This window comes from Bradyrhizobium sp. SZCCHNS3016, assembly GCF_032484535.1.
GTDB lineage: Bacteria > Pseudomonadota > Alphaproteobacteria > Rhizobiales > Xanthobacteraceae > Bradyrhizobium.
In genome coordinates, this window is sequence record NZ_JAUETE010000003.1 from 168994 (window position 1) to 282415 (window position 113422).

At 66.1% G+C, this 113422-nt stretch carries 106 protein-coding genes (1 of these 106 cut by a window edge); 58 read left to right on the forward strand and 48 right to left on the reverse strand.

The window, feature by feature from the left end; genetic code table 11:
* Together QW881_RS08250 and QW881_RS08255 are read right to left on the reverse strand one after the other, a co-directional pair.
* Window positions 1-2050, reverse strand: the 5' portion of a protein-coding gene (locus QW881_RS08250) for a molybdopterin-dependent oxidoreductase (RefSeq protein WP_315755364.1). Its footprint begins 665 nt before the window's first position; the window shows 2050 of its 2715 coding nt (coding positions 1-2050); its start codon is at window positions 2048-2050; its stop codon lies off the left edge, out of view.
* Window positions 2047-2874: an FAD binding domain-containing protein gene (locus QW881_RS08255; RefSeq protein WP_315755365.1), complete on the reverse strand. Its 828-nt coding sequence runs from the start codon at window positions 2872-2874 to the stop codon at window positions 2047-2049. The genes QW881_RS08250 and QW881_RS08255 overlap by 4 nt, the downstream gene beginning before the upstream one ends.
* Window positions 2875-3014: 140 nt before the next feature.
* Between QW881_RS08255 and QW881_RS08260 the strand changes: the two genes are divergently transcribed.
* Entirely contained in the window at window positions 3015-4361 is a 1347-nt protein-coding gene (locus QW881_RS08260; RefSeq protein WP_315755366.1) for an 8-oxoguanine deaminase, read from the forward strand.
* A 9-nt stretch (window positions 4362-4370) separates the two neighbouring features.
* Here QW881_RS08260 and QW881_RS08265 read toward each other — a convergent pair whose 3' ends face one another.
* The 9 genes from QW881_RS08265 to QW881_RS08305 all read right to left on the reverse strand — a co-directional run bounded on the left by QW881_RS08265 (window position 4371) and on the right by QW881_RS08305 (window position 14929).
* On the reverse strand, window positions 4371-5348 hold the full coding sequence (locus tag QW881_RS08265; RefSeq protein WP_316158187.1) for a peptide ABC transporter ATP-binding protein: 978 nt from the start codon (window positions 5346-5348) through the stop codon (window positions 4371-4373).
* Window positions 5345-6379, reverse strand: coding sequence for an ABC transporter ATP-binding protein (locus QW881_RS08270; protein ID WP_315755368.1), 1035 nt, complete (start codon window positions 6377-6379; stop codon window positions 5345-5347). The genes QW881_RS08265 and QW881_RS08270 overlap by 4 nt, the downstream gene beginning before the upstream one ends.
* A gap of 27 nt (window positions 6380-6406) precedes the next feature.
* The gene (locus QW881_RS08275; RefSeq protein ID WP_315755370.1) at window positions 6407-7318 is read right to left on the reverse strand and encodes an ABC transporter permease subunit; all 912 of its coding nucleotides are present in this window, start codon (window positions 7316-7318) and stop codon (window positions 6407-6409) included.
* Window positions 7315-8325: an ABC transporter permease subunit gene (locus tag QW881_RS08280; protein ID WP_315755371.1), complete on the reverse strand. Its 1011-nt coding sequence runs from the start codon at window positions 8323-8325 to the stop codon at window positions 7315-7317. Before QW881_RS08280 ends, QW881_RS08275 begins: the two co-directional genes overlap by 4 nt.
* Before the next feature lie 92 nt (window positions 8326-8417).
* Window positions 8418-10019 (reverse strand): ABC transporter substrate-binding protein, encoded by a 1602-nt coding sequence (locus QW881_RS08285; protein ID WP_315755372.1) that lies wholly within the window; start codon window positions 10017-10019, stop codon window positions 8418-8420.
* 204 nt (window positions 10020-10223) lie between these two features.
* On the reverse strand, window positions 10224-11303 hold the full coding sequence (locus QW881_RS08290; protein ID WP_315755373.1) for a BMP family ABC transporter substrate-binding protein: 1080 nt from the start codon (window positions 11301-11303) through the stop codon (window positions 10224-10226).
* An 81-nt stretch (window positions 11304-11384) separates the two neighbouring features.
* Complete coding sequence (locus QW881_RS08295) at window positions 11385-12302, reverse strand: ABC transporter permease (protein ID WP_315738536.1); 918 nt, start codon at window positions 12300-12302, stop codon at window positions 11385-11387.
* Entirely contained in the window at window positions 12289-13380 is a 1092-nt protein-coding gene (locus QW881_RS08300; RefSeq protein ID WP_315755375.1) for an ABC transporter permease, read from the reverse strand. Before QW881_RS08300 ends, QW881_RS08295 begins: the two co-directional genes overlap by 14 nt.
* Window positions 13364-14929, reverse strand: coding sequence for an ABC transporter ATP-binding protein (locus tag QW881_RS08305; protein ID WP_316158191.1), 1566 nt, complete (start codon window positions 14927-14929; stop codon window positions 13364-13366). The genes QW881_RS08300 and QW881_RS08305 overlap by 17 nt, the downstream gene beginning before the upstream one ends.
* 569 nt (window positions 14930-15498) lie before the next feature.
* On the opposite strand from QW881_RS08305, the gene QW881_RS08310 reads away from it, so the two are divergent.
* Window positions 15499-16620, forward strand: a complete 1122-nt coding sequence (locus QW881_RS08310) for a hypothetical protein (RefSeq protein ID WP_316158192.1) — start codon at window positions 15499-15501, stop codon at window positions 16618-16620.
* Window positions 16621-16672: 52 nt separating this feature from the next.
* Here the strand turns inward: QW881_RS08310 and QW881_RS08315 are convergent, their stop codons facing one another.
* The 3 genes from QW881_RS08315 to QW881_RS08325 form a co-directional block, all read right to left on the reverse strand.
* Window positions 16673-17197 (reverse strand): nucleoside deaminase, encoded by a 525-nt coding sequence (locus QW881_RS08315; protein WP_316158193.1) that lies wholly within the window; start codon window positions 17195-17197, stop codon window positions 16673-16675.
* 265 nt (window positions 17198-17462) lie between these two features.
* A complete protein-coding gene (locus tag QW881_RS08320) occupies window positions 17463-18599 on the reverse strand; it encodes an MFS transporter (RefSeq protein WP_316158194.1) in 1137 nt (378 codons plus the stop codon).
* A 31-nt stretch (window positions 18600-18630) separates the two neighbouring features.
* Window positions 18631-19419 carry a DeoR/GlpR family DNA-binding transcription regulator gene (locus QW881_RS08325; protein WP_316158195.1) on the reverse strand — a complete coding sequence of 263 codons (789 nt, stop codon included), beginning with the start codon at window positions 19417-19419 and terminating at the stop codon, window positions 18631-18633.
* Window positions 19420-19526: 107 nt separating this feature from the next.
* Between QW881_RS08325 and QW881_RS08330 the strand changes: the two genes are divergently transcribed.
* The 3 genes from QW881_RS08330 to QW881_RS08340 all read left to right on the forward strand — a co-directional run bounded on the left by QW881_RS08330 (window position 19527) and on the right by QW881_RS08340 (window position 21799).
* Window positions 19527-20459 (forward strand): 2-dehydro-3-deoxygalactonokinase, encoded by a 933-nt coding sequence (locus QW881_RS08330; RefSeq protein ID WP_316158196.1) that lies wholly within the window; start codon window positions 19527-19529, stop codon window positions 20457-20459.
* A 1-nt stretch (window position 20460) separates the two neighbouring features.
* Window positions 20461-21102 (forward strand): 2-dehydro-3-deoxy-6-phosphogalactonate aldolase, encoded by a 642-nt coding sequence (locus QW881_RS08335; RefSeq protein WP_316158197.1) that lies wholly within the window; start codon window positions 20461-20463, stop codon window positions 21100-21102.
* Window positions 21103-21166: 64 nt separating this feature from the next.
* Window positions 21167-21799, forward strand: coding sequence for a hypothetical protein (locus tag QW881_RS08340; protein WP_316158198.1), 633 nt, complete (start codon window positions 21167-21169; stop codon window positions 21797-21799).
* Here QW881_RS08340 and QW881_RS08345 read toward each other — a convergent pair.
* Window positions 21780-24434, reverse strand: a complete 2655-nt coding sequence (locus tag QW881_RS08345) for a flavin-containing monooxygenase (protein WP_316158199.1) — start codon at window positions 24432-24434, stop codon at window positions 21780-21782. The genes QW881_RS08340 and QW881_RS08345 overlap by 20 nt on opposite strands.
* Window positions 24435-24723: 289 nt before the next feature.
* Between QW881_RS08345 and serA the strand changes: the two genes are divergently transcribed.
* Window positions 24724-25971: a phosphoglycerate dehydrogenase gene (gene serA, locus QW881_RS08350; RefSeq protein ID WP_315738525.1), complete on the forward strand. Its 1248-nt coding sequence runs from the start codon at window positions 24724-24726 to the stop codon at window positions 25969-25971.
* A gap of 21 nt (window positions 25972-25992) precedes the next feature.
* Complete coding sequence (locus tag QW881_RS08355; RefSeq protein ID WP_315738524.1) at window positions 25993-26472, forward strand: TOBE domain-containing protein; 480 nt, start codon at window positions 25993-25995, stop codon at window positions 26470-26472.
* Here the strand turns inward: QW881_RS08355 and QW881_RS08360 are convergent.
* The 8 genes from QW881_RS08360 to QW881_RS08395 all read right to left on the reverse strand — a co-directional run bounded on the left by QW881_RS08360 (window position 26381) and on the right by QW881_RS08395 (window position 34299).
* A complete protein-coding gene (locus QW881_RS08360; RefSeq protein WP_315738523.1) occupies window positions 26381-26803 on the reverse strand; it encodes a LysR family transcriptional regulator in 423 nt (140 codons plus the stop codon). The two genes, QW881_RS08355 and QW881_RS08360, sit on opposite strands and share 92 nt — an antisense overlap.
* Window positions 26800-27390: a DUF2478 domain-containing protein gene (locus tag QW881_RS08365; protein WP_316158200.1), complete on the reverse strand. Its 591-nt coding sequence runs from the start codon at window positions 27388-27390 to the stop codon at window positions 26800-26802. Before QW881_RS08365 ends, QW881_RS08360 begins: the two co-directional genes overlap by 4 nt.
* Window positions 27391-27401: 11 nt before the next feature.
* Complete coding sequence (locus tag QW881_RS08370) at window positions 27402-28262, reverse strand: xanthine dehydrogenase (RefSeq protein ID WP_316158201.1); 861 nt, start codon at window positions 28260-28262, stop codon at window positions 27402-27404.
* Between the two features lie 205 nt (window positions 28263-28467).
* Window positions 28468-29565, reverse strand: coding sequence for a molybdenum ABC transporter ATP-binding protein (gene modC, locus QW881_RS08375; protein ID WP_315738520.1), 1098 nt, complete (start codon window positions 29563-29565; stop codon window positions 28468-28470).
* Complete coding sequence (modB, locus tag QW881_RS08380; protein ID WP_315738519.1) at window positions 29562-30251, reverse strand: molybdate ABC transporter permease subunit; 690 nt, start codon at window positions 30249-30251, stop codon at window positions 29562-29564. Before modB ends, modC begins: the two co-directional genes overlap by 4 nt.
* Window positions 30252-30263: 12 nt before the next feature.
* Entirely contained in the window at window positions 30264-31031 is a 768-nt protein-coding gene (gene modA, locus QW881_RS08385) for a molybdate ABC transporter substrate-binding protein (RefSeq protein ID WP_315772031.1), read from the reverse strand.
* Between the two features lie 258 nt (window positions 31032-31289).
* Window positions 31290-32855 carry an amidase family protein gene (locus tag QW881_RS08390; protein WP_316158202.1) on the reverse strand — a complete coding sequence of 522 codons (1566 nt, stop codon included), beginning with the start codon at window positions 32853-32855 and terminating at the stop codon, window positions 31290-31292.
* 25 nt (window positions 32856-32880) lie between these two features.
* On the reverse strand, window positions 32881-34299 hold the full coding sequence (locus QW881_RS08395) for a M20 family metallopeptidase (protein ID WP_315776021.1): 1419 nt from the start codon (window positions 34297-34299) through the stop codon (window positions 32881-32883).
* A 302-nt stretch (window positions 34300-34601) separates the two neighbouring features.
* On the opposite strand from QW881_RS08395, the gene QW881_RS08400 reads away from it, so the two are divergent.
* Window positions 34602-34847, forward strand: a complete 246-nt coding sequence (locus QW881_RS08400) for a hypothetical protein (RefSeq protein WP_316158303.1) — start codon at window positions 34602-34604, stop codon at window positions 34845-34847.
* 6 nt (window positions 34848-34853) lie between these two features.
* Here QW881_RS08400 and QW881_RS08405 read toward each other — a convergent pair whose 3' ends face one another.
* On the reverse strand, window positions 34854-35042 hold the full coding sequence (locus QW881_RS08405) for a hypothetical protein (RefSeq protein ID WP_316158204.1): 189 nt from the start codon (window positions 35040-35042) through the stop codon (window positions 34854-34856).
* A 52-nt stretch (window positions 35043-35094) separates the two neighbouring features.
* Window positions 35095-35250: a hypothetical protein gene (locus QW881_RS08410; RefSeq protein WP_315738513.1), complete on the reverse strand. Its 156-nt coding sequence runs from the start codon at window positions 35248-35250 to the stop codon at window positions 35095-35097.
* 119 nt (window positions 35251-35369) lie between these two features.
* Here QW881_RS08410 and QW881_RS08415 point away from each other — a divergent pair, with 119 nt between their 5' ends.
* From QW881_RS08415 to QW881_RS08440, 6 genes are all read left to right on the forward strand, one after another.
* Complete coding sequence (locus QW881_RS08415) at window positions 35370-35948, forward strand: cytochrome c oxidase subunit 3 family protein (RefSeq protein ID WP_315796739.1); 579 nt, start codon at window positions 35370-35372, stop codon at window positions 35946-35948.
* Window positions 35949-35951: 3 nt separating this feature from the next.
* Window positions 35952-36215 (forward strand): cytochrome C oxidase subunit IV family protein, encoded by a 264-nt coding sequence (locus QW881_RS08420; RefSeq protein ID WP_316158205.1) that lies wholly within the window; start codon window positions 35952-35954, stop codon window positions 36213-36215.
* A 103-nt stretch (window positions 36216-36318) separates the two neighbouring features.
* Complete coding sequence (locus QW881_RS08425; protein ID WP_315755399.1) at window positions 36319-36771, forward strand: cytochrome c; 453 nt, start codon at window positions 36319-36321, stop codon at window positions 36769-36771.
* A 37-nt stretch (window positions 36772-36808) separates the two neighbouring features.
* Entirely contained in the window at window positions 36809-38155 is a 1347-nt protein-coding gene (locus tag QW881_RS08430; RefSeq protein WP_316158208.1) for a cbb3-type cytochrome c oxidase subunit I, read from the forward strand.
* A gap of 60 nt (window positions 38156-38215) precedes the next feature.
* Window positions 38216-39025, forward strand: coding sequence for a CbbQ/NirQ/NorQ/GpvN family protein (locus tag QW881_RS08435; RefSeq protein WP_316158209.1), 810 nt, complete (start codon window positions 38216-38218; stop codon window positions 39023-39025).
* Between the two features lie 3 nt (window positions 39026-39028).
* Window positions 39029-40942, forward strand: coding sequence for a nitric oxide reductase activation protein NorD (locus QW881_RS08440; protein ID WP_315755403.1), 1914 nt, complete (start codon window positions 39029-39031; stop codon window positions 40940-40942).
* 59 nt (window positions 40943-41001) lie between these two features.
* On the opposite strand, the gene QW881_RS08445 is transcribed toward QW881_RS08440, so the two are convergent.
* Window positions 41002-41436: a DUF2267 domain-containing protein gene (locus tag QW881_RS08445; protein ID WP_315738506.1), complete on the reverse strand. Its 435-nt coding sequence runs from the start codon at window positions 41434-41436 to the stop codon at window positions 41002-41004.
* A 1227-nt stretch (window positions 41437-42663) separates the two neighbouring features.
* Here QW881_RS08445 and QW881_RS08450 point away from each other — a divergent pair.
* Window positions 42664-42906: a hypothetical protein gene (locus tag QW881_RS08450; protein ID WP_315738505.1), complete on the forward strand. Its 243-nt coding sequence runs from the start codon at window positions 42664-42666 to the stop codon at window positions 42904-42906.
* Window positions 42907-43277: 371 nt separating this feature from the next.
* Entirely contained in the window at window positions 43278-43985 is a 708-nt protein-coding gene (locus tag QW881_RS08455; protein WP_315755499.1) for a creatininase family protein, read from the forward strand.
* A 101-nt stretch (window positions 43986-44086) separates the two neighbouring features.
* Here QW881_RS08455 and QW881_RS08460 read toward each other — a convergent pair whose 3' ends face one another.
* The gene (locus tag QW881_RS08460; RefSeq protein ID WP_315755404.1) at window positions 44087-45025 is read right to left on the reverse strand and encodes a LysR family transcriptional regulator; all 939 of its coding nucleotides are present in this window, start codon (window positions 45023-45025) and stop codon (window positions 44087-44089) included.
* Between the two features lie 153 nt (window positions 45026-45178).
* On the opposite strand from QW881_RS08460, the gene QW881_RS08465 reads away from it, so the two are divergent.
* Genes QW881_RS08465 through QW881_RS08495 form a run of 7 tightly spaced genes read left to right on the forward strand, consistent with a single transcriptional unit; the run spans window position 45179 to window position 51689 of the window.
* Entirely contained in the window at window positions 45179-46153 is a 975-nt protein-coding gene (locus QW881_RS08465; protein WP_315755405.1) for an N-carbamoyl-D-amino-acid hydrolase, read from the forward strand.
* 26 nt (window positions 46154-46179) lie between these two features.
* The gene (locus tag QW881_RS08470; protein ID WP_315755406.1) at window positions 46180-47001 is read left to right on the forward strand and encodes an ABC transporter substrate-binding protein; all 822 of its coding nucleotides are present in this window, start codon (window positions 46180-46182) and stop codon (window positions 46999-47001) included.
* Window positions 46998-47852, forward strand: a complete 855-nt coding sequence (locus tag QW881_RS08475) for an amino acid ABC transporter permease (protein WP_315755407.1) — start codon at window positions 46998-47000, stop codon at window positions 47850-47852. Before QW881_RS08470 ends, QW881_RS08475 begins: the two co-directional genes overlap by 4 nt.
* Entirely contained in the window at window positions 47849-48616 is a 768-nt protein-coding gene (locus QW881_RS08480; RefSeq protein WP_315755500.1) for an amino acid ABC transporter ATP-binding protein, read from the forward strand. The genes QW881_RS08475 and QW881_RS08480 overlap by 4 nt, the downstream gene beginning before the upstream one ends.
* 4 nt (window positions 48617-48620) lie before the next feature.
* A complete protein-coding gene (locus tag QW881_RS08485) occupies window positions 48621-49439 on the forward strand; it encodes an ABC transporter substrate-binding protein (protein WP_409998959.1) in 819 nt (272 codons plus the stop codon).
* The gene (locus QW881_RS08490) at window positions 49426-50319 is read left to right on the forward strand and encodes a polysaccharide deacetylase (protein ID WP_315755409.1); all 894 of its coding nucleotides are present in this window, start codon (window positions 49426-49428) and stop codon (window positions 50317-50319) included. Before QW881_RS08485 ends, QW881_RS08490 begins: the two co-directional genes overlap by 14 nt.
* On the forward strand, window positions 50316-51689 hold the full coding sequence (locus tag QW881_RS08495; protein ID WP_315755410.1) for an amidohydrolase family protein: 1374 nt from the start codon (window positions 50316-50318) through the stop codon (window positions 51687-51689). Before QW881_RS08490 ends, QW881_RS08495 begins: the two co-directional genes overlap by 4 nt.
* A 6-nt stretch (window positions 51690-51695) precedes the next feature.
* Here the strand turns inward: QW881_RS08495 and upp are convergent, their stop codons facing one another.
* The 3 genes from upp to QW881_RS08510 form a co-directional block, all read right to left on the reverse strand.
* Entirely contained in the window at window positions 51696-52325 is a 630-nt protein-coding gene (gene upp, locus QW881_RS08500; protein ID WP_315755412.1) for a uracil phosphoribosyltransferase, read from the reverse strand.
* A 270-nt stretch (window positions 52326-52595) separates the two neighbouring features.
* A complete protein-coding gene (locus QW881_RS08505; protein ID WP_316158212.1) occupies window positions 52596-53825 on the reverse strand; it encodes a URC4/urg3 family protein in 1230 nt (409 codons plus the stop codon).
* A gap of 15 nt (window positions 53826-53840) precedes the next feature.
* On the reverse strand, window positions 53841-55097 hold the full coding sequence (locus QW881_RS08510; RefSeq protein WP_315738494.1) for a GTP cyclohydrolase II: 1257 nt from the start codon (window positions 55095-55097) through the stop codon (window positions 53841-53843).
* Window positions 55098-55346: 249 nt separating this feature from the next.
* Here QW881_RS08510 and QW881_RS08515 point away from each other — a divergent pair, with 249 nt between their 5' ends.
* Together QW881_RS08515 and QW881_RS08520 are read left to right on the forward strand one after the other, a co-directional pair.
* Window positions 55347-56576 carry an amidohydrolase family protein gene (locus tag QW881_RS08515; protein WP_315755414.1) on the forward strand — a complete coding sequence of 410 codons (1230 nt, stop codon included), beginning with the start codon at window positions 55347-55349 and terminating at the stop codon, window positions 56574-56576.
* Window positions 56577-56603: 27 nt separating this feature from the next.
* Entirely contained in the window at window positions 56604-57530 is a 927-nt protein-coding gene (locus tag QW881_RS08520) for an N-carbamoyl-D-amino-acid hydrolase (protein ID WP_315755415.1), read from the forward strand.
* Between the two features lie 250 nt (window positions 57531-57780).
* On the opposite strand, the gene QW881_RS08525 is transcribed toward QW881_RS08520, so the two are convergent.
* Window positions 57781-58440, reverse strand: coding sequence for an aspartate/glutamate racemase family protein (locus QW881_RS08525; protein ID WP_315755416.1), 660 nt, complete (start codon window positions 58438-58440; stop codon window positions 57781-57783).
* Window positions 58441-58568: 128 nt separating this feature from the next.
* On the opposite strand from QW881_RS08525, the gene hydA reads away from it, so the two are divergent.
* The 3 genes from hydA (at window position 58569) to QW881_RS08540 (ending at window position 61971) form a co-directional block, all read left to right on the forward strand.
* Complete coding sequence (hydA, locus tag QW881_RS08530; protein WP_315755417.1) at window positions 58569-60038, forward strand: dihydropyrimidinase; 1470 nt, start codon at window positions 58569-58571, stop codon at window positions 60036-60038.
* A gap of 198 nt (window positions 60039-60236) precedes the next feature.
* A complete protein-coding gene (locus tag QW881_RS08535; protein ID WP_315755418.1) occupies window positions 60237-61208 on the forward strand; it encodes an NAD(P)-dependent oxidoreductase in 972 nt (323 codons plus the stop codon).
* Window position 61209: 1 nt separating this feature from the next.
* On the forward strand, window positions 61210-61971 hold the full coding sequence (locus tag QW881_RS08540) for an SDR family oxidoreductase (protein WP_315755419.1): 762 nt from the start codon (window positions 61210-61212) through the stop codon (window positions 61969-61971).
* 1 nt (window position 61972) lies between these two features.
* Here the strand turns inward: QW881_RS08540 and QW881_RS08545 are convergent, their stop codons facing one another.
* Window positions 61973-62869: a LysR family transcriptional regulator gene (locus tag QW881_RS08545; protein WP_315755420.1), complete on the reverse strand. Its 897-nt coding sequence runs from the start codon at window positions 62867-62869 to the stop codon at window positions 61973-61975.
* A 210-nt stretch (window positions 62870-63079) separates the two neighbouring features.
* Here QW881_RS08545 and QW881_RS08550 point away from each other — a divergent pair, with 210 nt between their 5' ends.
* The 6 genes from QW881_RS08550 to QW881_RS08575 all read left to right on the forward strand — a co-directional run bounded on the left by QW881_RS08550 (window position 63080) and on the right by QW881_RS08575 (window position 71333).
* Window positions 63080-64495, forward strand: coding sequence for an NAD(P)/FAD-dependent oxidoreductase (locus QW881_RS08550; RefSeq protein ID WP_315755422.1), 1416 nt, complete (start codon window positions 63080-63082; stop codon window positions 64493-64495).
* 113 nt (window positions 64496-64608) lie between these two features.
* Window positions 64609-66228, forward strand: a complete 1620-nt coding sequence (locus QW881_RS08555; protein WP_315755423.1) for an ABC transporter substrate-binding protein — start codon at window positions 64609-64611, stop codon at window positions 66226-66228.
* Window positions 66229-66246: 18 nt separating this feature from the next.
* A complete protein-coding gene (locus tag QW881_RS08560) occupies window positions 66247-67278 on the forward strand; it encodes an ABC transporter permease (RefSeq protein ID WP_315755501.1) in 1032 nt (343 codons plus the stop codon).
* Window positions 67279-67280: 2 nt separating this feature from the next.
* Window positions 67281-68141 (forward strand): ABC transporter permease, encoded by an 861-nt coding sequence (locus tag QW881_RS08565; protein WP_315738483.1) that lies wholly within the window; start codon window positions 67281-67283, stop codon window positions 68139-68141.
* Entirely contained in the window at window positions 68138-69799 is a 1662-nt protein-coding gene (nikE, locus tag QW881_RS08570) for an ABC transporter ATP-binding protein (protein ID WP_315755424.1), read from the forward strand. Before QW881_RS08565 ends, nikE begins: the two co-directional genes overlap by 4 nt.
* A 118-nt stretch (window positions 69800-69917) precedes the next feature.
* Window positions 69918-71333 (forward strand): FAD-binding oxidoreductase, encoded by a 1416-nt coding sequence (locus tag QW881_RS08575; protein ID WP_315755425.1) that lies wholly within the window; start codon window positions 69918-69920, stop codon window positions 71331-71333.
* Window positions 71334-71379: 46 nt separating this feature from the next.
* Here QW881_RS08575 and QW881_RS08580 read toward each other — a convergent pair whose 3' ends face one another.
* A complete protein-coding gene (locus tag QW881_RS08580; protein ID WP_316158215.1) occupies window positions 71380-72861 on the reverse strand; it encodes a mannitol dehydrogenase family protein in 1482 nt (493 codons plus the stop codon).
* A 22-nt stretch (window positions 72862-72883) separates the two neighbouring features.
* A complete protein-coding gene (locus QW881_RS08585) occupies window positions 72884-73894 on the reverse strand; it encodes a Zn-dependent oxidoreductase (protein ID WP_315755428.1) in 1011 nt (336 codons plus the stop codon).
* Window positions 73895-74067: 173 nt separating this feature from the next.
* Between QW881_RS08585 and QW881_RS08590 the strand changes: the two genes are divergently transcribed.
* From QW881_RS08590 to mmsB, 21 genes are all read left to right on the forward strand, one after another.
* Window positions 74068-75084, forward strand: a complete 1017-nt coding sequence (locus QW881_RS08590; RefSeq protein WP_316158216.1) for a TRAP transporter substrate-binding protein — start codon at window positions 74068-74070, stop codon at window positions 75082-75084.
* Window positions 75085-75338: 254 nt separating this feature from the next.
* On the forward strand, window positions 75339-77201 hold the full coding sequence (locus QW881_RS08595; RefSeq protein ID WP_315755430.1) for a TRAP transporter large permease subunit: 1863 nt from the start codon (window positions 75339-75341) through the stop codon (window positions 77199-77201).
* 18 nt (window positions 77202-77219) lie between these two features.
* On the forward strand, window positions 77220-77945 hold the full coding sequence (locus QW881_RS08600) for a GntR family transcriptional regulator (RefSeq protein WP_315755432.1): 726 nt from the start codon (window positions 77220-77222) through the stop codon (window positions 77943-77945).
* Between the two features lie 27 nt (window positions 77946-77972).
* A complete protein-coding gene (gene uxuA, locus QW881_RS08605) occupies window positions 77973-79169 on the forward strand; it encodes a mannonate dehydratase (RefSeq protein ID WP_316158217.1) in 1197 nt (398 codons plus the stop codon).
* An 82-nt stretch (window positions 79170-79251) separates the two neighbouring features.
* On the forward strand, window positions 79252-80019 hold the full coding sequence (locus QW881_RS08610; RefSeq protein WP_315776061.1) for an SDR family oxidoreductase: 768 nt from the start codon (window positions 79252-79254) through the stop codon (window positions 80017-80019).
* Between the two features lie 35 nt (window positions 80020-80054).
* A complete protein-coding gene (locus QW881_RS08615) occupies window positions 80055-81086 on the forward strand; it encodes an L-idonate 5-dehydrogenase (RefSeq protein ID WP_315755437.1) in 1032 nt (343 codons plus the stop codon).
* Between the two features lie 17 nt (window positions 81087-81103).
* Window positions 81104-82030: a sugar kinase gene (locus tag QW881_RS08620; RefSeq protein WP_316158219.1), complete on the forward strand. Its 927-nt coding sequence runs from the start codon at window positions 81104-81106 to the stop codon at window positions 82028-82030.
* Window positions 82027-82671, forward strand: coding sequence for a bifunctional 4-hydroxy-2-oxoglutarate aldolase/2-dehydro-3-deoxy-phosphogluconate aldolase (gene eda / locus QW881_RS08625; protein ID WP_315755439.1), 645 nt, complete (start codon window positions 82027-82029; stop codon window positions 82669-82671). The genes QW881_RS08620 and eda overlap by 4 nt, the downstream gene beginning before the upstream one ends.
* A gap of 240 nt (window positions 82672-82911) precedes the next feature.
* Window positions 82912-83877 carry a galactofuranose ABC transporter, galactofuranose-binding protein YtfQ gene (ytfQ, locus tag QW881_RS08630; RefSeq protein WP_315755440.1) on the forward strand — a complete coding sequence of 322 codons (966 nt, stop codon included), beginning with the start codon at window positions 82912-82914 and terminating at the stop codon, window positions 83875-83877.
* A 113-nt stretch (window positions 83878-83990) separates the two neighbouring features.
* On the forward strand, window positions 83991-85541 hold the full coding sequence (locus QW881_RS08635) for a sugar ABC transporter ATP-binding protein (RefSeq protein WP_316158221.1): 1551 nt from the start codon (window positions 83991-83993) through the stop codon (window positions 85539-85541).
* Window positions 85538-86530, forward strand: a complete 993-nt coding sequence (locus QW881_RS08640; RefSeq protein ID WP_316158223.1) for an ABC transporter permease — start codon at window positions 85538-85540, stop codon at window positions 86528-86530. The genes QW881_RS08635 and QW881_RS08640 overlap by 4 nt, the downstream gene beginning before the upstream one ends.
* Window positions 86527-87507 (forward strand): galactofuranose ABC transporter, permease protein YjfF, encoded by a 981-nt coding sequence (gene yjfF, locus QW881_RS08645; protein ID WP_315755444.1) that lies wholly within the window; start codon window positions 86527-86529, stop codon window positions 87505-87507. The genes QW881_RS08640 and yjfF overlap by 4 nt, the downstream gene beginning before the upstream one ends.
* On the forward strand, window positions 87504-88244 hold the full coding sequence (locus QW881_RS08650) for a FadR/GntR family transcriptional regulator (RefSeq protein ID WP_315755446.1): 741 nt from the start codon (window positions 87504-87506) through the stop codon (window positions 88242-88244). Before yjfF ends, QW881_RS08650 begins: the two co-directional genes overlap by 4 nt.
* On the forward strand, window positions 88241-89977 hold the full coding sequence (locus QW881_RS08655; RefSeq protein WP_315755447.1) for an IlvD/Edd family dehydratase: 1737 nt from the start codon (window positions 88241-88243) through the stop codon (window positions 89975-89977). The genes QW881_RS08650 and QW881_RS08655 overlap by 4 nt, the downstream gene beginning before the upstream one ends.
* A gap of 9 nt (window positions 89978-89986) precedes the next feature.
* Complete coding sequence (locus QW881_RS08660; RefSeq protein ID WP_315755448.1) at window positions 89987-90916, forward strand: dihydrodipicolinate synthase family protein; 930 nt, start codon at window positions 89987-89989, stop codon at window positions 90914-90916.
* Between the two features lies 1 nt (window position 90917).
* Window positions 90918-91844, forward strand: a complete 927-nt coding sequence (locus QW881_RS08665; RefSeq protein WP_315755449.1) for a Gfo/Idh/MocA family oxidoreductase — start codon at window positions 90918-90920, stop codon at window positions 91842-91844.
* A gap of 4 nt (window positions 91845-91848) precedes the next feature.
* Window positions 91849-92928 carry an aldose epimerase family protein gene (locus QW881_RS08670; RefSeq protein WP_315755450.1) on the forward strand — a complete coding sequence of 360 codons (1080 nt, stop codon included), beginning with the start codon at window positions 91849-91851 and terminating at the stop codon, window positions 92926-92928.
* Window positions 92928-93809, forward strand: coding sequence for an SMP-30/gluconolactonase/LRE family protein (locus tag QW881_RS08675; RefSeq protein ID WP_315755502.1), 882 nt, complete (start codon window positions 92928-92930; stop codon window positions 93807-93809). The genes QW881_RS08670 and QW881_RS08675 overlap by 1 nt, the downstream gene beginning before the upstream one ends.
* Window positions 93810-93917: 108 nt before the next feature.
* Window positions 93918-94988, forward strand: coding sequence for a multiple monosaccharide ABC transporter substrate-binding protein (gene chvE, locus QW881_RS08680; protein ID WP_315755452.1), 1071 nt, complete (start codon window positions 93918-93920; stop codon window positions 94986-94988).
* Between the two features lie 82 nt (window positions 94989-95070).
* Complete coding sequence (mmsA, locus tag QW881_RS08685) at window positions 95071-96621, forward strand: multiple monosaccharide ABC transporter ATP-binding protein (protein ID WP_315755453.1); 1551 nt, start codon at window positions 95071-95073, stop codon at window positions 96619-96621.
* A gap of 21 nt (window positions 96622-96642) precedes the next feature.
* On the forward strand, window positions 96643-97833 hold the full coding sequence (gene mmsB, locus QW881_RS08690) for a multiple monosaccharide ABC transporter permease (RefSeq protein WP_315755454.1): 1191 nt from the start codon (window positions 96643-96645) through the stop codon (window positions 97831-97833).
* 162 nt (window positions 97834-97995) lie between these two features.
* On the opposite strand, the gene QW881_RS08695 is transcribed toward mmsB, so the two are convergent.
* The 6 genes from QW881_RS08695 to QW881_RS08720 form a co-directional block, all read right to left on the reverse strand.
* On the reverse strand, window positions 97996-99615 hold the full coding sequence (locus QW881_RS08695; RefSeq protein WP_315755455.1) for a rhodanese-like domain-containing protein: 1620 nt from the start codon (window positions 99613-99615) through the stop codon (window positions 97996-97998).
* On the reverse strand, window positions 99572-100162 hold the full coding sequence (locus QW881_RS08700; protein WP_315755456.1) for a cysteine dioxygenase: 591 nt from the start codon (window positions 100160-100162) through the stop codon (window positions 99572-99574). The genes QW881_RS08695 and QW881_RS08700 overlap by 44 nt, the downstream gene beginning before the upstream one ends.
* Before the next feature lie 71 nt (window positions 100163-100233).
* Window positions 100234-100395 carry a hypothetical protein gene (locus tag QW881_RS08705; protein ID WP_315738455.1) on the reverse strand — a complete coding sequence of 54 codons (162 nt, stop codon included), beginning with the start codon at window positions 100393-100395 and terminating at the stop codon, window positions 100234-100236.
* 92 nt (window positions 100396-100487) lie between these two features.
* Window positions 100488-101006, reverse strand: a complete 519-nt coding sequence (locus QW881_RS08710; RefSeq protein WP_315755503.1) for a hypothetical protein — start codon at window positions 101004-101006, stop codon at window positions 100488-100490.
* 2 nt (window positions 101007-101008) lie between these two features.
* The gene (locus QW881_RS08715; RefSeq protein WP_315755458.1) at window positions 101009-101380 is read right to left on the reverse strand and encodes a hypothetical protein; all 372 of its coding nucleotides are present in this window, start codon (window positions 101378-101380) and stop codon (window positions 101009-101011) included.
* A gap of 163 nt (window positions 101381-101543) precedes the next feature.
* Window positions 101544-101948, reverse strand: a complete 405-nt coding sequence (locus tag QW881_RS08720) for a nuclear transport factor 2 family protein (protein WP_315755459.1) — start codon at window positions 101946-101948, stop codon at window positions 101544-101546.
* Between the two features lie 136 nt (window positions 101949-102084).
* Between QW881_RS08720 and QW881_RS08725 the strand changes: the two genes are divergently transcribed.
* The gene (locus tag QW881_RS08725) at window positions 102085-103701 is read left to right on the forward strand and encodes a flavin monoamine oxidase family protein (RefSeq protein ID WP_316158228.1); all 1617 of its coding nucleotides are present in this window, start codon (window positions 102085-102087) and stop codon (window positions 103699-103701) included.
* 25 nt (window positions 103702-103726) lie between these two features.
* Window positions 103727-105445, forward strand: a complete 1719-nt coding sequence (locus tag QW881_RS08730) for an ATP-binding protein (RefSeq protein ID WP_315755462.1) — start codon at window positions 103727-103729, stop codon at window positions 105443-105445.
* 5 nt (window positions 105446-105450) lie between these two features.
* Here QW881_RS08730 and QW881_RS08735 read toward each other — a convergent pair whose 3' ends face one another.
* On the reverse strand, window positions 105451-106095 hold the full coding sequence (locus tag QW881_RS08735) for a glutathione S-transferase family protein (RefSeq protein WP_315755504.1): 645 nt from the start codon (window positions 106093-106095) through the stop codon (window positions 105451-105453).
* Window positions 106096-106286: 191 nt separating this feature from the next.
* Between QW881_RS08735 and QW881_RS08740 the strand changes: the two genes are divergently transcribed.
* The gene (locus QW881_RS08740) at window positions 106287-106730 is read left to right on the forward strand and encodes a Rieske (2Fe-2S) protein (RefSeq protein ID WP_315755463.1); all 444 of its coding nucleotides are present in this window, start codon (window positions 106287-106289) and stop codon (window positions 106728-106730) included.
* Window positions 106731-106857: 127 nt separating this feature from the next.
* On the opposite strand, the gene QW881_RS08745 is transcribed toward QW881_RS08740, so the two are convergent.
* The 7 genes from QW881_RS08745 to QW881_RS08775 all read right to left on the reverse strand — a co-directional run bounded on the left by QW881_RS08745 (window position 106858) and on the right by QW881_RS08775 (window position 113189).
* Window positions 106858-107097: a hypothetical protein gene (locus QW881_RS08745; RefSeq protein WP_315738450.1), complete on the reverse strand. Its 240-nt coding sequence runs from the start codon at window positions 107095-107097 to the stop codon at window positions 106858-106860.
* A 22-nt stretch (window positions 107098-107119) separates the two neighbouring features.
* Window positions 107120-107434, reverse strand: coding sequence for a hypothetical protein (locus tag QW881_RS08750; RefSeq protein WP_315755464.1), 315 nt, complete (start codon window positions 107432-107434; stop codon window positions 107120-107122).
* The gene (locus tag QW881_RS08755; protein WP_315755505.1) at window positions 107431-108174 is read right to left on the reverse strand and encodes an ankyrin repeat domain-containing protein; all 744 of its coding nucleotides are present in this window, start codon (window positions 108172-108174) and stop codon (window positions 107431-107433) included. Before QW881_RS08755 ends, QW881_RS08750 begins: the two co-directional genes overlap by 4 nt.
* Before the next feature lie 65 nt (window positions 108175-108239).
* Window positions 108240-109883, reverse strand: coding sequence for a nitroreductase family protein (locus tag QW881_RS08760; RefSeq protein WP_315755466.1), 1644 nt, complete (start codon window positions 109881-109883; stop codon window positions 108240-108242).
* A gap of 263 nt (window positions 109884-110146) precedes the next feature.
* Complete coding sequence (locus QW881_RS08765; protein ID WP_315738447.1) at window positions 110147-110350, reverse strand: hypothetical protein; 204 nt, start codon at window positions 110348-110350, stop codon at window positions 110147-110149.
* 5 nt (window positions 110351-110355) lie between these two features.
* Window positions 110356-111318: a PDR/VanB family oxidoreductase gene (locus QW881_RS08770; protein ID WP_315755467.1), complete on the reverse strand. Its 963-nt coding sequence runs from the start codon at window positions 111316-111318 to the stop codon at window positions 110356-110358.
* Window positions 111319-111446: 128 nt separating this feature from the next.
* On the reverse strand, window positions 111447-113189 hold the full coding sequence (locus QW881_RS08775; RefSeq protein WP_315755468.1) for a hypothetical protein: 1743 nt from the start codon (window positions 113187-113189) through the stop codon (window positions 111447-111449).
* Window positions 113190-113422: the final 233 nt, after the last annotated feature.

Genomic DNA, 113422 nt, shown 5'->3' on the forward strand with positions numbered 1-113422 from the left:
ACGTGCCGGTCGAGCCGTAGGCGCCGGTGTCGTGGCCGCCATGGGCGGTGTCGGACTGCTCGAGGGTGATGCGGTCGGGCGTGGTGCCGAGCACGGTCGCCGCGATCTGGCGATGCACGGTGCTGGTGCCATTGCCGAACTCGGCGGTGCCGACGGTGAGCACGAAGCCGCCGTCGTCGCGCAGGCTGATGGCGGCGTCGGCGAAGTGGCCGTCAGGCGGCACCGTATCGATCATCGTCAGCGCGATGCCATCGCCCGTCAGCCAATCGGCCGACAGCTCCGGCGTCGGCGTCGCCTCGGCCATCGCGCGCTCGACCAGATCGAGGCACTGGTCGAGCCCGTAGGAGCCGTACAGCACGTCGCTGTGCTCCGATGCCGGCGGCGCCAGCATGGGATCGCCGGGCCTGACGATATTGCGGCGTCGCATCTCGACAACGTCGATGCCGAGCTGCCGCGCGAGCTCATCGATTGCGGCTTCGACCGCGAAGGTGGTTTGCGGCAGGCCGTAGCCGCGATAGGCGCCGGCCGGCACCGTGTTGGTGTAGACGGCGATCGCGTCGACCTTCTTGTTGGGACAATTGTAGACCGAGATCGACTCGCCGCAGGCATGGAACAGCACGGGCCCGGCGTGATTGCCGTAAGCGCCGGTGTTGGAGACTACATCGAGCTGCAGCGCGGTCAGCTTGCCGTCGCTGTCGGCGCCCGCTTTGATCGTGACACGCATCGGATGTCGCGTCGAGGTCGCGATGAACTGCTCCTCTCGGGTGAATTCGAGCTTGACGGGACGGTTGGTCTTCAGCGCGGCGAGCGCGAGGATATCCTCGACGAACATCTCCTGTTTGCCGCCGAAGCCGCCGCCGACGCGCTCGCAGAACACGCGGACCTGGTCGGAAGGCAGGTCGAAGATTTCGCACAGCGCCCGCCGTGTCAGGAACGGCACTTGCGTGCTGGAACGGACGGTGAGCACGCCGTGGTCGTCGAGCCAGGCGAGACCGCCGTGCGTTTCCAGGGCGGCGTGCTGCACCCGCTGCGTGGTGAAGGTGCCTTCATAGGTCGCGGCGGCAGACGCGAGCGCGGCGGCGACGTTGCCAAGCTCGCCGTGGGTCTCGGCGACGATGTTGCGGCTGACGTCCGCGATGCGATGCGCAGCTGTGCGGCCGGCGTGAATGACGGGCGCGCCGGGCGCGATCGCGGTTTCGGGATCGACCACGGCAGGCAGGATCTCGTAGTCGACGACGAGTCGTCGGCAACCTTCCTCGGCGGCGGCCTCGCTGTCGGCGACCACGGCGGCGACCTTCTGGCCGATGAAGCGGACGATGTCGTCGAGCACGCGGGTGTCGGCCGGATCCATCCAGGCCTGCTCATGGCGCGCGGTGGAGAACAGCGTCGCCGGCGCATCCTCATGCGTCAGCACTGCATGCACGCCGGGCACGGCCAGCGCGGCCCTCTTGTCGATGCCGACGATACGCGCATGCGCGTGCGGCGAGCGCGCGAGTTTGACGTGCAGCAGGCCCTTGACCGTCGTGTCGAAGGTGTAGCGTGCCCGGCCGCGCACGACGTCGGGGCCGGCGGGCGCGGGCAGGCTGCGGCCGAAGGCTTCGCCGGCCGTGACATCCTCGACATGGGTGAGGCCGAGCAGCGCGTCCTCGATGGCGCGATAACCGGTGCAGCGGCACAGATTGCCCTTCAGCGCCGCGCCGAGATCCTTCACCTGCGCCTGGTTCAGCGAGGCGCAGGTGACGATCATGCCTGCGGTGCAGAAGCCGCATTGGAACGCCTGCGCATCGAGGAAGGCCTGCTGCATCGGATGCAGGCCGTCATCGGCGGCGAGACCTTCGACAGTCGTGACCGCCTTGCCCTCGGCGCGAAAGGCGGGGATCAGGCAGCTGTGCACCGGCTCGCCATCGAGCAGCACGGTGCAGGCGCCGCAATCACCGGCGTCGCAGCCCTTCTTGACGCCGAAATGGCCGGCGTCGCGCAGAAAGGTCCGCAGGCACTGTCCGGGGCGCGGGGCAGCATCGACTTCCTTGCCATCGACGATCACGCTCATGGCCGCGCGCCGCCAGCGAGCTCGGCGCGAATCTCCTCGGCGAGGCGCAGGGTCATTGCCTTGCGCCAGGCGGGCTTGCCATGAACATCATCATGATACGACGTATCGGGGATGTCGCCGAAGATGCTCGCGCGCAGCAAGGTTGCGTCGGGCATGCTGGCAAAGCGCAGCTGCAGCGGCTTGACGGTCGATCCGGTTACGGTGAGCAGCAGGTCGCCGTTGCGGCCCGAGGTTCCGATCAGCAGCGCGCCGGAGCGTCCGACCGGGGTGAGTGCGATCTGGCGGAAGGCGGTGCGGCGCTTGAGCGCGGCCAGCGGAATGTCGATCTCGCGCAACAGGTCTCCAGGCGCGAGCACGTTGCTGTTGTTGCCGGTGACGAAGTCGGTGACCTCTATGCGCTGCTCGCTGCCGTCGCTCCTCCAGATCGTGCAGACGCCCTCGAGCGCGGCGAGCAGCGAGATCATCGGCCCGGCCGGCAGCGACATGCAGAGATTGCCGCCGACGGTCGCCGTCTTCCAGATCTTGAAGGAAGCGAGGAACGCGCGGCAGCATTGATCGATCAGGGGCGCCGCGATCCAGTCGGCCGGGCAGGGCAGCGCGTCCAGCGCGGCGACGCTGCAGGTCGCGGCGATGCATAGGCCCTGATCGCTGATGGTGAGTGGCGGCCAGGCGAGCTCGCTGAGATCGATCAGCCGCGACAGCTGCGCCTGCGGTTCGGAGAACAGCCACGTGCCGCCGGCCAGCCAGGCATCGCCTGCCTGCCAGCTGGGCAGCTCGGCCCGCGTTCTCGGGCGCACGACCTCCGTGATGGTGTTCAGATCCATGGTGATGCCAGCTCGTGGGCGCAGCCTATCGCGGGTGGAATCCTTGCAAGACCAGCGCCAACTGGCAATAGGATGACGCTGGCCTTCCGCTTGCAAGTTACCGGCACACGCAAACGCCCAATCAACGAGACGAGGCAGCCATGAGCACGACGCCGATCTGGATCAAGGACCCGCTCGCCATTCTCGCCGAGGATGCTGCGCGCGGTGTCGTCGTCAAGGACGGCCGCATCGTCGAGCTGGTGCCTGCCGGTGCCGAGCCGGCCACCGCTGATGCGGCGACCTATGATGCCAGCGCGCATGTCGTGATCCCCGGGCTGATCAATACCCATCATCACTTCTACCAGACGTTGACGCGCGCGCTGCCGGCCGCGATGGACCGCGAGCTGTTCCCTTGGCTGAAGGCGCTCTATCCGATCTGGGCGAAGCTGACCCCGGAGGCGCTGGATGCGGCGGTCTCGGTCGCGATGGCCGAGCTGATGCTGTCGGGTTGTACGACCACGACAGATCATCACTACGTCTTCCCCGCCGGGCTCGAAGATGCAGTTGGCATCGAGGTCGCGGTGGCGAAGCGGCTCGGCATTCGGGTGCTATTGACCCGCGGCTCGATGAATCTGTCGGAGCGCGACGGTGGGTTGCCGCCGGACAGCGTGGTGCAGGACGAGGACACGATCCTCGCCGACAGCGAGCGCGTGGTCGCGAGCTATCACGAGCGCGGGCCGGATGCGATGGTGCAGATCGCGCTGGCGCCGTGCTCGCCGTTCTCGGTGACGGGATCGCTGATGCAGAAGACGGCTGATCTCGCCGACAAGCTCGACGTGCGGCTGCACACGCATCTCGCCGAGACCGAGGATGAGAACCGCTTCTGCGAGGCGATGTTCGGCTGTCGTCCGCTGGATTATCTCGAAAAGCAGGGTTGGCTTGGTCCGCGCACCTGGCTTGCGCACGGCATCTTCTTCAATGCCGAGGAGATGAAGCGGCTCGGCAAGGCGAGGACGACGATCACGCACTGCGCCTGCTCGAACCAGTTGCTCGCCTCCGGCTGCTGTCCGGTGTGCGAGATGGAAGAGGCGGGCGTCGGCATCGGCCTTGGCGTCGATGGCTCGGCCTCGAACGACGGCTCCAACCTGATGCAGGAGGTGCGCTCCGCTTTCCTGCTTCAGCGGGCGCGCTACGGCGTTAGCCGGATCAGCCACAAGGATGCGCTGCGGTGGGCGACGAAGGGCTCGGCCGCCTGCGTCGGTCGGCCCGAGCTCGGCGAGATTGCGGTCGGCAAGGCCGCCGACCTCGCGCTGTTCAAGCTCGACGAGCTGCGCTTCTCGGGTTCAGGGGATCCGATCGCGGCGCTGGTGCTGTGCGGCGCGCATCGCGCCGATCGCGTGATGGTCGGCGGCCGCTGGACCGTGATCGACGGCGCCATTCCGGGGCTCGATGTCACCCGGCTGATCCGGCGCCACAGTGCGGCGGCAGGTCAGATGCAGGCGGGGTGAAGACGATTGTCAGGCCAGCTGTGGGTCCAGGAAGCGCTCGGCGTAATGGCAGGCGACGAGGCGGCCGTCGAGCGGGCGCAGCGGCGGGCGCTGCGCGCGGCAGAGATCCGTCACATGGGGACAGCGGGTCGAAAACACGCAGCCTGCCAGTGGGTCGAGCGGCGACGGCAACTCGCCCTTGGGCACGATCCGCTGACGTTTGCGGCCAAGGCCCGGCGTGGCGTCGACCAGGGCCTGCGCATAGGGATGAAGTGGCCGCGCGAAAATGCGCTCCTTCGGCCCGTGCTCCATGACCAGTCCCAGATACATGATCAGCACGTCGTCGGCGATGTGCCTGACAACACCGAGGTCGTGCGAGATGAAGAGATAAGCGAGCCCCAGCTCACGCTGCAGATCGGCCAGCAGGTTGAGCACCTGCGCCTGCACCGACATATCGAGCGCGGAGACCGGCTCGTCGGCGACCAAGAGCTTCGGCCGCAACATCAGGGCGCGCGCGATCGCGATGCGCTGCCGCTGGCCGCCGGAGAACATGTGCGGATAGCGGCCATGATGCTCCGGACGCAGCCCGACCTTCGCCATCATGTCGAGCGCCTGCGCGCGCCGCTCCTGCTTGGTGAGGTCGGTGTTGATGATCAGCGGCTCCTCGAGGATGGCGCCGACGCGCTTGCGCGGGTTGAGCGAGCCATATGGATTTTGAAACACGATCTGCACGGTACGCCGCAAGGTCCTCGCGGCGCCGGCCGGAGGATCGACGGCGTCGAGGCCGTCGAGCATGAGTGTGCCGGCGTTCGGCTTCTCGATGAGCGTGACGAGTCGTGCGAGAGTTGATTTGCCGCAACCGGATTCGCCGACGACCGCCAGCGTCTTGCCAGCCTCAATGGCAAAGGACACGCCGCCAACGGCCTGCAGATGCGCGGGGGCGCGGAACAGGCCCTGCGTGACCTCGTAGCTGCGCTTGAGACCACTGGCTGTGACGAGCGCCGTCATGACAGGGCCTCGTGGGCCTGGCTCGGCGCACCGGCGCCGCGCCGGTCGGCCTCGATTCGCTCTTCGCGCGTGGGATCGCCGAGCGGGTAATGACAACGCACCAGGCCATCGCTCCAGGGACGCAACTCGGGACGCACCGCATCGGTCAGCGGCGTCGCATAGATGCAACGCGGGCTGAACAGGCACCCGGGCGGCCGGTCGTAAGCTCCGGGCACCACGCCAGGGATGGTGGCGAGCCGTCCCCCGTCGCTCGCTTCCGGGCGCGCCGCCAGCAAGGCGGCCGTGTAGGGATGCTGGGGCGAGGCGAACAGGCTCGAGGTCGGGCGCTGCTCCATGATCTGTCCCGCATACATCACCGCGACCCGCTCGGTCGTGTCCGAGACCACGCCCATGTTGTGGGTGATGAGGATCAGCGCCATGCCGCGGTCGCGCTGCAGCGACAGCAGGAGATCGAGGATCTGGGCCTGGATGGTGACATCGAGCGCCGTCGTCGGCTCGTCGGCAATCAGGAGCTTCGGATTGCAGGCGATCGCCATCGCGATCATGACGCGCTGGTTCATGCCGCCCGAGAGCTGGTGCGGATAGGACGACAGCCGGCTCTCGGCGGCGGGAATGCCGACCTGCTCCAGCAGCTCGATCACCCGCCGCCGCGCGGCCTTGCGGTTCATCCCCTCGTGAATGCGCAGCGTCTCGGCCAGCTGATAGCCGATCGTGAAGGAGGGGTTGAGCGACGTCGTCGGCTCCTGGAAGATCATCGCGACGTCCTTGCCGGTGAGGGCGCGCCGCTCGCGGTCGGACAGGGTCTGCAGATCGCGTCCCTCGAACAACATTTTGTCGGCCTGGACTTGGCCGGGGTAGGGCACCAGTCCCATCAGGGCCAGCATGCCGACGCTCTTGCCGGATCCGGACTCGCCGACGATGCCCAGCACCTCGCCTTTGTCGAGCGCGATGCTGACGCCATCCACGGCACGGACCATCCCGTTCCGCGATGGAAATGCGACCGACAGATTTTCGATCTCGAGAAGCGGCATCGGATCGCCTTCACTCTCCTGCGTGCATCATCGTTTGAGCTTGGGATCGAGCGCGTCGCGCAGCCCGTCGCCGAGCAGGTTGAAGGCCAGAACGGTCAGCAAGATTGCCAAGCCGGGCAGCGTGACGACCCACCAGGCGCGCAGCACGAATTCGCGCGCGTCCGCCAGCATGGTGCCCCATTCGGGCAGGGGCGGTTGCGCGCCGAGACCGAGAAAACCGAGCGCGGCCGCGTCCAGGATCGCGGTGGAAATTCCGAGCGTCGCCTGCACGATCAGCGGGGCCGCGCAGTTCGGCAGCACCTCCTTGAACATCAGGCGGAGCCGGCCGGCGCCCGCGACCTTGGCCGCGATGACGTAGTCCTTCGAGACCTCGCTGATCACGGCGGCACGCGCGATTCGCACGTAGTGCGGCAGCAGCACGATCGCGACCGCCAGCATGGCATTCATCAGGCCCGGTCCGAGGATCGCGACGATCACAATCGCGAGCAGAAGGCTGGGCAGTGTCAACGTGATGTCCATCAGCCGCATGATCGCGATCTCGGTCACGCCGCGGAAAAAACCGGCAACCAGGCCGAGAATCGTGCCCGATATCACCGACAACGTCACCACCGCGATGCCGATCAGAAGCGACAGCCGCGCGCCATGGATGAGACGGGACAGAATATCGCGCCCGATCGCATCGGTGCCGAGCGGATAGGTGAGCGATCCACCCTGCTGCCAGAACGGAGGCTTCAGGAACGCCGCGTTGTTGGTGAGCACGGGCGAATGCGGCGCGACGACATCGGCCGACAGCGCGAGCAGGACCAGGACCGCGATCACGACCAGGCCCGCGACGGCCCCTGCGTTTTTCCTGAAGTCCTGCCAGAACTCCAGCAATGGCGACGGCGGCGCGTCTGGCTGCGCCACAACGATGTTGGCTGGGAGGTTCTCGGCGCTCATCGCGTGTACCGGATGCGGGGATTGATCAGGCCATAGGCGATATCAACCAGCAGATTGACAGTCATGACGATCGCGCCGATCAGCAGCGTGCCGCCCTGCAGCACCGGATAGTCGCGGCGGTTGATGCCCTCGATCAGCCATTTGCCGACGCCCGGCCAGGAAAAGATGGTCTCGGTGAGGATGGCGCCGGTGAACAGCACGCCGACCTGAAGCCCGATCACCGTCACCACCGGGATCAGCGCATTGCGCAAAGCGTGGATCGCGATCACGCGGAACGGCGGCAGCCCCTTGGCGCGGGCGGTGCGGATGTAGTCCTCGCCCAGGACCTCCAGCATGGCCGACCGCGTCATGCGGGCGATCACCGCGAGCGGCACCGTGCCGAGCACGATCGTCGGCAGGACGAGATGCGACAGGGCCGAACGAAACGCGCCGACATCACCGGCCAGGAGCGTATCGATCAGCAGGAAGCCGGTCACCGGCTCGATGAAATACTGCACCGCGATCCGGCCCGACACCGGCGTCCATCCGAGCTGCACCGAAAACAGCAGGATCAGCAGCAGTCCCCACCAGAAAATCGGCATCGAATAGCCGGTGAGCGAGATACCCATCACGCCATGATCGAAGATCGAGTTGCGCCTGACAGCGGCGATGATGCCGGCCGGCAGCCCTACGCACAGCGCAAACAGGATCGCGCAGACCGACAGTTCGACCGTCGCGGGGAACAAGGTCTGGAATTCGGCAATCACCGGCTCATGGGTGACGATCGAGCGGCCGAGATCGCCGTGCGCCAGCCGCGACAGATAGAGGCCATACTGGACCAGCACGGGCTGATCGAAACCGTAGTCCTTGCGCAATTGCGCGAGGCGGGCCGGATCGATGCCGCGTTCGCCCGCCATCGTCTCGATAGGGTCGCCGGGGATCAGGCGGATCAGCACGAACACGAGCAACGTGATGCCGATGAAGGTCGGGACCACGAGGCTGAGCCGGGTAAAGACGAACCGCAACATGCAGAGCTCTGTCAGCTTTCCCCGGAAGGTCTTCGGGAGGGCAGCGAAGGGGAAGCGGCGAAGCAGCGAAAGCTGCTTCGCCCTGAGGTCCGCTAATCCTTGACGTCGACGCCATAGAAGCTGTGGCGTCCGAACGGCGACAGCTTGAAGTCGATCACGCGTTTGCTGACAGGCTTCAACTGCACCGCATGCGCGATGGTGAACCACGGTGCTTGCTCCTTGAAGACCACCTGGGCCTGTTCGTAGAGCTTGGCACGCTCGGCCTGGTCGCTGACGGTCTTGGCCTTTACGACCAGTTCGTCGAACGGCTTGTAGCAGAACTTTGCGATGTTCGACCCCGATGCCGATTGTGCCGAGGCGCAGCCCAGCAAGGTGTGCAGGAAGTTATCGGGATCGCCATTGTCGCCGGTCCAGCCGTACATGCCCATCTGGTGCTCGCCGGCCTGCAGCCGCTTGCGATATTCGCCCCATTCGAACGACTTGATCTCGGCCTTGACGCCGATCTTGGCGAGATCGGCCTGCATCAGCTCGGCGATGCGCTTGGCATTCGGATTGTAGGGACGCTGCACCGGCATGGCCCACAGATCGGTCTCCAGGCCGTTCGGGAATCCGGCATCGGCGAGAAGCTTCTTGGCCGCGTCGGGGTCATAGGGATCGTCCTTGACGGCGTCGTTGTAGGACCACATCGACGGCGGGATCGGGTTCTTTGCCGCGATGCCGGTCGACAAATAGACCGCGTCGATGATCGCCTGCTTGTTGATCGCCATGCTGAGCGCTTTACGCACGCGCACGTCATCGAACGGCTTCTTCTGCGTGTTGAAGGCGAGATACCCAACGTTGAGGCCCGGCTGCTCCAGCACGGTGACGTTCGGGTCCTTCCTGATCGTGTCGATATCGGCCGGGTTCGGATAGGGCATCACGTCGCATTCGCCCTTCTGCAGCTTGGCCCAGCGAACGGATGCATCCGGCGTGATCGCATAGACGAGGTCGTCGATCTTGGCCTTGCCGCCCCAATATTGGGGAAACGCCTTGTACCGGATCACGGCGTCCTTTTGATACTGCACGAGGTAGAATGGACCAGTGCCGATCGGATCCTGGTCGATCTTCTCGGGCGTCCCGGCCTTCAGCATTGCGTCGGCATATTCCTTCGACTGGATCGCGGCGAACGGCATCGCGAGATCCGCGAGGAAAGGGGCTTCCGGCTGATTGAGGGTCACCTTGATCGTATAATCGTCGATCTTCTCGACCGACTTCAAGAGTTTCGGCATCGCCATGTCGCCGAAATACGAATGGTTCGGGCTCGTCACCTTGAAATAGGGATTATCCTCCTTCCATTGCCGCTCGATCGAGAACAGAATGTCGTCGGCATTGAAGTCGCGTGTCGGCTTGAACGACTTGGAGGTCGAATGCCACTTCACGCCCTTGCGGAGGTTGAACGTGTAGGTGGTGCCGTCGGGCGAGATCGTCCATGTTTCGGCGAGACCTGGCACGACTTGCGTGCTGCCGCGCTCGAACTCGACGATGCGGTTGTAGATTGGCTCATTGCCATCGAACGATGTCCCAGTTGTGTTGACACCGGGATAGAAGTTCTCCGGGCTGCCTTCCGAGCAGAAAACCAGGGTCTTGGCGAAAGCGGCTGGAGTCGTCAGTAGCGCCGACGTGCAGACGGCAACGAGCAGGATAGATCTGTTCACAGTTGGAACTCCCGGTTACGGCTGTCAAGGCATCGCAAGGTGGAGCATCATTGGAGCTCGACCCAGACGATGCGGCCGTACCACACGATGCATTCGGGTAACGATCTACCTCATCATCCGTCGCAACAAAAGGTCCAACTCAAATGTGAGCACCGATCACCCTGCCGCAGCAGAGCTGCAGGGTGATCGGCAGCTCCAGCTTGATTACTTGCCCGGCACCTTGTCGTCGATGCCCTTGACATAGAAGTTCATGCCGAGGATCTGGCCGTCGGCGAGATGGTCGCCGCCCTTGCACTCGATCTCCTTGCCGTCCTGGCCGAGCACCGGGCACTTGAACGGGTGCAGCTTGCCGGCGGTGATCGCCGCCTGGGTCTCCTCCGCCAGCTTCTTCACGTCATCGGGCATGTTGGTGTAGGGCGCCATCTCGAACATCTTGGAATCGAGGCCGCCCCAGGTGTCCTCCGACTTCCAGGTGCCGTCGAGCTCGGCCTTGACGCGCGCGATGTAGTAGGGGCCCCAGGTGTCGAGGATCGAGGTGAGCTGCGCCTTGGGGCCGAACTTGATCATCTCGGAGTCCTGGCCGAAGGCGAGCTTGCCGCGCTCGGCTGCGATCTGCATCGCGGCCGGGCTGTCGGTGTGCTGCATGATGATGTCGGCGCCCTGGTCGATCAGCGCCTTGGCGGCGTCGGCTTCCTTGCCTGGGTCGAACCAGGTGTTGGCCCAGATGATCTTGACCTTGATGTTCGGGTTGACCGTCTGCGCGCCGATGATCGTGGCGTTGATGCCCGAGATGACCTCCGGGATCGGGAACGAGCCGATATAGCCGAGCACGCCGGCTTTCGACATCTTGCCGGCGATGATGCCCTGAATGTAGCGGCCCTGATACCAGCGCGCCGAATAGGTCGACATGTTCTTGTCGCGCTTGTAGCCGGTGGCGTGCTCGAAATGCACGTTGGGATATTTCTTGGCGACCTTCAGGGTCGGATCCATGTAGCCGAACGAGGTCGTGAAGATCAGCTTGTTGCCGGCGCGGACCAACTGCTCGATGGCGCGCTCGGAGTCGGGGCCTTCCGGCACATTCTCGAGATAGGTCGTCTCGATCTTGTCACCGAGCTCCTTCACTAGCGCCTGGCGCGCGAGCTCATGCTGATAGGTCCAGCCGAGGTCGCCGATCGGCCCGAGGTAGATGAAGCCGATCTTCAGCTTGTCGGCGGCGTGCGCCACGCCGGCGATGCTTCCCGCCAGCACCAACGCGGCGGCAGCCCCCAGAAGCCTTTTCATCATCGTCAATATCTCCAAACAGTCGGGGGGAAACCTCGTGAGCCAGAGCGTCGCGCCCCATCGCTGGCGCTCCGGATGATTGCTTCAGCGATCCGGCACGAACACCGTTCCCAGCGCCGCCGGCGCGGTGGAGCCGCCGGTGCGGGCGCGCGACAGCAGCACCAGGACGATCACGGTGGCGAGGTACGGCAGCGCCGACATGAACTGCGAGGGGATGCCGACGCCGGCGCCTTGCGCATGCAGCTGCAGGATCGTCACCGCACCGAACAGATAGGCGCCGATGACGAGGCGGCCCGGCCGCCAGGACGCGAACACGACCAGCGCCAGCGCGATCCAGCCGCGCCCCGCGGTCATTCCGGGAATGAAGAACGGCGTGTAGGCGAGCGGCAGATAGGCGCCGGCAAGCCCGGCGCAGCCGCCGCCGAACAACACCGCGAGCAAACGGATGCGCAGCACGGGATAGCCGAGCGCGTGGGCGGAGACATGGTTGTCGCCGCAGGCGCGCAGCACCAGGCCGGCACGGGTGCGGTACAGGAACCACCAGACGGCGATGATCAAGGCGAGCGACAGATAGACGAACGCGTCCTCGCCGAACACGATACGGCCGACCAGCGGGATGTCGCTGAGGCCGGGGATGGAGAGGTGCGGCGCGGTGCTGATGCGCTCGCCGACGAAGCGCGCGCCGATCAGGCCGGACAGACCGATGCCGAGGATGGTCAGCGCGAGGCCCGTCGCCACCTGGTTCACGGCGAGGCCAAGGGTCATGAACGCGAAGATCAACGACATCAGCATGCCGGCGACGATGCCGCACAGCGCGCCGACGATGATCGAGCCGGACAGCCAGGCCCCACCGAAGCCGCAGGCCGCGCCGACGATCATCATGCCCTCGACGCCGAGATTGAGGACACCCGAGCGCTCGGTGACCAGCTCACCGGTGGCCGCCAGCAGCAGCGGCGTCGATGCGGCGAGCACCGACAGGATGATTGCTTCAACCAGCACCACTTTGCACCTGCCGCGCGGCCAAGACGAGCTTGAAACGGTAGAGGATGAGCGAATCGCAGGCGAGCACGTAGAACAGCAGGATGCCCTGGAACACCTTGGTCACATCGAGTGGAATCTTCATTGTGATCTGGGCCTGCTCGCCGCCAATGAACGTCAACGCGAGGAAAAGCCCTGCAATGAATATTCCAACCGGGTTGAGCCGCCCGAGAAAGGCCACGATGATCGCGGTGAAACCATAGCCCGGCGAGATGCCGGGCTGCAGATGTCCGATGGGGCCCGCCACCTCGATGATCCCTGCGAGACCGGCCAATGCGCCCGACACGGCGAACGTCAGAAGGATGAGCTGGTTCGCATTGAAGCCGCCGAACCGCGCCGCACGCGGCGCCACGCCCACGACTCGGATCTCGAACCCCTTGATGGTGCGCTCGAGCAGCACGAAGGCGCCGGCAACGACAATCAGCGCGATGATGCTGCCGAGATGCAGGCGTCCGCCCTCGATCAGCACGGGTACGGTCGCGACCGGGTCGAACTCCGCCGTGGTGGGGAAGTTGAAGCCGGCGGGGTCGCGCCAGGGGCCGCGGACGAGATAGTCGAGCAGGAGATCGGCGACGTAGACCAGCATCAGGCTGGTGAGGATCTCGCTGGCGCCGAACTTGACGCGACACAGCGCCGGGATCAGCGCATAGAGGGCGCCGGCCGCGGCACCTGCGACCAGCATCGCCGGCAGCACCCAGTGTCCCGCCTCGGTGCCCTGCGTCTTCACCGCGATCCAGCTGCCGGCTACGGCCCCGATCAGGAACTGGCCCTCGGCACCGATGTTCCAGGCGTTGGCGAGGTAGCACAGCGACAGGCCGATCGCGATCATCACCAGCGGCGTGGCCTTCACCGCGATCTCCTGCAGCGAATACCCGTCGGTGAGCGGCGCGATGAAGTAGACGCCGAGCGCAGTGATCGGGTTCTTACCGAGCACGGCGAACAGCACGCTCATGGTGACGAGCGTCAGCCCGATCGCGATCAGCGGCGAAACCAGCGCAATGATGCGCGAGCGCTCGGCGCGCTTCTCAAGCACGAGCTGCATGCGCGGCCTCCTTCTCGATGCTGGCGCCGCCCATCAACAGGCCGAGCTTTTCGCGCGTCGCCTCCGCGCGTGGCAGCGCCTTCGAAAGCTGCCCGTGAAACATCACGGCGATGCGGTCGGCGATCTCGATGAGTTCGTCGAGGTCCTGGCTGGTCACGAGGACGGCAGCGCCCGCGCTGGCGAGATCGATCAGCGCCTGGCGGATGATCGCGGCGGCGCCGGCGTCGACGCCCCAGGTCGGCTGGTTGACGACCAGCACCGCCGGCGTGCGCAGGATCTCGCGGCCGACGACGAACTTCTGCAGATTGCCGCCGGACAGGCTCGCCGCTTCCGGATCGCGCTTCGCCTTGCGGACATCGAACGTCTCGGTGGTGCGATCGACGGTCCGCAGCGTCGCTGCCGCGTTGATGAAGCCGTGCCGGACCATGTCGCTGGCAGCGTGTCCCGTCAGCAGCGCATTCTCCGACAGCTTCATCCGCGGGGCGGTGCCGTGCCCCAGCCGCTCCTCCGGCACGAAGGCGGCTCCCATCTTGCGGCGCTGGCTGATCGAGAGATTGCCGCAGGCGAGGCCCTCGATGATGATCGTGCCAGGCTCCTTGACGAGGCGTTCGCCGGACAGCGCAGCAAACAGCTCGTCCTGGCCGTTGCCGGCGATACCAGCAATGCCGAGGATCTCGCCGCCCTTCAGTTCGAAGGAAATGTTCTTGAGGCCCACGCCATGCAGCTCGCTGGGGGCGAGGGTGAGATCATTGACGACCAGGCGCGGCACGGTGGTGCGCCGCTCGGCCGGCGGCTTCACTTCCTTGATCTCGGTCCCCACCATCATGCGGGCCAGCGAGGCAGCCGTCTCCAGCTTCGGATTGCAGGTCGCGACCTTCCTGCCGCTGCGCAGGATGGTGGCGGTGTCGCACAGCCGCTTCACCTCCTCGAGCTTGTGGCTGATGTAGAGGATGGCGCGGCCTTCTGCTTTCAGTCGCTCCAGCACGACGAACAGCTGGTCGGCCTCCTGCGGCGTCAACACGGCGGTGGGCTCGTCCAGGATGAGGAATTTCGGACTCTGCATCAGCGCGCGCACGATCTCGATGCGCTGCCGCTCGCCGACCGACAATTGCCAGACCTCGCGCTTCGGATCGAGCGGCAGTCCGTAGTCGCGCGCGACGTCCGCGAGCCGCGCTGACATGGCCTTGAATGGCTCTTTGCCGTCGAGCCCGAGCGCCACGTTCTCAGCCACGGTGAGGTTGTCGAACAGGGAGAAATGCTGAAACACCATGCCGATGCCGAGAGATCGCGCCTCGGCCGGGCCGGACAGCTTGATGGGCACACCCTGCCAGCGCAACTCACCGGCGCTCGGCTGCACCAGCCCGTAGATCGTCTTCACCAGCGTCGACTTGCCGGCACCGTTCTCGCCGAGCAAGGCGTGAATCTCGCGTGGCCGGATATCGATGTCGATCTCGTCGTTGGCAAGGAAGTCGCCATAGCGCTTGGTCAACCCGATCGTCTGCAGGAGCGGAGGCGTAGGGTTCGGATCGGCCGGCGCGGGTTCAGGCATTTGCTGCGTCGTGGGGCAGGGGAACGAAGATGCCTCAATTGTGATCTAATTTGCCGCGGCGCGTAAGAGGCGAAAAGCGCCATCCTCTGCCCAACTCTTGTCCAAGCGCCCATCGCGCGGCGATCGGCGGATGCAGCGCGCCCTTGGTTGCAAGCAGCGTACGCTGCAATCAGCTGTGATCGATAAAGCTCTGTGGCGCTTTTGAGACACTGGCCGGAAATCGATCCGCCGCAGCAAACTGCATGTTGGATGAGCAGCGTCATCCAATGCGCGTCAGGGGCGCGCTTGCGCGCAGGCTTGCTCGCGAAAGCGCGCGGAAGGCCACGCGGGGGTTTTCGGAAAAACTTCTGCAATGTGAAGCGGCAAGATCGGAATTTGGGAGCATCGCGGCCGCGGCCAATCGTCCCATGTTCAGGCCAGCGTCTGCTGTCGTCGCCGCTGCAATACGGCGGAACCTTGATCAAACTGCGGGCAAGTCCTGGAGAAAGTTGAGGCTTCTCCAGCCGGTGGAACGGCGCAACTGTGCATGCAAGTCCGGAATCGGCGCTTGTCAACTGGGGGTGTTCTGAATGTCGTTACGTCAAACAATCGCGGCGGCCGTCGCGCTGGGCGCGGCAGCGCTTAGCTCAGTCGGTGTCGCAGGGGCTGCTGACCTGCCCGCCAAGGCGATCGCGAAGAAGGCTCCGGCCGAGGTGCCGTTCTTCCTCGTCGTCGATAATCGCGTCAGCTACTCCTACATCTTCGATGCCAGCCAGCCTGGTGCATGGAGCGTCAACGGCAACGGCACGTTCAACGCCAAGACCGCCAAGCAGGTCTATTCGTTCACCCATTTCGACGTCTGGGGTTACGGCACTAACTTCTTCACGATCTCGCTATTCAAGTCGGACCACAACGACCCGGCGGGGCCCTGCACGCAGACCGGCGGCATCGTCTCGCCCAACGCGGGCTTCGCGTTCACGCCGGCGAGCTGCGCCGGTGCGACCGAGATCTACGGCCTGTTCCGCTCGACCTTCGGCTGGAACCAGATCTTCAACACCAAGGCCTTCACGATAGGGCCGCTGCAGAACATCTCGTTCGAGGTGGGCATGGATGCCAATACCGAGAACCGCTACTTCGGCGCGGCCAAGCGTGACGTCGTCGCCGGTCTGCAGTTCGCGTTCAACCTGCCTTACAAGGGCTACTTCAACGTCGCTCCCTTGATGTACTGGGAGTTCGCCAACCACAACTCGTTCTCGCAGTGCGGCGCCGGCTGGTCGAACCCCTGCATCTCCGACGGCAACACCTCGTTCAAGCCAACCTGGGCGGTCGAGACCAACTACTACATGGATCTCGGTTTCTTGCCTGAGAGCATGCAGTTCTTCTCGATCTCGGGTCGCGCCGGCTGGTACGGCAAGAAGGGCACCGATACCGAGCCGCTCCCGGCCAGCGTCGCGAACGGCGTCTATCCGACCAAGGTCGAGTTCAACTCCGAGCCGATCCGCCTGACCTTCGATGCGTCGAAGGCGATGTGGGGTGAGAAGCAGAGCCACATGATCGACGTCTGGGTGGCCTATCGCTACTGGCAGAACAAGTTCGGCCTCGACCACAACAACGCGGTCGGCTGTTCCGTCGCCGGTGGAGGCGGCACTCGCGTCGCCACGGGCGCTTGCACCGAGTCGTCGCTCTACTCGGGCGTGACCGTGAAGTTCTGATACGGATCGAAGCACTCGAAGAGGGCGCCGCGGCTCGGTCGCGGCGTCTGCTTCATTTGTCCCAGGCTCCTTCATGCAGCGCCGCGGCTTCCTCCTCCAACAAGGGGCCGACAATCTCGGTTGCGCGCTGGCCGCTCGCGAACACCTCGCGGCAGGGCAGGTCGAGCGTCGGGTTCTCCGGATGGTTGCCGGTAAGATCGCGTAGCCGCCGCTCGCTGAGGCCGTAGACCACGCGTCCGATGCCGGCCCAGTAGATGGCGCCCGCGCACATCGCGCACGGCTCTGCCGACGAATACAGCGTAGCCATAGCTCTGATCTCGGGGGCAATCGACGTGCAGGCCTGCGTCGCGACCAGTCGTTCTGCGTGCGCTGTGGCATCGCGCGCTGGCAGGTAGCCGTTTTCACTTTCGATCAGGACCCTGCCGTCAGCATCGACGAGAATGGCGGCGAACGGATGATTGCCGTGTGACCTCGAGCGGAGGGCGACAGCGAAGCTGTGGCGCAGGAAATGCGCGTCGCGCGCCTGTGTGTCGGCAAATCCGTCTTCGTCCGCAGGGGCCTCGCCATCGATCTCCATTAGACTGCTCCGCTGTCTGTCCGGCGATCCTGAGCCGTCCGGATGAGCTTCGCAAGGGAGGCGATGCCTGCAACCTGCGTTGCGGGGCGGCGCACGAAGCGGGGCAGGCGGGCAGGTTACGATGGCAGCGAACGCGGATTCCAGGATTGCCGTCTACGCCGCGCCGACGATGATGAGAATGAGAGTAACGATATTGGGTGTGCGCCCGATTCTGCTCTTGGCTGGGGCATGAGATGCGTATCAAAGCCAAGCACCGGGCTCGTTCCTAATTTGGCGCAGCTACGACGCGTGGTGCGCTCAGCAGCACAATGACGAGAAGTGCGGCCAACATCCAGAACGCGGCCGGCAGGCTGGTGGCCGCGGCGACGAAGCCGATGCCGGCGGGCCCAAGCAGTACGCCGGAGTAGCCGGCGGTGGTGACGGCGGCGACGGCCAGCCCGACCGGCATCGCGGTCTGCGCGCCGGTCCGGCGGAACAGCACCGGGACCAGGTTCGATGCACCCAAGCCGATCAGCGCGAAGCCGGCCATGGCAGCAACAATCCAGGGAACCGCGAGCAGCACGACGAAGCCGGTGATCGCGATGACGCTGCCCCCCAGTAACGTCGCGCGATCGCCGATCCGTGCAACCACGGCATCGCCGACGAGACGCCCGGCGGTCATTGCGATCGAGAACATGATGTAGCCCAGCCCGGCTTGCGCGGCCGGCAGGCGGCCCGACCCGGCGAGCAACAGCGCGCTCCAGTCGAGCATCGCACCCTCGACCAGGAACATGATCGCGGCGAGCGCCGCCAGCAGCAGCACTGCGCCGTGAGGAAGCACGAGCAGAGGGCCCGATTGCGCCGGTTTGCTCGCTATCAGTCGTGGGGCAGCCACGGTCATCGCGGTCAGGGCGAGCGCACAGCAGGCGAGCGTGCCGAGCAGCGGCGCGATATCGAACGCGAGCAGCGCAGTCATGACGCCGGAGCCTGCGAAGCCGCCGATGCTGAACTGCGCGTGGAAGCCGGACATCAGCGGACGCTCGCTCAGCCGCTCGACGTCGATCGCCTGGATGTTCACGGCGACGTCGAGCGAGCCGAGCGCCGCGCCAAAGGCGAACAGCGCAAGCCCGAGCGTGGCTGGCGTCGAGGCGATCGTCAGCGGGGGCAGCAGCATGCTCAAGGCGATGCCGCTGACGATGACGACGGGCTTGCTGCCGTAGCGGGCGCTCAGGAGACCTGCCGCCAACATCGATGCGACCGAGCCCACGCCGAGCGAGAGCAGCAGCAGCCCGAGCGTCGCATCGTCGACCCCCAGCCGCTGCTTGGCGAACGGCACCAGCGGAGCCCAGCAGGCGATGCCGAAGCCGGCGACGAAAAAAGCCAGGCGTGTCGCGAGCCGCGCCGCGCGGTGATCCGAACTCATCTGGAAGATTCCTGAAATTCTGAAGGCGCCGTCATCCGGGCGGGGTGGCGGTCATGATGGTAGCTCCCGCCCGTCTGAGCAGGGCGAGTCGGGCCGCCGGCGCATCATGCTCGACGGTGAGCTGGCTGATCGTCTTGGCGCCGGCGATACGGTGGGGGGCTCGGGTCTCGAGCTTGTCGTTGGTGACCATTGCGACGCTTACGCGGCTCAGCGACAGCAGCGTTCGCTTGAACGTTGCGTCAGTCGGATCAACCGCGCTGATGCCGCCTTGCGCCGATACAGCGCAGGCGCCGATGAAGCAGCGGTCGATGTTCAAGCGCTGTACCTGCATGATGGCGTCGGCGTCGACACAACCGCCGACTGCGGGGTGAACGGAGCCGCCGATCACGATCAACTGCAGGTCCTGCCGATGCAGCACGGTTGCGGCAATGTCGATGGCGTTGGTCGCGACGGTGAGATCGAAATCATCGGGCAGGACTTCAGCGAGGGCGAGATTGGTGCTGCCACTATCGAGGAAGAGAAACTCCCCACGCGCGATGCTGCGGGCGGCCGACCGGGCGAGCGCCAGCTTGCGTTCGCGATCTTGCCCGATACGCGCCGCCATCGGTGCCATGCCGCCGGCGATGGGCAATGCGCCGCCATACACGCGGCGGCAGCGTCCTTCGGCGGCAAGCGCGCGAAGATCGCGCCGGATCGCATCCTCGGAGACGCCGAATTCGTCGGCGAGGGCGGTCGCGATGACCGCTTGCCCCGCAGAGAGGCGGCCGGCGATCTGGTCGCGGCGCGCCAGTGGAAGGTCTGACATGCCGCTTGTTACCATGCATGAACAAGAATAACAACGTGCATAATCGTGCATGATGCAATTTGTTGTTTGCGTGGCCCGCCCGGCGTGCCATTGCCAGACGTGGAAGTGTTCGGGAGCAGGATGTGACCGCCGTCTATTCGTCAGCAACGCCGGCCTTTGTCGCCGTCGACTGGGGAACCTCCAGTTTCCGTGCCTGGCTTATGGCCGGAGACGGGACGGAGCTTGCCGAGAGCCGTGGTGGCGAGGGCATGCTGCATTGCGCGACATCAGGCTTCGCGCCGGTGCTGCGCGATCATCTGGCGAAGCTTGGCGCACCGGCCGATGTTCCGGTGCTGATCTGCGGCATGGCCGGCGCGCGGCAAGGCTGGGTCGAGACGCCGTATCTGCACACGCCCACCCGTCTGGATGCGCTGTATGCCGGAGCGATCAGTGTCGACGCCGACCGCGACGTCAGAATTCTGCCGGGACTGGCGCAGGTTCGCGCGGACCGGCCGGACGTGATGCGCGGCGAGGAAACCCAGCTGCTCGGCGTCACCGAGCCGGATTTCACCGGGATCGTCTGCATTCCGGGCACCCACAGCAAATGGATCCAGATCGATGCCGGCGTGGTGATCGACTTCGCCACCTACATGACCGGTGAGCTGTTCGCGGTGGTCTCTCAGCATAGCATCCTGATGCATGCCGTCGAACCGGAAGCCTCGACCGTCGAGCACGACACAGCGTTCCGCGAGAGCCTCGCGGCGGCCCTGGCTGCGCCGACGGCACTGACGAACGCGCTGTTCCGGCTGCGCGCGGCGCAGCTCCTCGGCTTCGAGCGGCGGTCCGATGGGGCTGCAAGGCTCTCCGGGATTCTGATCGGCAGCGAAATCGCCGATGCGCGCGCGCGGTTCGGCGCCGAGCTTCCACTCCGGTTGATCGGAGCGGGCCGGCTCGGCCGCCTCTATGGCGAGGCGCTGGCCGCTGCTGGTTTCGACGTGAATGAATGCGATGCCGAACGGGCGTCACGCCGCGGCCTGCTCAAGGCCGCGCGGCAGATCTGGGGAGCGCGTTTCTGAAATGACACAGTCCGTCGCCTGGCCGCATGTGAAGCGGTCGCTCGTTGCGATCCTGCGCGGTATCAAACCCGACGAGTCCGAGGCCATCGTCGATGTCCTGATCGAAGCCGGTTTCGAGCTGATCGAGGTTCCTCTCAACTCGCCGGAACCGTTCGTCTCGATCGAGCGTCTGGCATCTCGGTTCGGCAAGGACTGCCTGATCGGCGCAGGAACGGTCGTCAATGCCGCGGATTGCGTGCGCGTTGCGGAGGCCGGCGGGCGCCTGATGGTCAGCCCGAACGTCGACGTCGAAGTGCTGGCGACGGCGCAGGCCTATGACATGGTGACCATGCCCGGGGTCTTCACGCCGACCGAGGCCTTTCTGGCTTTGCATTGCGGCGCCTCGGCCCTGAAATACTTTCCGGCGTCAGTGCTCGGTCCGTCGGGGATTGCAGCGCAACTTGCAGTCCTGTCGAAAGGCGTCGTGGTCGGCGCCGTCGGCGGTGTATCGGACAAGACGCTCGCCTCCTACGTCGCCGTCGGCGTGCGCGCCTTCGGTCTCGGCTCGAGCCTGTACAAGCCGGGCATGAGCGCGAGCGATGTGCGGGAGACAGCTCGAGCCTCGGTCAAGGCGTATGACGAGGCTATTCGCGGTCAGGGCTGAGCTGGTAACTCGTGACAGTTTCGTGACTGTTCCCGAAACCCGTTGTGAGGGCTCGGCATTGTAGGTGAACATATTGTTCGTCCTTGGCAAGTGCCATGATCCGCGCCATCGGGAAGAAGATCACACCGGCAATTTCGGTGCCCTTTCGCAAGCAAAGTTCCGCCACGGCCATCCACGTCGAGCCGACCAAGGCGGACCGCATCATTGCGGACGTAGCTGCACGAACCACGGAGCCGTGGCTGCAAAAGCTAGCACGCGGCCTCGCGTGGGGGGCGGACGAGAAGGTGTGGTTGGCCCTGACATCGGTGGCTTGGCTGGTGACGCGCGGCCAAAGCAGCCGCGTTCGCGCGACGACCACTCATGCAGCGTCACCCTGATCGAGGCGCACGAGATCAGGCGTAAGCGCCAACAGGGATTCTTCGGCGAGCGGCGCGGACGCGAAGCGGCTGCGCTCGACACCGTAGGCGCGGTGCTCGGCAGCCTCGGCATGCTGGCGTTCGCGGCCGTATTCTCCACGCTGGTTCAGTTAAGCGTTGCGACCGCCTTCGCCGCCGCAACAACGGCGTGGCTCGTCGTCTCGGTGACAGCGTGGGCGATCCGACGCAAGCTGCGCGTCGCAGCAACGGCCCGCAAGGCTGCGGGCCGTTGCGATACTGCTCGGCCGCAGCCTCCGCTGGTCAGCTCGCGGCGGCGTTGAGCTCCAGCGATTCGCCTTCTTCCGCAGACTGGGTGAACGCCTGCAGCGCCTCCGCCATCCGCATGCGGCCGCCGACGCCGGTGATGACGACGTCGACCATCACGAACGACGAATGGAAGTGGCCGTGCGCCTTGAGCTGTCCGACCGGCACGCCCGCGGCGGCGAGGGCTTCCGCATAGGCAATCCCCTCGTCGCGCAGCGGATCGAACTCGCAGGTGACGATGTAGGCCGGCGGCAGGCCCTGCAGCTTGCCCCGCAACGGTGATGCGCGCGGATCGGTGCGATCCGCCGGCGAGCAGTAGATGTCCCAGAACCAGTACATCAGCGACCGCGTCAGGAAGTAGCCGGTCGCATTCTCCGTGTAGGACGGACGATCGAAGCTGCAGTCGGTGGCCGGGCACAGCAGCAGCTGGCCGCCGATATCAGGCCCGCCGCGATCTCGCGCGAGCTGGCAGGTGACCGCAGCGATGTTGCCGCCGGCGCTCCACCCTGCCACCAGCACCGGTCCCTCGCGTCCGCCGAGCTCGGCGGCGTGCTCGGCCACCCAGCGCGTCGCCGCATAGCCGTCCTCAGCCGCCGCCGGGAAGCGGTGCTCGGGCGCATGGCGATAGTTCACGCTGACGAAAATCATGTTGGAGCGGCGGCACATGTCGCGGCAGAACGGATCGTCCGACTGCTCGTCGCCGAGGACCCAGCCGCCGCCATGAAAGTACACCACGATCGGATGCGGGCCGGGCGTCGCCGGACGATAGAGCCGGTAGGCCAGGGGACCGTCAGCGCCCTGCAATGTGCCATCCTTGACTTCGCCAACGGGACGTCCAGGCGGCCTCGTCGCGTTGAACTGCGCGACGAATTCACGGGCGCCGGCCGCGCCCATCGATTCGATCGGCGGCAGGTTCATCTCGGCCAGCATGTTCAGCACCAGCCGGACATCCGGCTGCAGCCGCACGATCTCGCCGTCATTGCATTGGGACGCGCCGTTCGGACCTGACAGCTTGAAGCCGAGCATGCCGCGGCTGACGATCTCGTTGCAGATGCCGCGATAGGGGCCGACGCCGCCGGTGTAGGGCATCAGCGTCTGCGGCTTGCCCGGCACGTTGGCGCCGGTGTACCAGGTGTTGGCGAGCCGATGCAGCGTCACGGTCGCGCAGTCTGCCATGTGGCGCGCCCAGCCGGCCTGCGCGGTCTCCGTGGGCTCAATGGTGGTGAAGCCGTCCTCGCGAAGGGCGATGAGACGGTCGACCACCCAGTCGACATGCTGCTCGATCGAGACCGCCATGTTCGACAGCACTGACGGGCTGCCGGGACCCGTGATCAGAAACAGATTGGGAAAGTCCGCGATCGTGAGTCCGAGATAGGTTTGCGGTCCGTTGGCCCAGACATCCTCCAGTGATTTGCCGCCGCGCCCGGTGATCGGATGCACGGCGCGGATCGCACCGGTCATGGCGTCGAAGCCGGTCGCGAACACGATGACGTCGATGTCGAAGCTGCGCCTGTCGGTCTTGATGCCATCAGCGGTGATGGATGTGATCGGCTCCTGGCGCAGATTGACCAGCGTGACGTTGGGGCGATTGAACGTCTGATAGTAGTTGGTGTCGAGGCAGGGGCGTTTGGCGCCGAACGGATGGTCATGGGGCGTGAGCGCTGCGGCGGTCTCGGGATCCTTGACGATCTCGTGGATCTTCTCGCGGATGAGATCGGCGAGCAGCGCGTTGCCGTCGGGGTCGACGCCCTGGTCGGCCCAGAGCTGCGTCAGCATGCCGACGAGGTCGCCAGAGGCCCACAGCTTCTCGAAGCGCTCGCGGCGCTCGGCCTCGCTCATCTGCCAGCTGAACTCGGTGGCCGGTGGAATCGGCACGCCGGTCATCGACCAGCGCGCCTGCTGGCGCAGCCCGTTGCGATCCTCTGCGAGCTGCGCGGCGCGATCGGCCGGGAGCGGACCATTATGCGCAGGCAGTGCGAAGTTCGGCGTGCGCTGGAACACCGTGAGCTGCGCTGCCTGCTCGGCGATGAGCGGGATCGACTGGATGCCGGAGGAGCCGGTGCCGATCACGGCCACGCGCTTGCCGCGGAGGTCGACGCCGTCATGCGGCCAGCGGCTGGTGAAGTAGATCTCGCCCTTGAAGTCGTGCACACCGTCGATTTCCGGCGGCTTCGGCTGCGACAGGCAGCCGGTCGCCATGATGTAGTGGTGGCAGGAGACGGCGGGGCCCTTGTCGGTCGTCAGCAGCCAGCGCTCCTTGGCATCGTCCCAGGAGGCGCCGAGGACACGGGTACCGAAGCGGATGTCGCGGCGCAGATCGTAGCGGTCGGCGACGAAGCCAAGATAGCGCAGGATCTCCGGCTGGGTGGCGTATTTCTCCGACCATTGCCAGGCCTTCTCGAGCTCGGGATCGAAGGTGTAGCTGTAGTCGACGGTCTGGATGTCGCAGCGCGCGCCGGGATACCGGTTCCAGTACCAGGTGCCGCCGACGTCGTTTGCCGTGTCCAGCGTCACGGTCGAGAAGCCCGCCTTGCGCAGGCGGTGCAGCAGGTAAAGCCCCGCAAATCCGGCACCCACGACGGCGACATCGACCGTCTGCGTTTCACCGGCCGACACCTCCGACGCGCGTGTCTCGACAACCCCGTCTGACATGCTGACCTCCCGATGATTTTGTGATTGGAAGAAAGGCTAGCTCTGCTCGCATGGTTTGTCAGCAGCCAAAACAGCGATCTCCGGTTGTTGCAGTGCAGGCCGTGCGGTGCGGAAGGTATGCCAGGCGCTGATTTTGCATCGCCGGTCAAAATGCCGGTGCGGAGTGGACAAGACCCTGGGAAAGCGACAGAAAGCGTTCCTACCGCGTCGCATTCACCAAGTTTCAACGCATCGCGACTGTAACAACCGCTACACTACGCCACATCCACGACTGAATCAGGCCAGGCCCATGCCGCTATCGCTGCCCAAGCAAAAGATCCGCGTTCTGCTCCTAGAGGGCGTGAACGACTCGGCCGTCCGCATGTTCGAGGCCAATGGCTATACGGAAATCGAACGGCTGCCGAAGGCGCTCGGTTCGGCGGAGTTGAAGCGTATGCTGTCGGGCGTGCACATGCTGGGCATTCGCTCGCGCACGCATCTCACCGCCGACGTGCTGCAGGCCGCCGACCGGCTGATGGTGGTCGGCTGCTTCTCCGTCGGCACCAATCAGGTCGATCTCGATGCCGCGAAGCGGCTCGGCATCCCCGTGTTCAATGCGCCCTATTCGAACACCCGCAGCGTCGCCGAGCTGACGATCGCCGAAGTCGTGATGCTGATGCGCCGAATCTTCCCGCGCTCGGTGTCGGCGCATGCCGGCGGCTGGGACAAGTCGGCCAATGGCAGCCGAGAGGTGCGCGGCAAGACCCTCGGCATCATCGGCTATGGCAACATCGGCTCGCAGCTGTCGAACCTCGCCGAGGCCATGGGCATGCGGGTGATCTTCTTCGATCTCACCGACAAGCTCCGCCACGGCAACACCGAGCCGGTCGAGAGCCTTGATGAGCTGCTGGCGATGAGCGACGTCGTGTCGCTGCACGTGCCGGAGACGCCGGCGACCGCCAACATGATCGGCGAGCGCCAGATCCGTCACATGAAGGACGGGGCCTATCTGATCAACAATTCGCGCGGCACCGTGGTCGACATCGAAGCGCTGGCCAGCGCGCTGCGCGAGGGCAAGCTCGCCGGCGCCGCGGTCGACGTGTTCCCGGCGGAGCCGGCATCGAACGCCGATCCGTTCGTCTCGCCGCTGCAGGGCCTGCCCAACGTGATCCTGACCCCGCATGTCGGCGGCTCCACCGAGGAGGCGCAGGACCGAATTGGTGGCGAGGTCGCGCGCAAGCTGATCGACTATTCCGACGTCGGTTCGACCTTCGGCGCCGTCAACTTCCCGCAGGTACAATTGCCGGCACGCCCGACCGGCACGCGCTTCATCCATGTCCACCGCAACGTGCCGGGCGTGCTGCGCCAGGTCAACGAGGCGGTGGCGCGGCACAACATCAACATCCTCGCGCAATATCTTCAGACCGATCCTGAGGTCGGCTATGTCGTGCTCGAAACCGACGTGGTCGGCGGCGAGGGTGAGGCGCTGCTGTCGGAGCTGCGCGCGGTGGAAGGCACGATCCGCGTCCGCGTGCTGTATGATCACGACCGGCCTTGAGGCCGTGGAGGCTGCTGCGCGATGACCGGCCAGTCTGCATCGTCTTCAGCCTCGTCCGTCGTTCTCAGCACGACGGTTCCCGCGCGCGTGCTGCGCCATGATCCGCAATATGGCATGTCGACGCTGTTCTTTGCCGATGGCGAGTTGCGCGTGCCGATGGTGGACGCGGCGATCGACGCCGGCGTCTCGGTGACCATCGAGGCCCGCGACGTCTCGATCGCGCTGTCGCGGCCGATGGACGTGTCGATCACCAACCGGCTGCCGGGCCGGATCGAGCAGATCCTGCCGCTCGAGCCGCCCTACGTGCGCGTCACCTTCGATCTCGGCGCGACCAGGCTGCATGCGCTGGTGACGCTGGAGTCGGTCGAGCGGTTGGCGCTGGAGCCGGATCTGTCCGCCTGGGCGATGATCAAGAGCGTCGCGATCGGACCCGGCGCGGTTCGGCCTTCGGAGCTGCCTCGGCCGCGCCGCTGGCCCGCTTCTGATAGCGGGGATCCGTAGCCTTCTGCAGCTCGCCGAGCGCAGCGGCCGTGGCTGTGCGCGTGCGCCGCTCCATCGAGCGGTACAGCGCGATCAGCCGCTCGCCGAACGGCGTGATCTCCGCGCCGCCGCCCCGGCGCCCCGGATGAGTCTCGAACACCGGCGTCTCGAAGGTGCGGTTGAGCGCATCGACCATCAGCCAGCATTTGCGGTAGGAGATGCCGCTCGCGCGCGCGGCGCCGAGGATCGAGCGCTCCCTCCGGATGATATCGATCAGCAGCAGATCCTCCGGGCACAGGCTGCCGCCATTGCCGAAGTTGATGGTCAATGCGATCTGAGCTTCGCGCTTCATCCCATTCCGATCCGCTCGCGTTGAGAGCCAACCATGTCACGAGTGGCTCGCGATGTCACCCAGCGGCCGTACCGCGCCTCGATCCAGCCCGGCCGGCGCGCGATATCGGCGTCAACGTGCTCGGCGAACGCGCCGGCAAAGCGCGTCCACGCGTCCATCATCGCCGGTGAGACCGCCGTGATGACCGGGAGGCCGGCTGCGATGGCGGAGCCGAAGGCATCGGCAAGGCCACCTCCTGCCGCTTCCTGCTTGCCGAACTTGCTGAGGATCACGATGTCGGTGCCCCGCGAGATCGACTGCTGCACGGCGGCGCAGGCGAGCACGAGGCCCTCCGGGTCGAGATTGCAGGCCTGCGACTCCGGGCCGAGATCCTGAGAGATCGCGAACACGCGGCCATCGTCGAGGCTGCGCAGCATCATGGCCTTGCACGGCCTGGCCTTGTCGGCGCTGCTCTCGATCACGCCGGAGACACGCAGGCCATTCTCCGAGAGATGCTTGGCGAAATCGCCGAGCATCTCCTGGATCACGCTGGACGCTGCGCCCTGCAGCGCCACGATCTGACAAGTCCCGACGTCAGCGACACCCATGGCAGTCCTCCTCATACGTTGGCGGAGACGCGGCCCGCCGTCCGACCGGTTTGCATGATCAGGTGAAGGGCCGCGACGACGCTCGCCGCGATGGCCTGTCCGCGCTCGTCCATGCCGGTCCAGGCGGCTTGACGGCCGCGCGGATCGATCTCGAGCAGCTTGACGTTGGCCGGCACGCGTACGCCGTCGCGTGCGATGCCGCGCAGCGCGCCGTCGAGCGGTGCGAGCACCGGCGTGCCGCCGAGCGAGCCGAGCTGCAGGCCCTTGTAGACCCGGGTGCCGATGTCGAGCGGGGTATGCCAGACGGCCTCCTGGTCTGAATAGACGAAACGCTCGCGGCCGGCGCCGCCGAGATCGCGTGCCTTGCCGTCCGCATCGCGCGTCGTGCCATGGGCCAAGATCGTGCCGGTCTCGCGGGGATGAGTCTCGATCGCGACGTCGCAATTGTGCCCGATCGCGAAACGCGGCCCGATGCCGACGGCGATACCGGCGACGCCGCGCAGATCCGGCGTCAACAGATGCTTTTGCATGCGGGCGTCGACGATGACGGCCGGATAGCGGAAGGCGATGATGTCGGTCAGATGCATCCCGGTCACGGCGGCCTGGTCTGGCTCACGGTGAATCCGCACGACATCGGTGATGCTCTCGGCGCGGGAGCCGATCACGCCGTCGAGGTCGCGCGTCTCGCCGAACAGGACATCATGGAAGGCCATGCCGCGCCGGATCACCGGCGGGAAGGCGTCATGGCATAGTACGACCGCGAAGCGGGCATGATTGAGCTTGGCCGCGACGGCGGAGGCGATCTCGTTGGTGCCCAGCACCAGCGCAAGCGGCTTGGGCGCGTTCGGATGCCAGGTGACGGCGGCTTTCATGCTGATGACCTCTTGTTGCGAGATCCAGATAGCAAGCACCGGGCCAGACGATGTCATGCCGCTCAACTCGTTCATTGCATTGACGAAATCAAAGCGCCTGCCGCTTTGTCTCATCCGAAGTTGTATTGTTTGCGATATAACATCAGGGGGGCTATTGTCACGTATGCAACATCGCGCGATGTTGCCGAAGGCCAGGTGTTTGGATTCAGGCGATAGGCTCTTCGCGGCGGACGAGCGCGACACCCTTGACCTGGGCATAGACCGCAAGCCCCGCCCGCAGGCCGAGCTCGTTCCACGAGCGCTGGGTGACACGCGTCAGCAGCCGCGCGCCGTGACCATCCTCGCCGAGTCCGAGCAAGGCCGTGACGCGGTGGTCCGACTGGCTGCGGATCTCGAGTATTCTGGCGCGGAGCACGTTGACGATGGTGCTGCGGCTCGGCGTTTCCAGCGCGAGACTGACGTCGTCAGCGAGCACGCGCAGGCGGCGGCGCGCCCCCGGCGTGAGGGGCTCGGCCGGGAGCAGGAACTGGCCGCCGGGGACTTCGAGTGTCGCCATGCCATCGGCCGTATCCTGGGCGGTGACGGTGGCGTCGAGGCTCACGGCGGCGTCGCGCGACAGCGCGAGCGGCAGCGACAGGTCGGCCTGCAGCACGGACAAGGGGCCCGAAGCCAGGACCGCGCCATTGCGCATCAGCACCAGCTGATCGGCAAGCCGCTCGACCTCAGCGAGGTCGTGGCTGATATAGAGGATCGGCAGGTCGAGGGCGGCGTGCAGCCGCTCCAGATACGGCAGGATCTCATCCTTGGTCATCTGGTCGAGCGCCGACAGCGGCTCGTCCATCAGCAGCAGCTTCGGTTGGCTGAGCAGCGCGCGGCCGATCGCGACGCGCTGCCGCTCGCCGCCGGACAGGTGGCGCGGCGAGCGGTCGAGCAGCCGTCCAAGGCCGAGCAGCGCGACGACCTCGTCGAAGCCGATCGCGGCCGCGCTGCTCGAGCCGGGATGGCCATACATCAGGTTGCGGCGGACCGAGAGGTGCGGAAACAGATTGGCTTCCTGGAAGACGTAGCCGATCGGACGCTGATGCACGGGACGAAAATGCTTTTCGTCCTGCCAGACCTCGCCGGCGACGGAGCAGAGCCCGCCGGCGAGATGGTTGAGGCCGGCAATGCAGCGCATGACCGCGGTCTTGCCGCAACCGGACGGACCGAAGATCGCGGTCACGCCGCGCGCCGGAACCTCGAAGCGCGCGTTCAGCTCGAAGCGACCGAGCGTGCCGTGGAAATTGACCCTGACCGTGCTCATGACGCGCTGCGCGTCATCTTCTTCTCGATCAGCATCATCGTCAGAATGACGCAGAACGAGAACACGACCATGCCGAGCGCCAGCACGGAGGCCTCGGTCCATTGCGAGGTCTCGACATAGTCGTAGATCGCAACCGAGAGCACCTTGGTCTTGCCGGGAATGTTGCCGCCGATCATCAGCACGACGCCGAACTCACCGACGGTATGGGCGAAGCCGAGGATGGCGCCGGTGAGAAATCCGGGGCTCGCCAGCGGCACCGCGATGGTCCAGAATACGCGCCATGGTGAGGCGCGCAGAGTGGCGGCCGCTTCCAGCGGCTTTTCGCCCATGGCCTCGAAGGCGTTGCGGATCGGCTGGACGACGAACGGCATCGAGAACAGGACCGAGCCGATCACCAGGCCCGGAAAAGTGAAGGCCAGCGTGCGCGCTCCCCAGAGCGAAGCCAGAGCGCCGCCCGGACCGCTGGGGCCGAGCACGACCAGCAGGTAGAATCCGAGAACCGTCGGCGGCAGCACCAGTGGGATCGCCACCAGTGCCGCGACCGCCTCCTTCCACCACGCCCGCGACCGCGCCAGCCACCATGCGATCGGCGTGCCCACGATCATCAGGACAATCGTCGCGAGCGCTGCCAGTTCGAGCGTCAGCCGGATCGGTTGCCAGATATCGGCGGAGACGTGGAGGTTCATGAATCCTAATGCTCAGGTGCCCGACTTCGGATCCAGAGCATAGCCGAACTTTTCGATGACCGCACGGGCTGCCGGGGTCTTGAGGAAGGCCAGGAATGCGGTGGCGGCCTCGTTGCCGGCGGACGCCTTCAGCAGCACGGCATCCTGGCGGATCTCGCCGTAGAGATTCTGCGGCACCAGCCAGCGCGAGCCGCCGGCGTTCGGCATCAGCTGCGACAGCGCGACGAAGCCGAGCTCGGCATTGCCGGTGTCGACGAATTGGTACGCCTGCGAGATCGTGTTGCCCTGGACGATCTTGGGCTGGATCGTCTCATAGAGCTTCAGCGCCTTCAGCGTCTCGACCGCGGCGGCGCCATAGGGCGCCGCGGTGGGATTGGCGATCGACAGCTTGTTGAACGCGTTCGCCTTCAGCGTTTCCTCGCCTTTCACCGCGTTGGGGTCCTTGCTCCACAGCACGAGCTTGCCGATGGCGTAGGTGAAACGGCTCCCGGCGACGCCGAGGCCCTCGTCGACCAGCTTCTTCGGCCGTTCGTCGTCGGCGGAGAGCAGGATCGCGAACGGCGCGTTCTCCTTGATCTGGGTGTAGAACTGTCCGGACGCGCCGAAGCTCATCACCAGTTCGTGCCCGGTCTTGGCCTTGAACAGCGCCGCGATCTCCTTGGCGGGCTCGGTGAAGTTGGCGGCCACGGCGACGTTAGCGCTGCCGGCGAACGCAGTCGCGCAGGTCAGAAGAATGGCCGCCGCGCACAGAGCGGCGGTGAGGGAGCGTGTCGATCTCATCGCATTGTCCTTGTTCATATCCACCGAGGCGGGTTCGTTTCGGTGAATTGCAGGTCCCGTTCCGACGCATGGGCCAGTGCCGACGCCGAGCTATATCCATTCGTATACATCAAAATAGACAGGTCGGCCAGTTCCCGTCAACCCGAGGCGATCTCGAGCGAACGCGATGCGCGTCAGTGTTCGACTTTCGACAATCGATGCCGGGCAGTGTCGGAAACATGACGGCCCGAGGACCACGATCCTCGGGCCGCAGCGGGACTAAACCATCCGTTCCCAGAGCTGCCGCACCAGCATTCCTGCACGCTTCTCGATTGCTGCGGCGGCATCGAGCGCGAGGTCCTCGCGATAGCGGCCGGCGATCAGCTGCACGCCGATGGGCTGGCCGTCGTGGACCGTGACCGGCACGACGGCGCCGGGCAGGCCGAGCACGTTGATCGCCGAGATGAAGCGGATCTCGTTGAAGAAGATCTCGCGCACACGCTCGGGGCTGATGGTGTCGTCGCGCGGACCGGGCGTCGGCTTGACCGTGGTCGGCGCCAGCACGATCGGGTAGTCCTCGAAGAACAGCTGCCAAACACGGATATGCGTCGAGCGCTGCGCGGTCGCATTCATCCAGCCGGCGAGGTCGAGCATCTCGGCCTTGGCGCGCATCCCGCCCCAGGCCTTGTGGAAATCCTCCGACGTCACGGCCAGCATCTTGGCTTCCTGCATCACCACCACCTCGTTGGTGATGATGTCGCACCAGGTTTGCCAGACGCCGGAGATGTCGGGGACCTCGACCTCGCTGACCCGGTAGCCCGACCGCTCCAGATGATCCGCTGCCTGCCGCAGCGCCGCGTGCACGGACGGATCGACGTCCATGTCGTCAGGGATCTTGGCGAGCGCGACCTTGACCGGCCGCTTGGGCTTCACGCCTTCCAGTGGCGCTGGCACCCACCACGGATCGCGCGGATCGCGCCGGCTCATCACCTCCAGCGCCAGCCGGACGTCGGCGACGCTGCGCGCCAGCGGCCCCTGCGACGACATGAGATGTGCGAGCATCGGCCGCTCGGCAGCAGCGCTCTCATTGTAGGCGGGGATGCGGCCCTGCGTCGGCTTGATGGTCACGACGCCATTGCAATGCGACGGCCAGCGCAGCGAGCCGCCGATGTCGTTGCCATGCGCGATGGTGCCGATGCCCGCCGCGACCGCGGCTCCGGCGCCGCCCGACGAGCCGCCGCAGGTGATCTCTGGATCCCACGGGTTCAAGGTCAGCCCGTGCAGCGGGTTGTCGGTGAAGCCGCGGAACGAGAATTCCGGCGTGTTGGTGAGGCCGAGCACGATCGCGCCGGCCTTTTTGAGGTTGCGCACGACCGGCGCGTCCGACGGCGCGATGATCCCCATCTGCGATGGAACGCCGTTGGGATTCGGCCGCCCCTCGTAGTCGACGTTCTCCTTGATCGTGACCGGCACGCCATGCAGCAGGCCGCTCTTGTCCCGCGCCTTGTCGGCCGCACGCGCAGCCTTCAGGGCGTCTTCGGAGAGATCGACGACGACGGCATTGAGCTTCGGATTGACCTCATGCATGCGCGCGAGATGCGCCTCGGTCACTTCGACCGAGGAGACCGCGCCGGCGCGGATCGCAGCTGCCGTGTCGACCGCCGACCACTGCCAGACCGGTCCTTTCGGCAGCCGCGGTCTTGGCGCGGCTGCCTTCGCTTGTGGCCTGTGCTGCGGCTTGGCCTTCACGGGCTTCTTGTTGGCCGTGGCGGTCACGGCCGCGCGCTTCGGGGCAGGTTTGTCAGTCTTCGCCGCCGGCTTCTTCTTTGTTGCCGTTCTCGCCATTGTGTTTCCCCCCAAGGTTGACGTTTCAGGCGATCGACATCATCAGCGGCGGCTCCACTTCGGCAGGCAGCGGGCTGACATAAGGTGTGCGCATCGTCCGCTTTTTCAGGTCGGCCTTGGCAGCTGCAATCAAGGCGGGTTCGTTGAGCGCCTTGATGCCCAGGCCGGCCATGGCCTTGGCAGCCTGCACCATGGCCTTGTGCGCGGCTGGCGTCTTGCCTTGCGCGACGACCTGCCAGGTGTGGAACGGCGTGCCGATCGCTACGGTCGGTGCATGCACCTGCACCGTCGGCACCACCCAGCTGACGTCGCCGACGTCGGTCGAGCCGATCTGCGGATTGCGCTTGGCATTGAGCGGCACCAGGAAGTCGGCCAGCGGCTTGTCGGTCGGGTCCAAGCCGATGCTGTAATAGACCGAGGCAATGTCCTTGTCGGTCAGGGTCGCCTGGATCTGTCCGGCGAAATCCTTGTCGGTCGCGTCGAAATGCGGCGGGCCGAGTTCCTCCATGATCCCGTACAGCGCCTCTTCAAGCGGCGTGTTGGGCAGGATGTTGGAGACCGCGGAGATGATCTTCATCTCCACCTTGGTCTCGGTCATCAGCGCCGCACCTTGTGCGATCTTGTGCACACGCTCGACCAGTTCGTTCATGCCGGGCAGGTCTCGGGCACGGATCGAGTAGCGCACCCGTGCATGCGCCTGCACGACGTTGGGCGCGATGCCGCCGGTGTCCAGCAGCGCATAGTGCACGCGGGCGTCGCTCGGCATGTGCTCGCGCATGTAGTTGACGCCGACATTCATCAGCTCGACCGCGTCGAGCGCGCTGCGGCCAAGATGGGGCGAGGCGGCCGCATGCGAGGTGCGTCCGGTGAAGATGAAGTCCGCGCGCGTGTTGGCGAGAGAGGGCGTCATCACCACTTCCCAGAAGCTCGACGGATGCCAGGTGATCGCGATGTCGGCATCCTCGAACGCGCCCGAGCGCACCATGAAGGCTTTTGCGGCGCCGCCTTCCTCGGCCGGGCAGCCATAGTAGCGCACGCGACCGGGAACCTTGTTGGCGGCGAGCCAGTCCTTCACGGCGGTGGCCGCGAGCAGCGCCGCCGAGCCCAGGAGATTGTGGCCGCAGCCGTGGCCATGGCCGCCGGTCTCGACCGGACGGTGCTCCGCAACGCCGGCCTCCTGGCTGAGGCCGGGCAGGGCGTCGTATTCGCCCATGAAGGCGATGATCGGGCCGCCTTCGCCCCATTCCCCCATCAGCGCGGTCGGGATGCCCGCGACCTTCTCGGTGATGCGAAAACCCTGGTGCTTCAACTCGGCGAGGTGTTCGGCGGACGAGCGGGCCTCGGTGTAGCAGACCTCGGGCATGCTCCACACCCGGTCGCTGAGCTCGATGAAACGGGTCTTGATCGCGTCGACGCCGCGCCAGATCTCGCTGCGGTTGTCCATCTCCGGTCCTTGTCCTTTGCTGCCGATGGGAAGCCGATAGAGGTATCAGCTAAGTTCCCGGGCGCCTAGCGATCCCGGGCGGGAGCAGCCATGCGGCATGCACCAGGCCGAGGGCGAGCGCGTCATCCTTTGAGCAGATGATGCCGCGATTGGATGCAGCGCGGTGGTTGCGGCAGCGCAAGGTCAGGCGAAGCGCGACGACCCGTTCTCACATTTCGGAACTATCGCCGTGCGCCATTACCGGGATCGCCGAGGAACGATCGCGGGCGGGCTTGGTTCTCGCTGCCAGGAGCACGATCGCCATGCGTGCTGGACCGATCACAATCATCGTCGCATTGCTGCTGATTCTCGCAGCCGCCATCGTCTTTGCCTATCAGGGGCTGACCCTGCCGGGCGATCCGATGCCGCGAGAAGGATGGATCGCCCTCACGCTCGGCGTGGTGTTTTCGCTCATCGTGGGAATTGGGCTGATCGTGCTGTTGTTCTACAGCAGCCGCAAGGGTTACGACGAGCCGTCACAGTTCCGGGCTGATGATCATCCCGACTGAGACCGCTCAAGCCGGACGCGGCGGATGTTGCGTACGCGGATGCCGGTCGTGAAGCAGCTTGGCCAGCTCGTGCCTCAGATCGTCGTGACCGCGCATCGCCGTCTCGAACAGCGCCTCCTGGATGTCGCGCGGCATGTCGCCCCAGACGCCGACGGCGGCGTTTCCGAGCAGCTCTGCGAATCGCTTGTCGTCCATGCGGCACCTCCGCACGATCTGACGTGCGAGGACGGCAAAGGTTCCAGGCCGGCTATTGCGTGGTGAACAGGACCAAGGCGATCGCGACGGAGAGCGCGACCGCGGACACCGTCCCCGTGGTCGACAGCACGCCCATGCGCCACAGCGCGCCGGCAAAGACGATGATGATCGGCGTCGCGGTGAGGAGGCCGAGCTGCGCTTCGGTCATGGGATCTGCTCCTGACGATGCCGGCTCTTAGCGTGCCTCGCCGGTCCGCTGTTTGCGCGCCGACAAAGAGTCAAACCGACGGTCCGACTAGCCTCTCGACGTTCAACTCGGAGGCAGGGATGTCGGCGCTCGCTTGTGAGCCGGAGCAGGAGGAACGTTGGGGCGTGCTGGATGGTCTGCCCGGCGACGCCATGATGTGGGTGCTGATCCTCAGCGAGCTCGTCGCCTTCGGCCTCCTGCTGGGCGGTTTCGTGGTGGCGCGGGCCCTCAACCCCGTCGTGTTCGCGGTCGGGCAGGCGATGCTCGATAGCCGCCTGGCCGCTGTGAACACGGCCGTGCTGGTCACCAGCGGCTGGGCCGCCGCGCGAGCTGCTGCTTCGGCGCGGCACGCCTCGACCGGGAGCGCCCGGCGCTGGCTCGGGCTCGCCACGTTGCTGGGTGCCGTTTTCATCGCCGTCAAGCTGACGGAATATGGCGGCGAGATCGCCGCCGGCGCGGGCATGGAGACATCACCGTTCTTCACCCTCTACTTCCTACTGACGGGCTTTCACCTCCTGCATGTTCTGCTCGGCATCGTCATCCTGGCCGTCGTCGGCCGCAGCGCCACCGCCAATGGCGTCGAGACCGGGACCGCCTTCTGGCACATGGTCGACCTGGTTTGGATCGTCATGTTTCCGGTCCTCTATCTGGTCGGTTGAGCCATGTTCCGTGACCGTTTCGATCGAGCCTGGCTTCAACTGCTGGCCCTCGCCATTGCGACGCTTGCAGGGTCGCTGCTGCTGCCGAGCCGATGGCTCGTCGATGCGGCCGCACTGCTGCTCGCATTGGCAAAGGGCAGGGTGATCGTGCACGATTTTCTCGGCTTGCGCGATGCGCCCGCGCTGTGGCGCGGCCTGCTCACCACGTGGCTCGTGGCCCTCGTTGCGCTTGCCGGGCTCGCGGTCGCAATCCGCGCACTCATCTGATCGGTCCATCGCCGCGCTCGTTGCGCTCCGACAAAGAGCCCCTCGGCATTGCCGGTAGATTGCTTTCACACCATCGAACTTCACCAAACGGAAAGGACGTGTCATGGCGGAACGCCTGACCAAGTCGGCCGCGCGGAACGTCTTTTACGGCGGTTCGGCCTTCTTCTTTGCGATCTTCCTCGGGCTCACAGCGCACAGCCACTACTACATGGTCACGACCTCGACCAATGCGTCGACGCTGTCCGACGGCGTCGCACGCGGCAAGCACGTCTGGGAGAAGAACTCCTGCATCAATTGCCATACCCTGCTCGGCGAGGGCGCCTATTTCGCGCCCGAGGTCGGCAATGTCTGGGACCGCTGGGGCGGCAGACAGGACCCGGCCGTTGCGCGCGAGATGCTGAAATCCTGGATGCAGTCGCAGCCCTCGGGCGCTCCCGGCCGCCGGCAGATGCCGCAGTTCAATTTGTCCGACCAGGAGCTCAACGACCTCGCCGACTTCCTGCAATGGGCCGACACGATCAAGCGTCAGGACTGGCCGCCGAACAAGGCCGGCTGAGCCGGCATCCCGCCCCCCGTCATGAGAGAGATCCGCGATGAGATATGAGACCCAGAAGGTCGCGATGCTGTATTTCTACGGCGCGCTGACGCTCTTCCTCGCCCAGGTCATCTTCGGCCTGCTCGCCGGCACCATCTACGTGCTGCCGAACACGCTGTCGGTCCTGCTGCCCTTCAACATCGTCCGCATGATCCACACCAACGCGCTGATCGTGTGGTCGCTGATCGGCTTCATGGGGGCGACCTACTTCCTGCTGCCCGAGGAGACCGAGACCGAGCTCTACAGCCCGCTGCTCGCCAAGATCCAATTTTGGATGTTCTTCGGCGCGGCAGGGGCTGCCGTTGTCGGCTATCTCTTCCACTATCATGAGGGCCGAGAGTTTCTCGAGCAGCCCTTCATCATCAAGGTCGGCATCGTCATCGTCTGCCTGATGTTCCTGTTCAACGTCACCATGACCGCCCTGAAGGGCCGCAAGACCACAGTGACGAACATCCTGCTGTTCGGCCTCTGGGGCGTGGCGATCTTCTTCCTGTTCGCCTTCTACAATCCGGCCAATCTCGCCGTCGACAAGATGTACTGGTGGTACATCGTCCATCTCTGGGTCGAGGGGGTCTGGGAGCTGATCATGGCCTCTATCCTGGCCTTCCTGATGATCAAGCTCAACGGCATCGACCGCGAGGTGGTCGAGAAGTGGCTCTACGTGATCATCGGGCTCGCGCTGTTCTCCGGCATCCTCGGCACCGGCCATCATTTCTACTGGATCGGCGCCCCCGGCTACTGGCAGTGGATCGGCTCCTTGTTCTCCACCCTCGAGGTCGCGCCGTTCTTCACCATGGTGATCTTCACGGTGCAGATGACCTTGAAGGCTGGCCGCAAGCACCCGAACCGCGCTGCGTTGTTGTGGTCCATCGGCTGCTCGGTGATGGCCTTTCTCGGCGCCGGCGTCTGGGGCTTCCTGCACACGCTGTCGTCGGTGAACTATTACACCCACGGCACCCAGGTGACCGCCGCGCACGGCCATCTCGCCTTCTTCGGCGCCTATGTGATGCTCAACCTCGCGGTCATGGCCTATGCGGTGCCGCAACTGCGCCAGCGTGCGCCGTATAACCAGTGGCTCTCGATGGCGAGCTTCTGGATCATGTGCACGGCGATGATGACGATGACCTTTGCGCTGACCTTCGCCGGCATCATCCAGGTGCATCTGCAGCGCGTGCTCGGCCAGAGCTACATGGACGTGCAGGACCAACTCGCGATGTTCTACTGGGTGCGGCTCGGCTCCGGTGTGTTCGTGGCGATCGCGGCGCTGATGTTCGTCTGGGCCGTGCTGGTGCCCGGCCGCGCCAAGGAGCCCGTGATCCCCGGCGCGCTGCAGCCGGCGGAGTGAAATCCCGCAAGCGGCGGCCTCGATGCCGCCGCCTGCATCCCCCGATATCGGAGAGTGACCATGAAAGCCGCGCTGCACGCGATCGATACCGCCCCGTCGTTTCCCTCGTACACGCCGTCCGGCAATGAATGCGCGCTGTTCGAGCATGCGTTCCGGCATCGCCTGCCGGTGCTCCTGAAGGGCCCGACCGGCTGCGGCAAGACCCGCTTCGTCGCGCACATGGCGGCGCGGCTGGAACTGCCGCTGCACACGGTGGCCTGTCACGACGACCTCACCGCCGCCGATCTCACCGGACGCTATCTGCTCAAGGGCGGTGACACCGTCTGGACCGACGGCCCGCTGACCCGCGCGGTGCGCGAGGGCGGCATCTGCTATCTCGACGAGGTGGTCGAGGCCCGCAAGGATGTGACCGTGGTGCTGCATCCCCTCACCGACGACCGCCGGATCCTGCCCTTGGAGCGTACCGGCGAGGAGCTGATCGCGCCCGACGGTTTCATGCTCGTGGTGTCCTACAATCCTGGCTATCAGTCGCTGCACAAGGCGCTCAAGCCGTCGACGCGGCAGCGCTTCATCGCCATCGAATTCGGCTTCCTGCCCGCCGAGCAGGAGATCGCGGTGGTTGCCGCCGAGAGCGGGCTGCCGCCGGAGCGCGTTCGGCCGCTGGTGGCGCTCGCGCATCGCCTCCGCGCGCTGCAGGGCCATGACCTGGAGGAGGGCGTCTCGACGCGGCTCCTGGTCTATTGCGCAACCCTGGTTGCGGCTGGCACGCCCGTCGCCGACGCCGTGCTCGCCGCGATGATCGAGCCGCTCACCGATGACGCCGACGTCAAGGCCGCTTTGCGCGAGGTCGCGCGTGCCGTGATCGGGTGAGCCATGCTCGACTTTCTCGAACTGGAGGAGACCGTCGGCCGCGCCTGGCACCGCATGGTCGGCAAGACCTCGAGCTATCCGGTCCATCCGGATCAGGCCGTCGCGCTGAACGAGATCAGCGGCCGCATCGCCGTGATGTTCCGCGCGCTGGGCGGCGAGAGCGGCGTGCAGGTCGCCGGAGCCAAGGCGCGCAAGTCGGGCCATCGGCTCGGCTGGCGCCAGCGCATTGGCCTCGGCGACGAATGCCTCGATCAGGCCGGGCGCGACGGCGCCACCGTGTTCCTGCCGGAGACCATCGCTTTGCTGCCGGATCGCGCGCTCAATGCGCAGCTCTATCACTGGCTCGCGGCGTGGTTCGCGACCATGGCGGTCGAGCCGATCGCGGAGCGCGATCCGCTGCGGCATGATCTGCTGGCGCTGCGCCGGGCCTGTGAGACGACCTCGCTGGTGCTGGCGCGCTTTCCGGGACTGGCGCGCACGCATGCGCAACTCGCCGAAGCGCTGGCTGCGGCGCGGCCGCGGCGGCCGCTGCCTCGGCTCGAGCAGCAGGTCGAGCATATCGTCATGGCGCTGCTCGGCGTCGGCGTGCCGCCCAAGGGCGCACTGTGGAATGCGGTCATCGCCGGCGGCGCGTTGCCGGAGGCCGCCCCGCCCGGCTATCGGCCGATGCTGCCGTGTCCGCTGTGGGGCGATTGCTGGAGCCGCGATGCCGTTGCCGCGGCGCGCGAGGACGACGAGACGCAGACGCCCGCAGAGCAGGAGGGGGCACCCGACACCCGCAAGCGCTTCGCGCGGCGCGAGCGCGACGACACGGCCAAGCGCGATCCATTCATTCTCAACCGCTTCGAGAAGATTCTGGCGATGGCGGAGATGGTCAATGTCGATCGCCCTTCCGACGATACCGACGATGACGATGCCCGCAAGGCCGCCGACGATCTCGATGAGCTCGCGATCGCCAGGCGCAAGGGGCGTCCGGCGAGCAAGCTGAAATTCGATCTCGACCTGCCGCCCGAGGCGGTGGACACGGCCCGGCTCGACAGCGGCCGGCTGTATCCCGAATGGAATTATCGCAGCGGAGCCTATCTGCCGGATCATTGCCGCGTCGTGACCGGCGACGCCGCCGAGGCGGGCGAGGCGTGGGCTCCGGACGATGCGATGCGCCGGCGCATCCGCAGCGTACGGCGCAGGTTCGAGACCTTGCGGCCGCGTCATGAGGTGATGCGCGCGCAGGCCGATGGCCACGACCTCGATATCGACGCGCTGGTGCGCGCGCGCAGCGATCTCAATGCCGGCCATGGCGGCATCGACCGCGTGCACTTGGCGATGCGCCCGCTCGCGCATGATCTTGCGGTGACCCTGCTGGTGGACGTCTCCCTGTCCACCGATGCGTGGATCGACGGCGTGCGCGTGCTCGACGTCGAGAAGGAGGCGCTGCTGGTGCTGGCGCATGGGCTGTCGGCCTGCGGCGACAGCCACAGCATTCTCACCTTCACCTCGCGGCGCAACTCATGGGTCCGCCTGGAGACCGTGAAGGCATTCGGCGAGCCGATGAACGGGCGGGTCGAGCGCCGTATCGGTGCGCTCAGGCCCGGCTACTACACGCGCATCGGCACGGCGGTGCGTCACGCCGCCGGCGAGCTCGCCGAGCGACCCGAGCGCAAGCGACTGCTGCTGGTGCTGACCGACGGCAAGCCGAACGACGTCGATCACTATGAGGGACGTTTCGCGATCGAGGACACCCGCAAGGCGGTACAGGAGGCGCGACGCGGCGGCGTCGCCGTGTTCGGCGTGACCATCGACGCGTCGGCGCAGTCGTATTTTCCGACTCTGTTCGGCCGCGGCGGCTACGGCATCGTCGGCAACATCAGGCGACTGCCTGCAGCACTGCCCGCGCTGTATCGGCAGATTGCCCATTGAGGTCGGACGCTGGTTGCGAGTTGCGAGCTATTTCTCACCTTTCGGGAGCTTGCCCCCCTTCAGGTCGCCGGCTCGCGCAGATTTCGCAACGGCACCGGCAAATGACCCATCAGCTTGTCGAACTCGCCGGGGTCGAGCTTCTCCCAGAGAATCTCGAAGATGCCGCGTGCGGCCCTGAGCGGATCGACCGGAAATTGTGGCGGCAACTGACGGAAGATGTCATCGACGAAATATTCGAGATGGCGGTCCTTGGTCGGCGTCGCCGCGTGATGCCAGCCTTCGTAGTAGATGCCGCGAATGAGCAGCGGCAGCTGCGCGCCGAAGTTCACGGCGGTCGCCATCGGCAGGCGGTCGCGCAGCACATGCAGCACCGCGCGCAGCGCGTTGTAGGCCTGCTGTCGGCTCGAGAGCGCGAGGCGCTGCTCGATGGCCTTCAGCCAGATGTTGGTTTCCTGGACGGTGTGATCCAGAGCCGTCACGCCGATCTCGCTCATGTGATTCTCCGTGAATGCTCCACAAGATGAATGCTGCACAAGGACCGTTCGCGGGACGCCGAACGAGGCAACAGCGACGACTGATTCGCTAGGACGCCTTGTGAGTAGGCGGCGCGTTCTCAGCGAGGATGTTGATCTGCATCAACGCGAGTGTTATGGCCGATCGTGAGGTAAATGGAGGGGCAACCGCGCCGGGCCGCCGTTGACGGTTCCCGCTCATCTGCGCCGAGCTGCCGACAGGGATACCGGGCGGCGGGGGCGGCATCCGTGATCTCACGGGGATCACGGGGTTCACACTGACAAACAGCAGGACAGCACATCGCGATCTCGCGGCGCAGGTTACGCCCGAGGCTTGCATGACGTCACCCTCATTGAAGTGAGAGGGCGCAGGGAAGGCCGGGAGCTCGCCGCCCCCATGGCCCCCGTGCGGAAAGAATGCACGGGGCAGGAACCACAGGTTCGGCTGAGACATCCCGGCCTTCCCTGCGCGATGGTGTTACGGCTTATACGCATTCTCCCCGGTGAACGGGCTGTCTTGCCACCGTCACCCGCGTGAGGCTGATACCTCATCACGAGCTTGACGCCAGCGTCGCGGCGCCAGGACCATGCGACTTCGCCGTCCGCGCGGTGCCGTTCGTCCGCAGGCATGACACCCGCTGCGACACGTCGCGTCCATCGCATCCCGCACTCCACGTCTCGTGACGTTCGCGACACGCCCCTCTTCATGAGGCGGGATGCGCGGAAATGTCGTCCTGATTTGCCGACGGTGCAAGCTGTTTATCTGCGGCAGACTGGCACGACGGGCAATTCGCGCTTGGCGGTCATGCTGAGTCATTCATTCGATGCGCCGGGATTTTGCGTGACCTCGCTCAGTTGGAGCGCGCATCTCATGCTGGAATCGGGCTCCTGCCTTGGAGGCGGCGCGAGGTGAGCGCTGCGGGCAGTGAGAGACATGCGACCACAGCGCTCGTCGTTCGCGGTGGCGAGCATGACTCCGAGCGTCCGAAAAGCTCGCAAATCTGGAACTCGCGCGACTCGTTCGCAGTGAACATCCCGAGATCATCGCGGACCGGCGTTGCTCCGTCAGGTTGAACCGTAATCGTCCTGCTTGTGAAGAACACGTCTTCGCTTGCTCGTCGCGACAGACTCACCTTACATCGGAGTCGTCCGAGGCGGAGAGATCGCGTCTCGACACCCCTTCAACTCACGAATCGACGTCGGCTCGCAATGCTCAAGTCTGCCCAAGAGAAGTCTGTTCACAACAAGCCTGCTCAAGACAAATCCGGCAAAGACCTTCCGCTGACCGGCTATGCCGTCGTGGTCGATGGTCAGATCAAGACCGAGTTCAAGACAAAAGAGGGCGCGCACAACGGCGCGCATGATCTGAAGCGCCGGTTTCCGATGTTGCAGATCAGGGTGTACGACGCGGAGACGAAGCAGACCCACGACATCGAGTTGGCGCGGGCGTGAGTCGGCCTGCCGTGCGGGTCCTGGTGTCGTGAGGACGCAAGGCCGTTGCACCTCGTTGAGGTCATCGCAATCGTTGTCGATGTTTGAGTGTATGGAAAGCATACTCCTGATCTAGCCGAGGGTGCGGTGCCCGCTACTGCGCCCTCGCCCCTTGTGGGAGAGGGCGCTGTATCGTGCAGCCGCGTCGTGGCTGGAGTGCACGGAGACGGCTGTCGCGGCCTGCGCGCAAGATGCGCCGTTGCGGTGTCGGGTGGTATGAGCCAAGCTTCCTCATCTCCGACCATGCGAGCAGCCGTCATGACAGAAACCGCCTGGAACAGACTTTCCGCCGCAGCGCTTCGCGCGCTCGCGGCGCGATCGTACTGTTGCCGGTGGCCTCGACCGAGCAGCATGGTCCGCATCTGCCGACGGGCGTTGACGACTTCCTGTGCAGCGAGGTCTGCCGTCGCACCGCGCTGGAGCTGGCTCCAGACTATCCCATCGTGGTCGCGCCGACCGTCTGGTGCGGGCTCGCCGACCATCACGTTCCGTTCGGCGGCACCTTCACCCTCGGTCTCTCCACCTACCACGCCGTGCTCAGGGACCTGTGTCGCTCGATCCTGAATGCCGGCTTCCGCCGCATCGTGATCGTCAACGGCCATGGCGGCAACATCCAGGCGCTGGCCACCCTCACCGGCGAACTGACGCGCGAGCTCAATGCGCCGATCGCGACGACGACCTATTTCATGGAAGGGCGCGAGGTGATGGCCGAGGTCCTCGAGGATCAGGAGGGCGTGATGCATGCCTGCGAAGCCGAGACCTCGATGATGATGGTGGTTCATCCCGGCCTCGTCGATGCGGCGAGGCTCGACGCGGCCTTTGGGCCGAGCTTCGACATCATGGGCTCGCTGGTGCCGTCGCTGAAAATGTTCAGATCGTTCGCCGACATCACCACCTCCGGCGTCGCAGGCGATGCGCGCAAGGCATCTGCTGCAAAGGGCGAGAAGCTGCTCGCCGGCTGCGCGGCGGCGCTGGCGGCGCGATTGCGGGCGGGCGAGCCATGGTCTACTGCAACAACTCCGCCGCCAGCCGCAAGATGACAGCGACGCAGAGCATCATCCCGGGAAGCCCGCCGCAGGCAGGCGTTTCGGATGATGGGCCGCAAACGATACGTCCACCGGTTTAATCATAGACGGCAAGCTCAGCCGCGTTCCGCGGAAGCGGCGAGACTCGGAGCCCCGATCGCGTCGACGCAACCGGCGAGACTCCGGCTCGCGTTGCGCACCTCGTTTCGAAACGTCTTCGCCAGATTCGACAGCGGCCTTGCCTCGGACCACAGCACATAGGCCGACACCGTGGTGCAGGGCGTGAACGGCCGGACCACGAGATCATGCCCGCCCTGACGCGGCGAGAACGGATCGACCACGGCGACACCGACGCCGGTCGAAGCCAGCACGCAGGCCGTGTTGCAGTAACGCACTTCGACGGTCGGCTGGAAGTCCGCATCGGCTTGCCGGAAGCTCTCGCGCACGGCTTCGCCGAGGCGGGTGCCGCGTTCGAGGCCGATCAGCGGGAACCCGGCGAGATCCCGCGCTGAAATCACGTCGTGGTCCGCAAGTGGATGCCGGGCCGGCATCACGCACACCATTTCGCCGGTGTGCACGACCTCATGGGCGATCCCGGGATGGTCAGACAGTCCGAGCGCGAAGCCGAGCTCGGCGACATTGCCGAGCACGCCCTCGATGATGCCCTCGTAGCGCCTGACGTCGAAGAACATCCGCGTCTGCGGCCGGCGCCGCAGGAAGCCCGACAAGGTCGGCGGGATGATGCTGTAGGCGAGCGGCGGCGTGGCGACGATCGACAGATGACCCGTCTTCTGCTCGCGCAGGTCACGCACGCGGTTTTCCAGCCGGGCATGCAAGGTGAAGATCGCCTCGCTCTCCTCATAGAGCGTCATCGCCTCGGGTGTCGGGAACAGCCGGTTGTTGACGCGCTCGAACAGCGTGAAGCCGGCCTGGGCCTCCATCGCCTTGAGCGCGTTGCTGATCGCGGGCTGCGACAGCGCCAGCTCTTCGGCGGCGGCGACGGTGGTGTGATGGCGGATGACGGCCCGCAGGATCTCCAGCTGGCGCAGGTTCATGACATGGTCGCCCTATAAGCCCCGGTGATGGTCTTGGCCAAAATATCATAGCGCGCGGCTGTGTGGGCAGATTGCAAATCCCGCGCCGCTTTCGCCAAATGATCCCTTCTTCCAGTGCGCGCATCCAGGCGGCGTTCCGCCTGATCGTTCGGCATGGCGCACAGATCGGAGGCACTATTGAGCCGTATCTTCCGCGCCGCCGCCGCCCAGATGGGACCGACCCAGCGCGCCGACAGCCGGACGCACACGCTGTCCCGCATGATTGCGCTGCTGGATCAGGCCGCCAGCCAGGGCGCGAAGCTGGTGGTTTTCCCCGAGCTCGCCTTCACGACGTTCTTTCCGCGATGGATCCTCGAAGACGAGGCGCTCGACGACCATTTCGAGCGGTCGATGCCAAACCCGGCCGTCGCCGCGCTGTTCGACCGGGCGCGAGCGCTGGGTGTCGGCTTCTATGTCGGCTATGCCGAGCTGACGCCGGACGGACGCCGATTCAACAGCTCCATCCTGGTCGATCCCGACGGCGAGATCATCAGCAAATATCGCAAGGTGCATCTGCCGGGCTCGGTCGAGCCGCGGCCGGGCGCCAGGTATCAGCAGTTGGAGAAGCGCTATTTCGGCTACGGCGATCTCGGCTTTCCGGCGGTGCGCGCCGGCCGCGAATGGGGCGGCGCGATCATGGGGATGATGATCTGCAACGACCGGCGCTGGCCGGAATCGTGGCGCGTGCTCGGGCTCCAGGGCGTGGAGCTGGTCTGCGTCGGCTACAATTCCGCGGCCTACGATCCGAATGGCGGCAACACCGAGGATGCCTCGCTGCGCACCTTCCATTCCACGCTGGTGGCGCAGGCCAACGCCTACATGAACGCGACCTGGGCGATCGCGGTCGCCAAGGCGGGCGACGAGGACGGCAGCGGGCTGATCGGCGGCTCCTGTATCGTCGATCCCAATGGCTGCATCGTGGCGAAGGCGACGACGCTCGCCGATGAGGTCATCGTCGCCGACATCGACCTCGATCTGTGCCGCCAGGGCAAGGACAAGATGTTCAACTTCGCGGCGCATCGCCGGCCGGATCAGTACAAGGTCGTCACCGAGCGCGCCGGCGTGGTCGAGCCGGTCGCGGTCGATTAGCCGTTCACATGGGGGAGTGTCGCAGGATGCGCCGTTCGTCGTTCGCAGGTTTCGTCATCCTCGCCTCGCTTGCTCCGGCGGGAGCCGCGGAGCTGCCCGCCGAGATCAAGCAGGCTGGCGTGCTCAAGCTCACGGTCAACTCGACCTACGCGCCGATGGAATATCACGACCCCGCCACCAACGAGCTGAAGGGACTCGACATCGACCTGGCCAACGAGCTGGCGAAGCGGCTTGGCGTCAAGATCGTCTGGAGCGAGACGCCGTTCGCCGAGCTGATCCCATCGCTGCAGACCAGGCGCGCCGACTTCATCATCTCCGGCATCTCCGATCGCGCCTCGCGGCGCGAGACCGCCGACTTCGTCGACTATCTGGTCACAGGCCCGCAATTCTTCGTGCTGGCGGAGAGCGATGCCAAGGTCGCGACCGATCTGTGCGGCAGGAAGATCGGCACCACGCGCTCGACCAGCTTCCCGCAGGAGATCGAGAAATGGAGCAAGGCGGTCTGCGAGGCCGCCGGCAAGCCGGCGGCGCAATATGTGCCGGGGGAGAACTCGATCGATGTCCGCAACCAGCTGAAGCAGGGCCGCATCGAGGCCGCCGTGCAGGGCAGCGAAACCTTGCCCTATGCGCAGTCGCAGGAGGCCGGCAAGTATCGCATCGTCGGTGATCCCATCGCCTTCGGCTACCAGGGCATCATGTTCCGCAAGGATGATGCGGGGCTTCGCGAAGTCGTGACCGAGCAGATCAAGGCGATGATCGCCGACGGCAGCTACAAAGGCATTCTCGACAAATGGGGTCTCGGCGCCAATGCGGTGCGCGAGCCGATGCTCAACGCGGCGCCGCAATGAGCCGCGCCGACGTGCTGGCCGATGGCTTTCCCGACCTGTCGGCGCACAGGATCGCGCGCAAGGCGCATTGGGGCCGCTGGCTTACGGCTGCCGTCATCGTCGTGATCCTGCTGGCGATCGGCCGCGCCTTCGCCAGAGGCCAGATCGAATGGTCTTACGTCGAACGTTTCCTGACCGCGTCGGTGATCCTGCGCGGCATCGTCAACACCATGGTCATGGCTGTCGCGGCGATGGCGCTGGGCATCGCGCTCGGCGTGGTCGTCGCGATCATGCGGCTGTCGCCCAATCCGGTGCTGCGGTCGGTCGCCGCCGGCTACACCTGGCTGTTTCGCGGCACGCCGCTGATCCTGCAGCTGCTGCTGTGGTTCAACCTCGCGCTGGTGTTTCCGACCATCGGCATTCCCGGCCTGTGGAGCGCGCGCGCCGTCGACGTGATGACGCCGTTCCTGGCTGCGCTGCTCGGGCTCGGCATCAACCAGGGCGCCTACACCTCGGAGGTGATGCGGGCCGGGCTGCTGTCGGTCGACATCGGCCAATACGAGGCGGCGCAGGCGATCGGCATGGGACGGCTGCAGGCGCTGCGCCGGATCATCCTGCCGCAGGCGATGCGGGTGGTGATCCCGCCGCTCGGCAACGAGTTCATCGGTCTGGTCAAGGCGACCTCGCTCGCCAGCGTGATCCAGTACCCGGAGGTGCTGCACTCGGCCGAGAACATCTACTACGCCAATTCGCGCGTCATCGAGCTCCTGATCGTCGCCGGCCTCTGGTATCTGCTCGTGGTCTCGATCCTGACGCCGCTGCAGATGCTGCTCGAACGCCGTTTTGCCCGCGGCATCGCGCGGGGACGCTGATGACGCCGCTCGTCGCCATCCGTCAGGTCAGCAAGCGCTTCGGCGAATTCCAGGCGCTCAAACAAGTCTCGCTCGATGTGTTCGAGGGCGAGGTGGTCTGCATGATCGGGCAATCCGGCTCCGGCAAGACCACCTTGCTCCGTTGCGTCAACCAGCTGACCACGGCCGACAGCGGCGGCATCTGGCTCGACGGCGCGCTGCTCGGTTTCCGCGAGCAGGATGGCCGGCTGCATCGGCTGTCGGAGCGCGAGATCGCGCGGCAGCGCCTCGCCTGCGGCATGGTGTTCCAGCGCTTCAACCTGTTTCCGCACATGACGGCGCTGGAGAACGTCATCGAGGGGCCGGTGCAGGTGCAAAAGCGTGGACCGGCCGAAGCGAAGGACGAGGCCATGGCGCTGCTGCGGCGGGTGGGCCTCGCCGACAAGGCGGGCTCCTATCCATCGCAATTGTCGGGCGGCCAGCAGCAGCGCGTCGCCATTGCGCGCGCGCTCGCCATGAAGCCGCGGCTGGTGCTGTTTGATGAGCCGACCTCGGCGCTCGATCCCGAGCTGGTCGGCGAGGTGCTCAGCGTGATGAAGGAACTCGCGACATCGGGCATGACCATGCTGGTGGTGACGCATGAGCTCGGCTTCGCGCGGGAGGTCGCCGACCGGGTAGTCTACATGGATCAGGGTGTGATCGTGGAGAGCGGCCCGGCCCGTGAGGTGCTGCGCGCGCCGCGCGAGGCGAGAACAAAAGCATTTCTGGCAGCTGAAGTGGGGTGAGGTGATGGATTTGAAGTCGATCATGTTGGCTGGGTTCATGAGCACGGTCGTGGCGGGCGTGGCTCTCGCCGCCGAGCTGCCGGCCGAGATCAAGCAGAGCGGCCTGCGCATCGCGGTGGTGCCGAACTATCCGCCGATGGAGTTCAAGGATCCGGCCACCGCGACCCTGACCGGTTTCGACGTCGAGCTCGGCGAGGCCTTGGCCAAGAAGCTCGGCGTCAAGGCGGTGTGGCAGGAGACCAGCTTCGACCAGTTGATGCCGGGCCTCGCCACGCAGCGCTTCGACATCATCCTGACCGGCATGACCGACTACAAGAGCCGGCAGGACACCGCGACCTTCCTCGACTATCTGCGCAGCGGTCCGCGCTTCTTCGTCCAGGCGTCGCGCGCGGCCGAGCTCAAGGAGCCGGCCGCGCTGTGCGGCAAGAAGGTCGGCGCCAGCAGGCGCACGATGTTCCCCAAGGACATCGCCGCCTGGAGCGAGAAGAACTGCGGCGCGAGCCCGATTCAGTTCGTCGGCACGGAAGGCTCGGCCGATGCGCGGACACAGCTCAAGCAGGGCCGCATTGACGCCGCCGTGCAGGGCAACGAGACCTTGCCCTACATCATGGATCTCGAGCCGAACACCTATGTGCCGGTCGGCACGCCGATCGCCTACCAATATACGGGGCTGGCGACGCCGGTGAAGGCGGAGGAGCTGCGCGAGGCCTTGCGCGCCGCGCTGGAGGGCCTGATCGCCGACGGCAGCTACAAGGCGCTGCTGGCCAAGTGGAAGCTCAGCGACAATGGAATCGAGAAGGTGCTGATCAATGCTGGACAGTAAGGCGCTCGCAGGCATTCCGCTCATTCCCGCCAACACCGCGCCGCCGGCGCCGGACTATCCATGGCCTGCACCGTATCACGCGGCCATGTTCCTGTCGTTCGACATCGACGCCGAGAGCGCCTGGACCTCGAAGGATCCCGCGCACGCCGCGCGTCTGGTGACGATGAGCTTCGGTGGCTTCGAGGCGCGCGTCGGCACGCCGAAACTGCTCGAGCTGCTCGCCGAGCTCGATCTCAAGGCGACGTTCTTCATCACCGGCTGGGCGGTCGATGCGCATCCGGCGATGGCGGAAGCGGTGCTGAAGGCGGGGCACGAGATCGGCCATCACGGCTATCACCATCTGCTGCCGGATCCCGGCGATCCCTTCATCATCGAGGAGATCGAGCGCGGCTTCGAGGCGATCCAGCGCCGGCTCGGCGTCCGGCCGATCGGCTACCGTGCGCCGTTCGGCGAGTTCTGCGAGGAGCTGCTGACAGCGCTGGTGCGCCAGGGCATCGTCTATACCTCGTCGTTCCGCGATGACGTCAGGCCGTATCGCCATCGCCTCGCGGACGGCAAGCCGGGCACGATCGAGATCCCGGTGACCGCGAGCTATGACGACTGGATGCACGGCCTGTCGGCGCGGTTCTCGCAGCGCTCGATCTTTCCGAAAGAGCATGTGCTGTCGATGTGGAAGGACGAGCTGGACGAAGTCCGCGATTGGGGCGCGATGGTGACCACCGTGCTGCATCCGCAGGTCTCTGGGCGGCCAATGCGTTTCCGCCTGTTGCGCGAGTTCCTGACCTACGCGAAGTCTTGCCGGGACGTGTGGATCACGACCGGGGCCGAGATCGCGGCGAACTATCAGCGTCATGAGGCGGCGGAAGCGAAGGACGCATGAGCACGACCGCGATCTTCGGCAGCTACGTGCTGACGCGCAAGGACGGCGCGCAGGACGTGCTGCGCGATCAGTGGGTGCTGGTCGAGGGCAGGCGCATCGCTGCCGTGACGCGCGATCGGCCGGCGGCGGACGAGGTGTTCGATCGTCCGGGCCGCTTCGTGCTGCCGGGCCTGTTGAACCTGCACAACCACATCTTCAGCGAGGCGATCGCACGCACGCTCACCGAGGACGGCAACGGCCGGCGCAACAACAAGAGCATCGTCTACACGGTGCTGCTGCCGCTGTCCAAGCGCGGGGCCGAGATCCTCTCGGTGGAGGAGCGGCTGGCGATCGGCCGCATGGGGGTGCTGCAGCTCCTGAAGGGCGGCGCCACCACGGTCATGGAGCCGTTCCGCAACACGATTCCGGAGCTGTTCGATGCGGCTCTCGAGATGGGCCTGCGCTTCTATGGCGCGCCCTATCTGTTCTCGACATCAGATGCCAAGGCGGATGCCTCTGGCGTCGTGACTTACGCCGGCGATGACGGCGAGGCCGACATGGCGGTCTGGAATGCGCTCCACCAGCGCTGGCACGGCCAGGGCGACGGTCGCATTCGTCTCGCGATGAGCCCGCACGCGACCGATACTTGCGGACCGGATCTGTTGCGCGCGGCTGCGAGCCGGGCGCACGAGCTCGACATTCCCATCACGACGCACATGGCGCAGAGCGCAGGCGAGGTCGCGACCATCGCGCAGCGCTACGACGGCCGCACCCCGGCCGAATATCTCGATTGGCTCGGCCTGCTTGGTCCCGATCTGCTGGCCGCGCATTGCCACGCCTCGACCGATGCGGACCTTGCACTGATGGCGGCGCGTGGTGCCGGCGTGCTGAACTGCCCGCGCGTCTTCGCACGCGCCGGCGTCACCGCCGCCTTCGGCCGCTTCGCCGCGCATGGCGTACGCACGGCGGTCGGCACCGACGGCTACAACATGGACCTGCTCGGCGAGCTCAACGCGGCATCGATGATCTCGAAGATCGCGCTGGGAAGCGCCGAGACCGCGAGCGCGCCGGAACTGATCGACGCGGTCACGGCGACCGCCGCCGCGATGATCAAGCGGCCTGATCTGGGCGTAATAGCACAGGGTGCGACCGCCGATCTCACCGTCGTCGACATGACCCATCCGCATCTCCAGCCGCTGCACGATCCCCGCCGCGGCCTGATCGCCCTCGCCAACCGCGCCAACATCGACCAGGTGATGGTCGACGGCCGGCTGCTGATCCACGACGGTCGCTATCTCCACGGCAACGAGGCGGCCATCATGGCCGCAGGTACTGCTGCGATCGAGAGGATCTGGGCGCTGCCGGAGGCGCAGGCCGCGTTCGCTGGCTGACCGCTGCTACCTCGTGCCGTAGGCGCGGTCGCCGGCATCGCCCAGACCCGGCACGATGAAGGCGTCTTCGTCGAGGCCCTCGTCGATCGCGGCGGTCCACAGCGCAACATCTGGATGCAGGCCGCGCACGCGCTCGACGCCTTCGGGGGCGGCGATCATGCAGACCATGCGGATGTCCTTGGCGCCGCGCTCCTTGAGCCGGTCGACCGCGGCGACCGCGCTGTTGCCGGTCGCGAGCACCGGCGTGACGACGACGGCCAGGCGCTCCTGCAGGTCGGACGGCGCCTTGAAGAAGTACTCGACGGCGGTGAAGGTCTGCGGCTCGCGGTAGAGGCCGATATGGGCAACGCGCGCGGTCGGCACCAGGTCGAGCATGCCGTCGACGAAGGTGACGCCGGCGCGCAGCACCGGCACGAACACCAGCTTCTTGCCGGCGATCTTGGCCGACTGCATCCGCGCCAGCGGCGTCTCGATCTCGACCTCCGTGAGCGGCAGGTCGCGCGTGACCTCGTAGCACAGGAGCATGCCGATCTCCTTGAGCAGCTCGCGAAACGACTTGGTCGAGATCGACTTGTCGCGGATCAAGGTCAGCTTGTGCTGCACCAGGGGATGATCGACGACCGTGACGCCTTCCATGGCTTTCATCTCCGAAGCGTAGGGTGGGCAAAGGCGCGAAGCGCCGCGCCCACCTGATATTAGCTCAGCTTGGAATGGTGGGCACGCTGCGCTTTGCCCACCCTACAGGCACTTCATCAGTTTCGTCATTGCGAGCGGAGCGACGAAGCAATCCAGACTTCCTTCCTGGCCCTGGATTGCTTCCGCCGTCGCCCTTCGGGCTATGGCGGACAAGTCGCTTCGTTCGCAATGACGGAGGCGCAAGATCGATGAGTTTAACCTCAAGCCCCCTTAAAACACCGTGCCGTCGCTGATGATGGTCAGCGGCGGCGAGCCGTCCGGGCGGCGGGCGAAGGCGAGCTTGCGGCCGGCGGCCCAGCTGCCGCCTTCGAGGATTCGCGCCAGCGGCAGCTGCTCCGCGGTCTGGCCGGTGCGCTGACGGATCAGCAAGGTCAGACGGTCGAGCAGGGCGACGGTCAGCGCGCGCCATTCCACCACCAGCGGCGAGTCGACTGCATGGGCGCGCGCGGCATCGGCAGGGTCGCGCAGCACCAGCACGCCGCCATCGACGAACAGGCCGCCATTGCGGTATTCGGCAAGGCCAGTGAGGCCGTCGATGTTCTCGACCACCAGGCCCGCGCGCTGCAACGGTTCGATCAGCGAATAGCTCAGCCATTGCGATAGCTTGTGCAGCGGGACGAGGTTGCTGATGCCATCGTCAGTCGGCAGTGACGGATGACGCCAGCAGTCCCCGAGGCTGGTGCCGTTCAGCAGGATGCGCGAGGGCCAGATCCGGCCGAACTGACGCAACACCGATTGCAGGATCGCGTCTGCCTGAATGCGGCCGTCCTCAGCACGCGCGGCGAGGTCATCGAACAAGCCGCCAGGTCTTGGCGTATCACGATTTGGGAAGATGCTCCGATCGGAATGGGGATTGACGACGACGCCCAGCCTTCGCAGCAATTCGACCCGGCCTTCGAGCCCGACCAGCGGATTGTCGGCACCGACCTGAAAGCCGCGTTCGAGATCGCCGACGGTGAGCTGCTTCAGCTTCGCCGCATCGGCCCGCAGCGGATCGCTCGCGTCGGCCGAAAACGCGCCGCTTGCGAACATGTCGAGGCTGGCCAGCGCCAGTCCCTCGGAGCGGCCGATACGCGTGTCGCTTATGACATCATGGTAACGCCACGCCGCGCCGGCGCCCGCGTCGAGCAGCACGCTGGTGATGGCGAGATCGAACTCGGCGCGCGCCCGTGAAGCCGCATTTGGCCAATTCACTTTGTCGGCGATCGCAGCCCAGCGATCGACGCCGCCGACCACGAAATGCCGCCAGCGCGAGTGGAACGGCACCTCGCCATCGGGATAGGCCTTGCGGGTCACATCGAGCACGAGGTCGGCGATCGCATCGAGCTTGCCGACCTCGACCCGAAAATGCGGCAGCTTGTCGGCGAGACCGAGCACAAGCATCTGATGCGCCCGCTCGCGCACTGCGCGGGCTGAGAGGAGATAGGCGACGTCGTCCATGATCTCGGGCTTCGCTCAGTATTTCTCGAGCGGTCGGCCGACGGTGTCGCCGAGCGCTTCGGGCTTCTGCGGCTCCAGCGAGAAATAGCCGGCCGCCTTCTTGGCCGCGATCTCGACATGGGCGTCGGCGGGAATCAGCTCGTCCGGGATCGGCACGCGCTCGACGATATCGACGCCTTGGCCCACCAGCGCGTCATGCTTCATGTCGCTCATCGAGATGAAGCGGTCGATGCGTTTGATGCCGAGCCAGTGGATGACGTCGGGCATCAACTGCTGGAAGCGCGCATCCTGCACGCCGGCGACGCATTCGGTGCGCTCGAAATAGGCCGCCGCGGCGTCGCCGTCCTCCTGGCGCTTGCGCGCATTGTAGACCAGGAACTTCGTCACCTCGCCGAGGGCGCGGCCTTCCTTGCGATTGTAGACGATGATGCCGAGGCCGCCGTTCTGCCCGGCCGCAACGCATTCCTCGATGCCATGGATCAGATAGGGGCGGCAGGTGCAGATGTCGGAGCCGAACACGTCCGAGCCGTTGCACTCGTCATGCACGCGACATGTGATCTTCGTCCGGCTGTCATTGAGCTTGTCGACGTCGCCGAACAGATAGACCGTGGTGCCACCGATCGGCGGCAGGAACACCTGCAGGTCGGGCCGGGTCACCAGCTCCGGATACATGCCGCCGGTCTGCTCGAACAGGCCGCGGCGCAGATTGGTCTCGCTGGTGCCGAAGCGCGCGGCCACGCCGGGCAGGTACCACACCGGGTCGATCGCGATCTTCACCACAGACACGCTGCCATTGGCATGCACGACGTCGCCATCATGAACGAGGCGCTTGGCCGCGAGCGCCGCATGCAGCTCCGGCAGCTCGATGCGCGCCTTGGTCACGGCGATCGTCGGCCGGATATCGATTCCTTCCGCGATCTCGCCGCCGAAATTCTCGGCGACCAAATGGCCCCAGGGATCGAGCGCGACGATCTTCGCCGGATCGCGCCACTGCGCGAACGGGCCGATGGTGGCGGCGGGATGGGTGTTGGTGAGATCCGGACGACGGATCGGATCGAGCGCACCAGATGATACCGCGAGCGCGCGGTAGACCGTGTAGGAGCCGCCATGGCTGCCGATCACGTTGCGGTCCTGCGGACGCGACACCGTGCCGATGATCGGGCCGCGCTCGCGCGCGCTCTCGGCGCCCCAGTGGAGCGGGAAATTGTGCTTGGCGCCTGGCACCGGGTGCGAGGTCAGGCGAATGTGATCCGTACGGTTGGAGCGAGTCATCGGACAGCTACCCCCAAAACGGCAACGGCCCGCCTTGACGACGGGCCTGAGCAGAACGAGTTCACGTTTTCCATGCATCTATATAGCAGTTTTTCCCCCGCAAACAAGTGGTTCCCGGCGGCCGTCTATTTGTAAACGAATGGTATCGACCGCTGGCCGCGCGTTGCGGCGGACGGGCCTTGGCATGGTGCTTGCCTTTTCGCAGCCGGGCCGCCAGCTTGGCGCGCGTATGGAATCCCTGGCGGCAGCATGGACCTGATCATTCGCAACGCGGTGCTGGCGCAGCAGGGCGAACTGCGCCGCGCCGATATCGGAATTTCCGATGGTGTCATCGCGGCGATCGCGCCGTCGCTGCCAGCCGACGGCGCGGAGCGCGACGCGGAGAATTGCCTCGTCGTTCCCGGCTTCATCGAGACGCACATCCATCTCGACAAGACTTGCATCCTCGACCGCTGCACCATCCGCGACGGGACAGTCGCCGAGGCGGTGCGCGAGACCGCGGCCGCGAAGCGCAACTTCACCGCTGATGATGTCTACGCGCGAGCGAAGCAGACGGTGGAGCGCTGCGTCAGCCATGGCACGATGCGCATGCGCACCCATGTCGAGCTCGATCCCGGCATCGGCTTCATCGGCTTCGAGGCGATCCGGCGGCTCGCGCAGGATTATGCCTGGGCGCTCGATCTCGAGATCTGCGTGTTTCCGCAGGAAGGCCTCACCAACTATGCCGGCACCGAGGAGCTGCTGATCGAAGGCCTGCGCCGCGGCGCGCGAACCGTCGGCGCCGCCCCGTATTTCGACACCGACCCGCCGGCGCAGATCGACCGCATCTTCGCGATCGCGCGCGAGCACGACGTCGACATCGATATGCATCTCGATCTCGCCGAGACGCTCGATCACATGCAGATCGAATATGTCTGCCGCAAGACCGAGGAGTATGGCTGGGGCGGCCGCGTCGCCGTCGGTCACGTCACGCAGCTGTCGCTGCTGCCGCCGGAGCGCTTCAAAGCGATCGCCGCGCAATTGGCCAATGCCGGGGTCGCCGTCACCGTGCTGCCGTCGACCGACCTGCATCTGATGGGCCGCCGCCACGATCATGCGATCCCGCGCGGCGTGGTCCCCCTGGAGCCGCTACGCGCTGCGGGTGTGACCTGCTCGCTCTCGACCAACAACGTGCTCAACCCGTTCACGCCCTATGGCGACGGCTCGCTGATCCGCATGGCCAATCTCTATGCCAATGTCTGTCACGTCTCGCGTCCCGATCATCTGGCCGGCTGCCTCGACATGGTGACGCATGATGCGGCGAAGCTGATGCGTCTCGCCGACTATGGCATCAGGGTCGGCGCGCCGGCCGATCTGGTCTGCATCGATGCGTCGACGCCGACCGAGACGGTGGCGACCCTGGCGCAGCCGCTGTGGGGGCTGAAGCGCGGCCGCCCATCGTTCTCGCGGACGCGGCCCGTGCTGCATCGGCCGGGGTGACGCCAGAGTTAGAATAGGAGACCAACCATGCGCGTGATCAACGTTGCCGCCGCCCAGATGGGGCCGATTCAGCGCGCCGACAGCCGCGAGGCGGTGGTGGCGCGCATGATCGCACTGCTGGACGAGGCCAAGCGCCGGGGGGCCGATCTCATCGTCTATCCAGAGCTGGCGCTGACGACGTTCTTTCCGCGCTGGTACATGGAGAATCAGGTGGAGGTCGATAGCTGGTTCGAGCTGATGATGCCGAACGCCGCCGTGCAGCCGCTGTTCGATCGCGCGGCGCAGCATGGTATGGCGATGTATCTCGGCTATGCCGAGCTGACGCCGGATGGGCACTACTACAACACCGCCATCCTCACGGATCGCAGCAGCACCATCGTCGGCAAGTACCGCAAGGTGCATCTGCCCGGCCACGAGGAGTTCGAACCGGAGCGCAGCCACCAGCATCTGGAGAAGCGCTATTTTGAGCCGGGTGATCTCGGCTTTCCGGTGTGGCGCGATCTCGGCGGCATCATCGGCATGGCGATCTGCAACGACCGCCGCTGGCCGGAGACCTATCGCGTGATGGGCCTGCAGGACGTCGAGCTGGTGCTGATTGGCTACAATACGCCGTCGGTGAACTCATTGAAGAGCGCCGAGGGCCTGCAGCAGCGCCTGTTTCACAATCGCCTCTCGGCGCAGGCCGGCGCCTATCAGAACTCGTGCTGGGTGGTGGCGGTCGCCAAAGCCGGCGTCGAGGACGGCCATCACCTGATCGGTGGCAGCTTGATCGTCAATCCCGACGGCGAGATCGTCGCGGAAGCCGCGACGGAAGGGGACGAGGTGCTGGTCGTGCCGTGCGATCTCGATGCGACGCGGTTCGGCAAGCAGACGATCTTCGACTTCGCAAGGCATCGGCGGATCGAGCATTACGGGCTGATCACCAGCCGCACGGGCGCGGTGCCGCCGGAGTGAACAACGAGTTTTTTAGCTGCCGGAGCTAAGCAGATCGCAGTTATTGTGCTCGATTCCAGCGACGACAATGGTGTCGTCCCGGCGAACGCCGGGACCCATACCGCGGAAGCTATCGAGGAACGTGACTGTTAGTTGCCTGCCTCACCGCAACCGGTGGTTATAGGTCCCGGCTCAAGGCGGGGACGACAGCCGTGTGTGAGGCGACCGGTCGGGCAGATCAGCGAATGCAGAGCGCAAGGCTCAGCGCCACTCACCCGGCAAACGCCACCGCGCCGAGCGCCATCGTCACCGCAGCCTGGGTCGGATCGATCACCGGAATCCCCAGCGCCTCCTCTAAGCTCTTCCGGTGCCGCGCCATGCCGGCGCAACCCATCACGATGGCGCCGGCGCCGTCCTCGTCCTTCAGCGCGCGGCCGACCGCGATCATCTTCGCCAAGGTGCCTTCACCTGACGCCGTCTCCGCCACGGTCATGTCCAACGGCCGTTCCGCGGCCAACCGATCCATCAAGCCCATCTGGCGGAGATAGCGGATGTGGCGGCGGATCGAGCGCTGCGCGATGGCGAGCACGCCGAACGTATCGGCGCGGGTCAGCGCGGTGAGCACGCCGCATTCGGCGATGCCGAGCACCGGCCGTGCCGTGGCCTCGCGGCAGACATGCAGGCCAGGGTCGCTGTAGCAGGCGATCACGAACGCGCTGGACGCGTTGTCGCCCTCGACGAAACGCCGCAGCGGCAGGGTGACGCTGTCGGCATCCTTCTGGCTCTCGATGCCGTATGGACCTTCCTTCAAGGTCTCGCAGACGATCTCCGGCCCGTCGGCGAACATCAGCGGCTTGAGCGCCGCCGCCAAGCCGTCGGTGACCACCTGGTTGGAGTTCGGATTGATCACGGTGATGCGCGGGCGGGACATGGGAGCTACCTGCTTCTTCAGTGTTGACGGCGCGTGACAGGCAACCACTATGCCATGGCTGACGCAATGGGGCCGATGCGGTCACCGCGCGTCCACGGCGTTCCATCTGGCAGAACTAGGAGATCGCGATGACCGAGCCGGACTATGACCTGATCATCCGGGGCGGGCGCGTCGCCACCACCACCGATACGTTCGAGGCCGATGTCGCCATCACAGGCGAGACCATCGCGGCGATCGGCCGCGGGCTCGGCCCGGCCAAGCGCGAGATCGACGCGCGCGGCAAATATGTGCTGCCCGGCGGCGTCGACAGCCATTGCCATATCGAGCAGCTCTCGGCGGCAGGGATCGTCAATGCCGACACCTTCGAGAGCGCGACCACGTCGGCCGCCTTCGGTGGCACCACGTCCGTGATCTCCTTCGCGGCCCAGCATGTCGGCATGCAGTTGCCGCAGGTGGTCGAGGACTATCACGCGCTGGCGCGCAAGGGTGCCGTGATCGACTACGCGTTCCACATGATCGTCGCCGATCCGACCAGGGAGACGCTGGAGCGGGACCTGCCGGCGCTGATCCGCCAGGGCCACGGCTCGATCAAGATCTTCATGACCTACGACCGGCTCAAGATCGACGATGAGCCGCTGCTCGACATTCTCGTCGCCGCGCGCGAGGGCGGCGCCATGCTGTGCGCGCACGCCGAGAACCATGGCATCATCTCCTGGATGGTGAAGCGGCTGCTGTCGCGCGGCTATACCGCGCCGAAATACCACGCCATCAGCCACGCCCGCTTCTCCGAGGCCGAGGCGTTCAACCGCCTGATCGGCATGGCCGCCCTCGTCGATCAGCCGATCATGATCTTCCACGTCTCGACCGCGGAAGGTGCGAAAGTGATCCGGGATGCGCGCGGGCAGGGGCTGAAGGTGTTTGCGGAGACCTGTCCGCAATACCTGTTCATGACAGCCGAGGATCTCGACAAGCCCGGCATCGAGGGTGCGAAGTGGATGTGCAGTCCGCCGCCGCGCCGCGCGCCCGATCAGGAGGCGCTGTGGCAGGCGCTGTCGCTCGGCGACCTGCAGACGATCTCTTCCGATCACGCGCCGTATCGGTTCGACGAGACCGGCAAGCTGCGCGCCGGCCCCAACCCCAACTTCAAGCAGATTGCCAACGGCCTGCCGGGCCTGGAACTGCGGCTGCCGCTCTTGTTCGACGCGATGGTGTCGAAGGGGCGGCTGGGCCTCAACAAGTTCGTCGAGCTCACGGCGACGGCGCCGGCCAAGATCTACAATCTGCATCCGAGAAAGGGCGCGATCGCGATCGGCGCCGATGCCGACATCGCGCTGTGGGATCCGGACAAGCACGTCACGATCAGCGATGCCGCCATGCACGACCTCGCCGGCTACACGCCGTTTGCGGGGCGCAGCGCGCAGGGCTGGCCGGTGACCGTGCTGTCGCGCGGCCGCGTCATCGTTGACGGCGGCAGACTGTCGGCCCAGCCCGGCTCCGGCCAGTTCCTCGCCCGCAGCGGCGGCGACGCTGCGAAGCCGACGGGGCGCCTGGTCGCGGATATGGACCCGGAGCAGAATTTTGGGGCGAAGCTGCTCTAGGCGCGAAGAGCTGTTGGAGTAGCTGATCATGTCGACGCGGTCGCTCCGCTGTCCGCCGTCCTGCCCGGGCTCGATCCGGGCATCCACGTGCTTCCCGGGATGCCGCCGGACGTGGATGGCCGGGACGGCGCTAGGCCATGATGTGGGGAGAGAGCTGAATGCCCTTCGTCGATCGCTGTCCACGCGAGGACCTCTTTGATGCATGTCCTGATCTTCGGCGGCGCCGGCTTCGTCGGGCTCAACATTGCGCAAGGCCTGCTGGCGCGCGGCCATGCCGCGACGATCTTTGACGCAGCAGGTTTGCCGGCGGCAGCGCAGCGCGCCCTTGCGCCGTATCGCGCGCGTCTGCACCTGGTGCAGGGCGACGTCACCGATGCGAGCGCTGTGGCGGCCGCGATCGGCAATGGTTGCGATGCCGTCGTGCTCGGCGCCGCGATCACTGCCGGGCCCGAGCGCGATGCGGCTGACCCGGCGCGCATCCTCGCGGTCAATCTGCTTGCGCAGGTGCCGATCCTGCAGGCGGCGCGCGGCAGCGGCATCCGCCGCGTCATCAACCTGTCCTCGGCGGCGTCCTATGGCGCCAGCGGTCAGCGCTTTGCCGTGCTGGAGGAGACCACACCGTGCGAGCCCGTGTCGCTCTATGCGATCACCAAGTTCGCCTCCGAGCGCGTCGCGGCGCGGCTGTCGGACCTGTGGCAAACCGACGTGATCAGCGTGCGCCTGTCGGCCGTGTTCGGCCCGTTCGAGCGCGGCGGCGGCGTGCGCGACACGCCATCGCCGCAGGCGCTGATCGCGGCCTGTTGCGCGCGCAATGCGCCGGCGCTGCTGAACGAGCCGGGCGACAAGGACTGGGTCTATGCGGTCGACGTCGCCGACGCCGTCTGCCGGTTGCTGGAAGCCGAGAGGCCGCAGCACACGCTCTACAACATCTCCAGCACAGCCACGTTTACCGCCGAGGCCTGGGGTCGCGCCTTCGCGCAAGGCCGCTCCGGTTTCGTCTGCCGGCTCGCGGAGCAGGGCGAGGCGCCGACGGTGCCGGTGTTTGCTTCGAACCGCGGCCGGCTGTCGACGACGCGACTGGCCGAGGAGTTCGGCTGGCGCGCTCGCTTCGACTGCGCGGCATCGGCCGAGCATTTCGGCCGCTGGTTCGATCAGTACGGGAGAGACTGAGATGAGGCTCAAGGCGAAGGTCGCGGTCGTCACCGGCGGCGGCTCCGGCATCGGCCGCGCCAGCGCCGTCATGTTCGCGCGCGAGGGCGCTTATGTTGCGCTGGTCGACCGCGACGCGGCAGGCGCGGAGGAAACCCTGTTGCTCCTGGCCAAGGCCGGAGGCCAGGGCCGCGTGTATGTCGGCGATGTCGGCGAAGCGGATTTTGCAAAGGCGACGGTCGAGAGCGTGGCAGCCGCGCGCGGCAGGCTGGATGTGCTGATGACCGCTGCCGGCTTCTCCTGCGGCGGCACCGTGGTCACGACCGATCCTATGGATTGGGACGCGGTGTTCCGCACCAATGTCGGCGGCACCTGGCTGTGGGCCAAGGTCGCGGTGCCGATCATGCAGAAGCAGAAGGCCGGATCGATCATCACCGTGGCGTCGCAGCTTGCGGTCGCCGGCGGCAAAGGCAACAGCGCCTATATCGCCGCCAAGGGCGCGATCATCAGCCTGACCCGCACCATCGCGGTGGACTTCGCCGCCGATGGCATCCGCGTCAATGCGCTGGCGCCGGGCGCGATCGACACGCCGCTGCTGCGCCGGAGCTTTGCGCGCCACGCCGATCCCGAGCCGGTGCGCGAGGCCTCGCGCCAGCGCCACGCCATGAAGCGTTTTGGCGCGGCAGACGAGGTCGCGGCCGCCGCGCTGTTCCTCGCCAGCGACGAGGCGTCGTTCACGACCGGCATCGTGCTGCCGGTCGATGGCGGTTGGCTGGCGGCTTAGCTCAACGCCTCGCAGTGCCGGATTTCCGATCGCGCCCGCGCAAAATGTCCGCAAGCGCGGCCGCGTTGCGAGACAGTGGCTCGAAGCGTGGCGTCAGGAGATACGCGCGCATCGGAACCTTCGGTGCGAGTGGCCGTGCCGCGAGGTCGGGCCAGGCGCGGCCGCGCAGCACGAATTCGTCGACCACGGCAAGGCCCGCGCCGGCGCGGGCCATGGCGCAGGCGTCGGGCGTGTAGCGCACGATGGTGGTCGGCTCCGGGCCGTCGGCGAGGGCCGATGTGACGATGTGGCCATAAGGCGTCTGCGGGCCGAAGCCGACCAGCGGATAGGGCAGCATGTCCTTCGGCCTTATGCTGCGCAGCTTCGCCAGGGCATGATTGGCCGGCATGATTACGTGCAGCGCGCCCTCCGCGATCGTCTCGACCGCGACTGTCGGCTCGTCGACCGGCAGCACGGTGATGCCGAGATCGGCGCGGGCTGTGCCGACGCGGCTGACGATCTCCAGCAGGGTCAGCGACTCGAACTCGACGCGCAGATCGGGAAAGCGGTCGCGCAGCCGCGCCAGCGCCTCCGGCACCATGCTGTGTCCCGCGCTCGGGCTCGCCACCACGCGGATCGTCCCGGTGCCGCCCGCGCGCAACTCGTCGGCGAGATCGTTGATGCGCGCGACGCCGCGATGGACGTGCTCGACCTCGGCGAACAGCCGCTTGGCCTCCGGCGTCGGCTGCACCCGGCCGCTGATGCGCTCGAACAGCTTGAGCTTGAGGCCATCCTCGGTATAGGCCAGCAGCCGGCTGATCGCGGGCTGCGACACTGACAGCAGCCGCGCAGCGCCGCTGATCGAGCCTGTCATCATAATGGCGCGGAACACCTCGATCTGGCGCAGATTGAGCGGCATGCGACCTCTTGTCTCGCTGCGGATGGCTGTCGATTCTAGCTGCCGCTGCCGTCCCATAACAAGCTGTTATGGGCGGCGGACAAATCGGTATGGTCGGCTCCAGACTCGCTTTGCTAAGCTTCGCTCGCCGGGTGACATGACTGATGGAGAGAGCGTGAGCGACAGCGAGCGTGTCGATCGCGATTGCGCGTGTTTCATCCGGTGGCCGGCATGAGCGACGGTCTCGCCGCGCTGACGGCCCAGGTCCGCAGCGATCTTGCCAGGATCGCGCATCCCAGCATGCCATGGTTGACGCCTGTCATCGGTCCCGATGGCCGACCTGCGCGCGATGTGCTGATCGTCGGCGGCGGCCAATCGGGTCTTGCCACCGCCTTCGCGCTGCTGCGCTCCCGCGTCAGCAACATTCTCGTGCTCGACAAGGCCGAAGCTGGCCGCGAAGGACCGTGGCTCAGCTATGCGCGCATGCCGACCCTGCGCAGCCCGAAAGATTTCACCGGACCGGATCTCGACATACCCTGTCTGACCTATCAGGCGTGGCACGAGGCGAAGTTCGGCGGCGAGAGCTGGCGCAATCTTGACCTGATTCCGCGCGAATATTGGGCAGACTATCTCGCCTGGTATCGCGAGGTGCTCGACCTTCCCGTGCGCAACGGCTGCGAAGTCGTCGATATCGCGCCGGCCGCTGATGGACTGCTGCAGGCGACCGTGCGCAGCAAGGATGGTGAGGCGACGATCTACGCCCGCAAGATCGTGCTGGCGACCGGGCAGGAGGGGATGGGCGACTGGAGCATTCCGGAGCCGCTGCGCGATCTGCCCGCAACGCGCGGCGCCCATTCCGGCGCCGAGATCGATTTCGACAGCTTGCGCGGCCGCCGCGTCGCCGTGATCGGCGCCGGTGCCTCGGCGTTCGACAATGCGGCGGCTGCACTCGAAGCCGGTGCGGCGCGCGTCGATCTGCTATGCCGCCGCACGGAAATCCAGCTGATCCAGCCCTATCGCTGGCTGACGTTCCGCGGTTTCCTGCGGCATTTCTCCGAGCTCGACGACGTCTGGCGCTGGCGTTTCATGCGCGCGGTCCTCGAGTTGCGCGAGGGCTTTCCGCAGCACACCTATGATCGCTGCGCCCGTCATGCCGCGTTCCATCTACACGAGGGCGCGCCGATCGTGGCCGCGTGCGAGACGTCCGACGGGGTCGTGCTGCGGACACCGCAAGACGAAGTCACAGTCGATTTCGTAGTCAGCGCGACGGGCATCTCGATGGACTTCGCAAAGCGTCCGGAGCTGCAGCGCTTTGCCGCCAACATCGCACGCTGGTGCGATCGCTACACGCCCGACGCCAGCGAGCGCAACGACCGGCTCGGCGCCTTTCCCTATCTCGCCGACGACTATGCGCTGTGCGAGCGTGTGGCTGGCGCAACGCCGTGGATCCGCGACGTCCATGTTTTCGCCATTGCCTCGACGATGAGCTTCGGCGCGTCGGGTTCTTCCATCAATGCAATGACCACAGCGGTGCCGAAGCTCGTGCATGGGCTGACGCGCGGGTTGTTCAAGGCCGACATCGACAAGCATTGGGCCAGCTTCCAAGCCTACGATGTGAAGCAGGCCGAGGTGCGCCGTGGCACGTGAATTGCTGCTGCGCTTCCATCTGATGCGCTTCCATCTGATGCGCTTGCGTCGCCGGTGACCGCTGGCAGGGTATTTCAGTCCCGGATTTTGAGACCAATGAGGGAGCAAAGGCGATGAGTTTCGAGATGTCCAAACGTTCGTTGTTCGCTGCGACCGCCTTGCTCGCGGTGATGCTGGCTGCGCCATCGGCGCATGCGCAGAGCCGCGCCGAGACTCTGCGCTATGTCACCGGTGCCACCGTCAACACGCTCGATCCGAACATTCCGGGCTCGACGCGCGAGGCCTTCGCGCTGTCGATGTCGAGCTACGACCGGCTGGTGTCGTTCGGTCGCAAGCAGCTCAATGGTAAGTGGGTGTTCGATCTCGACACGATCACCGGCGAGCTCGCTGAATCCTATCAGGTCAGCGCTGACGGTTTGAAGATCACCTTCAAGCTGCGCCCCGACGCCAAGTTCCAGGACGGCTCGCCGGTGACGGCCGAGGACGTCAAATGGTCGCTCGACCGCTGCGTCACCGCGCCAATCCTCGGCAAGGCGCAACTGCTGACGGGCTCGCTGACGTCGGCCGATCAGTTCAAGGTCATTGATCCCCTGACGTTCGAGGTGACCTTGCCGAAGCCGGACAAGCTGGCGCTGCCGAATCTCGCGACCGTCTATCCGATCATCATCAACTCCAAGCTGGCCAAGGCGCATGCGACGGCTGAAGATCCCTGGGCGCTGAACTGGACCAAGGAGAACGCGGCCGGCAGCGGCGCCTACATCGTCGAGACCTTCAAGCCCGGCGAGCAGGTCATCGCCAAGCGCAACGAGGCCTGGAATCGCGGCACGCCGGACAAGCCGGCGGCGTTCAAGCGCCTGATCATCCAGTCGGTGCCTGAACCGGCGACGCGCGCCAACCTCGTGGAACGCGGCGACGCCGACCTCGTCATCGACCTGCAGGCGAGCGACGTGCAGTCGCTCGAAGGCAAGGGCAAGCTGAAGGTGATCTCGACGCCGCAATACAATGCGGTGACCTTCATCTCGATGAACAACACCATCCCGCCGTTCGACAACGTCAATGTGCGTCGCGCCATCGCCTACGCGCTGCCCTATGACGACATGTTCAAGGCGGCCTTGTTCGGCCGCGGCGCGCCGCTCTACGGCGCGACCTGGGCCGACGGCAAGCCGCCGAGCGGCGGCTATCCGATCCCGCAGCCGATCAAGCTCGATCTGGAGAAGGCCAAGGCCTATCTGAAGGACGCCGGCATGGCGGACGGCTTCTCCACCACCTTCAGCTTCAATGTCGGCCAGGCCGCGACCGCCGAGCCGATGGCCGCTTTGGTCAAGGAATCGCTCGCCAAGATCGGCATCAAGGTCGACATCCAGAAGCTGCCGGATGCGCAGATGTCGACCGCGATCAACGAGAAGAAGCTGCCGTTCTTCACCGAGGGCATCGTCGCCTGGCTGCCCTCGACCGACTACTTCTATCGCAACTTCTACACCGGCAAGCAGCGCTGGAACTACTCCTCGACCGACAATGCCGAGCTGGAGAAGATCGCGCAGGAGGCGCGCTTCGAGGCCGACAAGGCGAAATATGAGGAGCAGGGGAAGGCGCTCAACGCCGTCCATTTCGACCAGATGTTTCAGATCCCAATCTGGCAGGCGGCGCAGGATGCGGTGATGCAGCCGACGGTGGATGGCTATGTCTACCAGTTCACGCGGCAGGTCGATTATCGTAACCTGAGCCGCAAGTAACGGGGACGGCTGATGACCATGGGCACGATCGGCGCAACCTTGGCTCGGGCGGGACGACGCTTCGTCTCGTCGCTGCCGGCGCTGTTCGGCGTCCTGGTGTTCACCTTTCTCTTGATGCGCGTGCTGCCGGGGGACCCGGCCGTGTTCTTTGCCTCCGGCCCCAATGCCGGCCAGGAGGAGATCGAGGTGATCCGCCGGCAGCTCGGGCTCGACAAGCCGCTGCCGAGCCAGCTCGCGATCTATCTGTACGACGTCGGCCGCGGCAATCTCGGCCGTTCGATGATGACCGGGCAGGCCGTTGCCAAGGACCTCAAGGAGCGGCTGCCGGCCTCGCTGGAGCTGACGTTGACCGCGTTGCTGATCGCGCTGGTCTCGGCGGTGCCGCTTGGCGTGCTCGCAGCGCTCCGGCCAGGGTCGCTGGTCGATCACGGCGTGCGGCTGTTCTGCTCGCTCGGCGTCTGCGTGCCGACCTTCGTCTCCGGTCTGCTGCTGATCTACGTGTTCTATTATCTGCTCGGCTTCGCGCCGGACCCCACGGGCCGCATCGACATCTTCGCCACGCTGCCGCCGCAGCGCACCGGTTTCCTGATCATCGATTTCCTGCTCGCCGGCGATTTCGAGGGCTGGTGGGCGGCGGCGCGGCAATTGATGCTGCCGGCGCTGACCATGGCGCTGTTCGTGATCGCGCCGCTGGCGCGGATCACCCGCGCCTCGATGCTGGTGTCGCTCGGCAGCGACTTCGTGCGCACCGCGCGCTCGGTCGGGCTGTCGTGGTGGCGCATCGTCGTCACCTATGCGCTGCGCAACGCGATCCTTCCGGTGATCACCATCGCAGGCATCGTATTCTCGACCATGCTCGGCGCCAACGTGCTGGTGGAGAAGGTGTTCTCCTGGCCGGGCGTCGCCTCCTACGCGCTCGATGCGCTGCTGGTGTCGGACTACGCGCCGGTGCAGGGCTTCGTGCTGCTGATGGCGACGATCTTCGTGATCGTCAATCTCCTGGTCGATGTGCTCTATGGCATCGCCGATCCCAGGGCGACAGTGGCGTGAGCATGAGCACGATCGAGACCGCGTCGACCCTGCGCCATACCGCGTTCGTGTTGCGCGGCAATCCGGTCACCGCCGTCGCGGCCGGCGGCGCGCTGCTGCTGGCACTGATCGCGATCTTTGCGCCGTGGCTCGCGCCTTATGATCCTGTCGCGTCCGAGGTCTCCGCCGCACTGCAGCCGCCGAGCGCGGCGCACTGGTTCGGCACCGACCAGCTCGGCCGCGACGTGCTGAGCCGCCTGATCGTCGCGAGCCGGCTCGATCTCACCATCGCGGTGACGGCGGTCGCCGTGTCCTTCGCGCTCGGGTCGGTCGTCGGTGCGCTGTGCGGCTATGCCGGCGGCCGGCTCGACAAGGCGGTCGGCCGCTTCGTCGACGTCCTGATGGCGTTCCCGCTGTTCGTGCTGGCGATGGCGATGGTCGCCGCGCTCGGCAACCGCGTCGAGAACATCGTGATCGCGACCGCGATCATCAATCTGCCGTTCTACATCCGCTTCGCCCGCGCCGAAGTGAACATCCGCCGCAATCTCGGCTGGGTCGAGGCCGCGCGGGCCTGCGGCGAGAGCCACATCGCCGTAGTGCTGCGCTTCCTGCTGCCGAACGTGCTGCCGGCGATGGCGGTGCAGATCTCGCTCAATCTCGGCTGGGCCATTCTCAATGCCGCGGGCCTCTCCTTCATCGGCCTCGGCGTCAAGCCGCCGACGCCGGAATGGGGCATCATGGTCGCCGAGGGCGCACGCTTCATCTCCACGGGGCGCTGGTGGCTGGTGGCGTTTCCCGGACTTGCGCTGATGAGCGCGGTGCTGTGCTTCAATCTGCTCGGCGACGGCCTGCGCGACATCCTGGATCCGAGGATGCGCACGTGACGGCGCCGTTGCTCAAGGTCGAGAACCTCAAGGTGACCTTCTCGACCCGCCGCGGCCTCGTCGAGGCGGTGCGTGGCGTGTCGCTGTCGCTGCAGTCCGGCGAGATGCTGGGCCTTGTCGGCGAGAGCGGCTCCGGCAAATCGGTGACCGGCTTTGCCATCACTCATCTGCTCGACAAGGCCGGCCGCATCACCGATGGCTGCATCCGCTTCAAGGGCCAGGACATCACCCGCGCCGGCGGCGCCGATCTGCGCAGCCTGCATGGCGCAGCCATGGCGATGATCTTCCAGAACCCACGCGCCGCGCTCAACCCGATCCGCACCGTCGGCCAGCAGATTGCGGATGCGATCCTCGCCCATCGCCGTCTGTCGCGGCAGGAGGCGCAGGCCGAGGCTCTGAGCTTGCTCAAGGCGGTGCAGATCCGCGATCCCGAGCGGCGCATGGGCGCCTATCCGCATGAGCTGTCCGGCGGCATGTGCCAGCGGGTGATGATCGCGATCGCGATCTCCTGCAGCCCGCAGCTGCTGATCGCGGACGAGCCGACCACCGGCCTCGACGTCACCACCCAGAAGGTGGTGATGGATCTGCTCGCTCATATCGCCGCCGACCGCGGCATGGCGACGATCCTGATCACGCATGATCTCGGACTGGCCGCGCGCTACTGCGCGCGCGTCGTGGTGATGGAGCAGGGCAGGCTGGTCGAGCAGGCCGAGCCGCTCACGCTGTTCCATCGGCCGCAGCACCCCTACACCAAACGGCTGGTCGCGGCATCGCCGACGGCGACCTCGCGCATCGAGGATCTGGTGCCCGATGGCGAGAGGATTCCGTTGGTCGAGATAAGCGAGCTGCCGCCTCCGCCACACGGCACGCCGCTGCTGCTCGACGTCAAGAACATCGTCAAGCGCTTCGACGACGGCACCGTTGGGGTGGCCGACTTCTCGATGACGATGCGCGGCGGCGAGAGCGTCGGCCTGGTCGGCGAGAGCGGCTCGGGCAAGAGCACGACCTCGCGCATGATCTGCCGCCTGATCGACCCCAGCGAGGGCGAGATCCTGTTCGACGGACGGCCGATCGGCCAGATCCCGGCACGCGACTTCCACGCGAGCGAGCTGCGCAAGGACATTCAGATCGTCTTCCAGGATCCGAACGACAGCCTCAATCCGCGCTATACCGCGTTCGACTGCATCGCTCATCCGTTGTTTCGGCTGATGAACATGCGCAACGGCGACAGGCTGCGCCAGCGCGTGGAGGAATGCGCAGACCGCGTCGGGCTGCCGCGCGAGCTGTTGTTGCGCTTCCCGCATCAGCTCTCCGGCGGGCAGAAGGCGCGCGTCGGCATTGCGCGGGCCATCGCCTGCCGGCCGCGGCTCCTGGTGCTGGACGAGCCGACCGCGGCGCTCGACGTCTCCGTGCAGGCGGTGGTGCTGCAGCTCCTGAACCGTCTTCGGCGCGAGGATAATCTCGCCTTCCTGTTCGTCAGCCACGATCTCAACGTCGTGCGCATGATGTGCGACCGCACCATCGTGCTGCGTACCGGCCTCATCGTCGAGCAGGGCGAGAGCCGGGCGCTGTTCGCCAACCCGCAGACCGACTACACCCGCGAGCTGGTCGCCGCCGTCCCGCACATCGCCCCGCCGATGGCGCTGGCACCGGCCTGATCCACCCATAACAATCGATTATGGACGCCGGACAACTTGGTATTGGGGCCGCGATCGGCCGACCTGTTAGTTTGCGGGCACCGGCCTCTCAAGCCATCAAAGGGTCAAAGCGCTGATCATGACGGAGCTGATCGAAAGGCTGCAGGGCGCCATCGGCGCGGCGCATGTTCTCGTCGCGGCCGAGGATCAGGCGCCATATCTGCGCGACTGGCTCGGCAAGTATCATGGCACTGCGATTGCGGTGGTGCGCCCCGGCTCGACCGCGGAGGTTGCGGCCGTCATGGTGGCCTGCGCCGAGGCGCGCTCCGCCGTGGTGCCGCAGGGCGGCCACACCAGCCTGTCCGGCGGCGCGACGCCGGATGCGGGCGGAAGGGCGGTCGTGCTGTCGCTGGCGCGGATGAACCGTATCCGCGCGGTCGATGCCATCGGCCAGACCATCGTGGTCGATGCCGGCGTCGTACTGGCCAAGGTGCAGGACGCCGCGCGCGCGGCCGGCTTGCTGTTTCCGCTCAGTCTCGGGTCCGAGGGGAGCTGCACCGTCGGCGGCAATCTCGCGGCCAATGCCGGCGGCGTCGCCGTGCTGCGCTATGGCGTGATGCGCGAGCTGGCGCTCGGCCTCGAAGTGGTGCTGCCGGACGGCCGCATCTGGGATGGACTCCGGGCCTTGCGCAAGGACAACACCGGCTACGCGCTGCGCGATCTCTTCATCGGTTCGGAGGGAACGCTCGGCATCATCACCGGCGCCGTGCTCAAGCTGTTTCCGCAGCCGACCGCGCGTGCGACCGCCTTCGTCGCCGTGGCCGATGCAGCCGCCGCACTCGCGCTGCTGCGGCTGTCGCGTGCGCACTGCGGCGACCGGCTCACCGCGTTCGAGTTCCTGACCTCGGCGACGCTGGAGATGATCCTGCGCCAGATCTCGGACACGCGGCTGCCATTCGCGGCGCTTCCCGGCGCGGCAGTGCTGATCGAACTGAGCGACATTGGTGACGAGAGCGCGCTGACCGTGCGGCTCGAAACTGCGCTGGCCGAGGCGATGGCGAACGGGATCGCCTCAGATGCCGTGGTTGCTCAGGACGGCACGCAGGCGAAGGCTTTCTGGCGCGTGCGCGAAAGCGTGTCGGAGGCGCTGGTGCGCGAGGGCAAGGCGCTCAAGCACGACATCGCCGTCCCCGTCGCCGAGATCGCCGATTTCGTTGATGTGATGGATGCAGCAGTCCGTGCGGCGCTGCCGGGCGTCCGGCCCATGGTGTTCGGCCATCTCGGCGATGGCAACCTGCACTACAACCTGATGCGTCCGCTCGATATGAGCGAGGCGCAGTTCTACGAGCACGGTGCGCGGATCACCCGTATCGTCCACGACGAGATCACCCGCCGCCGGGGCTCGATCAGCGCCGAGCACGGCATCGGCCAGCTCCGCATCGCCGAGATGCCGTTGTGCAAGCCGCCGCTCGAGCTGGAACTGATGCGACAGCTCAAGGCTACGCTCGATCCGCATGGGCTGATGAATCCGGGCAAGCTGTTGCCGAACGTTTAGTTCGATGCTGATGTCGCCCGTTCGTCCGGCCAGAGCCGACGTGACGTCAGCCTACGTCTTGCCGGATCCGCGCGACAGTCGCACGGGTTCCATTCAGGAAGAGACTACCGAGTGCTGTCTCAACCGCACGCGCGAAACGAGGATCGTTCGGCAACTCGTGGCCGAAGACTGACGTAACCGACAACAACGCCGGCGCGAGCCGGCTCGCGACCGGGCCGGCCTCATCCGCCAGTGCACGCAGCTTTGCCGCCAGCGGGTCGCGCAGCGCGATCGGCTGGCCGTGCTCGTCGGTGCCGCTGACGTAGCGCATCCATCCCGCAACGGCGAGCACGAGCCGGGTGATCGGCAGGCCGCGCGCCAGCCGGTCACGGATCGTGCCGAGCAGGCGCTGCGGCAGCTTCTGCGAGCCGTCCATCGCGATCTGCGCTGTCCGGTGCTTGAGCGCCGGATTGCGGAAGCGCTGCAGCAGCGCGGCGCGATAGGCTGTCACGTCGAAGCCGCCAAGCGCGGGCAGGGTCGGCGTGATCTCCTCGCGCATCATGTCCTCGACGAGACCGGCAAGATCAGGCTCGGCCATCGCTGCGGCGACCGTCTCGCATCCCATGAGATAGCCGAGATAGGCGATCGTGGAGTGTGCGCCGTTGAGCAGCCGGAGCTTCATCAGCTCGAACGGCGCGACGTCGCGGACGAATTGCGCGCCGCTGACGTCCCATGCCGGACGGTCACCGCCAAAATCATCCTCGATGACCCATTGGCTGAACGGCTCGGTGACGACGGGCCAGGCGTCGTCGAGGCCGAGCGCGGCGCTGACATCACTGCGGTCGGCGTCGGTGGTGGCCGGCACGATGCGGTCGACCATGGTCGAGGGAAAGCGGACATTGTCCGCGATCCATTCGGCGAGGTCGCGGTCGGTCAGCCCGGCGAAGGCGATGGCAAGGCCGCGCAAGGTGTGGCCATTGGCGGGAAGGTTGTCGCAGGCGAGCACGGTGTAGGGCGGCAGGCCCCGCTGCCGCCGCAGCCGCAGGCCGCCGACGATGAAGCCGAGCGTGCTTCGCGGATGCGTGAGATTGAGAGCGTCGTGACGGATGTCGGGATCATCGGCGCGCAACGCGCCGGTGGCCGGATCGTGGCTGTAGCCCTTCTCGGTCACCGTCGTCGAGACGATACGCACCGCGGGATCGGCCAGCCGTGCGATCAGGCCCGCAGGATCTTCCGGCGCGACCGCAACGCCGGTGAGCGCGCCGATGATGCGCCGCGCATGGCCGGCGCCGTCGCTGGCCGTCACGCTGTAGAGGCCGCCTTGCGGTTCGAGCGCATCGCGGGTGTCGGGTGAGCGTAAGGAGACGCCGAGGATGCCCCAGCGCGGATCGTCCTTGAGCAGCGCGTCGGTGTAGACGGCCTGGTGGCCGCGATGGAACGCGCCCAGTCCGAGATGGACGATCCCGGTCGCGACCGTCGTACGGTCGTAGTCCGGCCTGACGATGCCGGCGGGCAGGCGGTGGAGCGTGGCGGTGCCGAGACGGTCCATGTTTTGGATCAGATGGTTTGCATCAGAAGATCAGCTGCACTTTGCAGCATTCAGTCTGATTGTGCTCGAACGTCTCGAACGCGGTGGCGTAGGCGTCGAGCCTGAAGCGGTGGGTGACGAGGCGCTCCGGCTGCAAGGTGCCGCTGGCGAACCAGTCGATCACCTTGGCGAACTTGCCGCTGTTCAGCCGCGAGGCGTGGATCGAAAGCTCCTTCGCCGTGACCTTCTGCTGCACGATCGTCGAGGGCTCGGCCGAGAAGCCGAGCAGGCCGATCCGCGCGGCGGGCGAGGCGATCTCGATCGCTTCAGTGAGAATGGCGGGGTGGCAGGCGGCATCGATGATCAGTGTCGGCTTCACACCGGCGTCGGCGAGCGCTGCGGGCAGGGCGGTCTGGGCAGTGTTGATGATGCGGTCGGCGCCATTGTGCCGCGCGGCTGCGAGCCGCTGATCGATGCGGTCGGTGACGATCAGCTCCTTGACGCCATAGACGCGCTTGAGCACCTGGATCACCGTCAAGCCAATGGGCCCGGCGCCATAGACCAGCGCGATGTCGGAGGCGAATACGCTTGTGTGGTCGGAGATGTTGGCGGCGATCGAGAACGGCTCGACCAGCGGCGCCTTGTCGTCGTCGACGCTGTCCGGCAGCAGATGCGCGTTTTCGGCCGGCACGCAGGAATATTCGGAGAAGCCGCCGTCGCGGTGCACGCCGAGCACGGCGAGTTGCGCGCAGACATTGGGACGGCCGACCGAGCAGGGATAGCAGTGACCGCAGGCGACGACGGGATCGACGACGACGCGGGCGCCGAGCCGCGCATGGACGCCGTCGCCGAGCTTGTCGATGCGGCCGAAGAACTCATGGCCGATGACGCGCGGATAGCGCGCGAACGGGTTGCTGCCGTGGAGGATGTGGATGTCCGAGCCGCAGATGCCGGCGCGCTCGACCTTGATTCGGATCTCGCCGACGGCGGGCTCGGGGATGGCGCGGGTTTCAATCGACAGGCGGCCGGGCCGCTCCACCACGAGGCTCTTCACGCGTTCCTCCATCCCCTCAGTGCTCATCTCGACAGTGAGCCGCCGTCATATACCAACCTCGATACTTGGATACAAGTTATCTATTGAAAGCAGAGTTGGTATCCATTATAGGCTAACGTTATAGGAATGACATACAAAAGGCCCCCAAGCGGGCCGGCAGGGGAGGTTTGCCAATGTCTTTGCCCACATCCATGTCCCGTCGCTGCTTCGTCGGCACCGCACTCGCGGGGGCGTCTGCCCTGGCGTTCGGGCCAGCCCGGGCGCAGTCGGCCAAGTATCGCCTGCGTTACGGCACGGCGTTTCCCGCCACCCATCCCGGCGTCATCAGAATCATCGAGGCGTCGGAGGTCATCAAGAAGCAGACCAATGGTCTGGTCGACCTGCAGGTCTATCCGAACAGCCAGCTCGGCAGCGAGCCGGACATGTTTTCGCAGGTGCGCAGCGGCGCGCTCGACTTCATGTCGACGTCAGGTGTGAACCAGACGGTGGTGCCGATCGGCGGCATCAATGCGGTGGCGTTCGCGTTCGAGAGTTACGACCAGGTGTGGTCGGCGATGGACGGCGATCTCGGCAACCATGTGCGCGGCGAGTTCGCCAAGGTCGGCCTGCACGTGCTCCCGAAATGCCTCGACAATGGCTATCGCAACATCACCTCCGGCGCCAAGCCGATCGCCTCGCCCGACGATCTCAAGGGCTTCAAGATCCGCGTGCCCGGCAATCCGCTGTGGGTGACGCTGTTCAAGACGCTCGGTGCTGCGCCGACGCCGATCAATTTCGGCGAGCTTTATGCGGCGCTGCAGACGCACATCGTCGACGGCCAGGAGAATCCGCTGGCGCTGATCCAGAGCGCCAAGCTCTACGAGGTGCAGAAATACATCGCGCTATCCGGCCATATCTGGGACGGTCACCACATCTTCGCCAATGCGACGCGCTGGAACGGTCTGCCCGCCGACGTGCGCGACGCCATCACCGCGGCGCTGTCGGAGGCCGCCGTGAAGGAGCGGCAGGACATCCAGAGCTTCAACGAAAAGGCGCAAGCGGAGATGCAAGGCGCCGGAATCACCTTCAATAGGGTCGATACCAAGCCGTTCCGCGATGCGCTGCGCTCCGCGGGCTTCTACACCGAGTGGAAGACCAAATTCGGCGCCGAGGCCTGGGGCCTGCTCGAGAAGTCGGTCGGCCAGCTCTGAGGCCACGCCCAGTCAAGCGCTGTGGAATGAGACGAATTCGTGGAAGCCCGTCATAAACCGCCAAGCCGTTGCATGCTCATCGTCATTCCGGGGCAATCGACAATGCGCAGCAGCGCATTGGCGATTGAACCCGGAATCTCGAAGTTATCGAAGACGGCCGCAAGACAATGTCGAGATTCCGGGTTCATGGCCTGCGGCCTTGCCCCGGAATGACGGCGGTCGCGATGAACAAGGAACGAGCCGGGGAGGATGCAATGGCCGTTGACATCACAGCGACGACCTCCGTGCCGTCACATGGCGCGTTCGCGCGGTTCGACCAGATGCTCGGCCGCACGGTCGAGGCGTTGGCCGCGGCCATCGTCGTCGCCGAGTTGGTGTTGCTCGGCGCAGCAACGGCTGCGCGCTACGTCTTCAATGCACCGCTGATCTGGTCGGACGAGCTCGCCACCGTGCTGTTCGTCTGGCTCGCCATGCTCGGCGCCGTCGTGGCGCTGCGCCGTGCCGAGCACATGCGTCTCACCGCTTTCGTGCGCAACCTCTCGCCGGTGTGGCGGGCGCGCACCGACGCGCTGGGCCTGATGCTGGTCTGCACCGTTCTGGTCGCGTTGGTGATGCCGTCTTGGCATCACCTCGAAAGCCATCTGATCAGCAACATGCCGGTGCTCGAGATCAGCGAAGGCTATCGCGAGGCGGCGATGCTGGTCGGCGTGCTCCTCATGCTGCTCACGGCCGTCGACCGGTTGGTCCAGCAGGCGAGCCTTCCGCAGATCATCGGCGCGCTGGCGCTGGTACTCGCCGGCGCAGGGGCGCTCTATGCGGCCGCACCGGTGCTGGAGGATCTCGGCAACTACAATCTGTTCATCTTCTTCTTCGTCCTTGTCGCGGGCGCCATGGTGATCGGCACGCCGATCGCGTTCACCTTCCTGCTCGCCACCGTGGCTTACTTGCATTTCAGCACCACGGTGCCCGTCTCGATCGTACCCGGCCGGGTCAGCGAAGGCATGTCGCACATGGTGCTGTTGGCGGTGCCGATGTTCGTGCTGCTGGGAGCGCTGATCGAGATCGCCGGGCTGGCGCGGGCGATGATCCTGTTTCTCGTGTCGCTGATCGGCCATCTCCGCGGTGGCCTGCAATATGTGCTGCTCGGCGCGATGTACCTGGTCTCGGGCATCTCCGGCGCCAAGGCGGCCGACATGGCGGCGGTCGCGCCGGCGCTGTTTCCGGAGATGAAGCAGCGCGGCAGCCGGGAGGGCGATCTGGTGTCGCTGCTGTCGGCCTCGGCCGTGATGTCGGAGACCATTCCGCCCTCGATCGTGCTGATCACGGTAGGATCCGTCACGGGCGTATCGATCGCCGCGCTGTTCACCGGCGGGCTGCTGCCGGCGGTGGTCGGCCTGATCGCGCTCTCCGTCGTGGTCTTCATGCAGACCCGCAAGGAGGACATGAGCGGCGCGCAGCGCTTCGATGCCAAGACGCGGCTGAAGCTGTTCGCGATCTCCATTCCGGGCCTCGGCCTGCCGATCGTGATCCGCTCGGCGGTGGTCGAGGGCGTCGCCACCGCGACCGAGGTCGCTGCCATCGGCGTCATCTACACGGTGCTGGTCGGCATCTTCGTCTATCGCCAGTTCGACTGGAAGCGGGTCTATCCGATCCTGGTCGATACCGCCTCGCTGTCCGGCGCGATCCTGCTGGTGGTGGGTGCGGCCACCGGCATGGCCTGGGCGCTGACCCAGTCCGGCTTCTCGCAACAGCTCGTCGATCTCATGGTCGCCGTACCCGGCGGCCGCTGGGGCTTCCTCTTGATCTCGGCCCTCGCCTTCGTCGTGCTCGGCAGCGTGCTGGAAGGCGTGCCGGCCGTGGTGCTGTTCGGGCCGCTGCTGTTCCCGATCGCGCGGATGATGGGCGTGCACGAGGTGCACTACGCCATCATCGCGGTGTTCGCGATGGGGCTCGGCCTGTTCACGCCGCCGTTCGGCGTCGGCTTCTATCTCGCCTGCGCCATCGGCCGCGCCTCGCCCGACGAGGTCATCCGCCATGTCTGGCCGCATCTCGCCGCGCTCGTGGTTGCGCTGCTGCTGATCGTGTTCCTGCCATGGATCTCGATCGGCTTCCTGTGAATCGGATAGACTGCCGTCATGGATGACGATCTGACACCGCTGACGCGAATGGACGGCAAGGCCGGGCGGCGGCTCGCCGACCAGGTCTATGAGCGGCTGCTCGAGGACATCGTCTCCGGCGCGCTGCCGCCGGGGACGCCGATGGCCGAGCTCGATCTGTGCGAGCGACTCGGCGTCAGCCGCACGCCGGTGCGCGAGGCGCTGATCAAGCTAGCCGATGTCGATCTGGTCCGAATCTATCCGCAGAGCGGCAGCGTCGTCGCGCCGGTGTCGCGCGAGGCGTTCGGCGAGGCCCAGTTCATCCGCGAGCATCTCGAATGTGCGCTGGTCGCCGAGGCCGTGCGCTACATGGATGCAACCTCGCTGCGCGAGCTGAACGAGCTGATCGAGAAACAGAAGGCGGCGGTGACGCCGGCGGAGTTCTACGCCCATGACGAGGCGTTCCACCAGACCATCGCCCGCACCAGCCGGCATCCGCATGTCTGGCAGGTGATCCGCCAGACCAAGATCCATTTCGACCGGGTGCGCCATCTGACCCTGCTGGAGGACGCCGGCCATATTCCGCTCCTGATTGCGCAGCATCAGGAGATCCTGGACGGGCTCGCGGCCTGCAACGAGGCCCAGGCGGTGGCGGCGATGCGCCGTCATTTGCGCGAGGTGTTCCGCCGCGCCGACGGCATTTTTGCGCGGCAGGAAGAGTTGGCGCAGGCCGAGCCGCGCACAAGGACACGGCGGCGGCGCTGACCGCACGCGTTTTGGAAGGTGGACGACATGGAACAGACGTGGCGCTGGTTCGGACCGGATGATCCCATCACTTTGCCGCAGGTCCGCCAGACCGGCGCGACCGGCATCGTGACCGCGCTGCACCACATTCCCTATGGCGTGGTGTGGAGCACGGACGAGATCGTCAAGCGCATCGGCATGATCGAGGGCGATTCATCGCTGCGGTTGCGCTGGAGCGTGGTCGAGAGCCTGCCGGTGTCGGAGGCGATCAAGCTCGGCGAGGGCGACCTCACTGACCTGTTCGACAATTACCGGCAGTCGCTGCGCAACCTCGCGGCCTGCGGCGTCACCACCGTCTGCTACAATTTCATGGCCGTGCTGGACTGGACCCGCACCGAGCTCGCCTTCCGCCTGCCGGGCGGCGCCACCGCGCTGCGCTTCGATCAGGATCGCTTCGCCGCGTTCGACTGCTACATCCTGCAGCGCCCCGGCGCCGAGGCCGAGTTCTCCTCCGACGTGCTCGACCGTGCCCGCGCGTGGGTGGCGCAGGCATCGGAATCCGACAAGGACCGTCTGCTCGCGACCATCATGGCCGGGTTGCCCGGAGCCTATGATCGCTATGACGTGCCCGGCCTGCGCCGCATGCTGGAGAAATATCGCGGCATTGGCCATGCCGAGCTGCGCGCCAACTACGCGCGCTTCCTGCGCGAGGTGGTACCCACGGCGGAGGAGTGCGGCGTCAGCCTGTGCGTCCATCCGGACGATCCGCCGCGGGACCTGTTCGGCCTGCCGCGCGTGGTGTCGTCAGCCGATGATCTGCAGTTCATCGTCGATGCCGCCCCGTCCAAGGCCAATGGCATCACGTTCTGCACCGGCGCGCTCGGCGCCGGCGGACAGAACAACGTGCTGGCGCTCGCCGAGCGCTTCGCCCCGCACATCCGCTTCGTGCATCTGCGCAACGTCACCAAGATGCTCGACGGCTCGTTCATGGAGGCGGAGCATCTGCGCGGCGACGTCGACATGGTTGCGGTCGTGACGACCTTGCTGAAGGAGCAGGCTCGCCGCAAGGCCGAGGGTGAGCCGGACTGGCGGATTCCGTTCCGGCCCGACCACGGCCACGAGCTGGCGGACGACATCGGTCGCGGCACCCATCCAGGCTATCCGCTGGTCGGCCGGCTCAAAGGTCTTGCCGAGATCCGCGGCGTCATGACCGCGGTAGCGGCCATTAACCGTCTCCCGGTTTGATCGGCAGGGCAGGATAACGCGCTTGTCAGGGCGCGTCGCGTGACCGAGGATGCCGGCCCGAAGCCTTCCACGAGTTGAACCGATGTCGACCTCGCTCTTCGATCTCTCCGGCAAGACCGCGCTGGTGACCGGGTCCTCGCGTGGCCTCGGCCGCGCCATCGCCGAAGGCTTCGCCAAGGCTGGCGCGCGGCTCGTCATCAACGGCACCGACCCGGCGCGCACGCTGGCAGCCGTGGAGGAATTCCGCGCCGTGGGCCATCAGGCCGAGGCCTGTCCGTTCGACGTGACCGACGAAGAGGCCGTCGTCCGCGCCTTCGCTCGCTTCGATGACGAGGGGATTGCGATCGACATCCTCGTCAACAATGCCGGCATCCAGCACCGCAAGCCGCTGGTCGAGTTCACGACCGACGAGTGGCGCCGGATCATCGAGACCAATCTCACCAGCGCCTTCGTGATCGGGCGCGAGGCCGCCAAGCGGATGATCCCGCGCAAGAGCGGCAAGATCATCAACATCGGTTCGCTCGGCAGCGAGCTGGCGCGGCCGACGATCGGACCCTACACCACGGCCAAGGGCGGCATCCGCAACCTGACCCGTGCGATGGCGGTCGAATGGGCGGCGCACGGCATCCAGGCCAATGCGATCGGTCCCGGCTACATGCTGACCGACATGAACCAGGCGTTGATGAGCAATCCCGACTTCAACAATTGGCTGATGTCGCGCGTCCCGGCGAAGCGCTGGGGCCGTCCGGACGAGCTGGTCGGCACCGCAATCTTCCTGGCCTCCGAGGCCTCCACCTATGTCAACGGCCAGACCATCTATGTCGATGGCGGCATGCTGGCGTCGATGTAGGATCGGCCGGGACAACGAGCCAGGGAGAACAGCCGATGCGAGCCGTCGTCATTCATGCGCCCAAGGATCTGCGCATCGACAGCTACCCCGATCCGGCGCCCGGAGCAGGTGAGGTCCGGGTCAAGATCGAAGCCGGCGGCATCTGCGGCTCGGACCTGCACTACTATCATCACGGCGGCTTTGGCACCGTCAGGATCAAGCAGCCGATGGCCCTGGGCCATGAGATCGCCGGCATCGTTGCCGCGGTGGGCAGCGGCGTCACCGGCCTTGCCGAAGGCGCGCGCGTCGCGGTCAATCCGAGCCTGCCTTGCGGCAGATGTGTCTATTGCCGCGAGGGGCTGCGCAACCAGTGCCTGGACATGCGCTTCATGGGCAGCGCGATGCGCGATCCCCACGTGCAGGGCGGCTTCCGCGAGTTCGTCACCGTCGATGCCGCGCAGGCCGTGCCGATCGCTGAGTCGCTGTCGCTCGGCGAAGCGGCGATGGCCGAGCCGCTGTCGGTCTGCCTGCATGCCGCGCATCAGGCCGGCTCGTTGCTCGGCAAGCGGGTGCTGGTGACCGGCTGCGGCCCGATCGGTGCACTGTCGATCCTGGTCGCGCGTTACGGCGGCGCCGCCGAGATCGTGGCCACTGACGTCGCCGATGCGCCGCTTGCGGTGGCGCGCGCGCTGGGCGCCAGCCATGCGTTCAATGTCGGCGCGGAGCCCTCCGCGCTCGATCCGTGGCGCGCCGGCAAGGGCACGTTCGACGTGCTGTTCGAGGCGTCCGGCAACCAGGCCGCGCTGCGTGCTGCACTGGATGTCATCAGGCCCGGCGGCATCATCGTCCAGCTCGGGCTCGGCGGCGAGATGACCCTGCCGGTCAACACGCTGGTCACGAAGGAGCTGCAATTGCGCGGCACGTTCCGGTTCGACCGCGAATTCGAGCTGGCGGTGCGGCTGATGGGCGAGGGGCTGCTCGACGTCAAGCCATTGATCTCGGTCGCGCTGCCATTCGAGCAGGCGGTTGCCGCCTTCGAGCTCGCCAGCGATCGAAGCCGGTCGATGAAGGTTCATTTGACGTTTTGATGGATGGATCGACGCCGATGAAAGTCGCCTGCATCGGAGAGTGCATGGTGGAGTTCGCGCAGGAGGACGGCAGTCTGTTCCGGCGCGGCTTCGGCGGTGACACGCTCAACACGGCGCTCTATCTGGCCCGGCTCGGCGTGCCCACCTCCTACGTCACCGCGCTCGGCGACGATCCCTTGAGCGCTGCGATGCTGGCGGCGTGGCAGGCGGAGGGCATCGATACCGCCGAGGTGTTGCAGGTCGAAGGCCGCGTGCCCGGCCTTTACATGATCGAGCGCGATGCCAAGGGCGAGCGCAGCTTCCTCTATTGGCGCGACCGCGCGCCGGCGCGCGAGCTGTTCGATCGCGCCGACAGCGACATGCTCGACAGGCTTTCGCGCTTCAACTGGATCTATCTCTCCGGCATCAGCCTCTCGCTGTACGGCGAGACCGGCAAGGCCAAGCTGCGCGAGCTCTTGACGGTGGCGCGCAAGCGCGGCGCGCGTGTCGCCTTCGACGGCAACTATCGGCCGCGCGGCTGGGCCAGCCGCGAGGCGGCGCAACGCGCATTCCGCGCGATCCTGCCGCTGGTCGACGTCGCGCTGCCGACGCTGGAGGACGAGCAGATGCTGTTCGGCGATTCCGATGCGTCGGTCAGCCTGCGCCGCTTCAAGGATGCCGGCGTGGGCGAAGTCGTCGTCAAGCGCGGCGCGCGCGGCTGTCTGATCCATGCCGATGGCGTACTGGTCGACATCGCGCCGCCTGCGGTGCTCAAGCCGATCGACACCACGGCGGCCGGCGATTCCTTCAATGCGGGTTATCTCGCCGCGCGCATCAAGGGCGCGCCGCCCCGCAAGGCGGCGTTGGCCGGCCACCGGCTTGCCGGCGCCGTGATCATGGCGCCGGGAGCCGTGATCCCGGCCACCGCGATGCCGCGGGACATTCTGACGATGAGCGAGACATGATGAACAATTTGGACAAGCGTGCGAAGCTCGATGCGGTGTTCGCTCTGGCGCCGGTGATTCCGGTGATCACGATCGAGGACGCCGCGCATGCCGTGCCGCTTGCGCGCGCGCTCGTTACCGGCGGTCTCCGCGTCATCGAGATCACCTTGCGGACGCAGGCGGGGCTCGATGCCGCACGCGCGATCATCGATGAGGTGCCGGACGCCGTTGTCGGCATCGGCACGGTGCTGACGCCGGCGGACTACGAGCGCGCCGCCAGGCTCGGTGCAGCCTTCGCGATCAGCCCGGGCCTGTCGATCGGCCTGCTCGATGCCGCGAATGCGGGCGAAATGCCGTTCGCTCCGGGCATTCAGACCGCCTCTGATCTCATCGCCTGCGTGACGCGCGGCTATGAGCTGGTGAAGTTCTTTCCTGCGGTGCCGGCCGGTGGGCTCGCCGCGCTGGATGCGCTGGCCGGGCCGTTCCCCAACGTACGCTTCTGCCCGACGGGCGGCATCAATGCCGGCAACGCTGCGCAATGGCTGGCGCATAAGAAGGTCGTTGCGATCGGCGGCTCCTGGGTCGCGCCCGCGGCCGACATCAAGGCCGGTGCCTGGGCTGCGATCGAGCAGCGCGCCCGCGAGGCGACGAAGCTGCGCTGATCTGGCCTATCCACAACTTCAAATTTTGTTTGTGTCCGACGCTCATCTTCGGCAGCGTGGGGCTCCGTCGGCGCCTGTCATTCTCAAAAAGTATTACAGTCAAATAATATGACTAGTCATCCCAAATGTTCCGTGGAATAACGGACGTCACCGGCCGTCGAGGCGGGTGAATAGGTGCGTCGGCACCGCTGGTCGCGGCGGCGCATCAAAAAACAGTACCTTTTTGGGAGAGAACGTCTGATGACCCTGAAAGCCCTCTTTGCGGCCTCGGCAACGGCCGCCTTGTTGCTTGCCACGTCCGCTGGCGCCGCGGAGCTGACCGTCGGCTTCTCGCAGATCGGATCGGAGTCCGGTTGGCGCGCCGCCGAGACCTCCGTCTCCAAGTCGGAAGCCGCCAAGCGCAAGATCAACCTGAAGATCGCCGACGCGCAGCAGAAGCAGGAAAACCAGATCAAGGCGATCCGCTCCTTCATCGCCCAGGGCGTGGACGCGATCTTCCTCGCACCCGTCGTGGCCTCCGGCTGGGACGCGGTGCTGAAGGAAGCCAAGGAAGCTAAGATTCCGGTGGTGCTGCTCGACCGTGACATCGATCCGTCGGGCAAGGACCTCTATCTGACCGCCGTCACCTCCGACAGCGTGCATGAAGGCGAGGTCGCCGGCGAGTGGCTCGCCAAGACCGTCGGCGGCAAGGCCTGCAACGTCGTCGAACTGCAGGGCACGGTCGGCGCCAGCGTCGCCACCAACCGCAAGAAGGGTTTTGACGCGGTCGTCGCCAAGAACGCCAACCTGAAGGTCGTGCGCAGCCAGACCGGCGACTTCACCCGTGCCAAGGGCAAGGAGGTGATGGAGAGCTTCATCAAGGCTGAGAACGGCGGCAAGTCGATCTGTGCGGTCTACGCCCATAACGACGACATGATGGTCGGCGCGATCCAGGCGATGAAGGAAGCCGGGCTCAAGCCGGGCAAGGACATCCTGACCGTCTCGATCGACGCCGTGCCGGATATCTTCAAGGCGATCGCCGCAGGCGAAGCCAATGCGACCGTCGAGCTGACGCCGAACATGGCGGGCCCGGCGTTCGACGCCATCGTTGCCTACAAGGAAAAGGGTACCACGCCGCCGAAGTGGATCCAGACGGAATCGAAGCTCTACACGGCCGCTGACGAGCCGCAGAAGATCTACGACAGCAAGAAGGGCCTCGGCTACTGAGTCTGGCTGTTGAGCCGTCGTCCCGGCGCTCGCCGGGACGATGGACGACAAGTCGCTGGCGTCCGCACATCGTGCGGACGTCAACCTTCCTGGTGATCGCCAAGTAGTTCGTCATGCATGATAGTTCAGCTCCGCCGGCGATGCGTCCAGCCCTGCTGGAAATCCGCGGCCTGGCCAAGAGCTTCGGTGCGCTGAAGGCGCTGCAGGATGTCGACTTCACGCTGGGTGAGGGCGAGATTCACGCGCTGCTGGGCGAGAACGGCGCCGGCAAGTCGACCCTGATCAAGGTGGTCACCGGGGTGTTCGCGCGGGACGCCGGCACCGTGCGGCTGGCGGACCGCGAGATCGCGCCGCGCTCGGCCAAGGACGCCGTCGATGCCGGCATCGCGACCGTCTATCAGGAAGTGAATCTGCTGCCGAACCTCTCGGTGGCGCAGAACCTCTATCTCGGCCGGCAGCCGACTCGGTTCGGCGTCGTGCGCGAGGCCGAGATGCGGCGGCGCGCGCGTGCGCTGCTGCTGGATTATGGGCTGGACGTCGACGTCGGCGCACCGCTTTCGAGCTACTCGGTCGCGGTCCAGCATATCACGGCGATCGCGCGCGCCGTCGATCTGTCGGCGCGCGTCCTCATTCTCGACGAGCCCACGGCGAGCCTCGACCGCCACGAGGTCGAGATCCTGTTCAAGGTGATGCGAAAGCTTGCGGCTGATGGCATCGGCATCATCTTCGTCAGCCACTTCCTCGACCAGGTCTACGAGATCTGCGACCGCGTCACCGTGCTGCGCAACGGTCGGCTGATCGGCTCGCGCGAGATTGCCGATCTGCCGCGGCTCGACCTGATCCGCATGATGCTGGGCCGCGAGCTCGCCGAGACCACCGGCGAACGTGCCGCCAGCCAGCCCGAGACCGCACGCGAGGTCTGTGTCAGCTTCAAGGGCTACGGCAAGCAGGGCTATCTTGCGCCGTTCGATCTGGAGCTGCGCCGCGGCGAGGTGGTCGGGCTTGCCGGCCTGCTCGGCTCTGGCCGCACCGAGACGGCGCGGCTGGTGTTTGGCGCCGAGCGCGCCGACAGCGGTGCGGCCACCCTCAACGGCGAGATCGTGCGGCTGAATTCGCCGCGCGACGCCGCCGGGCTCGGCTTCGGCTATTGCCCGGAGGAGCGCAAGACCGAGGGCATCGTCGCCGATCTGACCGTGCGCGAGAACATCATCCTGGCGCTGCAGGCCCGGCGCGGCCTGCACCGGCCGCTGTCGCGGCGCGAGCAGGATGAGATCGCGATGCGCTACATTCGCCTGCTCGACATCAGGCCGCCCGACCCGGAACGGCCGATCGGGCTGTTGTCGGGCGGCAATCAGCAGAAGGCGCTTCTGGCGCGCTGGCTCGCCACGTCGCCGAAGCTCCTCGTTCTGGACGAACCGACCCGAGGCATCGATGTCGGCGCCCATGCCGAGATCATCCGGCTGGTGCGCGAGCTATGCGAGCAGGGGCTGGCGCTGCTTGTAATCTCCTCCGAGCTCGACGAGATCGTGACCTATTCCAACCGCGTCATCGTGCTGCGCGACCGCGCCCATGTCGAGGAGCTGAAGGGCGACGCCGTCGAGGTCTCCAGCATTCTTGCGGCGATCGCGGCCGATAGCGAGCCCGTGCGCGAGGCCGCATCATGACGCTTCGCATTCCCCGCCGTGGCCTGGCACAAGCGCTCGCACTGATCTTGATCCTGATCATCGATCGCGCGGTGTCGCCACAGTTCTTCAATCTCCATCTGCAGGACGGCCGGCTGTTCGGCAGCGTCATCGACGTCCTCAACCGCGGCACGCCGGTGGCGCTGCTGTCGCTGGGCATGGTGCTCGTGATCGCGACCGGCGGCATCGACCTCTCGGTCGGCGCCGTGATGGCGATCGCAGGCGCCACTGCGGCGAGCCTCGCCGATACGCAGCCGCTGCCGGTCGCGATCGGCTCGGCGCTCGCCGTCGGCCTCATCTGCGGGCTGTGGAACGGCATCCTCGTCGCCGTCCTGCGCATCCAGCCGATCGTCGCCACGCTCATTCTGATGGTCGCCGGGCGCGGCATCGCGCAGCTCATCACCGAGGGACGCATCGTCACGTTCACGTCGCCCGACCTGGTGTGGATGGGCAACGGCGCCGTGCTCGGCCTGCCGACGCCGATCGTGATCGCGATCGGCATGCTGCTGGTGACGGGGGCGGTCGTGCGCGGCACCGCGCTCGGGCTCCTGATCGAGGCGACCGGGGGCAATGCACGCGCGAGCGAACTCTCCGGCGTCGGCACCCGCGCCATGATCCTGTCGGTCTATGTCTGGTGCGGACTGTGCGCCGCGCTCGCGGGCGTCATTGTGGCCGCCGATATCATGGGCGCCGACGCCAACAATGCCGGGCTGTGGCTCGAGCTCGATGCGATCCTCGCCGTGGTGATCGGCGGCACCTCGCTGTTCGGCGGGCGATTCAGCCTGGTGCTGGCGGTCGCCGGCGCCCTGATCATCCAGGCCATGAACACCGGCATCCTGCTCTCGGGCTATCCGCCGGAGCTCAATCTGCTGGTCAAGGCCGTCGTCGTGCTCGCCGTGCTGCTGGCGCAGTCACCGCGGCTCGGCGATCTCTCGCGCTTCACGGCGCGCTGGCGGAGGACCAAGCCATGAGGGCATCGACCTCGATTGCGATCACCGCCTTCGTCCTCGTCGCCGGCTTCGCGCTGTGCGCGCTGCAGTTCCCGAACATTGCCTCGACCCGCGTCGTCGCCAATCTGCTCACCGACAACGCCTTCCTCGGCATCGTCGCGGCCGGCATGACCTTCGTCATCATCTCCGGCGGCATCGATCTGTCGGTCGGCTCGGTGATCGGCTTCACCACCGTGTTCGTGGCGCTCGCGGTCGAGCGCTGGGGCATTCCGCCGTTCGCTGCGTTTGCGCTGGTGCTCGTGCTGTGCGCGCTGTTCGGCGCCGCGATGGGCGCCGTCATCCACGTCTTCGACCTGCCGCCCTTCATCGTGACCCTCGCGGGCATGTTCCTTGCGCGCGGCGTCAGCTTCCTGCTGTCGACCGAGTCGATTCCGATCACCGCCCCGATCTACAGTGCCGTCTCCGACTTTGCGATCCGGCTGCCAGGCGGCGGACGACTCACCGCGATCGCGATTGCGATGCTGGTGATCCTGGTCTTGAGTGCGCTGCTGCTGCACCTCACCCGTTTCGGCGCCAACGTCTATGCGCTCGGCGGCAGCCGCGCCGCGACGGCCCTGATGGGCATTCCGGTCGGACCGATGACGATCCGCATCTATATGCTGTCGAGCGTGCTTGCGGGCCTCGCCGGCATCGTCTTCTCGTTCTACACCGCGGCCGGCTACTCGCTCTCGGCCGTCGGCGTCGAGCTCGATACAATCGCGGCCGTGGTGATCGGCGGAACATTGTTGACGGGCGGGCAGGGCTCCGTCATCGGCACCTTCCTTGGCGTCCTGATCCAGGGCATGATCCAGACCTACATCAACTTCGACGGCACGCTGTCGAGCTGGTGGACCAAGATCGCCACGGGGGTTCTGTTGTTCGTTTTCATTGCGCTGCAGCAAGGTCTGATGGCGCTGGCGCGCCGCTCGTCCATCAAACCGGCGGGGGCGAGGACATGACCTCGCAGCTCGTCTCGATTCCGACACGGCGCGCGCATTCCAACCATGCCGAGGTCGCCCGCAGCATCGGCATCGACATCATCTCCGGCCGATTGGCCGAGGGGGCGCGGCTGCCGGGTGATGCCGAGCTGACCGCGACCTTCGGCGTCTCACGGCCGGTGCTGCGCGAAAGCGTGAAGACGCTCGTTGCAAAAGGGCTGCTGTCGACCAAGGCGCGCGTCGGCACCGTGGTGCGCGGACGCTCGGACTGGAACATGTTCGATCCCGACGTGCTCGCCTGGCACCTCGACGCGGGCATCGACAAGCGCTTCCTCGCCGACCTCGCCGAGATCCGGTTGGCGATCGAGCCGCGCGCCGCGGCGCTCGCGGCGGAACGCCGTACGGATGACGACGTCGCGGCGATGCGCAAGGCGATGGCGCAGATGGAGCGCGAGCCATCGACATCGGTGGCTTTCGCCGAGGCTGACCTTGCGCTGCACATCGCGGTCGCCAATGCCTCGGGCAATCCCTTCATGCGCTCGATCGGCGCTGTCATCGAGGCCGCGTTGCGCGCCTCGTTCGTCCTGAGCGCCCCGATCGAGACCGCCGATCGCGACACCGTGCTGGTCTGGCACCAGCGCATCATCGATGCGATCGCGGATGGAGACGCCGAGGGCGCCTCCGAGGCCATGATCGAAGTCATCTACAACGGCCGGCGGCGCCATGCCCAGTCGGCTGCACGAACGGACCGGGAATGAGCAACGACAACGAGAAGAAGACGCTGCGGAGCCAGGCGTGGTTCGGCCGCCAGGACAAGATGGGCTTCTATTATCGCTCGTTCCTGAAGAACAGCGGCACGCCGCAGGATCGCTTCGAGGGCCGTCCGGTCATCGGCATCTGCAACACCTGGTCGGAGCTGACACCCTGCAACGCGCATTTCCGCGTCATCGCCGAGCATGTCCGCCAGGGCGTGCTCGATTCCGGCGGCTATCCGCTGGAGTTTCCGGTCTCCTCGCTCGGCGAGGTGACGATGCGCCCCACCGCGATGCTGTTCCGTAACCTCGCTTCGATGGATGTCGAGGAGGCGATCCGTGCGCACCCGCTCGACGGCGTCGTGCTGCTGATGGGCTGTGACAAGACCACGCCGGCGCTCTTGATGGGCGCCGCCTCGGCCAACCTGCCTGCGATCGGTGTCTCAGGCGGGCCACAACTGCGCGGCGTCTATCGTGGCCAGATCATCGGCTCCGGTACCAACATCATCTCGATGAGCGAGCAACTGCGTGCCGGCGAGATCACGCTGAAGGAATTCCACGAGGCCGAGGCCGGCATGAACCGCTCCGCCGGCAGCTGCATGACCATGGGCACGGCCTCGACGATGGCCTCGATGGTCGAGGCGCTCGGCATCGGCTTGCCGGAAAATGCGGCGATTCCGGCTGCGGATGCGCGGCGCAACCTGCTGGCCCGCATGGCCGGACGGCGCATCGTCCAGATGGTCGGCGAGGATCTCAAGCCGTCGGATATCCTGACGCGCCAGGCGTTCGAGAACGCGATCCGCACGCTGGCGGCGATCGGCGGTTCGACCAATGCCGTGGTGCATCTGCTCGCCATCGCCGGCCGTGTCGGCGTCGAGCTGACGCTCGACGATTTCGACCGGCTGTGCCGCGACGTGCATTGCCTGGTCGACCTGATGCCGTCGGGCCGCTTCCTGATGGAGGACTTCTACTACGCCGGCGGCCTGCCGGCCGTGTTGCGCGCGCTCGGCGAGCGCGGCCTTCTGCACAAGGACGCCCGCACCGTCAACGGCAAGACGCTATGGGACAACGTCGCCGCCGCGCCGAACTGGAACGCCGACGTCATCACCCCGTTCGACACGCCGTTCAAGACGGAAGCCGGCATCGCGATCCTCACCGGCAATCTCGCGCCCAACGGCGCCGTCATCAAGCCGTCGGCGGCCTCGCCGGAGCTGATGAATCATACGGGACGGGCGGTCGTGTTCGAGAGTGTCGAGGAGATGCATGACGCCGTCGACGACGACAATCTCGACATCGATGCGTCCTGCATCATGGTGCTGAAGAACTGTGGACCGAAGGGCTATCCGGGCATGGCCGAGGTCGGCAACATGCCGCTCCCGGCGAAGCTCCTGCGCCAGGGCGTGCGCGACATGATCCGCATCTCGGATGCGCGCATGTCGGGCACCGCTTACGGCACCGTCGTCCTGCACGTCGCGCCGGAGGCCACCGTCGGTGGACCGCTGGCGCTGGTGAAGAATGGCGACATGATCACGCTCGACGTCGCCGCCCGCGCGCTGCATCTGCATGTCAGCGACGAGGAGCTGGCGACGCGCCGCGCCGCATGGACGCCGCCGAAGCCGCATGCAGCCCGGGGCTATCAGAAGCTCTACATCGATCACGTGCTGCAGGCGGATCGCGGCGTCGATTTCGATTTTCTCGTTGGCCGCAGCGGCTCGCCGGTGCCGCGCGACAATCACTAGAGGTGCCGCATGACCGCTTCCGCCAAAAAGCTCTACAAGGGCGTCTTCCCGGTCGCGCCGACCATCTTCGACGCTGACGGCCGCCTCGATCTCGAGGGCCAGAAGCGCGCGATCGACTTCATGATCGATGCCGGCTCGCACGGCATCTGCATCCTCGCCAATTTCTCCGAGCAGTTCGTGCTGACCGATGACGAGCGCGATCTGGTGATGACCACGGTGCTGGAGCATGTTGCCGGCCGCGTGCCGATCATCGTCACCACGACGCATTTCTCGACCTTTGTCTGCGCCGAGCGTTCGCGCAGCGCGCAGGAGAAGGGCGCGGCCATGGTCATGGTGATGCCGCCCTATCACGGCGCCACCTTCCGCGTGCCTGATAGCTCGATCTACGAGTTCTATCGCGGCGTGTCGGACGCGATCTCGATCCCGATCATGGTGCAGGACGCGCCGGTCGCGGGCACGCCGCTGTCGGTGCCGTTCCTGGCGCGGATGGCCAAGGAGATCGAGAACCTCGCTTATTTCAAGATCGAAGTGCCGCGCGCGGCCGACAAGTTGCGCGCGCTGATCGAGGCCGGCGGCGCGGCCATCGAGGGGCCATGGGACGGCGAGGAAGCGATCACGCTGATGGCCGATCTCGATGCCGGCGCCACCGGCGCGATGACCGGCGGCGGTTATCCCGACGGCATCCGCAAGATCATCGATCCCTATTTCGCGGGCGACCGCGAGGCCGCGGCGGCGGCCTATGAGCGCTGGCTGCCGCTGATCAACTACGAGAACCGGCAGTGCGGGCTTGCCACCTGCAAGATCCTGATGAAGGAGGGCGGCGTGATCCGCCACGACACCTTGCGCAGCCCGCAGCCGGCGATTCATCCGGCGACGCAAAAGGGCCTGATCGAGATCGCGCGCCGGCTCGACCCGGTCGTGCTGCGCTGGGGCCGCTGAGATGGTCGAGCTTCGTGTCGCCATCGTCGGCTTCGGCAAGATCGCGCGCGATCAGCACGTGCCGGCGATCGCCGCCACCGAGGGCGTGACGTTGACGGCGGTGGCGAGTCGCAATGCCTCGCTGCCCGGCCTGCCGCATTTCGGCACGATCGAAGAGCTGCTGCGCGACGGACCCGAGATCGACGCGGTCGCGCTGTGCACCCCGCCGCAGGTACGCCGTGCGCAGGCGCTCGCCGCGCTCGAGGCCGGCAAGCATGTGATGCTGGAGAAGCCGCCGGGCGCCGCCGTCAGCGAGCTCGATCCGCTGGTCGCGCTTGCCGCCGCGAAGCGGCGCACGCTGTTCGCGACCTGGCATTCACGTTACGCGCCCGCCGTCGAGCCGGCGCGCGCGTGGCTGTCTTCCCGCCAGATTCGCAGCGTGCGGATCGACTGGAAGGAGGACGTGCGCGTCTGGCATCCGGGGCAGGGCTGGATCTGGGAGCCGGGCGGGCTCGGCGTGTTCGATCCGGGGATCAACGCGCTGTCGATCCTGACCCGCATCCTGCCCGAGCCGGTGTTCCTGACCGAGGCCGAACTGTCGTTTCCGTCCAACCGCCAGGCGCCGATCGCGGCCAACCTGTCACTGTCGACAGCCAGCGACCTGCCGATCGCGGCCGAGTTCGACTTCCGCCAGACCGGGCCGCAGAGCTGGGACATCCGGATCGAGACCGACGCCGGGCAGTTGAAGCTGTCGCTCGGCGGCGCGCGGATGACCGCGGACGATCAGCCGATGGTCGACGAGAAGGAGCGCGAATATTCCGGCCTCTATCGTCGCTTCGTCGAACTGACGAAGACCGGCGCGAGCGACGTCGATCTCGCGCCGCTGCGGCTGGTGGCCGATGCGTTCCTGCTCGGCCGCCGCCAATTCGTCGAGCCGTTCGAGGACTAGAGCGATGGCAGAAGCGCGGATCACCAGGGACGTGTTTGGCTGCCTGCCGGACGGCCGCGAGGTCGAGCGCGTCACCTTGCGTGGCGCTCACGGCTTCGAAGCGCGGATCATCACCTACGGCGCGGCGCTGCAGACGCTGCTGGTGCCGGATGCGCAGGGGCTCGTCGATGACGTGGTGCTCGGTCATGACGACTTGCTGAGCTACGTCAAGCTCCGAAAGTTCTTCGGTGCGACGGTCGGGCGCTACGCCAACCGCATTGCCAAGGCGCGCTTTTCGCTCGACGGTCAGGACCTGCGCCTCGACGCCAATAGTGGTGCACATGCATTGCATGGCGGCCCCGACGGCTTCGACCGCAAGCTCTGGCAGATCGTAGCCACCGAAGATAGGGCCCAGCCTTCGGTCACGATGCTCTATGTCAGCCCCGACGGCGAGGCCAACTATCCGGGGCGGCTCGACGTTCGTGTCACCTATCAGTTGACCGGGCCGATGGAGTTGGCTGTCAGCTTCAGCGCCCGGACCACCCGGACGACGGTGGTCAACCTGACCAACCACAGCTTCTTCAATCTCGATGGCCTGGCCGCCGGCACCGGCATTCTCGATCATCGTCTGACAGTCGAAGCCGACCACTATCTCGCGATCGACGAGACCGCGATCCCGCTGGAAGGGCCGCCGCACGCCGTGGCCGGCACGCCGTTCGATTTCCGCGAGCCGCATGCGGTCGGTGCCCGCATCCGCGCTGACGACCCGCAGATCAAATGCGGTCGCGGCTACGATCATAATTTCTGCCTTCGACAGCAGGCGGGGGTGCGCTTGGCCGCCCGGCTGGCGTCCCCGCGCTCGGGGCGCGTCATGGAGTTGCTCACCGACCAGCCGGGCCTGCAGGTCTATTCCGGCAACTATCTTGACGCGACCGTGACCGGAAAGGGGCGTGTCTATCGTCAGTCCGACGCGCTCTGCCTGGAGCCGCAGGCCTGGCCGGACAGTCCGAACCGTCCGGATTTTCCCAGCGCGCGTCTTGCGCCCGACGACGTCTACAAGCACGAGACGGTGTATCGCTTCTCGACCGCGGGAGCGTCCGCATGATGGAGCAGGTGCCGACCACGATCCTTTGCGACGAGCGCTGCCATCTCGGCGAGGGGCCGACCTACGATCCCCACACCGACACCGCCTGGTGGTTCGACATTCGTGAAGGCCTGCTGTTCGAGGCCAAGATCGGCAGCGGCGAACTTCGCCGCCATGGCCTCGGCAGGATGGCGAGCGCGCTCGGCCGTATCGATGCCAACAGGCAGTTGATCGTGGCCGAGGACGGGCTCTACATCCGCAGCATCGCCGACGGCGCGCTATCCCTGTATCTCCCGCTCGAAGCCGACAATCCGGCGACGCGGTCGAACGACTCTCGGGTTCATCCCTCCGGGACGTTCTGGATCGGCACCATGGGCCGCAACGCCGAGTGCGGCCTGGGCTCGATCTACGCGCTGCATCGCGGCGAGATCATCCGCCTGTTCCCCAACGTCACCATTCCCAACGCGATCTGCTTCTCGCCGGATGGCACGATCGGCTATTTCGCCGACACCGACGAGAACGTCCTCTACCGTGTCGCACTCGACCCGGAGACGGGCCTGCCGCGTGGTGAGCCGGAGGTCCTGCTGCGCCATGCCGGCGTCGGGGGGCTGGATGGCGCTGTCGTCGATGCGGAGGGACGGATCTGGAACGCGCGCTGGGGCGGCGGTTGCGTCGACGTCTACAGCCCGCAGGGCGAGCATCTCCGCAGCATCGCGGTTCCGGCCAGCCAGGCGAGCTGCCCGGCGTTCGTCGGTCCCGATCTGTCGCGCCTGCTGGTGACGTCGGCCTGGCAGGACATGGACGAGGCGGCCAAGGCGGCCGACCCCGGCCATGGCCAGACTTTCCTTCTTGACGTCGGCGCTCACGGTCGCGCCGAGCCCGACGTCAAGCTGTCGATCTGAGAGGAGGAACAATCAGTCAAGCGTCGTTCAGCCTAACAGCTAACTGGTATCAAGATACGCAATCGCGTATTCCTAGTTCAAATCTGAAAATCTTAAAGGGAGTGAAGCATGCTGAATTTCAAGACCATCATGGCCGCCGCGCTGGCCGGCCTCGGCGCCGTGGCGCTGTCCAGCGCCGCAATGGCCCAGAGCAAGGCGACCATCGGCATCGCGATGCCGACCAAGTCGTCGGCGCGCTGGATCGACGACGGCAACAACATGGTCAAGGTGCTGAAGGAGCGCGGCTACAACACCGACCTGCAATATGCCGAGGACGACATCCCGAACCAGCTCTCGCAGGTCGAGAACATGGTCACCAAGGGCGCCAAGGTGCTGGTCATCGCCGCGATCGACGGCACCACGCTGTCCGACGCGCTGAAGCAGGCCAAGGACAAGGGCGTCACCGTCATCGCCTATGACCGCCTGATCCGCGACACGCCGAACGTCGACTACTATGCAACGTTCGACAATTTCCAGGTCGGCGTGCTGCAGGCGCAATCGATCGTGGACAAGCTCGGCCTGAAGGACGGCAAGGGCCCGTTCAACATCGAGCTGTTCGGCGGATCGCCGGACGACAACAACGCCTACTTCTTCTACAACGGCGCGATGTCGGTGCTGCAGCCCTATCTCGACTCCGGCAAGCTGGTGGTCGCCTCCGGCCAGAAGGGCATGGACAAGGTTGCGACCTTGCGCTGGGACGGCGCCACCGCCCAGGCCCGCATGGACAACCTGCTCAGCGCCTATTACGGCAACAAGCGCGTCGACGCGGTGTTGTCGCCCTATGACGGCCTCTCGATCGGCATCATCTCGTCCCTGAAGGGCGTCGGCTATGGCAGCGGCAACCAGCCGATGCCGGTCATCTCCGGCCAGGATGCCGAGGTGCCGTCGGTCAAGGCGATCCTGCGTGGCGATCAGTACTCGACCATCTTCAAGGACACCCGCGACCTCGCCAAGGTGACCGCCGACATGGTCGATGCTGCGCTGAGCGGCAAGCAGGTGCAGGTCAACGACACCAAGACCTACAATAACGGCGTCAAGGTCGTCCCGGCCTACCTGCTCAAGCCGGTCGTCGTCGACAAGAGCAATTGGGAGAAGGTCCTGATCGGCAGCGGCTACTACAAGAAATCGCAAGTCGAGTGATCTCAATTGGCCGGCGAGCGCAGCCATGCGCTCGCCGGCCACTCACATCGAAGCGAGCTCAAGTGTTGCGGGATACAAAGCGATGACAGCAATTCTCGAGATGCGCAGCGTCAGCAAGAGCTTCGTGGGCGTGCAGGCGCTCCGCGACGTCAGCTTTACGGTCGAGGCGGGCGAGATCCACGCCCTGGTCGGCGAGAATGGCGCCGGCAAGTCGACCCTGATGAAGGTGCTGAGCGGCGTCTATCCGTACGGCCGCTATGAGGGCCAGATCATCTTCGAGGGCGAGGAGCGGCGCTTCCGCGACATCAACGATTCCGAAGCGCTCGGCATCATCATCATCCACCAGGAGCTCGCGCTGATCCCGCTGATGTCGATCGCCGAGAACATCTTCCTGTCGCATGCACCGTCACGCTTTGGTGTCATCGATCGTGACGAGATCTACCGCCGCACCCAGCAGTTGCTGGCTCAGGTGGGCTTGAAGGAATCGCCGGATACGCTGATCACCGATCTCGGCGTCGGCAAGCAGCAATTGGTCGAGATCGCCAAGGCGCTGTCCAAGCGTGTCAAGCTCTTGATCCTGGACGAGCCGACGGCGAGCCTGAACGAGGCCGATAGCCAGGCGCTGCTCGACCGCCTTGTCACCTTCCGCGAGCAGGGCATCTCCTCGATCCTGATCACGCACAAGCTCAACGAGGTCGCCCGCGTCGCCGATCGCATCACGGTGCTGCGCGACGGGCGCAGCGTCGACAGCATCGATTGCCGCGCCGAGCCGGTTCTGGAGGACCGGATCATTAAGAGCATGGTCAATCGCGACATGGCGCACCGCTTCCCCGAGCGGCAGCCCAAGATCGGTGAGCCCGTGTTCACGGTCGAGAACTGGTCGGTCTATCACCCGCAGCATTCCGACCGCCAGGTAATCAAGAACGTCGACTTCCAGGTGCGCCGTGGCGAGATCGTCGGCATCGCCGGCCTGATGGGCGCGGGGCGCACCGAATTCGCCATGAGCCTGTTCGGCCGCTCGTGGGGCGTCAACATCACGGGCCGCGCCCGCCTCGAAGGCCACGACGTCAATCTCAACAGCGTACCGGCGGCGATCGATGCCGGCCTCGCCTATGTCACCGAGGATCGCAAGCAGCTCGGCCTGATCCTGGCCGACGACGTGCGCAAGAACATCACCCTGGCGAGCCTATCTCAGGTCGCGCCGAACGGCGTGATCGACGACATCGCCGAGCTCAAGGCGGCGTCCGGTTACCGCGGCCGGATGCGCATTCGCTGCTCCGACGTCTATCAGGAGGCCGGCCAGCTCTCCGGCGGCAACCAGCAGAAGGTCGTGCTGTCGAAATGGCTGATGACCGATCCCAAGGTCTTGATCCTCGACGAGCCGACGCGGGGCATCGACGTTGGCGCAAAGTATGAGATTTACTGTATCATCCAGGAGCTCGCGGATGCCGGCCGGGGTGTCGTCGTGATCTCATCGGAGATGCCGGAGCTGCTCGGAATCTGCGACCGCATCTGCGTGATGAATGACGGCGCCTTCGTCGGCGAGTTCGCCGGACCGGAGGCGACGCAGGAAAAGATCATGCGCGCCATCATGCGCAACGAAACCATCAAGAACCAGGAGACGGCCGCGTAAGCGGTCGGGAGGACGCCAGCAATGACCGACAAGACGGTTTCGCTCCCGGAGGAGAAGTCGCATAGCGGCTTCCTGAAGAACAATCTGCGTAGCTACGGCATGCTGCTGTCGCTGTTCGTGATCATGCTGTTCTTCCAGTTCATGACCGACGGCACGCTGCTGCAGCCGCTCAATCTTACCAACCTGGTGCTGCAGAACAGCTACATCGTCATCATGGCGCTGGGCATGCTGCTGGTGATCGTGACCGGGCACATCGACCTGTCGGTCGGCTCGGTCGCTGGCTTCGTCGGTGCGGTCGCCGCCGTGCTGATGGTGCGCTATCACGTCGACTTCCCGCTCGCGATCATCGCCTGCCTGATCGTCGGCGCCGCGATCGGCGCCGCGCAGGGCTATTGGGTGGCCTATTTCGGCATTCCCTCCTTCATCGTCACCTTGGCCGGCATGCTCGTGTTCAAGGGTCTGGCGCTGGCGCTGCTGCAGGGGCAATCGGTCGGGCCGTTCCCGGGTACGTTCCAGAAGCTGTCGTCCGGCTTCATCCCTGAGTTCATGCCGAGCGCGGCGCATCTTTATCCCACGTCGCTCGCGATCGGCGCGGTGCTGACGCTCATTCTGGTCTATGCCAGCGTCAAGGGCCGTGCGCGCGAGGTGGAGCACGGCATCGAGGTCGAGCCGTTCGGCTTCTTCGCTGCCAAGAACGTCGTGCTGGCCGGCGCACTGATGTATTTCACCTATCTGATCGCCTCGCATCGCGGCCTGCCCAACGTGCTGGTCATCATGACGGCGCTGATCGCGCTCTACGGCTTCATGACACGCCGCACCGTGGTCGGCCGGCAGATCTATGCGGTCGGCGGCAACGCCAAGGCCGCCAAGCTGTCGGGCATCAAGACCGAGCGGCTCGTGTTCATGACCTTCGTCAACATGGGTGTGCTGGCGGCGCTGGCCGGCCTGATCTTCGCCGCCCGGCTCAACACCGCGACGCCGAAGGCCGGCCTCGGCTTCGAGCTCGACGTCATCGCGGCCTGCTTCATCGGCGGTGCCTCGGCCTACGGCGGCGTCGGACGGGTCGGCGGCGCTGTCATCGGCGCCATGATCATGGGCGTGATGAACAACGGCATGTCCATCCTCGGCATCGGCATCGACTATCAGCAGGTCATCAAGGGCCTGGTGCTGCTCGGCGCCGTCTGCATCGACGTCTACAACCAGCGCCGTTGAGTTCGGCGCGCAGCTCCCGGTGACGCTGTAACGACCTAGGGTAGGCAAAGCGACGCCGAAGGCGGCGCCTGCCCACCACGTCTAGCGACCCGCGTGAAAGCGGTGGGCACGCGGCATTCGCGTCGCGAATGCGGCTTTGCCCACCCTGCGCATTCACCAGAACTACACCACGTGGAAATTCGACACGCTGTCATTGGCGAGCTGAGCGACGAGCTGCAGCTCCCAGTCGATATAGGCCTGCATCGCTTCGGCGGCGTTGTCGGTGCCCTCATAGGGACGCTTGTAGACGTCGTCGGCAAGCGAGATCCATGAGGACCGATCGCTCTCCAGCACATGCCCGGCAGCCGTCCAGGCGCGCGTGCCGCCGGTGAGCACTCGGAGCTCACGCGTCGTCGCGGCACGTGCATCCGCAAGCGCAAACGCGGCTTCGCTGCCGTCGTTGCTGGTCAGCACGATCGGACCGTCGCCGGGCAGCTTGGCGAGATCATCCGCAAAGCGCGACGCCAGCACGAAATGTGCGCCCGGAATGTGTCCGGCCTTGTAGCTCGGACTGCGCGTGAGATCGACGATCGTCCACGCAGCGGGATCGGCCGCGAGTTGCTCGGCGCTGATTGCCGTGTCGCCAAGCTGCGGCAGCGGCGGTCGGCGTGCGGCGCGGATTTCCGTTTCGGTCGCTCCAACGACATCCGGTCCCACGACCGCCACGTCCCAGCCCATCTGCTTCAGCCATGACGCCGTCATGCGCGCGCGCACGCCGTCATCGTCGAACAGCACCAGACGGGCGCCGCGCACGCCCACCCACTCGTCGGTCGCCTGCACCAGCTGGCCGCCCGGTGCCGACGCGAAGCCGGTCGGATGGCCGGCGGCATGTTCCTCGGGCGTGCGGACGTCGAGGCAATACAGCGTGCGCACCCCGGCTTCGGCCTGATGGCGCGCGAATGTCGCGGCATCGAGCACGCCGACGCCGACGCGCTCGGCCCAGGCCTTGGCATCAGCCAGCGCGGTCGCGTAGCTCGTCCGTGGCCGCTCCAGGACGCGCGCGGTCTTGCCGCGCTCGACCTGATGGCCGGCAAGTGTCCAGCCGATCGTGCCGTTGCGCAACGCATAGATCTTGTTCGGCAGCCCGGCATTGATCAGCGACTGCGTGCCGATGATCGAGCGCGTGCGTCCGGCGCAGTTGACGATGATCGTGGTGTCGGGCGACGGCGCGACCTCGCGCGCCCGAAACGCCAGCTCGCCGCCGGGGACGCTGACCCCGCGCGGGATGCTCATGGTGCGATATTCCTCGAAGCGGCGGGCGTCGAGCACGACCAGATTCGACTCGCGCTCGATCAGCGCCTTGGCTTCGTCGGCCGACAGCGACGGCGTGTGCCGGATGGCCTCGACCAATTCGCCGAACGCCTTGCTCGGCACGTTGACGTCCCGGAACACCTCGCCATGGCGCGCATAGCCCGACAGCCCTCCAGCGAGCATCGCGACGTCGGTGTAGCCCAGTGCATGAATGCGCGGCACCGCGCGGGCGGCATAGCCTTCGCCATCATCATAGACGACGACGGGTACATTCAGACGCGGCACGAGGTCGAGGATGCGCAGCTCGATCTGCGACAGTGGCAGCGACACCGCGAAGAACGGGTGCGACAGCGAATAGGGGCCTTCCTCGCGGACGTCGAGCAGTGCCACCTCCTCGCCGGCGCGCCAGCGCCGCCGCAACTCGGTCGGTGTGATGATGCGGAAACCGTCAGGCGGCGGTGCGGTCGGGCCAGAGGTTGGGGACGGTGTCATTCGAATATCCGGAAATGAAGTCTCGGGCGGCGCCGGTCTCCGCATCGTACACCGCGCGGCGGATGCGGCCGATATTGCCGCCATAGACGTGGATGCTGATCGAGGAGCGGTCCGCCAGACCGTTGGAGATCGCGTGGATGTCGCCAATGTGTGGCGATACCGCGGCCGTTTGTCCAGCCCGCAGCCGCTCCGGCGCAGTCGCGCGCAACGTGCCGTCCGGCTGCCGCGCATAGGCGACCGAGAGTTCCTCGCCGCGCAGCACGCCGACGAGGCCCCAGACGCGATGGTCGTGCACCGGCGTGCCCTGGCCGGGGCCCCACACGAAGCTCACGATGGAGAACCGATCGAGCGGATCGGCATACAGCAGATATTGTCGGTAGCGGCCGCCGTCGGCGGCCGCAAAGGCCTGAGGCAGCCAGTCGTCATGCGCGACCAGCTCCTTCAGTTTCGGTGCGAGCGCGGCGAGCAGCTCCGGCTCGTTTGTCGTGCTTGCGACGAGGCGTGCCGTATCGGCGACGAAGTCGCGGAAGCGCGCAATGTCAGTCATGTCGGGCTCGTGTCGTATCGAGGCGGGAGGCCGCCGATGGGCGGCGCGATGGGCGAGGGATCTGGTCCCACTCAGACGTGAGGGCCGAGCATCGCGATGTAGAACAGGTCCTCATTGGACAACTCGGCGGCCGGGCGCCGGGTGAGGATGTCGTGCGCTTTGAGACGGCTGTCAGCGCGCCCTTGCGGCAGCAAATGACCGAGCCAGCCTCCGAACCATGAGACGTAGCGCATGAGAGCCTCCGCGCGGTTTGATCACGTCCTTGATATCACGCCACGACCGGCATCGAACAGAGCCCGGCACGGCTCCGCATCACTTTGGCAGATCATGCCTGTTGAAGCACCTCGCCGGCAAATTCCTTTTCCGCATCGTACGCGTCGCGCTGCTCTGCTTCTCCATCGGTCGCGTCTGCGCCGGCATTCCGGCCCGTCAGGCTTTCGTGCCAATGGGTGCGGAATGCCATCCATGATGCGTGATCCTGGAAGGCAACCTCGGCGAACCACTCGACCGTGACGGCGCCGCTCGGCCAGTAGCGTTCCTGGTCATGCCAGCACACGACAGGCCAGCGCGGATTGCGGTAGGAGCGGCCGGTCTCATCATGCAGCGATGGCCGGCCGAGATGATCGATCAGCCATGACATCACCTCGGGCAGGAACGTGGCGGCAAACGACACGCCATGGCGGCCGAGCCGCTGCGGCATGCGCATGACGCGCTGATCGATGATGGCGAAGGCCGGCGGCACCGCGCCGACATTGAACTGGCGGATCATCAGCAGGCGGAAGCCGCATTCGCAGAGCTCTGCAGGCACGGCATGGATCGCCGTCGGCTGCAGCGGAGCCGTCATGTTCATACCAGTGCTCCCTTCGCCCGTTCGAGCATGTCGTCGGATGAAAGCTGCGCGCCGTCGCGCTGGACGGTCGCGCCGAAGGTGCACGCCAGCGCCGCGCACACCGCAAGCGCCGCGGCCTCCTCACGCGGATCGCCGCCCCATTTCAATGTCATCACGACGTCGCCCCCGTGCTGAGATGAATCGGCGAAGCGCAGATCGAATCCGGCGTCCTCGCCGTCGAGCGTGCAGGGCTGGTAGCCCGACGTCGCGAGCGGCACATAGCCGTCGTCGAGCGTCAGCGCGAAGGGCAGGCGGTCGATGGCGTGCTGCAACGCTGTGCGCGTCGGCACATCGCTGCGTTTCAGATAGGCGGTCAGAACGCGTGCCATCCCTGTCTCCCGTCGGCATCTGCACGTTGCTGGTCGCAGCCTGCGCAGATCGCCTTGCGTGGAGACGGACATTCGACCCGAATCCGACGCGACGAAAATCAACAATCCCCGACATTGCTGCCGGTCAGGGAGGGTAGATCAAATTTCGTGCCAGATGCGGCGATCAGTGGAGACGATGGCCGTCGGCGTCGTGTTCCGGCGTCGCGAGCTGCGCGATCGGGCTGGATTGGTGGTGGATCATCCGCCAGGCGCCGTCGATGCGCGCGAAGTGATTGGCCGCCGCGAGCGCCGCGCCGTCGACCAGCTCGATGCAGAGCACGTGGCCATGATCGCCGTCGACGATCGCGTGCGGGTCCGCGCAGACGATGTTCGGCCGGCCTGGGTTGGCGAGGATGTCGCGCCAGCTGCCGATCACGGCGGCGCGGCCGACGATCGCCGGCCAGCCCGGATGAATGCAGGAGATGCCGTCGCGATCGGCCCAGAGGGCAACGAGTGCCGCGAAATCGCCGGCCGTGAAGGCAGCATAGAAGGCCGCATTGGCGGCCAGGATCTCGCGCTCGTCGCTCATTGTGATGGCGTGAGCCAAGCCGGTGCGAAAATCAAGCAATGTTTGGAAACGCACATCCCCTGGTGCGCAAAAACTTGCAAGCTTCTTGCAGGACCCGGTCGAGACGCGATCGCAACGCATCAGCCGAGGTCCTGCCATGCTCGAAACGGCCATTGTCGGAGGTGGATTGTGCGGAATGGCACTCGCGCGCAGCCTGCAGCAGCGCGGCAGCACGTTCGCTTTGTTCGAAGCCCGACATCGCCTGGGCGGGCGTGTGCTGTCGGTCAGGAGCAAGGCGGGGCTTGCGCTGGACCTCGGCCCGACCTGGTTCTGGCCGGACACCCAGCCGCTGCTGACCGGCCTGATCGCGGAGCTCGGCCTGTCCGACTTTGCCCAGCACGATGACGGCACGGTTCTTCATCTGAAGGAGGCGGACAAGTCGGCCGAGCAGATCGGCGGGCCGCCGGTCCACCAGGGCGCGCGCCGGCTCTCCGGCGGCATGACGAAGCTGGTCGAGGCGCTGGCGCGTGATCTGCCGCAGCCCTTCATCCATCTCGGCCATGAGCTGGTGCGCATCGTCGATTGCGGCACGCATGTGCGGCTGATCTTTGCCACATCAACGGAATCGGTCGCGATCGAGGCCAAGCGCGCCGTGCTCGCGCTGCCGCCGCGGCTGCTGATCGATCACGTCGGCTTCTTTCCCGAGCTGGACGACGCGACCTTCGATGCGATGCGCGGTGCCGAGACCTGGATGGCGGCGCAGGCCAAGGTCGTGATCGCCTACGACCAGGCGCATTGGCGCGACCAGGGGCGGTCCGGCAATGCGTTCGTCAGCCACGAGCAGGCCGTGATCGGCGAGATCTTCGACGCCTGCGATGCCGGCGGCGACCGTGCTGCGCTCGGCGGCTTCCTTGCCTTCTCGCCCGATCTGCGCGCGACCTTCAGTGTCGGGCTGCCGCTGCTGATGGACAGCCAGATGGTGCAGCTGTTCGGCTCCGCGCTGGAAGGCGGCGAGCAGCACTATCAGGACTGGGCGGCCGAGCGCTTCACCTGCAGCGCATTGGATCGCACCACGCCGCGCGGCGAGCACAGCGAGATCGCCAATCCGATGCTGCGGCGGGCGCTATGGGACGGGCGGCTGCACCTCGGTGGCGCCGAGACCGCAAGCCACGCGGCCGGCTATCTCGAAGGTGCCCTGAACGCCGCCAAGCGCATCGAGCGTGCGATGGCCCGGAGCATGGGCGAGATCGCCGGGCCGCGGCCGGCCGTGGCGATCGGCGACGGGCTGTCGGGCAACGCAGCGAGCCTCGCCTGGTTCGGCGCCTGGGTCGCCGCGCAGCGTGATGCCGCGTTCGACGATTATCGGCAGCGGCTCAACCGCAGCCTCGCTATGCAGCAGCGCGAGCAACTGACCCAGCTCGCTGTTCTCGGAGCCACCGAGGGGGTGTTCGCGGCGGCGCTGCAGGTGCTGGACGCACTGACCTTCGACATGCGCGACGTCGCCGTCGAACGCGGGCGCTCCGCCCTGATGCCGGAGATCCAGAAACCGTTCCGCGATGTCATGCAGTCGCTGCTCGACGATGCCATAGCCTTCAATCGCACCTCCTGCGCGCTGTCGAACTTTCCGTTCGAGCACAAGTCGTCGAAGGACTACGTGCAGACGATCCTGCGCGACATCGCCGCCGCCTGGCAGGAGTTCTCGCTCGCCGCCAACCGCCTGCTGCTGGCAAAGGCGGAAGACGTGACGCGCACGCCGACGAGAATGTCGTCGTGAGTCCGACAGCGTCGAGGTACGACCGATGAAGCTGCAGATCGAACGTCCGACCATCCTGGCGATGGCGGCGGCCTTCCCGCGTCTGGCCTCGTTGACGGAGCAGCTGCGTTTCGGCGACAAGGTCGAGGTCAATATGGCGCAACTCGCGACCGCCGAGCTCGACTTCCTGCGCGACAGCTACCAGAAGGCCGGTCCCGAATGGCACGCCCGTGCGGCGCAGATCGCCACCCTGCAGCGCGCCTTTGCCGATTCCGGCGCCCGGTTCTCCGAGCACGAACTGGAATCGGTGCTGCCGGCGATTGCGCGCTACCTGATCTCGGACGCCATCCGCGGCTGGATGTTCACGGCCAACGTCGCCAGCCGGCCGCTGCCCTATGTCGTGACGCGACTCGACTACACCGCACCGTCGAATGACGAGGCCGGCCGCGTCTTCATCGAGCTCAAGGCCAACGCCAAGGGCGCGATCACCACGTCCACCCTGCGCATCTCCGCCGGCGACATCGTCGGCAGGACGGTCGCCGAAATCTTCGCCGCCAAGGGCTTCCTCAAGGAAACACCCGAGCTGATATCCGCTTACGATGAGACCGCCGAGCGCTATTTCGCCTGGCGCGGCCGCTACGGAGCGCAGTTCTCCGGCCGCGGCATCGGCTTCTTCACCGATGATCCGAACTCCTCGCATCGCGACATGGACTGGTCGCGCAAGGACGTGATCGTGCTGTCGTCCGGCGGCGGCAGCGCGCGGCTCGTCAACGACGAAGGCATTCTCACCGAGCGGGCGCTGACGCTCGAGGTCACGGGCGACATACTCGGGCAGTACCTGCGCAAGGCCGCCAAGAGCAATCTCTATGACGCAGAGCAGGAGGTCGAAGAATCCAGGGCGGCGATCCCGAAGGGCATCTTCTGCCGCATTCCCGTCCATCCCTATATGCTGATGTTCCATCTCGACCTGCACCATTATCTCTGGGTGCATGCCGACGACATGGTGCCCTACGCCTATCAGCCCGAGCTCAAGCAGAAGCTGGTGCTGCCGGAGGAGCAGACCGACCTGATCGACATCCTCACTGCCGAGATGGACCTCTTGATGGACGACATCGTCGCCGGCAAGTCCGGCGGCACCACCGTGCTTTGCGCGGGGCCGCCCGGCGTCGGCAAGACGCTGACGGCGGAGGTCTACGCCGAGATCATCGGCCGGCCGCTGTACCGCGTGCATTCCGGTCAGCTCGGGCTGAACGTCGCGGCGATGGAGAGTGCGCTGAAGGATGCGCTGACGCGCGCGCAGCGCTGGGGCGCGGTCATGCTGATCGACGAGGCCGACGTCTACATCAAGCGGCGCGAGGACGACATGACGATGAATGCCGTCGTCGGCGTCTTCCTGCGTGTGCTGGAATATTTCAACGGGCTCTTGTTCCTGACCACCAACCGCATCGACGACATCGATGAAGCGATCGTGTCGCGCTGCATCGCGCTGATCAAGTTCCAGGCGCCGGACGCGCAAGCGCGCGGCCGGATCTGGCGGGTGATGTGCGCGCAGTTCGGCTTGAACGTCGATGCCGGCGTGGTGGAGCTGCTGGTGGACACGTTCCCGGGCGCGTCAGGCCGCGACATCAAGGGGCTGGCAAAGCTGGTCGCCAAATATTGCCACCACAAGAGCGTCCGCCCGACCATCGAGGTCTTCCGCCGCTGCGCCATCTTTCGCGGCATCGATCTTGGCGATCACGAGCTGCTGCCGGAGGCCGCGGAGTAGATCGGCTACAACTGGCCGGTCTGCCCCAAGGTCGCCGGATTGTACCCTTCCTCGCGCAGCACCCGCTGCACGACCGGGCGCGCGAGCATGCGGCGGTAGTGCGCGAGCAGGTTGGCCGGCAGCGCAATGCCGGTCTTGTCGGCCCAGAACTCGACATAGAACAGGATCGGATCGGCGACCGAGAATTCGCCGCCGAGATAGGACTGCCCGTCGAGCATCTTGTTCAGGATCGCAAAGCCCTTCACGACGATGTTGCGGCCGAGCGCGCGCACCGACTCCTGGTCGGCCTCGCTGCGGCTGAAGGTCGGCGTGGCGAAGATGCGCGCGAAGCCGTGGCCATGCACCGTTCCGGCAATGTAGCTCATGGCTTCGAGCAGCCGCGTTTCGGTCTCGATATCCGAAGGCCACAATCTGGCGCGCGGCCTGGAGCGGCCGAGCCAATAGGCAATCGCCGGCACCTCCGTCAGCACGCTGTCGTCGCTGCGCACCAGCGCCGGAATCGTCGATTTCGGGTTGATGGCCACATAGTCCGGTTTGAAATTGTCGCCGGCCGGCAGGTTGACGATATGGGCCTCGAACACCTCCTCGAGCTCTTCGAGAATGATATGGATGCCGGTCGAGCACGATCCCGGCGTCATGTAGAATTTCATCGCGGCCATCATTGTCTCCAAGCCGACATCGCGCGTGTCTTCGATGCCTACGGCATGCTTCATGCAAGGATCGGGACAGATCGAGACTGATGCGCCGTGGCTCGACACGTCGGGCTGCTGCCGTCAGGTTTGCGACAGGAGACGTCATCGCGGTCCCGTAGCTCCGTCGCGCCGGTCAGGGAGCGCCGCGCATGACGGAACGTGAGCCGGAAATCTTCGTGATCTGTCCGACCGCCGGCATCGCGCCGGGTGAAGCCAAGGCGTTCAGCCTGTCGCGGATCGGCGACAATGGCGAGGCGCGGCCGTTTCCTATCGTGATCATCCACACTGTGTCCGGTGGCTTTGTCGGCTACGTCAACAGCTGCCCACACGAGGGCAAATGGCTGAACATCGGTAGCGGCCAGTTCTTCAATAAGGATCGGACGCTGCTGCGCTGCGGACGGCATGGCGCAACGTTCGAGATCGACACCGGGCTGTGCAACGCCGGTGCCTGCGCAGGGCAGAGCCTGGAGCCGATTGCGCTCGCTGTCATCGACGGCGAGGTCTGCCTGTGCGGCGTCGCGCTGGTGGAAGATATTCCCGACCCGTTCGACGACCTCGACGAGACCATGGAGATCATGATCCACCCGGATTGACGGATGGGGTTTCCAACGTCATTGCGAGGAGCGACGCGACGAAGCAATCCAGAATCCTACCTGAGCCCTGGATTGCTTCCGCTTCGCTCGCAATGACACTCACTACGTGATGTCGTTCGGCGGACCCTCAGAACCCATCCGCCTTCTTGCCCCACGGATGGGTGCCGGACACAAGCTGTGCCTTGATGCCGGCCTTGTCGACATCGGCCCGGGTTCTGAAAAAGGTCGCCTCGTGCACCAGCGTGCCGTTCTTGGTCGTCACCGCGACATAGCGCGCGACAGTGTCGATGTCGCACAGATAGCCGCCGCCGGGATCGGCGGCGCTGCGCAGGTTGCCATCCCAGTCTACGAAGAATCCTTCACTCATCTCTTTCTCCAACTTCGTTCAGTCACGTCTCGGGCTGATCGGCGACGAGCTGCGCATAGGCGCTCTCGACGATGGCCCGGCATTGCAGCAGGCGCTGATGCTCGGCCTTGCCGATGCTCACCGTCTCGCCATGATCGTCGGCTGCAGCCGTCGCCGCCTGCAGCGCATCGAACAGCGCCTTCTCGAGCTGATAGATGCGCTCGCTGGCGCGTTCCAGATAGGGAATGGGATTGGCGCGGACATTGGCCTCGTGCAGCGCATCGAGGCTGAGCAGCGTCCGGAAGCGGCGCTCGACCTGGCGCTGCTGCATGCCGAAATCGTGCTCGATGACGGTCACGGCCGGACCTCGGGCGCGGGCGCCTTGGAAGCCGCCGCCTTGGCCGCGTTCCGCAGCAGGTTCAGGCATTCGAGCGAAGCGGCCATGTCGAGCGCGGAAAAACCGTCGAGCGTCTCGGTGCGGATGTCGGCGCCCTTGGCCAGGAGATGCGCGACCACATCGGCCTTGCCGGAGGAGGACGCATACATCAACGCTGTCGCACCATTGTCGTTGCTGTTGTCGAGATCGATGCCGGCCTCGACCAGCGCGTCGATGGCGTCGAGATGCCGGCCGACGCAGGCGAGCCACAGTGCGTTATTGCCGTCCGCGTTCCTGGCGGCGATGTCGGCGCCGGCAGAGAGCAGCTCGCGGATGACGCCGACATTGCCGAGATGCGCCGCCTTCATCAGCGGCGTGGTCCGATTGGCGATGATGGCGTCGATGTCGTCAGCGGGAAAGCCCTGGGCGGCGAGCCACGCCACCAGGGCCGGACTGACGTTCGCCGCGCCGCTCCGCGCGGGACAACGCTGGCGCCACGCCTCATAGCCGCCGTCGAGGCTATAGACCTCAGTGAAGCCGAAATCGGAGAAGGTCTGCGCGTAGTCCTGGCTGGCATTGCCGTGATAGCAGTAGATCAGGATCGGCGCGCGCCTGCTCGTGCCGGCGATCATCTCGGTGAGATTGCGCTGGGTGAGATGCCGCGCGCCGGCCATATGCGCGGTGTCGAACGAGCCGGTGTCGCGGACGTCGAAGCGCAACACATCGTCGCGCTGCAGCAGCTCGGCTGCGTGGTCGACATCGATGCGCTGAAACGGAATACGCGGTCTCATGGCAGGACTCCCGCTTCATTGCGCGTTCGGCCGGGATAGGCCGCCAGCGTCGTGATGCGATCATCGGTCAGGGGACGGCCGACCGTGAAGTGATAGAGCACCTGGAACTGCTCTCCGACCACGCCGTGCATCTCGTGCACGGAGTCGTCGAAGAAGCAGCCGATGCCGGTGCCGCGCAGACCGGCCGCCTCGGCTTCGAGGTAGAGCACGTGGCCGATCAGGCCGGCCTCCCAATGCAGTTGCCGATAGCGCCACGGATGGTCGCTGACGGCCGGCGTGAACTCGGCGAGCATCGCCATCGCAAAGCAGCCGTCGCCCGCGATCGCCTGGTGACAGCTCGCGGTGCGGATCACGCCGCGGCTGTCGGTCGGCAGCAGCCGGAACAACGGCAGATGATCAGGCACGCGCTCGACCGGCTGCCAGTCGAAGTCGGGACGCAGCGCGCGCCGCAGGCTGGTCTCCGCCCCGCTGCCGCGCGGCAGCGCATAGAGCCCGGGCGTGAGCCCCTCGACGCGATGGACGAATAGCAGCGGATGCAGCCGCGACGCGAACGGCCAGATGGTCCATGGCGGCGTAGCGCGCGGCAGCAGCGCGTCGAGAAGGTGAAGCAACGTTGCGAGATCCATCGTGAACCTGGCGTCGAAGCGCTGCGCGCTGCGACGACCGAGAATGAGCTCGGCCGCGCGCGCCTGTGATTGCCGCGTCAGCGGCGGGCACCGCCACGGAATGGAGATCGCATCCTGCGCCGCGCCGGCCGTGGCCGCGCTCACCTCGGGGATGATGGGCCAGCGGTAGAGCGGATGGCGATCGAGCCGGTTCGCCTGACCTTTCCACGTGTCGTCGATCGTGGCGAGTGATGGCAAACCGGCGGGCGACCGCGAGCTCGCATCGCGCGGCGTGATCGCGAGCAGCACATCGGCATTCTCGGTCTCGACGCCGGCGAAATCATCCGCGCGATCGAGTCCCATCAGCGCTGCGAGTCTCGCACTGTCGATGCCGTCGATCACGCGCGCGTACCAGCCGAGCGCAGCGGCGGCGTAGCTGACGGCGCCGATCGCATGTCCGAGGTCGAGCTGGCAGTAGCGGAACGCGCGCTCGCCATATTTCCACGCCTCGCGCCAATGGATCGAGGACAGCGCGAGCCATAGCCGCGGCTCGTCATGCGATGGCCTGCCGCGGCGGCAACGTTGCTCCAGCACGTGATCGCGGCTGACATAGTGATGAAGACCGTCGCTGAGCCCTGTCACATTCTCCGCGATGACATAGGCCTCGGTCGGATGCAGATTGCCGCTGGAGGGATTGCAGCGCAACGCCCAGCGGTCCGGGCCGTACTCCTTCCAGGCCGCCAGCCCGAACGACAATTCCAGCAGCAGCGCGACGCCGTCGATCGTCAACGGCTGGACCGGCGCCGTGGCGTCGCAGGCATCGGCGAAGCTCACGGCGAGACGGTCCGAGGTCAGCGGCAGATCGGTGCGTGGGCTGCCGGCGAACTCGCGGAACGGATTGGGCTGCGCGTCCCAGTCCAGCGTCTCCGGCCCCGCCGCATAGCGCTTGAGGCTGTGCTTGGTGCGGGCGTGATAGGCCAACGCGATGTCGGCGGCGGCTGGAACGTCCGCCGTGCCGGACTGTGACACGGACATGCTTCCTCACAAGGCGCGACCTGCGCGTTCGCGCATGTTGGACGGTCGCTTGGTGACTGCGTCAGGCGGAGCAAAAAACGTTCCGAACAGCCGCAACTGCCTCCCCGTCGTCACGAGCCCGTTGGGCGCAGGCCCGGTATTCAGAGCCACGGCCGGCGGATATGGATTCTGGGCTTGCCGCTGCGCGTTGCCCCGGAATGACACGCTGACACAGCGTGTCCGATTCCGAACAGCGCGATCAGAACTGTCCGCTTCTCGACATATCAATGCCGGTGCGTGGTGCCCGATGCGCTGTCGTCGATCAGCACGGCGACCTTGGCCGCGATCGACAGCCACGCCCGATGCGCGGCGATCTTGTGGCCGAGCCTGAAGCCGTCGGCCATGCGGGCCGCGAACGCAGGCCCGTCGGTCCCATGCTGTTGCGCGATGATCCACGCGGTCTGCCACAGATCGGTCTCGGTGGTCACGGCTGCTAGAGATCCAGCACCAGCCGGTCGCTCTTGCCGCGCGATACGCAGGGCAGGAAGTAGCCTTCGGCGCGTTGCGCCGCCGACAGGCGCTTGTCGCGATGGTCGACCTCGCCCTCGACGACCCTGGTCTTGCAGGTGCCGCATAGGCCCTGTTCGCAGGAGGTCGCGATCTTGACGCCGTTCTCCTCGAGGAACGTGGTCACGGTCTTGTCGCCCGGGATCTTGAAGGTCGCGCCGGTGCTCTTGATGGTGACGTCGAACACCTTGTCGAGCAGCGCCGCGGCCGCCTTCGCGGTGAAGCGCTCGACATGGATGCGCTCCTCGGCAAAACCCTTCTGCTTGGCCAGCGCGATGATCGGATCCATCCACCAGTCGACGCCGCAGATGAACAGCTGGGTGTCGTCGGGCCGGTCGGCGAGCAGGTCGGACGCCTTCAGCAGCTGATTGTCCTCGGTGGATTCCTTGTAGTATGTCGTATCTTCGACGAAGGCCGAGGCCTCGATGGTGCTACGGAACGAATCCGGCGACATCAGCGCGAACACGTAGTGCAGCTCGAACGGGATGTTCTTCGCCTTCAGCGTGTCCGCGATCGACAGGATCGGCGTGACGCCGATGCCGCGCGCCACGAGCAGCGCGCGCTTGGTGTCCTTCGGGATCTTGAAGCGGTTGCGTGGGCGGCTGACCTGCAGCTTGTCGCCTTCGTTGATATCGAGATGCAGCGCCTTGGAGCCGCCGCGGCTGTTGGCATCCTTCCACACGCCGATGCAGTAGCGATTGCGTTCGGCGGCGCTGTTCAGCAGCGAATATTGCCGTGTGAGCCCGTTGGGAAGGGTGACGTCGATATGGCTGCCGGGGGTGAAGCCCGGCAGCGGCTGATCGTCCGCCGGGACAAGTTCGAATGAGGCCATGTTGTGCGCCTCGATGGCCTTCCTGGCCACGACGACGGTGTGCAGGCTGTCGGACATCTGACAACTCCATCTTGCGAACCGGCTCACGAGAAGCCGATGCAAGGGGAGGGCCAGATCGTAGGCGCTCGCCCGCCGGCACCGGTCGTGGACCGATGCCTGATGTCCGGTGCGCGCCGTCGGCTATATCAGCCCCAGATGTGGTGCAGTGCGTGGTGGTGATGATCGACGACGGTCGAAGAATGCGCGGCTGCCGTCGTGTGGGTGGAGGTCGAGTTGTGGGCGGCGGCCGTCGTGTTGTTGTGGTGATGGTGCGAAGAGCCTTGAGTGGTCGTCTTGGTGGTCGTCGATGTCGTATTGCCGGTGGCGTTGGTCGCGGTCGTCGTCCCGGTCTTCGTCGTGGTTCCGCCGCTCGATGTCGCGGCCGTGGACGTGCTGGTACCGCCGGTGCCGTTTGCGATGTTCGGCGTGGCCGTGACCTTCGTCGTCCCCTGGGCGAGGCCGGCGACCGATGTCGCCTTGGAGACCGTCGTTGCCGATCCGACATAGGTCGCCCCGCCGATCGCGATGTTGTTGCCGCTGACGTCGTTCGCGTCGGCGACGAAGCCCTCGCCGGCAGCCGTCAGCATCGCGAGGTCCGAAGTGAGCGCCGCGCCGGTATCCCCGTTCAGGATGCCCTGCAGTCCTTTGATGGCGGTGGTGGAGTCCGCCTGCAGGGTGCCATTGTTGAGCTCGTTGTCGAAACGGCCCTGGAACACGGCGCCCTGGGCGGCATCGAAGCTGGCGCCGAAATTGTTGTAGTTCTCGATCTGCGTGATCAGCGCCTGGCTGGCCGTACCGCTGCCGTTCACGATCGCCATCAGTTGCGCGTTGATCGTGTTCGCCTCGGCGACGAAGGTGGCCCAGAAATTGGTTTGCGCTTGATTGTCTTGAAACCGCGTGACCGTGCCGGTGAGGCCGCCCGGATCCTCGGCGAAGCCGCCTGTGTGGCCCGGATTGCCGCTACCGCCGGCCGCGACGTTCAAAGCGGCGTCGTTCTGGACGATGTCGATGATGTCGAGCAGATTGTCCGCCGTGCCGCGCAGCGCGGTGGTGTTTCCGGTCGCGGCGGCGGCATCGTATTTCTCGAGCTGCAGTGTGACCTGATTCAGCACGGTCTGGAGATGGAGCGTCGTGGCGGCTGCCGCGTTGGTGGTTTCTCCGGCTTCGATCTGCGCGAGCATGGTCGCGTTGGCGAGGATGGCCGTGAGGCCCGATTGCACCGCCGTCAGGTCGTTGGTCACTTGGGTCAGATTGGTCGCGTTGATGCCGCCGGAGATGACGCTCACTGCGGCATTGAAGACCTCGCCGACCACCTTCAGGCTGGTGCCCGCCGTCGCGGCCGCGAGCGTGGTCGGATCGTCTGCGCCTGCCGGCAGGTTCTGGAACGCAACGTCGGTCGCGCCGGTATTGGCGGTGAAGGTGACGTTGTTGAGTGCCGCCGACAGATGCGCGTCGTTGTTGATCTCCGACAGGATCTCGGTCTGTAACGCGTGGATGGTCTGCGACGCCGTCGATAATGTCGTCGCATTCGTGGTCTGCGCGGCCGCGGTCAGCAGCGTGCCGAGCTGGGTCTGGACGTTGGTCAGCACGGCGATGTCGGTGGAGTTCAGCGCAAACGTCTCGCCACCGATCGTCACCTCGTTCGGGTTGGCCAAGATGGCCGCGATATCGTTCTGCACGGCATGAATGTCGGTGGTGTAGTTCGACAGGAAGGTGTTCGTATTGCCGCTGCCTTGACTGCCGGAATAGAGGCCGAGCGAGATGCGAACAGCGTCGTCGAAGACGACGCCGGCTTGAACCAGATCGGTCGACAGATTGAGCGCGCTCGCTCGCGTGAGCAGGTTGGACGTGCCGTTGGCGAGCGCAGTCGCATTGAAGTTGGTGGCCATTCGATCGTCTCCTCACACTTCACTGCTGTCGCGGCATGACATTCCTAGTCGGCAATGCATCTGCGTTCGCCTGTATCGTTTCGATGCAGGTCGTCGGGATGGTGCATGTCGTGACGTGAGGAGCTGTGTAGTTACACAATCAGGCCGTCGGCCGCTGCAAAGTCGTCATCGAACGGGCAGCGGGCCGGCTTTCCGGTCTGTTTGTTTCTGTCTTGCGGAGGAGAAATATTCGT

What these genes read in the sequence shown, in the direction of transcription:
- QW881_RS08760 (WP_315755466.1), bottom strand. Translation starts at nt 109,883, where the DNA reads ATGTCCGTGTCACAGTCCGGCACGGCGGACGTTCCAGCCGCCGCCGAC.
- QW881_RS08745 (WP_315738450.1), bottom strand. Translation starts at nt 107,097, where the DNA reads ATGAGTGAAGGATTCTTCGTAGACTGGGATGGCAACCTGCGCAGCGCC.
- QW881_RS08280 (WP_315755371.1), bottom strand. Translation starts at nt 8,325, where the DNA reads ATGTTGCGGTTCGTCTTTACCCGGCTCAGCCTCGTGGTCCCGACCTTC.
- QW881_RS08445 (WP_315738506.1), bottom strand. Translation starts at nt 41,436, where the DNA reads ATGAGCGAGATCGGCGTGACGGCTCTGGATCACACCGTCCAGGAAACC.
- QW881_RS08495 (WP_315755410.1), top strand. Translation starts at nt 50,316, where the DNA reads ATGAGCACGACCGCGATCTTCGGCAGCTACGTGCTGACGCGCAAGGAC.
- QW881_RS08265 (WP_316158187.1), bottom strand. Translation starts at nt 5,348, where the DNA reads ATGACGGCGCTCGTCACAGCCAGTGGTCTCAAGCGCAGCTACGAGGTC.
- QW881_RS08400 (WP_316158303.1), top strand. Translation starts at nt 34,602, where the DNA reads ATGCGTGCTGGACCGATCACAATCATCGTCGCATTGCTGCTGATTCTC.
- QW881_RS08395 (WP_315776021.1), bottom strand. Translation starts at nt 34,299, where the DNA reads ATGGACAACCGCAGCGAGATCTGGCGCGGCGTCGACGCGATCAAGACC.
- QW881_RS08775 (WP_315755468.1), bottom strand. Translation starts at nt 113,189, where the DNA reads ATGGCCACCAACTTCAATGCGACTGCGCTCGCCAACGGCACGTCCAAC.
- QW881_RS08550 (WP_315755422.1), top strand. Translation starts at nt 63,080, where the DNA reads ATGAGCGACGGTCTCGCCGCGCTGACGGCCCAGGTCCGCAGCGATCTT.
- QW881_RS08735 (WP_315755504.1), bottom strand. Translation starts at nt 106,095, where the DNA reads ATGAAATTCTACATGACGCCGGGATCGTGCTCGACCGGCATCCATATC.
- QW881_RS08730 (WP_315755462.1), top strand. Translation starts at nt 103,727, where the DNA reads ATGAAGCTGCAGATCGAACGTCCGACCATCCTGGCGATGGCGGCGGCC.
- QW881_RS08510 (WP_315738494.1), bottom strand. Translation starts at nt 55,097, where the DNA reads ATGACTCGCTCCAACCGTACGGATCACATTCGCCTGACCTCGCACCCG.
- QW881_RS08670 (WP_315755450.1), top strand. Translation starts at nt 91,849, where the DNA reads ATGGCAGAAGCGCGGATCACCAGGGACGTGTTTGGCTGCCTGCCGGAC.
- QW881_RS08590 (WP_316158216.1), top strand. Translation starts at nt 74,068, where the DNA reads ATGTCTTTGCCCACATCCATGTCCCGTCGCTGCTTCGTCGGCACCGCA.
- QW881_RS08270 (WP_315755368.1), bottom strand. Translation starts at nt 6,379, where the DNA reads ATGCCGCTTCTCGAGATCGAAAATCTGTCGGTCGCATTTCCATCGCGG.
- QW881_RS08335 (WP_316158197.1), top strand. Translation starts at nt 20,461, where the DNA reads ATGACACAGTCCGTCGCCTGGCCGCATGTGAAGCGGTCGCTCGTTGCG.
- QW881_RS08490 (WP_315755409.1), top strand. Translation starts at nt 49,426, where the DNA reads ATGCTGGACAGTAAGGCGCTCGCAGGCATTCCGCTCATTCCCGCCAAC.
- QW881_RS08390 (WP_316158202.1), bottom strand. Translation starts at nt 32,855, where the DNA reads ATGGCGAGAACGGCAACAAAGAAGAAGCCGGCGGCGAAGACTGACAAA.
- QW881_RS08305 (WP_316158191.1), bottom strand. Translation starts at nt 14,929, where the DNA reads ATGCCTGAACCCGCGCCGGCCGATCCGAACCCTACGCCTCCGCTCCTG.
- QW881_RS08520 (WP_315755415.1), top strand. Translation starts at nt 56,604, where the DNA reads ATGCGCGTGATCAACGTTGCCGCCGCCCAGATGGGGCCGATTCAGCGC.
- QW881_RS08620 (WP_316158219.1), top strand. Translation starts at nt 81,104, where the DNA reads ATGAAAGTCGCCTGCATCGGAGAGTGCATGGTGGAGTTCGCGCAGGAG.
- QW881_RS08640 (WP_316158223.1), top strand. Translation starts at nt 85,538, where the DNA reads ATGACGCTTCGCATTCCCCGCCGTGGCCTGGCACAAGCGCTCGCACTG.
- QW881_RS08420 (WP_316158205.1), top strand. Translation starts at nt 35,952, where the DNA reads ATGTTCCGTGACCGTTTCGATCGAGCCTGGCTTCAACTGCTGGCCCTC.
- QW881_RS08610 (WP_315776061.1), top strand. Translation starts at nt 79,252, where the DNA reads ATGTCGACCTCGCTCTTCGATCTCTCCGGCAAGACCGCGCTGGTGACC.
- QW881_RS08655 (WP_315755447.1), top strand. Translation starts at nt 88,241, where the DNA reads ATGAGCAACGACAACGAGAAGAAGACGCTGCGGAGCCAGGCGTGGTTC.
- QW881_RS08300 (WP_315755375.1), bottom strand. Translation starts at nt 13,380, where the DNA reads ATGCAGCTCGTGCTTGAGAAGCGCGCCGAGCGCTCGCGCATCATTGCG.
- ytfQ (WP_315755440.1), top strand. Translation starts at nt 82,912, where the DNA reads ATGACCCTGAAAGCCCTCTTTGCGGCCTCGGCAACGGCCGCCTTGTTG.
- QW881_RS08450 (WP_315738505.1), top strand. Translation starts at nt 42,664, where the DNA reads ATGCTCAAGTCTGCCCAAGAGAAGTCTGTTCACAACAAGCCTGCTCAA.
- QW881_RS08580 (WP_316158215.1), bottom strand. Translation starts at nt 72,861, where the DNA reads ATGGACCGTCTCGGCACCGCCACGCTCCACCGCCTGCCCGCCGGCATC.
- QW881_RS08715 (WP_315755458.1), bottom strand. Translation starts at nt 101,380, where the DNA reads ATGGCACGCGTTCTGACCGCCTATCTGAAACGCAGCGATGTGCCGACG.
- QW881_RS08470 (WP_315755406.1), top strand. Translation starts at nt 46,180, where the DNA reads ATGCGCCGTTCGTCGTTCGCAGGTTTCGTCATCCTCGCCTCGCTTGCT.
- modB (WP_315738519.1), bottom strand. Translation starts at nt 30,251, where the DNA reads ATGAACCTCCACGTCTCCGCCGATATCTGGCAACCGATCCGGCTGACG.
- QW881_RS08345 (WP_316158199.1), bottom strand. Translation starts at nt 24,434, where the DNA reads ATGTCAGACGGGGTTGTCGAGACACGCGCGTCGGAGGTGTCGGCCGGT.
- QW881_RS08435 (WP_316158209.1), top strand. Translation starts at nt 38,216, where the DNA reads ATGAAAGCCGCGCTGCACGCGATCGATACCGCCCCGTCGTTTCCCTCG.
- QW881_RS08565 (WP_315738483.1), top strand. Translation starts at nt 67,281, where the DNA reads ATGAGCACGATCGAGACCGCGTCGACCCTGCGCCATACCGCGTTCGTG.
- hydA (WP_315755417.1), top strand. Translation starts at nt 58,569, where the DNA reads ATGACCGAGCCGGACTATGACCTGATCATCCGGGGCGGGCGCGTCGCC.
- modC (WP_315738520.1), bottom strand. Translation starts at nt 29,565, where the DNA reads ATGAGCACGGTCAGGGTCAATTTCCACGGCACGCTCGGTCGCTTCGAG.
- eda (WP_315755439.1), top strand. Translation starts at nt 82,027, where the DNA reads ATGATGAACAATTTGGACAAGCGTGCGAAGCTCGATGCGGTGTTCGCT.
- QW881_RS08370 (WP_316158201.1), bottom strand. Translation starts at nt 28,262, where the DNA reads ATGAAAGCCGCCGTCACCTGGCATCCGAACGCGCCCAAGCCGCTTGCG.
- QW881_RS08545 (WP_315755420.1), bottom strand. Translation starts at nt 62,869, where the DNA reads ATGCCGCTCAATCTGCGCCAGATCGAGGTGTTCCGCGCCATTATGATG.
- serA (WP_315738525.1), top strand. Translation starts at nt 24,724, where the DNA reads ATGCCGCTATCGCTGCCCAAGCAAAAGATCCGCGTTCTGCTCCTAGAG.
- QW881_RS08355 (WP_315738524.1), top strand. Translation starts at nt 25,993, where the DNA reads ATGACCGGCCAGTCTGCATCGTCTTCAGCCTCGTCCGTCGTTCTCAGC.
- yjfF (WP_315755444.1), top strand. Translation starts at nt 86,527, where the DNA reads ATGAGGGCATCGACCTCGATTGCGATCACCGCCTTCGTCCTCGTCGCC.
- QW881_RS08660 (WP_315755448.1), top strand. Translation starts at nt 89,987, where the DNA reads ATGACCGCTTCCGCCAAAAAGCTCTACAAGGGCGTCTTCCCGGTCGCG.
- QW881_RS08555 (WP_315755423.1), top strand. Translation starts at nt 64,609, where the DNA reads ATGAGTTTCGAGATGTCCAAACGTTCGTTGTTCGCTGCGACCGCCTTG.
- QW881_RS08475 (WP_315755407.1), top strand. Translation starts at nt 46,998, where the DNA reads ATGAGCCGCGCCGACGTGCTGGCCGATGGCTTTCCCGACCTGTCGGCG.
- QW881_RS08310 (WP_316158192.1), top strand. Translation starts at nt 15,499, where the DNA reads ATGTCGTTACGTCAAACAATCGCGGCGGCCGTCGCGCTGGGCGCGGCA.
- QW881_RS08615 (WP_315755437.1), top strand. Translation starts at nt 80,055, where the DNA reads ATGCGAGCCGTCGTCATTCATGCGCCCAAGGATCTGCGCATCGACAGC.
- QW881_RS08260 (WP_315755366.1), top strand. Translation starts at nt 3,015, where the DNA reads ATGAGCACGACGCCGATCTGGATCAAGGACCCGCTCGCCATTCTCGCC.
- QW881_RS08725 (WP_316158228.1), top strand. Translation starts at nt 102,085, where the DNA reads ATGCTCGAAACGGCCATTGTCGGAGGTGGATTGTGCGGAATGGCACTC.
- QW881_RS08635 (WP_316158221.1), top strand. Translation starts at nt 83,991, where the DNA reads ATGCATGATAGTTCAGCTCCGCCGGCGATGCGTCCAGCCCTGCTGGAA.
- QW881_RS08675 (WP_315755502.1), top strand. Translation starts at nt 92,928, where the DNA reads ATGGAGCAGGTGCCGACCACGATCCTTTGCGACGAGCGCTGCCATCTC.
- QW881_RS08700 (WP_315755456.1), bottom strand. Translation starts at nt 100,162, where the DNA reads ATGACTGACATTGCGCGCTTCCGCGACTTCGTCGCCGATACGGCACGC.
- QW881_RS08600 (WP_315755432.1), top strand. Translation starts at nt 77,220, where the DNA reads ATGGATGACGATCTGACACCGCTGACGCGAATGGACGGCAAGGCCGGG.
- QW881_RS08710 (WP_315755503.1), bottom strand. Translation starts at nt 101,006, where the DNA reads ATGACGGCTCCGCTGCAGCCGACGGCGATCCATGCCGTGCCTGCAGAG.
- QW881_RS08275 (WP_315755370.1), bottom strand. Translation starts at nt 7,318, where the DNA reads ATGAGCGCCGAGAACCTCCCAGCCAACATCGTTGTGGCGCAGCCAGAC.
- QW881_RS08720 (WP_315755459.1), bottom strand. Translation starts at nt 101,948, where the DNA reads ATGAGCGACGAGCGCGAGATCCTGGCCGCCAATGCGGCCTTCTATGCT.
- QW881_RS08650 (WP_315755446.1), top strand. Translation starts at nt 87,504, where the DNA reads ATGACCTCGCAGCTCGTCTCGATTCCGACACGGCGCGCGCATTCCAAC.
- QW881_RS08415 (WP_315796739.1), top strand. Translation starts at nt 35,370, where the DNA reads ATGTCGGCGCTCGCTTGTGAGCCGGAGCAGGAGGAACGTTGGGGCGTG.
- QW881_RS08365 (WP_316158200.1), bottom strand. Translation starts at nt 27,390, where the DNA reads ATGGGTGTCGCTGACGTCGGGACTTGTCAGATCGTGGCGCTGCAGGGC.
- QW881_RS08595 (WP_315755430.1), top strand. Translation starts at nt 75,339, where the DNA reads ATGGCCGTTGACATCACAGCGACGACCTCCGTGCCGTCACATGGCGCG.
- QW881_RS08255 (WP_315755365.1), bottom strand. Translation starts at nt 2,874, where the DNA reads ATGGATCTGAACACCATCACGGAGGTCGTGCGCCCGAGAACGCGGGCC.
- QW881_RS08695 (WP_315755455.1), bottom strand. Translation starts at nt 99,615, where the DNA reads ATGACACCGTCCCCAACCTCTGGCCCGACCGCACCGCCGCCTGACGGT.
- QW881_RS08460 (WP_315755404.1), bottom strand. Translation starts at nt 45,025, where the DNA reads ATGAACCTGCGCCAGCTGGAGATCCTGCGGGCCGTCATCCGCCATCAC.
- upp (WP_315755412.1), bottom strand. Translation starts at nt 52,325, where the DNA reads ATGGAAGGCGTCACGGTCGTCGATCATCCCCTGGTGCAGCACAAGCTG.
- QW881_RS08320 (WP_316158194.1), bottom strand. Translation starts at nt 18,599, where the DNA reads ATGAGTTCGGATCACCGCGCGGCGCGGCTCGCGACACGCCTGGCTTTT.
- QW881_RS08425 (WP_315755399.1), top strand. Translation starts at nt 36,319, where the DNA reads ATGGCGGAACGCCTGACCAAGTCGGCCGCGCGGAACGTCTTTTACGGC.
- QW881_RS08505 (WP_316158212.1), bottom strand. Translation starts at nt 53,825, where the DNA reads ATGGACGACGTCGCCTATCTCCTCTCAGCCCGCGCAGTGCGCGAGCGG.
- QW881_RS08535 (WP_315755418.1), top strand. Translation starts at nt 60,237, where the DNA reads ATGCATGTCCTGATCTTCGGCGGCGCCGGCTTCGTCGGGCTCAACATT.
- QW881_RS08485 (WP_409998959.1), top strand. Translation starts at nt 48,621, where the DNA reads ATGGATTTGAAGTCGATCATGTTGGCTGGGTTCATGAGCACGGTCGTG.
- mmsA (WP_315755453.1), top strand. Translation starts at nt 95,071, where the DNA reads ATGACAGCAATTCTCGAGATGCGCAGCGTCAGCAAGAGCTTCGTGGGC.
- QW881_RS08740 (WP_315755463.1), top strand. Translation starts at nt 106,287, where the DNA reads ATGACGGAACGTGAGCCGGAAATCTTCGTGATCTGTCCGACCGCCGGC.
- QW881_RS08705 (WP_315738455.1), bottom strand. Translation starts at nt 100,395, where the DNA reads ATGCGCTACGTCTCATGGTTCGGAGGCTGGCTCGGTCATTTGCTGCCG.
- QW881_RS08525 (WP_315755416.1), bottom strand. Translation starts at nt 58,440, where the DNA reads ATGTCCCGCCCGCGCATCACCGTGATCAATCCGAACTCCAACCAGGTG.
- QW881_RS08290 (WP_315755373.1), bottom strand. Translation starts at nt 11,303, where the DNA reads ATGATGAAAAGGCTTCTGGGGGCTGCCGCCGCGTTGGTGCTGGCGGGA.
- mmsB (WP_315755454.1), top strand. Translation starts at nt 96,643, where the DNA reads ATGACCGACAAGACGGTTTCGCTCCCGGAGGAGAAGTCGCATAGCGGC.
- QW881_RS08440 (WP_315755403.1), top strand. Translation starts at nt 39,029, where the DNA reads ATGCTCGACTTTCTCGAACTGGAGGAGACCGTCGGCCGCGCCTGGCAC.
- QW881_RS08560 (WP_315755501.1), top strand. Translation starts at nt 66,247, where the DNA reads ATGGGCACGATCGGCGCAACCTTGGCTCGGGCGGGACGACGCTTCGTC.
- QW881_RS08515 (WP_315755414.1), top strand. Translation starts at nt 55,347, where the DNA reads ATGGACCTGATCATTCGCAACGCGGTGCTGGCGCAGCAGGGCGAACTG.
- QW881_RS08540 (WP_315755419.1), top strand. Translation starts at nt 61,210, where the DNA reads ATGAGGCTCAAGGCGAAGGTCGCGGTCGTCACCGGCGGCGGCTCCGGC.
- QW881_RS08315 (WP_316158193.1), bottom strand. Translation starts at nt 17,197, where the DNA reads ATGGAGATCGATGGCGAGGCCCCTGCGGACGAAGACGGATTTGCCGAC.
- chvE (WP_315755452.1), top strand. Translation starts at nt 93,918, where the DNA reads ATGCTGAATTTCAAGACCATCATGGCCGCCGCGCTGGCCGGCCTCGGC.
- QW881_RS08430 (WP_316158208.1), top strand. Translation starts at nt 36,809, where the DNA reads ATGAGATATGAGACCCAGAAGGTCGCGATGCTGTATTTCTACGGCGCG.
- QW881_RS08575 (WP_315755425.1), top strand. Translation starts at nt 69,918, where the DNA reads ATGACGGAGCTGATCGAAAGGCTGCAGGGCGCCATCGGCGCGGCGCAT.
- QW881_RS08410 (WP_315738513.1), bottom strand. Translation starts at nt 35,250, where the DNA reads ATGACCGAAGCGCAGCTCGGCCTCCTCACCGCGACGCCGATCATCATC.
- QW881_RS08405 (WP_316158204.1), bottom strand. Translation starts at nt 35,042, where the DNA reads ATGGACGACAAGCGATTCGCAGAGCTGCTCGGAAACGCCGCCGTCGGC.
- QW881_RS08770 (WP_315755467.1), bottom strand. Translation starts at nt 111,318, where the DNA reads ATGTCCGACAGCCTGCACACCGTCGTCGTGGCCAGGAAGGCCATCGAG.
- QW881_RS08465 (WP_315755405.1), top strand. Translation starts at nt 45,179, where the DNA reads ATGGCGCACAGATCGGAGGCACTATTGAGCCGTATCTTCCGCGCCGCC.
- QW881_RS08360 (WP_315738523.1), bottom strand. Translation starts at nt 26,803, where the DNA reads ATGAAGCGCGAAGCTCAGATCGCATTGACCATCAACTTCGGCAATGGC.
- QW881_RS08665 (WP_315755449.1), top strand. Translation starts at nt 90,918, where the DNA reads ATGGTCGAGCTTCGTGTCGCCATCGTCGGCTTCGGCAAGATCGCGCGC.
- modA (WP_315772031.1), bottom strand. Translation starts at nt 31,031, where the DNA reads ATGAGATCGACACGCTCCCTCACCGCCGCTCTGTGCGCGGCGGCCATT.
- QW881_RS08325 (WP_316158195.1), bottom strand. Translation starts at nt 19,419, where the DNA reads ATGGTAACAAGCGGCATGTCAGACCTTCCACTGGCGCGCCGCGACCAG.
- uxuA (WP_316158217.1), top strand. Translation starts at nt 77,973, where the DNA reads ATGGAACAGACGTGGCGCTGGTTCGGACCGGATGATCCCATCACTTTG.